Genomic DNA, 110,976 nt, shown 5'->3' on the forward strand with positions numbered 1-110,976 from the left:
GTCCGATCAGGCCGGCGATGTCCTCGGCGTGGCTGTAGTCGACCTTCGAGTTGTCGAAGTCGAACATGGCGTCCAGCTTCTTGACCGTCGCGGCGTCGCCGCCCAGCGTCTTGACGATCCCGCCCAGGTCCTGTGGCGCGAACCAGGAATATTGCCAGGCGTTGCCCTCGGTATAGTCCGAGCCGTAGTTGATGGCGGTCGGATTGAACGGCTCGCGGAAGGTCCCGTCGCTCTTGCGGGCCCGCAGGAAGCCGGTCTTCACATCGAAGCTGTTGCGCCAGTAGGACGCCCGCTTCTCGAAGGTCTTGGCGACCTCGTCCTGGCCCATGTCCTTGGCCATGCGGGCGATGGTCCAGTCGTCATAGGCGTACTCAACGGTCTTGGAGGCGGCTTCCGGCTCCTTGTCGATCGGCGCGTAGCCCAGCGTCATGTAGTCGCCGAGGCCGCCATAGGGCGCGTAGGTCGCGCTCTTGACCATGGCGTCCAGGGCCGCCTTGCCGTCATAGCCGCGAATGCCCTTCATCCAGGCGTCGGCGATGACCGGCACGGCGTGGTAGCCGATCATCGTCCAGGTTTCCTGACCGTGGAACTGCCAGACCGGCAGGATGCCGTAGGGGCTTTGCTTCTGCGAGGCGATCAGCGAGTTGACCACGTCGTTGGTGTAGTCGGCCGGCTGGATCAGGGTCAGCAGCGGGTGCTCGGCCCGGAAGGTGTCCCACAGCGAGAAGGTCGAGTGGAAGGTGAACGGGCGGCCGTCCAGCTTGCCCTCGTGCACCTGATCGTCGGGCCCCCGGTAGCGGCCGTCGGCGTCGGCATAGACGCTGGGGGCCAGCAGGGTGTGGTAGAGCGCCGTGTAGAGGGTCTTCTTCATCGGGGCCGGGGCCTCGATGTCGACCGCGCCCAGGGCCTTTTCCCAGGCGGTCCTGGCGCGGGCGCGCTGGGCGTCGAAGTCGAAACCCGGCTCGTCGCTGGAGAGGTTGGCGATGGCCCCGTCCTCGCTGACCGACGACAGCGCCACCTTCACGGTCAGCGGTCCGTCGATCTGGCCGAAGTCGAACACGCCCACCAGGGCGCGGCCCTGGACCTGGGCGCGGTCGTTCGGCGTCCGCCCCGGCTGGGCGAAGCCGTTATAGGGCACGTCCTTCTCGGTGTTGCGGAACGACTGGCCCACCAGTGGGCGGTCGAACCTGATGGCGAAGAACAGCTTGCGCCCCGGCGCCCAGCCGCGCGTCTCGCGATAGCCGGTCACCACGCCGTCCGGCGACACCCGCAGGCGCGACCACAGCACCTTGCCCGGATAGTTGTAGATCGAGCTGCGCAGGTCGATCAGCACCTGGGCGCGGTCGCCCTTCTGGAAGGTGTAGCGGTGCAGGCCGGTGCGCAGGCCCGCCGTCAGCTCGGCGCGCACGCGGCTGTCGCTGAGAGTGACGGCGTAGTAGCCCGGCTGGGCGACCTCGGTGTCGTAGCTGTAGCGCGAGCGATAGCCCGAGCCCGGCTTGTCGACCTCGCCCGGCTCCAGCTTGGCCTCGCCCGAGATCGGGGTCAGCAGGATGTCGCCGAGGTCGGAGTGGCCCGCGCCCGAGAAGTGAGTGTGCGAGAAGCCCAGGATGGTCGGGTCGCCGAAGCGGTAGCCGGCCGCGCGGGCATAGCTCTGCTTGAACGGCAGGATGTCGGTGTCGGGGCTCAGCTGCACCATGCCGAACGGAACCACCGCCCCGGGAAAGGTGTGGCCATCGCCGCCCGTGCCGATGAACGGATCAACCGATTCGTAGGCTGTTGTGGTCTGAGCCAGGACGGGCGTCGCCGCCAGGATCGAGAGGTTGGCGAGCAGGGCGAGGCCCGACACATAAAGGGGGCGCATCATGTAACTCCGCAACTTGAGCGGGGGCACCCTATCGGCTAGGCGGCGCTGTTCAAGGCCCGGTCTACAGCCGCCATGGCGTGGAGGGTCGTGGTGTCGAACACCGGGACCGGACTATCCGCCTGGCCGATCAGCAGCATGATCTCGGTGCAGCCCAGGATGATCGCCTGAGCGCCCTGCGCCACCAGTCGCGCGATCACCGCCTTGTAGACCTCGCGAGAGGCGTCGATCACCTGGCCGGTCACCAGCTCCTCGTAGATGATCCGATGCACGGCGGCGCGGTCTTTGGCGTCCGGGGTCAGCACGGTCAGACCGTGCTTACTCTCCAGCCGGCCGCGATAGAAGTCGTGCTCCATGGTGAAGGCCGTGCCCAGCAGGCCCACGGTCGAAAGACCCGCCGCCTTGATCGCCTCGCCCGTTGGGTCGGCGATGTGCAGCAGCGGGATCCGCACCGCCGCCTCGATGGCGTCGGCCTCGCGGTGCATGGTGTTGGTGCAGAGGATCAGGAAGTCCGCGCCGCCGGCCTCCAGCGCCCGGGCGGCGTCGGCCAGGCGGCGCGACAGCTCGGGCCAGCGGCCGGCGTGCTGCAGATGCTCGATCTCGGCGAAGTCGAACGACCACATCAAGGTGCGGGCCGAGGCGACGCCGCCCACCCGGTCGCGCACCGCCTCGTTGATCAGCCGGTAGTACTGGGCCGAGCTTTCCCAGCTCATGCCGCCGATCAATCCGATGAGCGCCTGTTCGGCCATGTCATCCCGCCTCTTGCCTGACTCGCGTCCTAGCAGGCTGGGCGCCGGTTACAACACCTCGCGCCGCGCCAGGTGGGCGATGGCTCCGATCAGGGCGAGCAGGCCCAGGCCGCCGCCCAGCGCCAGGGCCGTGTCGACGCGCCAGGCCTCCTTGGCCAGCATGTTGACCGGCATCTGCCAAGGGAAGAACACCCCCTGCTTGGCTGCGGTGGCGACCACCGAGAAGAAGGTCCCGCCGATACCCAGCGCCAGGGCGGGTACGAAGCTGGCGAAGCGCACGGCGGTCCAGAACTGGATGGCGATCAGCAGCAGGGCCGCCGCCACGACCTTGGCGTTCAGCAGGACCAAGCGGGGAAGATCCGGATCACCGATCGGCGCCACCGCCGGCTTGATGGTCCCGGCCAGGGAGATCGCGCCGAAGGTCAGCAGCAGGTTCAGGCCGGTCATGATGACGACAATCCCGATCACGCAGACCGCCTTGGCCGCGTAGAGGCGCCAGCGCGGGACCGGCAAGGCGCGCAGATGATCCCAGCTGCGCGGTCCGTGCTCCATATGGGCGACCAGGGCGGTCAGGGCCGTCACGCTCATCGGCAGCATGAAATAGGCCCAGATGCCGGTCGAGGCCTGAAGGAACATCGCCCATGACGGGGCCTTGTCGGCGCGCAGCAGGTTGAAGAAGGCGAAGATCGCGATCAGCGACGGCGCGGCCACCGCCAGCACGGCGGCCAGCGAGCGGTTCAGCTTGCGCAGTTCGACGGACAGGGCGGCGAGCATCAGGCGGCCTCGGCTTGACGGGGGGTGGGAACGGCGACGCGGCGATAGATGTCCTCCAGCGACTGGGCGCGGGGACCGATGGCGAAAACGGGGACGGCGGCCTCGACCAGGAGGGCGGTGAGCCCGGCTATGGCCGGGTCGACGGCGTCGCCGGGGTCCAGGGCCACGGTCAGGCTGTCGGCGACGCGGACGTCCAGGCCGTGGCCGCGCAGCAGCGCGGCGGCCCGCGCATCGTCGCCGGTGCGCAGGACGATCTCCGGCGCGAGGTCGGCCTTCAGGCGCGAAAGCTCGCCCTCCAGCACCAGCCGGCCGTCATTGACCACGCCGACGTGAGTGGCGGTCTGCTCGATCTCGCCCAGCAGGTGGCTGGACAGCAGCACGGTCGCGCCGGTCCGCTCGGGCAGGGCGCGCAGGAAGCGGCGCATGTCGGCGATGCCGTCGGGGTCCAGGCCGTTGGTCGGCTCGTCCAGCACCAGCACCGGCGGCGCGCCCAGCATGGCCCGGGCCAGGCCCAGGCGCTGGCGCATCCCCAGGGAGTATCCGGCGACCTTGCGGCCGGCGTCGGGGCGCATCTCGACCACCTCCAGCACCCGGTCGATCTCGCTGGCGGGGCAGCCCAGCAGGGTCGTGGTCAAGGCCAGGTTCTCCCGGCCCGTCAGGTTGCCGTAGAAGCCGTGCGCCTCCAGCAAGGCTCCGACCTCGCGCGCCGCGCCGATCCGGTCGCGGGCGACGTCCAGGCCGCGGACCCGCGCGGTTCCAGCGCTCGGACGGATCAGGCCCAGCACCATCTTCAGGGTCGTGGTCTTGCCCGCGCCGTTGCGGCCCAGGAAGCCGTACACGGCCCGCTCTGGCACGGTCATGGAGACGCCGTCGACCGCCAGGCGCGGGCCGAAACGACGGGAGAGGCCTTCGGTCTCTATGGCGGCGGACATGCTCAGGGCACTCATATCGTTTAAGTCAGATATAAAGTTGCGAAGCGGTCGCCTTTAAGTCAAGATTAAAGATGAGACAGGTTGGGAGGCCCCCATGAACGCCAAGGACGTCGAGAAATTCCGCCGCATGTGCCGCCAGTTCCGCTGGCTGGCGGTGTTCATGGTCGTCAGCGTCGGCCTGTTGCTGGCCCTGATGGCCTGGGGCTTTCCGCTGCTCTACGCCCTGGTGAAGCACAGACCGCTGCGGCCGGACATCATGCTGGCGGTGACGATCCAGAACGCCCCGGTCGCCTGCTATCTGTTCGGCGTGTGGTCGATCGGCCGGGCCATGGGCCAGATCGCCCAGGGACGATTGATCCAGGCCGCCCTACCCTCGGCCCTGCGCCGGGTGGGCCTGGCCCTCGGCGTCGGCGGCGTGGCTAGCGTCTTCATCGTCAGCAACCTGATGCGGCTGGTCGGCTTGACCAAGGGCAGCTATCTGAACTTCGACGTGGCCGGCATGACGCTGGGCATGATCGGCGGCGCTCTATTCCTGCTGGGCCGGGTCATGGACCAGGCCCTGGCGGCGCAGGCCGAACTCGATGAGATGATCTGATGCCCGTTCGCGTCACCCTGGACGCCCTGATCGTCGCCAAGGGCCTCAAAGCCCGCGACCTGGCCCAGGAGGTCGGCCTCAGCGAGACCCAGCTGTCCCTGTTCCGCTCGGGCAAGGTCAAGGGCATCCGCTTCCGCACCCTGGCGAGGCTGTGCGCGGCCCTGGGCTGCAAGCCGGGCGACCTGCTGGACTACGCGTTCGACCCGTCCGACCTGACCGCGCCCGACGACGGCGACTGAGTCTCGGACAAATTGCGACAGAAATTTTTCAGACACATTGGCGCGCGAATTCGAGGCACACGCCCTTTCCGGCAAGGCTCACTCAAGGCTCACGTGATGTCGTTCGTGCTCTCCCTGGTCGCCGCGGCGGCCCTGCAAGCGGCCGCGCCCGCTGCTCCCTCGGTCCATGGCTATGGCGGCCTGATGCTGGCCCCGGGCGGCAAGCGCCTGGCGGCCATCGAAAGCGCCGAGACCGTCGGGACGGCGTCCGACAACCGCGCCGCCATCGTCATCCGCTCGGCCAAGGGCGAGATCACCAACCGCTTCGATCCCTGCCAGACCTGCCGCTACAGCGGCCCGGCCTGGTCGGCCGACGGCCAGAAGCTGGCCTTCATCGGCTCGGACATGCGGGCCGGCGCGGCCACCCTGTTCGTGATCGAGGGCGACAAGGTCCGCGCCGCCGCGACGGTGAAGGGCGTGGCCAGCACGCCGCGTTGGGCCCCGAACGGCCAGTCGATCGCCATGCTCGCCACGGTCGGCGCGCGCAAGCAGACCGGCGCCACCCAGGCCGGCGTGCGCCAGGTCGGCGAGATCGGCGTCGCCGGGACCATCGACGAGCAGCGCATCGCCGTGGTCCCCGCCATCGGCGGCGACCTGAAGTTCGCCTCGCCCGACGACACCTTCGTCTACGAGTATGACTGGACGCCGGATTCCAAGGGCTTCGTTGGCACGGCCGCCAAGGGCGACGGCGACAACAACTGGTGGGTCGCCAGCCTGCGGGCCTTCGGGATCGACGGCTCCAGCCGCGTGATCGCCGCGCCCAAGATGCAGTTGAACGCCCCGCGCGTGTCGCCCGACGGCAAGTCGGTGGCCTTCATCGGCGGCCTGATGAGCGACTTCGGCGCGGTCGGCGGCGACGTCTGGACCGTGCCGCTCGCGGGCGGCCAGCCCACCAACCTGACCGAGGGTTACAAGGGCACCTTCACCAGCCTCTCCTGGACCGCCAAGGGCCCGATGGCCTCGGCCATCCTGGGCGGCGACAGCGCCATCGCCCGCATCGACCCGGCCGGCGGGGCCAAGGTCACGCTCATGGCGCGCGGCGAGGTCAGCTATTCAGCCGGCGACGGCCGCGTCTCGTTCGACCCCAGCGGCAAGCTGGCCGCCACGGTCGTCGACTCGTTCGCCAGGGCGCCGCAAATTCTGGTGGGCGCGCCGGAGTCGCTGAAGCCCATCACCCACGACAACGACGACCTGACCGCCAACTACATCGGCAAGAGCGTCACCTGGAAGAACGAAGGCTTCGACGTCCAGGGCTGGCTGCAGGCGCCGGCCAAGGTCGAGCCGGGCAAGACCTATCCGATGGTCGTCATCGTCCACGGCGGCCCGTCGTCGGCCGTGACCTCGCGCTTCGGCTCCAGCGGCACGGTCTATGACCTGCTGAAGGCTGGCTACTACGTGTTCCAGCCCAATCCGCGCGGCAGCTTCGGCCAGGGCGAGGCCTTCAAGACCAGCAACCGCCGCGACTTCGGCGGCGGCGACCTGCGCGACATCTTGGCCGGGATCGACGCGGTGGAGAAGATCGCCCCGGTCGACGACAAGCGCCTGGGGATCTTCGGCCACAGCTACGGCGGCTACATGACCATGTGGACGGTGACCCACAGCCAGCGCTTCAAGGCCGCCGTGGCCGGCGCCGGCATCGCCAACTGGATCAGCTACTACGGTCAGAACGGTATCGACCAGTGGATGGTCCCGTTCTTCGGCGACACCGCCTATAACGACCCGGCGATCTACGACAAGCTGTCGCCGATCCGCACGATCAAGGACGCCAAGACCCCGACCTTCATCTATGTCGGCGAGCGCGACGTCGAGACGCCGGCGGCCCAGTCGATGGAGTTCTGGCACGGCCTGAAGGCCATGAACGTCGAGACCTCGCTGGTCGTCTACCAGGACGAGGGCCACGGCATCCGCCGGCCGGAAAACCGCACCGACCTGACCAACCGCATCGTGGGTTGGTTCAACACGCACCTGGGGTCGTAAGCGGGTCCGCGCGCCCGCATTTCAGCCGTCGCTCCCGCCCTTGCGGCGGGAGCGGCCGGCAAGCCCGCCGCCCCGGCGCTCGCGAACCCGGGTCGCGGCGGGCCGACCGGGTCGTTCGTCGCCGAGCAGGCAGGCCGCGGACTTGACCTAGGGATGTAGCTGCCTGTTTCAGGGGCGCCCGAAGCGCGCTACAGATGAATGACAACCCTTAGCGAAGCCGTCGCGGAAAGAATACGAGCCGATGCGCACACAGCCCGGCACCAGCTTGACCTACTCGCTGGTCGAAGCGCTCGGTCAAGCCATCGTCACGGGCGAGTTCGCGCTCACGGGATTTCCGACGGAAGCCGAAGTCTCCAAGCGCTTCGGCGCCAGCCGAACGGTGACGCGCGAGGCGGTGAAGATGCTGACGGCCAAGGGCCTGCTCAGCGCCCGCCCCCGGCATGGCACCGTGGTCGAGCCGGAAGCCGAGTGGAACATGCTCGATCCCGACGTGCTGCGTTGGTTGCTGGAGCGCAAGTTCTCGCTGCGCCTGCTGACCGAATTCACGGAGATGCGCCTGGGACTGGAGCCCGCCGCCGCGGCGTTGGCCGCTCGCAACGCCGATGAGGCGGGACTCGAGGAAATCCGCCGGGGCCTGCGCCGGATGAAGGCCGCGGCCAGGGGCGAGGATGACGCGCTGGCCGCTGACATCGCCTTCCACATCGCCATCCTCAGCGCGACGCAGAACCCGTTCTACCGCGAGCTCCATGAACTGGTGAACACGGCTCTGCGCATCTCCATCCGCTTCACCAATCGCATCAAGGGCCGGACGGCGTCGATCCCCTCGCACGAGGATGTGGCCGAGGCGATCATCGCCCGCGACGCCGACAAGGCTTCGGCCGCCATGCGCGAGATCATCCTCGACGTTCTCGAACTCGTACGCTCGGCTTCGGACCTAGCCGCTTCGGACCTCGCCGCGTCGCCGGACGCCGTCACGGGGTAGTCCCCGGACGCTCGCCGCGCGCCTTGGTCGATCCCGGAGCGCCTATTCGACGAACGGCTCGACCAGGGTTCGGCGACCGAGCAGAAAGGCGTCAGCGACCAGGGCCAGGGGCCTAACGTCGACATCCGACCGGCCGCTTCGGATCAGCGCGCTGAAGCGACGATACAGGCCGGGATATTCGGTGTCCGCCGCCTCCACGATCCGCTGGCCGCCGATATCGAGCACCGCTCCGCCCAGCGACAGGCACAGTTTTTCCGTGTCCGTCTCGATTTCGATGCTCCAGGTCTGAGGACCGGTTTGCAGGAAGTCGAAATCCGCGGTGATCGTCGTGGCGTCGAGGTCCGTCATCTCGATATGGGCCGCGACCGGGCTTTGGACGTTCGCCGGTATGTCCAGGGCCGCGCTGGTGACGAACACCTCACGAGGCATGATCTCGGTCAGGATCGACAGGGCGTTGATGCCCGGGTCGAAAACGCCGAGTCCGCCGGCTTCCCAGATCCAGGTCTGCCCCGGATGCCAGCGCCGCACGTCTTCCCGCCACTGAATGTCGACCCGGCGAATGCGGCGATCCGCGAGCCAGGCCTTGGCGGCGGGAACGCCCGCGGCGAACCGCGAATGCCAGCTGGTGAAGAGCGTCACCTTGTTGTCGGCGGCGAGCGCGGCGAGGTCGCGCACTTCGCCAACGCTCACGCCGGGCGGCTTCTCCATGAAGACATGCTTGCCGGCGTTCAGGGCCGCCACGGCGGTCCGCCAACGAACCTGCGGCGGCGTACACAGCGCTACGGCCTCAATGGCCGGGCCCTGCTCGAGCATGGCTTCGAGCGACGGAAAGGCTGGTACGCCGACATCGACATGGGCGCGGCTCGCCACGGCCGCCAGCGTCCAGTCGGGGTCCGCCGCCAGGGACGGAATATGCTGGTCGCGCGCGATCTTGCCGACGCCGACAATGCCAATTTTTATCCCGTTCATACCGCCCCCGAATGTTGCGTCGGTATTATACTACAAATGAGCGATGTCCAAGCCTTGGTCCGGCCGGCGCGGGGCCGGCCGATCCGGTCGGACGCTAGGGCTTGGGCTTGGGCTTGGGCTTGGGCCGCACCTCCTCGATCGCGCCATCCGCGCCATAGCGCAGGGGCTCGATGGCGATCGAACGGCGATGGTCGCCGCCGCCGGGCAGCAGATTGTCGTGGTAGAACAGCCACGTCCGCCCCTCGGCCTCGATGATCGCCTGGTGGTTGGTGGAGATGTTCCGATAGTCCAGGATCACACCGCGATAGGCGTAGGGTCCCATCGGGGACTTGGCCGTGGCGTAGACGATCTGGCCCGGCCAGCCGGTCGAGAAGCTGAAATAGTACAGCCCCCCGCGCTTATGGACGAACGGCGCCTCGCCAAATTTCTTCTTGGGGTCGTCGGCGGGAAAGCCCGTCACGACCAGGTCCTCGATCGGTCCGGCCAGGCTGACCATGTCCTTGCCCAGCTTGACGATCTTGGGCTCGCGGCAGCCGAAGACCATGTAGGCCTGGCCGTCGTCGTCGATCAGCGCCTGCGGGTCGATCGGCTCGGCGCCAGTGTTGGCGTCGCGCGCCTTGTCGACCAGGGGCGCGCCGATGGCGTCCTTGAAAGGCCCCTCGGGGCGGTCGGCGACGGCCACCCCGATCTTGTCGCCGCCCACCGGCGCGTAGAAATAGTATTTTCCATCGCGGTAGGCCGCGTCCGGCGCCCAAGCCTTGGCGTCGGGCCTGGCCCACGAAAATACCGAAACGCCCAGGAACGCGCCGCCGTCCTTCCAGGTCTTGAAGTCCTTGGAGGTGTAGAGCCTCCAGGTGGTCGAGTCCCAGTAGGTTCCCGAGTTCGACGCGTCGTCGGTGGCGTAGAGATAGTAGCCGGACTTGAAGACGTGGGGCGACGGGTCGGCGTTGAAACGCGGGCTGATCGGCTGGCCGGCCAGCGCGGGACCGGCCAGCAACGCCGCCAGGGCGAACGGGAGAAGCTTCATTCGAATTCTCTGAGTTTGGCCCCTCCGGCGATCGCCAGAGGGCCATGACGAGATGGAAAACGGCGGCTATTGCGGCGTCGTGGCTTGCGCCGGCGAAGCCTTGTCGGGCGTTGAGCCCTCACCCTCGAACGGCTCCAGCCGGAACGCGACGCGGATCGGCTCCAGCCTGGTGCGGTATTGCATGTGCGGTTGACCGACATGGTTCCAGGCCGTGTCGCCGCCAACGCCCCACTGCGCGCCATCGACGAGCAGCGAGACCTCGTCGTGCGGAACGATGTCGCTGCTTTTCCACGTGCCTTCCGGCCGCCGGTAGAGGTCGGCATAGGGGAAGGCCAGCACGTTCATCATCAGCGGCGTCGCGCCCCGGACCCGCAGTCCCTGGCCCTCGCCGGAAACCTCCATCCAGCGCACGTCGACCTTGTTGCCGGTGTCCTGGGGCCGCATGTAGTCGTGGTTCTGGTCGGCGATCAGGCCGCGCCACAGACCGATCGGCGCGCTGGTCTTGCGGTCGACATAGCTCTCGTGCGGACCCCGTCCATACCATTCGACCGTCTTGACGCTGGTCGGCAGAGTGAACCAAAGCCCCACCCGAACCGGCGGCGGCAGATCGTCCTTCAGCGGGGTCAGTTGGCCAGCCACGTCGACAGCGCCATCGCCATTCATGGTGTAGGTCGTGACGAAGCGCGCCGCGCCGGCGCCGAGCTCGTGATCGACACTGATCCGCCCGGCCTTGGCGTCGACCGTGATCGTCCGCGTCTGGCGCGTCTTGGTCATCGCCTTCCACGGCGTCTGCTGATTGACCGTGCCCGTCAGGGTGTCGTTGTCGGTCTCGGCGCGGAAGAAGTTCGGCTGACCGCCCTTGAGTGTCGCGCCGCCAGGCTTGCCATAGCTCATGACCAAGCCCGTCTTGCGATCCAGCGTCAGGGTGGTTCCGGACGCCGATAGCGAGATCAGGTCGGCGGTCTCTTTCACCGCGACCGAGCCCGAGGCGGCCTGAGCCGGGGCGGAAACCGGCTGAGTCAGCGCGAACTGCTCCCAGCCGACGACATAGCCTTCGGGCGTCAGCGGAACGGAGCCCGCCTTGGCCTTGGCGCGCAGGGTGACGAAATACTCCGCGCCCGGCTTCCGCGCGACGCTGGCGAGCGGCAGCGTGATCGTCTGGGTCGCCCGGGCCTGGGTGGCCAGGGCGGGCAGGTCGCCCGAGGCCACGGTGACGCCATTCTCCTGCAGCGCCCATTCGAAGGCGAAGCCCGACAGGTCGCGGAAGTCGTGGCGATTGCGCACCGTCACCGTACCGCGCGCGGGATCGAAGGCCTCGAACTGGATGGGCGAGAGCACCTTCTGGACTTCATAGAGGTGCGGGTTGGGCGTGCGGTCGGGCTGGTTGAGGCCGTCGCCGAACTCGACGTCGCCGCCGGGATTGGGGCCATATTCGCCGCCGTCGCCCCAGTAGCGGCGACCATCCTTGGCGTAGCGGTACATCGACTGGTCCACCCAGTCCCAGATGAAGCCGCCCTGCAGCTTGTCGTACTTGTAGATGGTGTCCCAATAGTCCTTGAAGTTCCCGCCGGAGTTACCCTGCATGTGGGAATATTCGCACTGGATCATCGGCTGGGTGCGGGTCGGATCCTGGGCCCAGTCCACCATCTTCTCGATGTCGTCGTACATCGGCGCGTAGATGTCGACATAGGGATTGGGCGCATGCTCCCAGTCCAGGGTGCCCCAGCCCAGATACGAGATCAGACGCGAGGGATCGCGCTTGCGAGCCTCGGCGGCGGCCTTCTCGAAATTGGGTCCGATGCCGGCCTCGTTGCCCAGCGACCAGAAGATGACCGAGGGGTGGTTCTTGTCGCGCTCGACCATGTTCAGGACGCGGCTGACGTGCGCGCCTTCCCAGGCCGGGTCGAAGCCGATCTGCAGCTTGGGCCGCAGTTCGGGATACTTGTTGGCGTAGTCCATATAGGCGTGGCTCTCGATATCGGCCTCGTCCATGACATAGAGGCCGTATTCGTCGGCCAGGGCGTACCAGAGCTCGGCGTTGGGATAGTGCGAGGTGCGCACGGCGTTGATATTGTTGCGCTTCATCAGCTCGATGTCGCGCCGCATGCTGGCTTCGGAGATGACGTGGAACGTCTCCGGATCGTGCTCGTGACGATTGACGCCGCGGATGATGATCGGCTTGCCGTTGACGGCCACGCGACCGTTCTTGATCTCGACGGTGCGGAAGCCGATGCGCTGGGGCGTGGCCTGGATCACGCCGCCCTTGGCGTCCAACACCTCGACCAGCAGGGTGTAGAGGTTGGGGGTCTCGGCGGTCCATTGGCGAACGTTGGGCACGCTGGCCGAGAGGGTCTGGGTCTTGGCCACGCCGGCGGCGACCTTGGCCTCCTGGGTCAGGACCGTCTTGTCGCCGTCCAGCAGGGTCATGCGAACGGTCACGGCCTGGTCGCGCTGGGTCAGCGCCACGTCGGTCGACAGCGCGCCGTCGCGATAGGCCTTGTCGAGGCCGGCATGGACGAAGAGGTCGGTCAGCCGGACCTTCGGCGCGGCCTTCAGATAGACCGAACGCTCGATGCCCGAGACCCGCCAGAAGTCCTGGTCCTCCAGATAGCTGCCGTCCGACCAGCGGTGGATCTGGATGGCGACGATGTTCTTCTGGCCAGGCTTCAGGAGCCTGGTCACGTCGAACTCGCTGGGAAGCTTGGAGTCTTCCGAATAGCCGGCCTCGCTTCCGTTGACCCAGACGCGATAGGCCGAACCGGCCGCGCCGATGTGCAGGATCACGTCCTGACCCGACCAGCCCGCGGGGATCTCGAAGGTCCTGCGATAAGAGCCGACGGGATTGGTCGCGTGCGGGATCAGCGGGCGGTTGGCCGGGAACGGGTAGGTGATGTTGTTGTACCGGGGCTGATCATAGCCCTCGGTCTGCCACAGGGCCGGGACCTTGATGGTCTTCCAGCCGGACACGTCATAGTCCGGCTTCTCGAAGCCCTCGGGAACGTTGTCGGACGACGGCGAGAAGCTGAACGACCACGGGCCGTCCAGGGTCTGGTAACGGCTCGACTTGGCCGGGTCGCCGGCCAGCGCCGCCGCGCGGGTCTCGAACGGGAAGTGCGTCGCGCTGGCCGCCAGCTTTCCCCGGGCATAGACCGCCGGGTTCTCCCAGTCCGGTCGCGAGGCGTCCACCTGCGTCGGCTGGACCCGCGGCCCCTCGGCGGCCGCCGCGCTCGCCAGGCTCAGCCACGCGACGCTGGCCAACAGGATCTTCTTCATACGCACCCTCCCATCCGGAGCGAGTCCGGTTGTATTTATCAGACAATTACGATCAGGCCGGCGTCAACACTTCGCCGCGCAATGGGCCCTGATGAAGTCAGCGTGGGTCGGCATGGCGGCCGCCGCTTGGGCCGCCGCCTCCGCGCTCCGCGCCAGTCGCGCGGCGGCCATGTCCGGGGGAACCCCCAGCGCCAGCGGGTCGTCTTCGCCCGCCCCGAGCTCCTGCCCCTCCATCACCGCCAGCCAACTGGTCTTGGTGAAGAGCTCGTCGCTCTCGCGGAAAACGCGCCCGGTGGCGCGATGGATGGCCAGCCGCTCGGCCAGGCTGTCGGGCGGGGTCATGTCCCGCAGCTCGCGCCAGTACGGCGTGTCGTCGCGCTGGGTGACGTGGAAGTGCAAGACCAGGAAATCGCGGACATGGTCGAAGTCCGCCGCCATCAGGCGGTTGTAGCGCCGCGCGTCGGCGGGCTCGAACGCCTTGGTCGGCAGCATCTCCAGCAGACGCGCCACGCCGGACTGGATCAGGTGGATGCTGGTGCTCTCCAGCGGCTCCAGGAAGCCCGACGCCAACCCCAGGGCCACGACATTCTTGACCCAGCACGCTTCGCGACGGCCGGCCTGGAAGGTCAGCAGTCGCGGCTCGGCCAGCGGCTCGCCGTCCAGGCCCGACAACAGGGTCGCCGTCGCCTCATCGACCGAGACGTGCCGGCTGGAGAACACGTAGCCGTTGCCCGTGCGGTGCTGCAGGGGGATGCGCCACTGCCAGCCGGCCTCGCGGGCGGTCGAGCGCGTGAAGGGCGTGGGCGGACCGACATTGGCCGACGGCACGGCCAAGGCCCGGTCGTTGGGCAGCCAGCGCGACCAGTCCTCGAACCCCGTTCCCAGGGCCTGACCCAGCAGCAGCGACCGGAAGCCCGAGCAGTCGATGAAAAGGTCGCCCGCGATGCGCTCGCCGCTGGCCAGGGTCACGGCCTCTACGAAGCCGTCCGCGCCGCGCAGGGAGACATCGACGATCTTGCCTTCGCGGCGGACGACGCCAGCGGCCTCGGCAAGGGTTCGCAGCATGCGGGCATAAAGCGCCGCGTCGAAGTGGAAGGCGTAGCCCATCGGCGGCGGACCGTTGGCGGCCTGCGAGATCGGCGCGAACCGCCCCTGGGCGGCGGCCTGGGCGCAGACCGAATAGCTGTCCAGAGGCCCGGCCTGTCCGGCCCGGTTCAGGCGTCGCCAGACCGCCTCGAACGGCGCGACGCCGAAGTCATGGCCATAGACGCCGAACGGATGGAAGTAGCGGTGTCCCAGCCGGGTCCAATCGACAAATTCGATACCCAGCTTGAATGTGCCTTGCGTCTGGCGAACGAAGTCAGCCTCGTCGAGGCCCAGCAGGCCGTTGAAGGCGCGGATCGGCGGAATGGTCGCCTCCCCCACGCCGACAATGCCGATCTCCTCGGACTCGATCAGCGTGATCGCGGGGCCGCGCGGCCCCAACACCTTTGACAGCGCGGCCGCGGCCATCCAGCCGGCGGCGCCGCCCCCGACGATGACGATACGGCAAAGCGCGCCTTCCCGGGCGGGGGGCGCGGCTGATGTCGAGAAAGCCTCGGTCATGAATAACCTTGCGGGCGGCCAGGAGCCTTCCAGCTTCGTGGGGCGCGGACAAAAGGGCTCGAAATCATAGACTTGGATCGCCGATACGCCAGAGCCGCCAACACGCTCGGCTCTCGCGCTCCCAGCAAAAAGACGCCGGCGTGGCGACAAGCGCCACGCCGGCTAGCAGGGGAGGCCTTAGTAGGTGACGCGCACGGCGAAGCCGAAGCGCCGGTCGTTCAGCTGGTACTGCAACGGCGCGGCGGACGTGCCGATGTAGAGGACGTTCATGCGGTTGTTGATGTTGACGGCGTCGAACGACACGGCGACGTGGTCGTTGACGTCGTAGCTGATCGAGGCGTCCAGCGAGGCGTAGGGCTTGGCGTATTGCGGGATGCCGTTGGCGCCGCTGCCCGTCGTCTGGTCCAGATAGGCCGAACGCCAGTTATAGGCGACGCGGCCGCTGACCGGACCCTTCTGATACAGCCCGACGAGGTTGAAGCTGTTCTTGGACAGCTTCTCGAGCGGCACCTGGGTCGGAATGCTGGAGCCCGCGGTGGCGAACGGGTTGCTCACGCTGGAGTCGACATAGGTGTAGTTGGCCTGCAGGCCCAGGCCGCTGAACACGCCCGGCAGGAAGTCGAAGAACTGCTGGTAGCCCAGCTCGATCCCCTTGACCGTGCCGTTGCCCGAATTGACCACCGTCCCGACGTCGTAGACGACGCCGTTATAGCTGCCCACCACCGTGCCGCCGGCCAGGAAGCCGTCGACCTTCTTGTAGAAGGCGCCCGCGGTCAGCGAGCCGGTGCTGGAGAAGTACCACTCGGCCGTGACGTCATAGTTGTCGGACTCGATCGGACGCAGGGCCGGGTTGCCCGAGCTGGCGCTGGGGTGGCCAGTGACCGGGTTGACCTGGTTGGGATTGTTCAGCGTCAGGTTGGTCGACAACTGGTCGAAGTTCGGACGCGCCAAGCCCTTCGAATAGGCCAGGCGCGCCTGCAGGGTGTCGGTCAGCTTGGCGCGCAGATTGAAGCTGGGCAGAACCCGCGTGTAGCTGTTGTCGACATCGATCGCCTTGGAGGTGCCGTCGGCGTTGAACTGAGTGCCTGTCGAGGTGGCCTCGGTCTTGATCACCCGCACGCCCACGCCGCCGTCGATGGCCACGCCGCCGATCTCGGTCGCGTAGTCGGCGACCGCCCAGCCGGTATAGGTCTTCTCGGTCTGGCTGTTCAGGTCGCCCGGGGTGAAGTTGTCCTTCGTGGTCGCGCCCAGCAGGGCGTACAGCGCCTTGGTCTGGGCCCAGACGCCGTCGCCCGTCGGGAATGCCGGATAGAGCAGCCCGCCCTTGACCGTGTTGCCGTCGAACCAGTCCTTGGACGGTCCCTTCATGGACAGCTGCGGGTGAGCGCTCAGCGGGACCAGCGGCGTGCCGGCCGGGGCCGAACAGTTCGGGTCGGCGCCCAGCGAGGTCACGCAGACGCCATGCCAGGTGCCACGCAGGTCGATGGAGTTATCGGAATAGCGCGCGCCGCCGCGCAGCTTGTCGAAGAAGCCGCCCTCGAAATCGTACTCGAAGTCGCTGGTCAGGGCCAAGGTCTCGGCATCGTTCCGCTGCAGGGAGTCGGCGATGTACGGGGTGGTGTAGTTGGCCGGATTGTTCAGCAGCGACGGGTCGCGGACCTCGAAGCGCGGATACTTGCCGGTCAGGTCGAAGTCGACGACCGTCTTGTGCGGCGTGGTCAGGCCCGTCTGGCCGGCCTGGGTGTACAGCGACAGGACGTGGCCGTTGCGGTCGGCGTTGTAGTACGACTTCAGGTACTGGGCGTCGAAGCTGGTCTTCAGCTTGTCGCTGACCCGCCAGGCGGCGTTCAGGGTGAAGTTCTGGCTCTGGCTCCAGAGTTGCTGGTCATAGCGGCCGGTCTCGAAGGTCTGGTTCTGCAGCGAACCCTTGGTGGCGTAACCCTCGTCGTTGAAGCTGAAGGCCGCGCCCGGCAGCGGGTCGGTGCCGTAGCTGGTCACCACGCCGGCGGCGTTCCGCACGTTCGAGCGGTTGTTGTAGTCGTAGTAGTAGGCGCCGGTCCGATTGAACCAGTACTTGGTGCGCTGGTACTGGGCCGTGATCAGCAGGTCGTCGCTGGGCTTCCACTGGAAGGCCGTGGCGATGCCCAGGCGCTTGCGATCGCCGGTGTCGTCATAGATTTCGAAGCCGTAGGGCACCTGGGCGTTGGCCGGGGCGCCGGCGATCGAGCCCGCCGGAACCGTGTCGAATGGGCCGGCCAGCAGGCCGTCCTGGCGGTAGTGCGACTTGCTGAGCACGGCGTTGACCAGGAAGCCCATCTCGCCGGCCGAGGTGTCCCAGCGGTTGCTGTACAGACCGGAGATCGAGCCGCCATCCTTGCCGACGCGGTCGTAATAGTTGCCGCGAAGCGTGGCGCTGAGCACGCGGCCCGGCGCGTCGAACGGCTTGCGCGTGCGCAGGTTCACCGCGCCGCCGACGCCGCCCTCGATGATATTGGCCGGAGCGTTCTTGTAGACGTCGATGCCCGAGAGCAGTTCCGGCGGCACGCCTTCCAGGTCGAAGGCTCGGCCGCCCGAGGCGGAGTAGACGGCGCGGCCGTCCAGGAAATTCTGCACCTGGGTCAGGCCGCGCACGGTGACGGCGGGCTGAGTACGGTGATCGAAGTCGGTGGCCCCTTCGCCATAGCGGCGCTGGATCTGCACGCCGGTTATGCGCTGCAAGGCCTCGGTGGTGTTGGCGTCAGGCAGCTTGCCGATGTCCTGAGCCTGGACCGAATCGACGATCTGGTCGGCGTTGCGCTTCAGCGCCTGGGCCGAGCGCAGGCTTTCGCGCACCCCGGTGACCACGACCTCTTCCACGGCGGTGCTGTTGTCCTGGGTCGATTGGGCCTGAGCGGCCCATGGGGCCGAGATGGCCATAGCCAGCAGCGATACACCGACGCTAAAGCGGTATTTGCCCGTCTTCATCCTTGTTCCCTCTCCTAACGGCGTCCGATCACGCTCGTTGCGGCGCGATTTCTTGTCGGACATAAACCGCATTCATTTGTACTACAAGTAGTAAGATTGTAGGTGTTTCAGGTAGAGCGCCGCGATGAGGGAGGTTGGGGTGGTCGTTATCCGTTGCTTTCTGGAACTGACACGTCTTGACGGTGGGGGAGGTCCTCCCCACGGCGCGCCGAATTGGCCGCCATTTGTGTCGGAAAAGACGCGATGAGCCGGCCCGTGCGCCCACGCCGCCTTGGCCAAGGCGGGCCTTCGGCCAGCCATGCGGCGCCGAATGAGGCGCGAAGAGCGAGTCCCGGCGATCCGACCCGTCGCGGCGTCCTGGCGGCGGCCGGATGGCTCGTCAGCGCTTCGGCGGCCGTCGCCGCTTCGCTCGACGCCATCACGATACCGTTGCGGGTCGGCCGCCCCGGCGTGGTCTTCGAGGGCTGGGGAACGGCGCTGGCCTGGTTCGCCAACGTCACCGGCGGCTGGCCGGCGGATGACCGTAACCGGCTGGCCGATCTGCTCTACGGACCCGGCGGCCTGGGCTTCACCATCGCCCGCTACAATATCGGCGGCGGGGACGCTCCGGAGACCAAGCCCTACCTGCGGACCGGAGCGGCCGTGCCCGGCTTCTGGCGTCGCCCGCCTGGCGCGGCCGGCAACGACTGGTGGCGACCGGACCGCGAAGAGATGTGGGACTGGTCGGCGGACAGCGCACAGCGGTGGTGGCTGGACGCGATCAAGACGCGGGTGCGAGCGCCTATCTTCGAAGCCTTCTCGAACTCGCCGCCCTGGTTCATGACGGTCAGCGGCAAGGTGTCGGGCGCGGAGAAGGCCACCGACGACAACCTGCGCCCCGGACAGGAAGGGCTCTTCGCCGCCTACATGGCGCGCGTCGTCGACGAGCTGCAGCGCCGCCACGGCATCGCCTTCAGAACGCTGTCGCCGGTCAACGAACCCAATACCGACTACTGGCACGCGGCCAACACCCAGGAGGGGGCCCATTGGAGCCCTCAGCGCCAGGCGGCGATGATCGTGGCGGCCGACGCGGCGCTTCGCGCGCGGGGCCTCAAGACGACGATCAGCGCGCCGGACGAAACCAACTCGCATGTCTTTCTGCGCGACTGGGCCGGCTATCCCGCTGAGGCCAGGGCCGCGATCGGACAGCTCAATGTGCACAGCTACGGGAGCCTCCATCAGACGGGTGTTCGCGACGTCGCGCGCGCCGCCAGGATCCGCCTGTGGATGTCGGAGAACGACACCCCCTTAAACGGGTACCCGGAAGACTTCGACAGCCTCGACTCGGCCCTGGCCTTCGCCGAGCACGTCGTCATGGACCTCAAGCGGCTCGAGCCCAGCGCCTGGGTGTTCTGGCAGGCCGTGGAAGATGTCAGCGCCCGCGACGGCGCGAAGGGCTCCAATTGGGGATTGATCAAGGCCGATCTGCGCGCCGAGCCCAGCGCGGCGCACCCGCTGCATGTGACCCTGAAATACTGGGTCATGGCGGGGTTCAGCCGCCACATCCGGCCAGGCTATCGGCTCGCGCCCGTCGACGATCTGGATACGGTGGCGGCCCTTTCGCCGAATGGCGACGAACTGGTCCTTGTTCACGTCAACGGCGGGCTGTCCCCCCGTCGCCTTGTGACGCCGCCGGGCTGGTCGGGCCGAATGTTCGTCACCGACCGCGTCCATCGCGACGCGCCGATCCAGGGCTTGATCGCGCCGCCCCGATCCGTCGTCACGCTAGTCCTAAGGGCCGATGCAAAGCCCGGAAGTCAGAAGCCGGTCCGAAATGAGAGACCGCGCCGCATGGGAGCACCAGGATGAAACTTCGAAGCCTTGCCTTGGCCGGCGCTGTGCTGAGCCTCGCCGCGCCCGCCGCCGCGCAATCGGTGCGACTGGCGCCGACGGCGTCGGGCAAACCCGCCCTGCAGGTCGACGGGCGACCGTTTCTCGTGCTCGGCGTCCAGCTCAACAACTCGAGCGGCTATGGGCCGATCCTGCGAGACCTGGCGCCGGCCGTCGCCCGAAGCCACGCCAATACCGTCATGGCCCCGGTCGGCTGGGAATCCATCGAACCCGTCGAGGGAAAGTTCGATTTCTCGGTTGTCGACGGGCTGATCGCCGAGGCGCGGGCGCAAAAGGTGCGCCTGGCCCTGCTGTGGTTCGGCACCTGGAAGAACGGCGCGATGGGCTACACGCCCGCCTGGATCAAGCGCGACGCGACCCGTTTCGAAAGGGTGATCAACGCGCAAGGCCGCACGGTCGAAGCCTTGAGCCCCTTGAGCGCATCGGGTCAAGCCGCGGACGCCCGCGCCTTCGCCGCCCTGATGGCCCACCTCAAGCTCGCCGATAGTCAGCAGCGCACGGTGATCCTGGTCCAGGTCGAGAACGAGGCCGGGGTCCTGGGCTCGGATCGGGACTATTCGCCAAGGGCCCAGCGGCTGTTCGACGGCGCCGTACCGGACGACATGCCGGGCGCCAAGCCTGGGTCCTGGACCGCCAACTTCGGCGCCCGCGCGCCCGAGGCGTTCATGGCCTACCACACCGCGCGCTATGTCGGCGCGGTCGCCGCGGCGGGCAAGGCCGCCTACGATCTGCCGCTCTACGTCAATGTCTGGCCGCGCGAGCAGCCGGGGCTTGAGCGGCCGGGCGACAGCTCCCCATCGGGCGGGGCCGTTTCCTGGCTGCTGGAGGCCTGGCGACGTCTCGCGCCGGCCGTGGACGTCGTCGGGGTCGACAACTACGACACCAACGTCGCGCCCTACACCGCCATCGCCCGCGCCTATGACGTCGCCGGCAATCCCCTGTTCGTGCCGGAGACCGGCGGCTCGATGGCGCACGCGCGCCACGCCTTCTGGACGATCGCCCAGCCCTATAGCCTGGGTATCTCCAAGTTCGGCCTGGATGCGGGCTTTGGGCTTGAGGGCGACAAGCCCAAGGCCGAGCCGATCGCCGTCACCTATGGCCTCTTGCAGGAGGCCGCGCCCTTCCTTCTGCCGCTACGGGATGCGGGCAAGGTTGGCGTGGCGGTCGAGGAAGATGGCATGGCCAACATTCCGCTGACCTTCTCGCGATACGATCTGACCGTGCGGTTCGGTCCCGTGCGCGACGGCTACGGCGGACCGCGCGGCCAAGGCAATGCCGACCTGTCAGGCAGGGCCATCGTCGCCGAAGTGGAGCCCGACACGTTCTTCGTGACGGGGGCGTCGGCCAACCTGAAATTCGCGTCAAAGCTCGGCGAGACCGGCGGCGTCGAACTTGTGAGCGTCGAGGAGGGGCGGATGGAGGCCGGCCGTTGGATCCGCGAGCGCTTCCTGAACGGCGACGAGACCGCCTTTGGCCTCATCCTGCCGGCGGAGGGCCGCTCGCTCATGGTCCGCGTCCAGCGGCAGCCCTGAGAGGCGTGATCGAAAGGGGCCGCCGGACCGCGCAAGCCGCGGTCCGGCGGCGCCAGATCTAGTCGACGGCCACGACCACCACCGACTTGGACGGGATATCGAGCGTCAGCTTGTCGCCCGACAGCTTGGCGCCCTTGAAGGGCGCCGGCGCGACGACGGGTTTGGCGCCGAAGGCGTTCACGGCGTCCATCTTTTCGGCGGTCAGCACCTGGCCCGACACGGCCTTGGCCTTCAGCGCGCCCATCGCCACCGACAGCTTGACGCTGTCATCCGGCGACATGTTGGCGACGGCGATATAGGTCTTGCCGTCCTTGCCCTTGGCGGCCGAGGCGTTGAAGGCGGGGATCTTGCTGCCGGCCACGTCGATCTCGGGCGCGGTGACGTCCAGCGGGATCGCCGTCGAGTCCTGGAAGGGCGCGTACATCTTGTAGGCGTAATAGGTTGGCGTCAGGACGATCTGGTCGCCCCGGGTCAGGATCATCGCCTGCAGCACATTGATGGTCTGGGCGATGTTGGTCATCTTCACACGGTCGGTATGCCGGTGGAAAATGTTGAAATTGGCCGCCGCCACCACGCCGTCGCGCAGGGTGTTCATCTGGTAGAGGTGGCCCGGATTGGTGCCCGGCTCGACGTCGTACCAGGCGCCCCATTCGTCGACATAGAGGCCGATCCGCTTGGTCGGATCGTTCTTGTCCATGACCGCGATGTGCTTCTGAAGCAGGTCCTCCATCCGCAAGGTCTGGGCGAAGGTCTTGCCCCAGGCGGCCTTGTCGAAGCCGGTGGCCGCCCCCTTCTTGGACCAGTCGCCGGTCGGGATCGTGTAGTAGTGCAGCGAGATGGCGTCCATGAACCGACCGGCGTTCTTGGTGACGACATCGGTCCAGTTGACGTCGAACGCGTTCGCGCCTGACGCCACCCGCATGGCCTTGTTGTCGTCGTTCTTGTGGAAGAAGGCCGAGAAGCGACGGTATTCGTTGGCGTAGTACTCCGGCGTCATCTCGCCGCCGCAGCCCCAGCTCTCGTTGCCGATGCCGATGAAGGGGACGTTGAACGGCTTGTCGCGGCCGTTGGCGCGGCGCTCCTGAGCCAGGGTGTCGTCGCCCGGCGAGACCATATACTCGATCCACTCGCGCATCTCTGTCGGGTCCGACGAGCCCATGTTGATCGAGACGTAAGGATCGGCGCCGACCTGCTCGGCGAAGTCCATGAATTCATGGGTGCCGAAGGCGTTGGTCTCGGGCGAGCCGCCCCACCAGTTGTTCTTGCGCGAAGGCCGCTTGTCGCGCGGGCCGATGCCGTCGCGCCAGCGGTACTCATCGGCGAAGCAGCCGCCCGGCCAGCGGATCACCGGCGCATGGATGTCCTTCAGGGCCGTGACGACGTCGGTGCGGATCCCGCGCACGTTGGGAATCTTCGAGTTCGTTCCCACCCAGACGCCGTCATAGATGCCGGCGCCGAGGTGCTCGGAGAACTGGCCATAGATGTAGCGCGAGATCGGCGCCCCCGGCTGATCGGCCTTCAGGGTCGCATTGGCCGTCAGTTCGCCGGCGAAGGCCGAGCCCCCGAGGACGACCGTCGCCAGCGCGGCGCGGAAAAGCAACTTGATCTCAGACATGGGCAACTCCTTGAGGTCGCGTGATCCCAACCGGGGCGGCGTCGAACGGATCACCACCACACCGCGTAGAGCGCGATCAGGATCACGATCACGCCCAGGCCGGCGATGTTGAAGCCCCCTGTGGTCTTGTAGGTGACGCCGTCCAGCGACACGACATTGACCGCCTTCTTCTGGGGCGCGACCAGCGAGACCATGACCGCGGCGGCCAGGGTCAGCAGGAACACCAGGCCCACGCGGTTCATGAACGGGATCACGAACACGCCCAGCTTGTCGGCGACGAAGAAGGCGCCCGACAGGGCCGCGCCGCCGATCGCCGCCACCAGGGCCGAGGCCGTGGTGGCGCGCTTCCAGAACAGGCCCAACATGAAGATCACCACGATCCCCGGCGTGAAGAAGCCGGTGAAGTCCTGGATGAACTGGAACGCCTGCTCGGCCTTGCCCAGCAGCGGCTTGGCCATGAGGATGCCGACGATCACCGCCGCGACGGCGGTGATCCGACCGACGGTGACCAGATGGCGCTCGCTCGAGCCGGTCTTGACCTTGGCGTAGATGTCCAAGGTGAAGATGGTGGCGATCGAGTTGATCTTGGCGGCCAGCGACGCGACGATCGCGGCCACCAGGGCGGCGAACACCAGGCCCAGCAGGCCCGGCGGCAACAGCTTCATCATCTCCGGATAGGCCTGATCGGGCTTGGCCAGGCCGGGCACGAGCACCAGGGCGGCGATGCCCGGCAGCACCACGATCACCGGCATCAGCAGCTTGAGGTAAGCGGCCAGGGCGATGCCCTTCTGGGCCTCGGTGATGTCCTTGGCCCCCAGGGCGCGTTGGATGATGTACTGGTTGAAGCCCCAGTAGCTGACGTTCATCACCCACAGGCCGCCGAACAGCACGGAAAGGCCCGGCAGGTCCTTGTAGTGCGGATTGTCGCGCGACAGGATCATGTCGAACTTGTCGGGGAACTGGACGGTCAGCTGGTGGAAGCCGGCCATCAGGTCGCCGCCGCCGATCTTGCTTAGTGACAGGAAGACGATGATCAGGCCTCCGGTGATCAGCAGGGCCACCTGGACGATGTCGGTCAGGGCCACGGCCTTCAGCCCGCCCCACAGCTGATAGGCCAGGGCGAAGACGCCGATGATCACCAGGGCGGTCATCTGGTCGACGCCGGCCACGGTGTGGATGGCGATCGAGCCCAGCCACAGGATCGAGGTCAGGTTCACGAAGACGTAGAGGATCAGCCAGAACACCGCCATCACGTTGCGGACGCTGGGCCCGTACCGCTGCTCCAGGAACTGCGGCATGGTGCTGATGTTGTTCTTCAGGAAGATCGGCAGGAAGAACTTGCCGACGATCAGCAGGGTCAGGGCCGCCATCCACTCATAGGAGGCGATGGCCAGGCCCAGGGCGTAGCCCGAGCCGCTCATGCCGATGATCTGCTCGGCCGAGATGTTGGCGGCGATCAGCGACGCGCCGATCGCCCACCAGGGCAGGGCCTTGCCGGCCAGGAAGTAGTCGTTGGAGTCCTTCTGCTTGCCGCCCTTGTCGCGGGAAACCCACTGGGCCAAGCCGAAGATGGCGACGGCGTAGATCGCCAGGATGACGAAATCGATGGTCTTCACGTGTTCCCCCCCAAGGGACGGTTATTCTTATTGGGCTTGAGCGTTCCAGGCGGCGACCAGGGCGACGGCCCTCTGGCCGACTTCCTCTGGCGTGTAGCCGGGACGATAGAGCTCGCCGCCGACGCCGATGCCGGCCACACCGGCCGTCAGCCAGGGCTCCAGATTGGCCGCCCCCACCCCGCCGACGGCGTAGACCAGGATGTCCTTGGGCAGGACGTCCTTGACGGCCTTGATGTGGCTGGGACCAAAGCTGCTGGCCGGATAGAGCTTCAACGCCTTGGCGCCCGCCTTCACGGCCGCGAAGGCCTCCGACGGCGTGGCGAAGCCCGGCATGGCGGTCAGGCCCAGCGCCACGGCGCGCGCGATGACCTCGGGATCGGTGTTGGGCGTAACGATCAGCTTGCCGCCGACCGCGGCCACGTCATCGACGGCCTGGGCCGTCAGCACGGTGCCCGCGCCGCACAGGGCGACATCCCCATAGGCTTCGCAGAGCCGGCGAATGCTCTCCAGCGGCTCGGGCGAGTTCAGCGGCACCTCGATGGCGCGCACGCCGGCGTCGACCAGGGCCTTGGCGATGGCCACGACCTCGTCGGGCTTCACGCCGCGCAGGATCGCCACGATGGGCGGGGGACGGCTGGCGGCGGCTTCAGGCGAGGACATGGAACTCACTGTTGTTCTGGGGTGAAAGCACCGAAAGGCCGGCCAGCACGGCGCTGTCGCCATCGACAGCCACGGCGCGGCCACCCTGGGCGGCGATGGCCTGGCCATAGAAACCGTTGAGGGCCGGAGCCCCGACCAAGGTCACCTCGCCAAGCGCGCCGAACCATTGCCGCGCGGCGGCCGCGTCGGCGCCGATCAGCAGGCCGGACAGAAATCCCATGGCGTCGGCGGCCGGCAGGGCGTCCAGAAGTTGCCGGGCGCGGGTCTCGAACAGCAGGTGCGGCAGCATGGCTGGCCCCTTCTCCGCGATCCGGGCCAGGCCCATGGCGAAGCCCTTGTCCGAGCCCTGGACATCGGCGCCGACGCCGGCCGCCAGGGTCGAGTGCTGGCGCAGCAGGGCGAAGGTCTCGCCGACCGGCGCGGTGAGGAAGTTGGTGATCGCGCCGTCATCGACCACGGTCCACTTGCTGTGGGTGCCGGGCAGGACCAGCAGATGGCGGCCCTGCTTGAGGGCTGGATCGAGTTCGAGGGCGCCCAGAATCTGGGTCTCCTCGCCGCGCATCACATCGGGACCGCCCAGCGGATTGACGCAGGACAGGCCCGGGATAATCGACACCGGCAGGCCGTCAGCCTCGATCTTCAGCACCCGCGCGCGCAGGTCGCCGGCCGTGGCCGGGCAAGGGGCGTAGGGCGCCTCCGCCCAGCCGATGCGCGAGCCGACCATGCCGCACAGGATCGCGCCCGAAGGCCGCGCCTCGCGCCAGTCGCCGACCAGGTCGAGGAAGGTCTCCCGCGGCGTCTTGGTCAGGGCGCTGACGCCGGGACCGTCGCGACGATCCAGCACGCTCTTGCCCTGGCGCAGGTAAAGCCGCAGCCGCGAGGTGCCCCAGTCGCCGAAGATCGAGACGGACGGATCCATCAGTGGCTTTCACGGGTGACGACCGAGCCGGACGCGCCGACCAGGAAGTCCAGGTCGCAGCCCTTGTCGGCCTGCAGCACGTGGTCGACATAGAGCTTGGCGTAGCCGCGCTTGTAGGTCGGGGCCGGGCGGTCGGCGCGCCAGGCCTCCAGGCGCCGCGCCATCTCCTGATCGGAGATGGCGATGTTCAGGGCGCGCGTGGGCCCGTCCAGGGTGATCACGTCGCCAGTGCGCACCACGGCCAGGGGTCCGCCGGCCTCGGACTCCGGCGAGACGTGCAGGATGACCGTGCCAAAAGCCGTTCCGCTCATCCGCGCGTCGCTGATGCGGACCATGTCCTTGACGCCCTTTTCCAGAAGCTTGGTCGGAAGCGGCATGTTGCCGACTTCGGGCATGCCCGGATAGCCCTTGGGACCGCAGCCCTTGAGCACCAGGATCGACGTCTCGTCGACCTCCAGGTCCGGGTCGTCGATGCGGGCCTTGAAATCCTCGATGGTCTCGAAGACCACCGCCTTGCCCGTGTGCGTCAGCAATGCAGGGGTCGCGGCGCTGGGCTTCACCACCGCCCCGCCCGGCGCCAGATTGCCGCGCAGCACCCAGATGCCGCTGTCGGGCTTCACGGGCGCCTCGAGCGAGCGAATGACCTCGGCGTTGAACACTTCGGCCTTGTCGTATTGATCGCCGATCGCCGCGCCCGAAACGGTCAGAGCCTCCGGGTTCAGGAACGGGGCCATCTGCTTCATCACCGCCGGCAGGCCACCGGCATAGTGCAGATCCTCCATCAGGAAGCGGCCCGACGGCTGCAGGTCGACGAGCAGGGGCACGTCACGCGAGAGGTTGTCGAAGTCCTCGAGGTCCAGCTTCACGCCGAGACGTCCGGCCAGCGCCAGAAGGTGGATGACGGCGTTGGTCGAGCCGCCGATGGCCGCGTGGACGCGCAAGGCGTTTTCGAAGGCGGCGCGGGTGGCCACCCGCGACATGGTCAGGCCATCGTGGACCATCTTGACGATCGTTCGGCCCGTATGGTGCGCCATGGCGGCCCGGCGGGCGTCCACGGCGGGGATCGAGGCGTTGTAGGGCAGGCTCATGCCCATGGCCTCGACAATGGCCGCCATGGTCGAGGCGGTGCCCATGGTCATGCAGGTGCCCGGCGAGCGGCTCATGCCGCTCTCGGCCGACATGAATTCCGGCAGGGTCATTTCACCGGCCCGGACGGCCTCGGAGAACTTCCACACGTCAGTGCCAGAGCCGATGTCCTTGCCGCGGAACTTGCCGTTCAGCATCGGGCCCGACGAGACGACGATGGTGGGCAGGTCGACGCTGGCCGCGCCCATCAGCTGGCCGGGCGTGGTCTTGTCGCAGCCGCCCAGCAGCACGACGCCGTCGATTGGATTGCCGCGGATCGACTCCTCGACGTCCATGGCCAGCAGGTTTCGGAACAGCATCGCCGTGGGCCGCATCTGGGTCTCGCCCAGCGACATGGCCGGGAATTCCAGGGGCAGACCGCCAGCTTCCCAGACGCCGCGCTTCACGTGCTCGGCGATGTCGCGCAGGCCGGCGTTGCAGGGGGTTATTTCCGACCAGGTGTTGCAGATGCCGATGACCGGCCGGCCGTCGAACACGTCATCGGGCAGACCCTGGCTCTTCATCCAGGAGCGGTGAATGAAGCCGTCGCGATCCAGTTTCCCGTAAGTACCGCTACTGCGCAGGCGCTTGCCTGCGTTACCGTCGCCCATTTCCATCCCCAATAAGGCCGAGGCCGACCATTTTGGGGTCTATTTATAATATAATAAGTACAAAGGCAAATCGTTCGTCGGCGCGCGGTGCCGCTCGCCCTCCTCTCAGGGGACGTTCAAGGTCGTTGGAAGCGTCATCGGCGGTCCGCGCCTGTCCGCTAGGTCCGCCGCTTTGCGCCCCTGAGTCTCAAGGCCGGAATGACGAGGAAATAGGAATGGGCGCCGCGGCGCCGACTAGTCCCGCAGCGGCCGCAACCGGTTCACATGGCCCATCTTGCGGCCCGGGCGGGCCTCGCCCTTGCCGTAGAGGTGGACGCGGGTTTCCGGCTCGGCGGCCAGCTTGCGCCAGGCGTCGACGTCGGCGCCGAGGAGGTTGGTCATCTCGACATGATGGTGCGGGTCCGTCGGGCCCAGCGGCCAGCCGGCGACGGCGCGGATGTGCTGCTCGAACTGGTCGACCTCGCAGCCGTCCTGGGTCCAGTGGCCGGTATTGTGGACGCGCGGGGCGAACTCGTTGACCAGCAGCTTGCCGCCGGCCAGCTCGAACAGCTCCACCCCGATCACCCCGACATAGTCCAGCGCCGTCAGGATCTTGATGGCGATGGTCTCGGCCTGGTCGCGCGTGGCGCCGGTGACCTTGGCGGGGGCGGAGGTGCGCTTGAGCACGCCGCCCTCGTGGTGGTTCTCCGACAGCGGATAGCAGGCTATCTCGCCGTCGCGGCCGCGCGCGGCGATGACGGACAGTTCGCGGCCGAAGTCCGCGGGGGCTTCCAGGATGGCGGCGCGCCGGCCGATCTTCTCGAACGAGGCCTCGGCGTCGGAAGCCTTCTGGATCCAGGCCTGGCCCTTGCCGTCATAGCCGTCGCGGCGGGTCTTCAGCAGCGACGGCGCGCCGATCTTGGCCACAGCGGCGGCCAGGCTCTCGCTGTCGTGGACCGGGGCGAAGGCCACGGTGGGCACGCCGATCTCGGCCAGGAAGCTCTTCTCGATCACGCGGTCCTGAGCGGCGGCCAGGGCCTTGGCGCCCGGCGAGACCACCGCGCCGAGCGAAGCGAGTTCAGACACCGTATCGGCCGGGACGTTCTCGAACTCGTAGGTGACGACGTCGCAGGCCTCGGCCAGGCGCTTCAGCGCCCAGCGGTCGTCATAGGCGGCCACGATCTGGCGGGCCGCGACGCGGCCGGCCGGCGCGTTCTCTTCCGGGTCCTGAATGACGACGTCGAAGCCCAGGCGCGCGGCGGCCTGGGCCAGCATCCGGCCCAACTGGCCCCCGCCGAGGATGCCGATGGTCGAACCAGGAACGAGAGGGAACTCAGCCATGTGTTCTTAGTCCTCGACGCTCTCGGCGACGCTGTCGGTCTGGGCCTGGCGGAAGGCCGTCAGGCGCTGGTTCAGGGCCGGATCCGAGAGGGCCAGGATCTGGGCGGCCAGCAGGCCGGCGTTCTTGGCCCCCGCCTCGCCGATCGCCAAGGTCGCGACGGGGACGCCGCCCGGCATCTGGACGATGGAGAGCAAGGAATCGAGGCCGCTCAGCGCCTTGGACCGCACCGGCACGCCCAGCACCGGCAGGTTGGTCATCGAGGCGGCCATGCCCGGCAGGTGGGCCGCGCCGCCGGCCCCGGCGATGATCACCTTGTAGCCGGCCGCTTCCGCGCCCGTGGCGAAGTCGAACAGGCGCTGTGGGGTGCGATGAGCCGAGACGACCTTGGCCTCGTAGGCCACGCCGAGAGCGTCGAGCGCGTCGGCGGCGACCTTCATGGTCGGCCAGTCCGAGCGGCTGCCCATGATGATGGCGACGGGCGGCGGGGTCGAAGTCATCGGCGTCGTCTCTTTTCGGCGAGCGTCGGAAAGCCGCCCCGTATGCGGGTCCGCCCGCTGCGGCAAGCCCAAAACGACACAAAACGTTCCGTGGTCGCCTTTAGGATGGACGCGTCGATCCGCGCCTGCGGCTTATCGGCGCCCCCGATTGCGTCGAACGGCGTTCCCGTTAACCTTAATGCTAGCTGTGCCATAACGATTCCCTGTGAACTCATGAAGATCTCCGGCGCCCGAACCGAACCTTTCGCCGCTATCCGCAAGCGCGCCCTGGCCCGGGCTGGCGCGCAGGTCGCGGCGCGTGAGGTGACGACTCCAGACAGCGCCGCCTTCCTGGGCCTGTCGGAAACCGACATGACCCCGAAGGTCATCGAGGCGCTGCAGACCTTGATGAGCGAGATCGACGACCTGCGGAACGAGGTCGCCATGCTGAAGCTGCGCCTGAACGAGGCGCAGGGCCTGGCCGACATGGACGTGCTGACGCCGGTGCTGAACCGCCGGGCGTTCCTGCGCGAGATGAAGCGGGTCTCGGCCTTCGCCCAACGCTACGGCTCGCCGGCCAGCGTGGTGTTCTTCGATCTCGACAACTTCAAGGCCGTCAACGACCGCTTCGGCCACGCCGCCGGCGACGAGGCCCTCAAGGCCGTGGCCAAGCGCCTGCTGGCCAATGTCCGTGAGAGCGACATCGTGGGCCGCATGGGCGGCGACGAGTTCGCCGTGCTACTGGCCCAGGCCGACAACGAGACCGCCCTGTCCAAGGCCCAGAGCCTGGCCGACGCCGTCCGCTCCGTGCCGGTCGAATTCGGCGAGTGGTCGGCCCCGCTGCACATCTCCTATGGCGTGCGCGAGATCCAGCCGGGCGCCGATCCCGAAGAAGCCCTGGCCGAGGCCGACGCGGCCATGTTCGTGCGCAAGCGCAAACAAGCCTCCGCCTAAAGCATCCTTGGCGCTTTCAGCGGTTGGGCGTGGCGGGGCCGGAACCGCGCGCACTTGCGGCTGCCGCGCTTGACGAAACAACCGACGGTGATGCGACCTTTCGCACCGGGACTCTGGCCGGCCGGCCGCGCTAACTGCTCTTCACGATCTGTTAAGCATGAGTGGGCGCGGCGAATGCAACGTATTTTGATCGCTGAGGACGATCCGGTCCTCTCGATGATCTACCAGATCACCCTCGCCGAGGCCGGCTTCGACGTCCTGCTGTGTCAGGATGGCCAGGAAGCCTTCGAAGCGCTGGACCAGTTCAAGCCCGATCTGGTGATCACCGACCATGCGATGCCGCGCATGAGCGGCGGCGAACTGGTCAGCGCCGTGCGCAAGGCCCGCCCCGGGGCCGCCACCCTGATGGCCTCGGCTATCGACGGCCGCCTACTGAAAGACGATCAGCACGCCGACGCGCGTCTGGAAAAGCCGATCACCCCCGGCCGCCTGCTGCGGGCGGTCCGCGACCTGGAAGCGACCCGGATCGCCGCGTGACGAAACTTTAAGCTGACCATCCCCCAGCGGCGCTCCTAGGGTGCGCGCCGACTTGGGGGAACGTCGCTTGATCACCAGAGCCCTACTGTGCGGCGCCGCCGCATTCGTCGCCGCGCCGGTCCTGGCCGCGACGCCTTCGATCGACACCTACCGCCTCGCGCCGGTCATCGAGAACGGCAAGGTCACGGCCCTGTCGGTGACGATCACCCTGCCCGCCGACGCCGATGGCGAGACAAGGTTGCGCGTGCCGCAGGACTGGGGCGGCGGCGAGAAGCTCTGGCGCTTCATCAAGGACCCCGTCGTCACTGGCGGGACGCTGTCGCGCCCCGACGAGAAGACCTGGACGATCAAGTCCAAGCCTCGCGCGCCCCTGACCGTCCGCTATCGCGTGGTGAGCGCCTATGACGGCCAGCCGCCGGTCGACAGCCCTACCTATGGCCAGCCGATCGTCGGGCCCGACGGCTTCTACGTGATCGGCCACACCGTCTTCGTGACGCCCGAAGGCCGCGATGACGACAAGGCGCGCCTTGCCTGGGATGCGGCGGGCTCGGGCCTGGTCTTCGCCTCCGACCTGGAGGCTCTGGGCCGCGAAACGGGAACGGTCAACGCCATCAGCGAAAGCGTCGCGGTGGCCTACAAGGACCTCACCATCCTGGAACGCGACGCCGCCGGCGCGACGCTGCGGCTGGCCGTGCGCGGCGAGTTCGGCTTCACGGACGCGGCCTTCGCCGACATGGCCGCCCAGACCATCACGACCAGCCGCGCCTTCTGGGGCGACGGCAAGGAGCCCTTCCTGATCACCCTGGTCGATCAGGACGGCCCGCCCGGCTGGACCTCGTATCGCGGCACGGGCCTGGGCGACGCCTTCGCGGTGATCTCGACCCGCAACGTCCCCCTGAATGACTACAAGCTGTTCCTGGCCCACGAATATTTCCACACGTGGAATTCCAACCGCATCGGCGGCCTCAAGGACGGACCCGAGGAGCCGCTGGGTTATTGGGTCAGCGAGGGATTCACCGACTACTACGCCCGCAAGCTGTCGCTGCGCTCGGGCTTCATCGACCTGGAGACCTTCGTCGTCGCCTGGAACGCCGCGCTGGAGGCCTACGGGACCTCGCCCGGCCGCGCCCTGCCGAACGCCGCGATCGCCGAACGCTTCTGGAACGACAAGGCCGTGCACAAACTGCCTTACCAGCGCGGCGCTCTGGTGGCGTTGCTGCTGGACAACCGGCTGAAGCCGAGAGGCGGCCTCGACCCCGTCATGCTGGCCATGCGCGACCATGCCAAGGGCCGAGACCCCGCCGAGTGGGACCACGCGGCCGCCAACCTGCTGCCGCGCATCGTCAAGGCCCGGACCGGCGTCGACCTGACGCCCGAGATCGACCGCTGGATCACCAAGGGCGAGCCGATCGTCCTGTCGCCCGACGCGTTCGGCGGCTGCCTGACGGTGGAAGGGGTGAGCCGCCCGGACTTCGACGTGGGCTTCGACGCCGACGCCAGCGCCAAGACCGGGGTGATCACCGGGGTGAAACCTGACGGTCCCGCCTATGCGGCCGGCCTGCGCGACGGCATGAAGCGGCTAGGGCGCCAGGGCGGCAAGCCCGGGGACAGCTCGGTCGAGATCGCCTACATCGTCGCCGACGGCGAGGGACAGCGCACGATCCGCTTCAAGCCCGAGGGCAAGGGGATGCTGAACTTCCAGCGGGTCCTCCTGCCCAAGGACCTGACGCCCGACGCCCGCGCGGCTTGCGTGAAGGCCGTCGCCGGTTAAGCGATGATGTCCGGGGTCAGCTGGTCTTCCAGCCGGCCAATCTCGTCCTTGAGGGCCAGCTTCTTACGCTTCAGGCGGGCGATCTGCAGCATGTCGGGCTGATAGCGCTCTTGCAGGGCCAGTATGGCGTCGTCGAGGTCCTTATGGTCCTCGCGCAGGAGGCCAAGCCGACGTTCGATCGAAATGTCGGTGTCTTCCGACGGATCATCGTCGTTCATGGACTTAAATCTCAGGTGGGCCCCGGTAGGGATTTAGATAGCAAAGGCTGACGAGCCGTAAAGGCGCTCAGCTTGACGTTATTCAAGCGCCGTCGCCAGCTTTTCCAACGCGGCGCGGCGCGGCGGGTCGCCGGAAGCTTCAGCGGCGGCGACAAGGCCGTCCAGCAGCGGCGCGGGAGGGCCCGCCGGACCGCTCAGGGCCTCCAGACTTTCCATGAGAACCCGCTCGCCCTTCAGTTCGACGGCCTTCACGGCTTCGCGGAAGGCCTCCTTGGCGGCGTCGTCGACCGGAGGGCGCGACGGCTTCAGCGCCCGGCGCACGCCCCGCAGGGGCGCGCCGACCTCGGCGTCCCAGGCGCGCATCACCTTGGCTGCGTCCTTGAGATCGGCCGCACGCCCCTCCCCCGCCATCCAGGCGGCCCACAGCAGGTAGGGAACGTTCTGCCCATGGGCGTCCTGCAAGCTCAGGCACGCCTCCGCGACAGGTTGACGCGCATAGGCCTCGAGGGCCCAGTCCCACAGCCGCATCGCCGTTAACCTTCCTCGCCTTGGACGTCCTTGCCGGAGAGGACCTCCCGGATGGTCTCGAGATCCTCGCCCCAGCGCTTCACGGGCCGCCAGGAGAGGTCGAACAGGTCCAGCACCCGCCCCACCGACTGGTCGACCATCTCGGCGATCGTGGCCGGCTTGGCGTAGAAGGCCGGCAGCGGCGGGGCGATCACCGCGCCCATCTCGGCCAGCTTGGTCATGGTCCGCAGGTGGCCCAGGTGCAGCGGCGTCTCGCGCACCATCAGCACCAGGGTCCGGCGCTCCTTCAGCGTCACGTCGGCGGCCCGCGTCAGCAGCGAGGACGTTACGCCCGTGGCGATTTCGCTCATCGTCCGCACCGAGCAGGGCGCGATGAGCATCCCCAGGGTCCGGAACGAGCCCGATGCGACGGCCGCCCCAATGTCGCTCACGCGATGGACAACATCCGCCCGCTCATTGAGCTCGCCGATCGACTGGCCGGTCTCCTGCCGCAGGGTCAACACCGCCGATTTCGACACCACCAGGTGGCTCTCGACGCCCAGTTCGCGGCACGCATCCAGGGCCCGAACGCCGTAGACCACGCCGGAAGCCCCTGAAATTCCAACCACCAGCCTGGGACGCTCATGGGTCCGATCGGTGGTCTTGGGAGCATCGGTCATGGTGAATTTTCGTCCGCCTTGGGATTGAAATTGGCGACGTCAAGCGCGGCCGCTTGCAATCATATGTGATCTGACAGCGCCGCGCAGCGGGTGTTCACTTTCTTCTCCAACAGCAATGGAGCCGAGAGCCATGGCCATCGAATCCCGTATCCGCGAGCTTGGATCCCGTCACGAGGTCCTTGACCGCAAGATCCAGGAGGAGACCAGTCGACCGGGTAGCGACGGAACGGCGCTTAGAGACCTCAAGCGTCAGAAGCTTCGGCTGAAGGAGGAGATCGAGGGCCTGAGGGCGCGACTTCACTAGCTGCTGAGAGGCAGCCGAAAAACGAGAGGCCCCGCTCCAGCACGGAACGGGGCCTCTGCTTTTTTCAGCTCGGAAGCGAGGCTTAGTCCTCGTCGTCCTCGTCCACATAGGCGCCGGCCTTGCCGAACACGTCCTCGGCCTTGAGGTCGCCGCGCTTGGCGCGGAAGTCTTCTTCCTCTTCCTCGACCTCGGGCTCGAACTGGCCGCCCTCCGAGGCGGGGCGCAGGGTCGGGTCTTCCGGCAGGATGCCCTTCTTCAGGTCGTCCTTGGCCTTCTTCTCGGCGGCCTTCTTGACCAGGGCGTCCAGCTCCAGCTGGCCGATCAGGCCCAGGGTCACCGGATCGATCGGCTTGATGTTGGCCGCGTTCCAGTGCGTGCGCGCCCGGACCTGCTCGATCGTGGCCTTGGTGGTGCCGAGGATCTTCGAGATCTGGGCGTCGGTCACTTCCGGGTGGTGGCGCAGGAACCAGGCGATGGCGTCCGGACGGTCCTGGCGGCGCGACACCGGGGTGTAGCGCGGAGCCTTCTTCTGCGGCTTCAGCAGCTCGGCGTGACGGCTGACCTGAGCCTTCATGCGGTAGTCGTGATTGGCCTGGGCCTTGTCCAGCTCTTCGCGGGTCAGCTGGCCGTTGCCGATCGGGTCGGCGCCGCGGATGTCGCGCGCCACTTCACCATCGGCGATGCCACGCACTTCCAGCGGGTGCAGGCCGCAGAAATCGGCGATCTGCTCGAAGCTCAGCGACGTGTTGTCCACCAACCAGACGGCGGTCGCCTTGGGCATCAGAATGTCGGACATGCGGTCCTCCAGAAATGACGGCGCCCGGCCTTTCGGCCGGGCGGGATGTTGATGAACGCTATAATCCGCTTCTGGAGAAAAGGGAACGGGGGACTAAGCGGTTCCTGGGCTGTTCTATTGAACGATGAGGAGCTTCAGTATGTCCACGGCCGCTACACGCCGTGTTCTTCCCGTAGGTGATTGAAGTTCACCGCGTCCCGCCCCGCGCGGACCGCGTGAAGGTACAGATCCAGGTCTGCCGTCAGGATCACCATGCCTTCGCCCGCTAAGTGCGAGATCGCGGCATCGGTGAGGCCGAGACGGAGGAACGCCGGATGATCGACGGCAAGAGATGAAGGAACGTAGTCCTCCCGCATCTTTTTCAGCATCTGGCCAAAGTGTTCCGACAGCGCGCCGCGCAGCGGATCACTAACGCCCTGTCTCAACAGATTGGAGGTTTCAGCGGCCGTGTTCGGCGTCACGACGATCTCGCTGGCCTGCCCTAAAAGCAGCAGAAGAAGCTCGAAGGCCTCGTCAGAGTAGGCTCTGAGTCTGCCATGCCTACCAATCGCGGCCTTGTTCGCCGTCCCAACGACGAACAATAGAAAAAGATTGGTATCGAGAAGTACGGGCCTCGGCGCCAAGTCAGGCAGCGTCTCGCGCGGTCATGGATAAGACCCGCCCGTCATCATTGCTGATGGTGAGCACCTTGAAAGTCCTTGCGGCTTCCACAGTGCTCAGCAAAGCCGTTAGAGCGGTTTTGGCCGTGGTCCAAGGCCTTGAGAAACCAACTTCCACGCGTCGGCCTTCTCATCGAACACGATTTCCTCGAGACCGATGTTCGTCGGTTGCTCGTCGGAGAAGATGTCGGCGACGTATTCCTTGGCCTTTGACACCGCTTCTTTGACGTTCAATGCGGCCTCCATGCACCCAGATCGGTCAGCAAATCTTAGCCGCGGATCGCCCGAACAGCCATAGCCCTCAAACCACCAGCACCACCTTGCCCACGTGCTCCCCGGCCTCCAGGTGCGCGTGGGCCTTGGCCGCGTCCGCCAGGGGGAAGGTCGCGTCGATCAGCGGCTTGACCTGTCCCGCCTCGATCCAGGGCCAGACCACGCGCTCGACCTCGGCGGCCAGGCGGGCCTTTTCGTCGGCCGAGCGGGGCCGCAGGGTCGAGCCGGTGATCACCGCCCGCTTCTGCATGATCTTCATGACCGGCACTTCCAGGATCGGCCCCGCCAAGCTGGCGATATAGACGATGCGTCCGCCCACGTTCAGGGCATCGAGGTTCTTCTCGAAATAGCTGGCCCCGACCATGTCGAGCACGACGTCGGCGCCGCCGGCGGCCTTGACGATCGCGGCGAAGTCCTCGGTCTTCGCATCGATGGCGACGTCGGCGCCCAGGTCCAGGGCCTTGGCCTTCTTGTCGGCGCCGCGTCCCGTGGCGATGACCTTGGCGCCCGCCGCCTTGGCCATGGCGATGGCGGTTGTTCCGATTCCGGACGTTCCACCGTGAACCAGCAAGGTCTCGCCGGCCTTCAGGGCGCCATGCTCGAACACATTGGCGAAGACGGTGAAGACGGTCTCCGGCAGGGCGGCGGCGTTGACGAGGTCAAGGCCCTTGGGGATAGGCAGGGCGTGGCGGGCGTCGACCACCGCGTATTCGGCATAGCCGCCGCCGCCCAGCAGGGCGCAAACCTTGTCGCCGACCTTCCAGCGGCCGGAACCGATGACGACCTCGCCCGCGACCTCCAGGCCCAGGGTCTCCGGCGAGCCCGGGGGCGGAGGGTAGTACCCCATGCGTTGCAGCAGGTCGGGACGGTTCACGCCCGCGGCGGCGATCTTGATCAGGATCTGCCCAGACCCCGCCTCGGGGCGCTGGACCTCCACGGGTTTCAGCGCCTCCGCCGCGCCCTTGCCGCCTTCGATCGCGATCGCGGTCATCGTTCCGGCCATGCCCGGGGTCCCTCTCATGCTTGCCTTGGACCCTAGGTAGGCGTCAGATGGCTCGCGGAAAAGGGAGAGAAGCCGATGTTCGAAGAGCCCTCGGAGCCTCGCGCCTTCAACGGACACGCCTTGAGCCAGACGACCCATGAGGACCTGGAGGTCTACGGCGTCGCCGAACTGGAGGAGCGCATCGCGGCCCTGCAGGCCGAAATCGAGCGCACCAAGACCCAGCTCGCCAAGAAAAGGGCTGGCCGAGACGCCGCCAATGCGCTGTTTGGTCGCCTGGACTAAGGCTTATTTTAAGGTTTCGGTGAGGTTACTGACGTCTTAAGCGGTCATCCGCCTTCTGACGCCTTTCTGGTTTTCGCGCGCTGGGCGCGCCGGGTGAGTATGGTCGATCGAAGGGGGTGGGTCGCAACGGGACGGCGAGTTCTGGCACGGGGGTTGCACTCCCCTTCGCCAAGCGAGACGTCCTCGCGGCCTTTCGAGGGGCATTGAGTAGCTATGACCGAAGTGAACGCGTTCGCGGACACGCCTTGGCGCGCTGGAGTGATCCAGGACTTCGCGCGATCGGAACTGTTCGACCGCACGTTCGAGGAAGGCATGCAACTGGTCGAGGAGACCGCCGCCTATCTCGACGGCGCGGGCCGGCATGACAGCAAGATCCTCTCCCGCAACGCCGCCCTGGGCTACGCCACCGAGAGCATGCGCCTGACCACCCGCCTGATGCAGGTCGCCTCCTGGCTGCTGGTCCAGCGCGCGGTGCGCGAGGGCGAAATGCCGCCGGAAGCCGCCTGCGCGGAAAGCTATCGCCTGGGCGAGGAGGCCGCGGGCGAACCGCCGGCCATCGAGGAGCTGCCCTTCGGCCTGATGAACCTGCTGCAGCGCTCCGAGCGTCTTTACGAGCGGGTCCGCCATTTGGACCGCCGCATGTACGTGGAATCGCCCAACGAAGAGGCCCCACGTCCCGTACAGGCCCAGTTCGAACGCCTGGCGGCTGCGTTCGGGGGCTGAGGCGCTACTTCCCGTACCGCATCCGGGCCAGGGCCGAGACCATCTCACTGGCCAGGTCCATCGGCTTGAGGCCAGCCTTCCACGTCTCGAAGGCCATGACGTTGTCGATGCGGGCGTCCAGGTGCGAGAGGGCCGAGGCGCGGCCGGAGGCCATGTCGACGGCCAAGGTCGAGATCAGGATGCCCGAGAGAATCGCCCGCTTGGAATAGTGGTTCTCGTCGGTCGCCACATCGCCGGCCCAGCGCCAGATCACGTCGGCCGATTCCCAGGTAAGCCGCAGGGCCAGGGCCAGGTTGGTCGGAAAGGCCAGGAAGGCGGCCAGCGGACGCAGGACGTCGGCGTGCTCCTGGGCCGCGTCGAGGCGCGCGACCACGCCCTCGCGAATCCGCTGGCGAATCTTCAGCGCGCCCAGATCGAACGTCGCCAGCTTGCCCAGCGCCACCGCGTCATGGCGTCGCGACAGCAAGGCTGCCAGGTCGCGCGGGCCTTCAGGCAGCAGGAGCTGGCCCTCGGCGTCGCTGAGCCCCGCCGCCGCCAGGGCGCGGCTAACCAGTCCGGCGTTCCAGCCGGCCTTTGGGGCCAGGCGCAGGGCCTCGTCCAGCACGCGCTGCTCGGCGGCGTCGGCCCACGAAGAAGCCGGTTGATCGGAAGCTTGGCCGGCGGTCTCGCCGGAGGTCTGGCTAAGGGTCTGGGCGATTTGCGTCATGAATCCGAGTCTATACCGGTGTTTAGGCCGCGTCGCGCATGGACAGAGCCCCTAGCCTCTGCTATCAGCGCGCCCTCATCGCCTGGGAGAACCCCTCTCAGGTTACCCGGTTTTGTTCGCCCGCCCGGCCCCTCAAGAGGGACTTGGGAATATTGGTCGGGCTGTCGAATGGAGAGATACCCCTGGTCCAGATTTTCGTCCGCGACAACAACGTCGATCAGGCCCTGAAGGCTCTGAAGAAGAAGATGCAACGCGAAGGCTCGTTCCGCGAAATGAAGCGGCACGTGCACTATGAGAAGCCGTCGGAAAAGCGCGCTCGCCAAAAGGCTGAAGCCGTCCGTCGCGCCCGCAAGCTGGCCCGTAAGCGCGCCCAGCGCGAAGGCCTGCTGCCGATGCCGAAGAAGCCGGCTGGTCGTTAAGACCGGGCCTCTTCAGCTTCGAAGATTTCGAAAGCCGCGCGGTGCTCCGCGCGGCTTTCGTCGTTTTGATGCTCAAGATGCTCCCCCGCGATACGGGGAGCCTCTAAGCCACCCTACCCCGCCTGCCGCCGAACGATCAGGCCCACCAGCGTCTTCAGGTTCACCTTCCCCGTCGCCAGCGCGCCCACATGGAAGGCGCGGGTCGAGAAGGCGATGATCGCCGCCACGGTCATGGCCATCAGCACCGTCGTGCCGAGCACCTGGACCAGCGGCGGATCGCTGGCGATGCGCACCGGCATCAGGAACGGCGTGAAGGGCGGAAACCAGGACAGGGCGCTGAGAATCGGCGCGTCGGGCGAGCGGATGGCCTGGCTCATGAACACCACCGGGATGGTCATCACCATCATGATCGGCCCCAGCAGGGTCTGGGCGTCACGCTGGCTCTCGCAGAACGCCCCGATCCCCGCGAACAGCGCCGCGTACATCAGGTAGCCGCCGACCAGATAGGCGCCGAAGTAGAACACCAGCCCCTTGCCCAGCAGCACGGCCAGCAGGTCGCCGGCCAGGCCGGGGGCGAAGTGGATCAGGGCCAGCCAGCCGCCCATGGCCCAGATGCTCATGACCGTCAGGGTGAGGCCGGCCACGCCCAGGATCTTGCCGCCCATGATTTCGGGCACCGAGGCCGACGACAGCAACACCTCCAGGATCTTGGACGACTTCTCCTCGATCACGCTGTTGAGCAGGATGCTGGCCCCGGTCAGCACCATCGACCAAAGAAGCATCCCGGCCGCGAAGCCGACAATGACCGGGAGGCGGTCGCGCAGACTCACCTTCTCGCCCGAGGCGGCCTTGGGCGACAGGCTGTTGAAGGTCGGCTTGAGGTCGTCAGCGGCGCTCAGGACCTGGGTCGAGACCCCGGCCCGGGCCAGGGCGCGTTCGCGCATCAGGCTCACCACGGCCTCTCGCAGGTCACTCTCCAGCACCGGCGCGCCCAGATTGCGGCTCCACAGGTCCATGACGATGGCGTCGTCGCGGCCGCTGAGGATCAGCACCGAATCGAGACGCTTGTCGGCCACCTCGCGGCGCGCGACCAGGCCCGCTTCGCGCGGCGTCCTGGCGGCCTGAGCCTCGGCGGACGCCGGCAGGATGATCGCCTTGGCCCGAGGCGGCTTGAAACGGGCCGCGGCGGTAGGGTTAACGCGCGCCAGGGCCTCCAGTCCTTCCGCCTGACCGCCCGTGGCCTGGGCCTTGCCGACCGCCTCCTGGGCCTTCGGACCGGCCGCCGACAGGGCCGCCGCGCGCAGGGCGCGGGCCGCGGCGCGGTTCTGGTCCTCGACCACCGCCTTGGCGACGGCGGGACCCAGGTTCTGGCCGGTCAGGTCGACGATCGCCAGCCGCTCGGGCTTGGCGGTCTTCATCATCATCAACGGCGCGGTGGCGCTGATGCCGATGACAAGCGGCAGGGCCACGATCGACAGCCAGAAGCCGACGGTGCGGACATAGGCCAGGTATTCCCGGCGGGCGATCTTCAGCAGGCGGTTCATGCCTGGTCTCCCGTCAGGACGATGAAGGCGTCGTGCAGGCTGGGTTCCTTGAGCTCGAACCGGCGTAGCGCGAGATCCCGCGCGAAAGCGGCTTTCAGGGCGTCCTGACCAGCGCTGGTTTCCGGCAGGACCGCCACGTGCCGCCAGCCGCCGTCCGGCAGCGGCTCGGAGGTCACCGCGCCGAGGCCCGGCAAGACCATGACCTGCTCGGCCAGCAGATCACCCTCCAGCACCAGGGCCCGAGGCGCGGCGCAACGGGCCGTGGCCACGTCGCCGTCGAACACCTTCCGCCCCCGCGCCATCAGCACGACCCTGTCGCACAGGCGCTCGGCGTGCTGCATCACGTGGGTGGAGAACAGCACCGTGGCCCCGCGCGCGGCGATCTCGCGGATCATGGCCTCCAGGGCCTGCTGGTTGACGGGGTCGAGGCCCGAGAACGGCTCGTCCAGCACCACCAGTTCGGGCTCGTGGGCCAGGGCCGAGATCAGTTGGACCTTCTGGGCCATGCCCTTGGACAGGTCCTTGATCGGCCGCTTCATGGCGAAGTCCAGGCCCTGGGCCTCCAGCATCGCCTTGGCGCGCTTGCGGCCTTCCGCCTCCGGCACGCCCTTAAGCCCCGCGAAGAAGGCGATGGCGTCGATCGGGGTCATGCGCTTGTAGAGGCCGCGCTCCTCGGGGAGGAAGCCGATCCGCTCGTGGACCTTGGTGGCGTCGCTGGCGCCCAGCACCGTGATCCTGCCCGCGCTGGGCGGCAGCAGGCCCAGGATCATCCGGATGGTCGAGGTCTTGCCCGCGCCGTTGGGACCCAGGAAGCCGGTGATCCGCCCGGCGGGGACCTCGAAACTGACGTCCCGGACGGCGTGGAAGTCGTCATAGGTCTTGCTGACGCCCTCCAGGCTGACGGCGCTGACCATGATCCCCTCCCGAATCGACCTCCTGGAAGTTGTATCAGCCCTTCTGGCGAGCGTCGGCCACGAAGGCGACGGCCCGGACGATGTGGTCGGCGAAGCGGCGGCCGATCAGCAAGGTGTGGGTAGCGTTCTCGACGTGGTCGACCATGCCATGCTGGGAGGCGCGGGCCGGGGCGGCCTGCAGCTCTTTCCAGCTCTCGCGGCCCTTGACCGGGCCAGCGGTCAGCACGGCCACCGGCCACTTCGGATCATAGGCCGGCTGCTCCCCAGCCTGTCGCGAGGCCTCATGCCACAGAGCGACCTCGGCGGCGGCGGTGCGGTTGTGGCGGCCGTTGGCGAACGCCCAGCCCTTTTCGGCCTTGGCGGCCGGGGGCAGATCGATCTTGTCGCCCAGGCGCGTGTGGATCAGCGGCTTGTAGAGGCCGATCGACGCGCCGCGCGCGGCCCACTTCGAGATGCTGGCGAAGGCGTCGATGAAGCTCTTCATGCGCGGGTTCTGGGCGGCTTCGGGCGTGGCGGCGTCGACGAGAACAAGGCCAGCGATCTTGTCAGGATCGCGCCCGGCATATTCCCGCAGTCGCAGGCCCGCCATCGAGTGGCCCACCAGAATATAGGGACCCGGCTCGCCCGAGGCGGCGACCAGCTTCTCGAAGTCGGTGACGATGGCGACGCCGTCGCGCGGGCTCGGCCCCTTGGGCGAATAGCCCATGCCGGCCCGGTCATAGGCGCAAGAGCGCCAGCCGGCGGCGGTCAGGGCCTCTTGCGCGGCGCCCCAGTCGGCGGCGAAGCCGAAGGCGCCGGCCTCCAGCCAGACCACCGGGCGGTCGCTTTTTGGCCCCTCGCAGACCAGCCGCAGCTTACGCCCCGGCTCGATCTCGACCATCTGGCCGCGCGGCTTGGGCGCGCCCGAGGCGCTCACCAGCCCGCCGACGGCGATATAGGACAAAAGAAGGAGCGCGAAGCCCGCGACGCCACGGCCGAGAAACTGGATCATGGCGTTCAATGTAGTAGCGCTTTGTGACGCGTCGAGAACGCGATGCTCTTCGGGCGGAGTTTTATCCCGCCACGCTGGGAATCGAGCCGCCGACGACGGGGATGGTGGCGCGGACGCGGCCGCCCTTCACGCGGGTGATGGTGACGCCGTCCCTGCCCGCCTTGGTCATGCCCTTCGGCCACTTCGACACGGTCGCCACGCGGACCGTCCTGGAGACACGGCTGGCGGCCTTCAGCGGCAGGTCGTCGGCCTGGGCGAAGCTGCGGCCCAGGAAGAAGCTGGGGTTCAGGGCCTTGTCGCCCTTGCGGATCTCGAAATGCAGGTGCGAGCCTGTCGAGCGACCCGAATTGCCGACAAAGGCCACGGTCTCGCCGCGATGCAGATAGGCGCCGCGCTTGACGCCCCGTGCCGGTCCGGCGAGGTGGGCGTACAGCGTGGTCAGCCCGCCCTTGTGCATGACCTGGACATAGCGGCCATAGGTCGGCGACAGGCCCGTGGCCTTGACCACGCCGTCGGCGGCGACCTTGACCGCGGCGCCGCTGGGGGCGGCGATGTCCACGCCCTGGTGCAGGCGGCCGTTCTCTTCCCAGGGCAGCTGGCGCAGGCCGAACGGCGAATTGACGACCCGGCCGGGCAGCGGCGCGTCGAACCGGTAGGCTGGCGGCGGCGCGACGTCCGCCTCGTCCTCGACGGTCGGCGCGGTCGGAACGGTGGCCGGCGTCGGATTGGAGACGGGGGCCGCATGGGACGCCCACTCGCCCAGCGCCACCGCGCCGTTCAGCGCCCCCGCCATCGCCGCGACGCCCAGCATGGTGAAGAAGGCGACGCGCACGTGCGGCGACTGAACAGCCAGGCTCTTGGGGATCAAACCGCTTTCCTCTCGGACATTCGGTCAAGGAGAGGACCGCGCCGCGCGCGTCTAGCTCTCACGCCTGACCTTTCGGGGTGATGAATGGCCGGGGTGTATGAATGTCGCATGGGGCGAAAACAGGGCGCGGCTTAACCATTCGCCAACCATGCCGCCGAGCTCGCATCGGCATTCGATCAACAAGCTTCATGTAATCGTCAAATATTACGGAAACTTCATTTCATTAAACTCCGGACACTTCTTTAATTACACGTCATGAATGAGACGTAACGGGACTTCGCGAACTCTCGGGAATACACAGTATTCATCGGCGCAGGGAAATGCGCCAAGCCAGAGGGAATACTTCAAATGCGCAAGTTCATCATGAGCCTGACCACCGTCGCCAGCCTGAGCCTCGCCGCCGTGCCGGTTCTGGGCCTGACCCAAGCCGCCAATGCCGCCGAGCGCGAACCGGTCGCCACCGTCTCCTTCGCCGACCTGGACCTGTCGAGCCCGTCGCAAGCCGCGATCTTCAAGGCCCGCATCGACACCGCCGGCGACGCCCTGTGCCGCGCCAAGGCCCGCAGCAGCGAAGGCCTGACCATGTCGCTGGGCGCCTGTGTCGCCGACGTCCATCGCGAAGTGAACGCCCAACTGCCCAAGCAACAACGCAAGGCCCTGGCCTTCGCCGCCCGCAGCAACGCGGTCGAACTGGCCGCCAAGTGAGCTTGAGCACCGCTTACCGAAACACCCACTCCCCCACACCCCGCGACAGAGGCTCCAGGTAACCCTGGGGCCTTTGTTTCGTTTGGAGACGCCCCCGTTAGCCGCGCGCTGGCGACTTTCGGGAAGTGTGGATGTCAGGCGCACCCCGATCTCATGCGCGGGCAGCAGAGTGGGTGGCTACCCACTCCGCGATAAAGTCGATGGCCTCAATACTGTCAGGGGCGGCATTTGGTGCGCCAATGGACATGATGGCCGACACGGTCTCTTGGACTGACGTGGCTTCGACAAAGGTGACCCAGCCCGGAAAGCGTTCTGACAGGGCGTTGAAGAAGGCCATTTGAGGCTGGACCATCCGGGCGTAGCGCGCGACTTTCATTTGCGCCCTTTCCTCGCCCAACCCTCGTGCGCGCTCGCGCTTCAGCATCCGCTCGCGGCGCTCCTCCTCCGCGATGTGCAGGAGCACATATCGATCGGGGACCCCCATCCCTCGTTGGACAAACTTGCTTCGGTAGAAGGCGATAGACTCGGCCGGAAGGGACCACGCCTCATTATCGAATATCCAACCGAACCAGATTGGCTGCAGGGGATCTCCGTCCAGGACTGATAGAGCACCCTGCGACGCTTTCAGCCTCGCCATTTCCCAACGGGCGACCTGTCTGTCGTGATACCAGCCCGGTGGCTCCGGGGCAGGCCTTGCGAAGAGCAGATTCACCTCCGGCACGACGTAGGCGCCGGCGTCCCGAAGAGCGACAGCTGTTGCTGACTTCCCAACACCCGGAGCGCCTTCGATAGCTAGGATCATGCGAACTCCCTAAGCCGATACCCTCTCTTAGCGGACGTCGCGAATTCACGCTAAGGGTCGAAAGCACACGCCAGCGCCCCCGACGCACACCAAAAAAAAAGGCCCCAGCGTCACCGCCGGGGCCTTCGTCGTTTGTAGCGGTGAGAGGCCCTAAAGCCCCTTCACGATACCTTCGACCATCTTCTTGGCGTCGCCGAACAGCATCATGGTGTTGTCGCGGAAGAACAGCTCGTTCTCGACGCCGGCATAGCCCGAGGCCATGCCGCGCTTGATGAAGAGGACGGTGCGGGCCTTTTCGACGTCCAGGATCGGCATGCCGTAGATGGCGCTGGTCGGGTCGGTCTTGGCCGCCGGGTTGGTGACGTCGTTGGCGCCGATCACGAAGGCCACGTCGGCCGTCGAGAACTCGCTGTTGATGTCCTCCAGCTCGAAGACCTCGTCATAGGGGACGTTGGCCTCGGCCAGCAGCACGTTCATGTGGCCGGGCATGCGGCCGGCGACGGGGTGGATGGCGTACTTCACCTCCACGCCCTCTTCCTTCAGCTTGTCGCACATCTCGCGAAGGATGTGCTGGGCCTGGGAAACGGCCATGCCGTAGCCGGGGACGATGATGACCTTGGACGCGTTCTTCATGATGAAGGCCGCGTCGTCGGCCGAGCCTTGCTTGACCGGACGGCTCTCGACCTTGCCGCCGGGGCCAGCGACCGCGTCGGCCGCGCCGAAGCCGCCCAGGATCACCGAGACGAACGAGCGGTTCATCGCCTTGCACATGATGTACGAGAGGATGGCGCCCGACGAACCGACCAGGGCGCCGGTGATGATCAGGGTGGTGTTCTCGAGCGTGAAGCCCAGGGCCGCCGCCGCCCAGCCGGAATAGCTGTTCAGCATCGACACCACGACGGGCATGTCCGCGCCGCCGATCGGGATGATCAGGGTGACGCCGACCAGCAGGCTCAGGGCGAAGATGCCCCAGAAGGCCCAAAGCGCGTGGCCGCCGCTGACCACCAGCACCACGACCAGGGCCACGATGGCCAGCGCGATCAGGATGTTCAGCAGGTGACGGGCCGGCAGCAAGATCGGCGCGCCGCCCATATTGCCGTTCAGCTTGGCGAAGGCGATGACCGAGCCGGTGAAGGTGATGGCGCCGATGGCCAGGCCGAGCGACAGCTCGATAAGGCTCTTCAGCTGCACGCCCGTCCCGTCGGCGGTGGCGATGTGATAGGCGCCGGGGGTGTAGATGGCGGCCACGGCCACCAGGCAGGCGGCCATGCCGACCAGGCTGTGGAAGGCGGCGACCAGTTGCGGCATCGAGGTCATGGCGACCTTGCGGGCGATGACCGCCCCGACCGCGCCGCCGACGGCGACGCCGCCAAGGATCAGGCCCAGGGTCACGACGTCCAGCGCGCCTTGGCTCCACAGGGTGGCCAGGGTGGTGCCGACGGCGATGGCCATGCCGATCATGCCGTTACGGTTGCCCGCCTGGCTGGTCACGGGACTGGAAAGGCCACGCAGCGCGAGGATGAACAACACCCCCGAGACGATGTAGAGAATGGCGGCGAGATTGGCGTTCATTGTTCTATTTCCCCCTGATCCCGTCCGCTCACTTCTTCTCTTTCTTCTTGTACATCGCCAGCATGCGCTGGGTGACCAAGAAGCCGCCGAAGATGTTGACCGCCGCGAAGGCCGCGGCGAGCGTGCCGGCCCCCTTGGAGATCCAGGTCGAGCCGGCGACGGCGCCGCCGGCCAGGTCGCTATTGACGCCGTGCGCCGCGGCGGCCAGCAGGGCGCCGACGATGATCACCGACGAAATGGCGTTGGTGACGGCCATCAGCGGCGTGTGCAGCGCGGGCGTCACGCTCCAGACGACGTAGTAGCCGACGAAAATGGCGAGCACGAAGATCGCCAGACGGAACACGGTGGGGTCGACGGCTTCCATGGGAGCCTCCCTTCTGTTGCTGTGCGCTTAGGCGGTCTTCAGGTTGGGATGGACGATCGCGCCGCCACGGGTGACGACGGCGGCCTGCAGGATCTCGTCCTCGAAATTGGGCTCGAACGCGCCCTCCTTCGTCGTGAACAGGGTCGCCAGGGCCACCAGATTGCGCGAGTAGAGCGCGCTGGCGTCGGTGGCGATGCGCCCGGGCAGGTTGGCGTGGCCGAGGATCTTGGCGCCGTTGGCGGTCAGGACCGTCTCGTTCAGCCTGGCGCCCTCGACATTGCCGCCCTGCTCGATGGCCAGGTCGACCAGGATCGAGCCCGCGCGCATCGAGGCCACCTGGGCGGCGCTGACCAGCTTGGGCGCCGGACGCCCCGGGATCAGGGCCGTGGTGATGACAATGTCCTGCTTGGCGATGTGGGCGGAAACCAGTTCGGCCTGCTTGGCCTGGTATTCCTTGGACATCTCCTTGGCGTAGCCGCCGGCGGTCTGAGCGTTCTTGAACTCTTCGTCCTCGACGGCCAGGAACTTGGCGCCCAGGCTTTCGACCTGCTCCTTGGTGGCCGGACGCACGTCGGTGGCGGTGACCACCGCGCCCAGGCGACGGGCCGTGGCGATGGCCTGCAGACCGGCGACGCCGACGCCCATGATGAACACCTTGGCCGCGGCGACGGTGCCGGCGGCGGTCATCATCATCGGCAGGGCCTTGCCATAGGCCTCGGCGCCTTCGATCACGGCGCGATAGCCGGCGAGGTTGGCTTGCGAGGACAGCATGTCCATCACCTGCGCGCGGGTGATGCGCGGGATGAATTCCATGGCGATCGCCGTCGCGCCGGCCTTGGCCAGGGCGTCTAGCGTTTCCTTGTCCTGGTAGGGATTGAGCGCGGCGGCGACGATGGCGCCGTTCTTCAGCGCCGCGATCTCGGCGGCCTCGGGCGCGCGCACCTTGAACAGCACGTCGGCGTCCTTCAGGGCGTCCTTGGCCGTCTTGGCGATCTTGGCGCCGGCGGCTTCGTACTCGGCGTCCGGATAGGACGCGGCCGTCCCCGCCCCCGCCTGAACCACCACCGAGAAGCCGGCGGCGCCGAGCTTCTTGACGGTTTCAGGCGTGGCCGCGACCCGCGTTTCGTTCGCGCGGGTCTCTTTCGTGACGGCAATGACGGCCATCGGCATACCCCTCCCCAGAGCGCTGTTTGCTCAGCAGCATGGGGCGCTCTGTAGGGGATAGTCTTGCCTCTTGTCGAGGCTCAAGACGCAGCTCAGGGAGAAAATATGCCGATGTCCACCGGTGTCAGTGGGCCGAGGCCGGCTTGTCGCGCAGGAAGAAGATACCCGCGGCCAGCAGCACCGCGGCCGGGATCACCGCGCCGATGAAGCCGGCGGGCGTGCAGAACAGCAGGGTGATGAACAGCAGCAGGGTGGCGATGCTCAGCGAGCCCCACTTGGTCATGTTGTTGAACGCCGCGAAGGTCGCGGCTTGTTCGTGAATGTCCATCTCACCGCGGTGATAGTCGCCGGCCATGTGTCGTCCTTGGAAGCAAAGGGAGAATACCGAGCCCGCCCGATACAACGGGGGGCGCTAAGGCTCAAGCGTGCGAATTGTCCCACGACTCCGTAAGGAACCTCGTGCGCACCGCATCGGCGGCCTGGTCGACGGTGATGTCCGCGATTCGCCCTTCGCCGCCGTCCAGGCGCGAGAGCCAGCGGGAATAGGCCGGCACCGGCGCGGTGCCCATCAGGCCGACGCACGGCGTGCCGACCGACGCCGCCACGTTCAGGGCGCCCGAGTCGTTGCCCAGGAACCCGGCGGACAGCGCGATCAGGGCCGCGGACTTGTCGAGCGTCAGGTCGCAGGCCACGACATTGCCCGGCAGATCGCCGATCGCGACCTTGGCGGCCTCGGCTTCGTGCGGACCGCCAACCCAGAATACCGTGCCGAACAGGTCCGAGAGCCGCGCCGCCGTCTGGGCGAACCGGTCGGCCGGCCAGGTGCGGGCCGGCTCGCTGGCGCCGACGCCCAGGGTCAGCCAGGGCCCCGGCTTGTCGGCGTACTTCGCCTTCACGGCCGCCAGCGCTTCGGGATCAAGCTTCAGGTCCGGCTCGCGGCTTTCGACCACCAGGCCGTGGGCGTCCTCGAACGCCGCCAGCTTGTCGAGACGGTGGGCGGGACGCATCGACTTGGGCAGGTAGGGCCCCGTGGTCAGGAACCGCTCCTGCCCATGGCCCAGGCCAAAACCCCGCCGCTCACGCACGCCGGCCAGGGCGGCGGCGATGGCCGGTCGGTCGATCTTCTCCAGGATCCACACCGCGCGAGGCTTCTCGGCCCGGCAGAGGCGATAGAAGTCGATGACTTCGCGGACGCCTTTCAGCCTGTCCTTGTAGTGCGGCGCATACAGCACCCGCGCGACGCTGGGCTCGACGTTCAGGACCTCGGCGGCGCGACTGGACGGCCGCGCGACCAGCACGACCCGCCCCTCGGGCGTCGTGGCCGCGATCGCCCGGATGGTCGGCAAATGCCACATGAGATCGCCGATCCCGCGATCGGGCGCATAGACGAGAACGGGCCCCGTCGAGTCGCTCAGGACCAGTTCGCCAGCAGTCCACGGAGCCCGGCCACGAAGGCCAGGGGCTGGTCGATCATCACGTGATGATCGGCGTCGGGCAGCGGGAGAAGCAGCACGTCCTTGGGCATTTGCGCCACCATATAGTCCAGCGTCTCGGCATGCATCAGGTTAGAGCGCTCGCCCCACATCAGAGCCGCCGGGCAAGCGATCCGAGGCAGAAGCTGCCCAAGATCGGGCATCCGGAAATTGTACCAGAGGTCCGGATCGAACTTCCACGTCCAGCCGCCTTCGACCTCTTTCAGCGAGCGGCTGGCGATATAGTCGGCGACGTAGAGATTCTCGCATGGCTGCGGTGGGGCCAGGCGGAAGCGGGCAAGGGCCTCCTCTCGCGTCGTGTAGACGCGGTTGCCCTGACCCGAACGCGGCGGCGGACCCTTCCAGCGCTTTTCCGGCGGCTGGATGCTGCTGTCGACCATGACCGCTCCGCGCAGGCGCTCGGGATGCCGAGCGGCGCAGTAGAGAGTCGGAAAGCCGCCGAAAGAATGGCCGACGACGATCGGCTTGACGCCGCCCGCCTCCAGGCCGGCGGCCTCGACCGCGGCGAAGATCTCGTCCGCGAACAGTTCGGCGCTATAGGCCTGCCGCCACTCGCTGCCGCCCATGCCCGACCACGAGATCGCCGCCACCCGCCAATCTTTCGCGAAGAAGGGCGCGATGAAGCTCCACCAGTCGGCGTGGGCGCCGTTGCCGTGCAGGAACAGCAGGCCCGGCTTGCCGATCTCGCCCCAGGTCAGCAGTTCGATGTTCGCGCCCTCGACGGCGAAGGTCGAGCGCTCGGGCGCTTGGGCGATGGCCGCCTCGAACCAGGCAGGGGCGGGCGGCGGCTCGCCATGGAACGGGGCCAGCAGCGAGGCGGGCGCGGTCTGATCGTCGGCCATGCCTTACGCCTCATCCTTGAAGGCCAGCTCGCCGGGACGCGGCTTGCGGGGGCTCAGCGCCTTGAAGACGCCCGTGCCGGTGATCAGGGTGCGGTCACCGGCCCATATGCGGCCGCGCACGGTGAACAGCAGGTCCTCCTCGCCGATCAGCTCGCCCTCGCCCTCCACCCAGTCGCCCAGCTTGGCGCCCGAAAGGAAGTCGCACATCAGCCGCACCGTCACCCAGCTATAGGACTTCTGCAGCGAGATGATCCGGCCCCAGGCCATGTCGGCGAAGCTCATCAACATGCCGCCGTGGCAGTTGCCGAGGCCATTGGTGTGGTGCTCCTCGACCCGGAAAGCCAGGCGCGCCTGGCCCGGGCCCTCGCGGTGCTCGAACAAGGGCCCGATCTGCCGGCCGAATCCGCGCGACCAGTTCAGCTGAGTGAATCCCTCGGGGATCGCGGCGGTCTGGGCGTCGGTCAAATCGTCGGACATGCCGTCAGGCTAACGAGCGTTTGAAAAAAGAAAAGCCTTCCGTAAGGACGAAGCCGCGACCGGCATCTAACCTTTCGAAACGGGGAGACGGATGGCCGAGGGGATGGCGAGCGACCACGACATCGACAGGGACTTCGCCGCCTGGCTGGCGCCGCATCTGCCGATGCTGCACCGGACCGCGCGGGCGTTCGCCGAGCCCTCGGATCAGCATGACCTGCTGCAGGAACTGACGCTGGCGCTGTGGAAGGCGCGGCCGAGCTTTCGGGAACAGAGCACGGCCGGGACCTTCGCGCATCGGGTGGCCCACAACGCCGCCCTCACCTGGCGGCGCGGCGAGACCCGGCGGCGGCTGCGGGGCGTGTCGATCGAGGCCGAGCTGCTGATCCGCGACGCGGGCGATGATCCGCGAGGCCCGCTGCTGGAGCGGCTCTACGCGGCCATCCGCACCCTGGCGCCGGTCGAGCGCTCGCTGGTCCTGCTGTCGCTGGACGGCGTGGCCTATGGCGAGATCGCCCGGCTGCACGGCCTGACGGAGAGCAATGTCGGCGCGCGGCTGACCCGCCTGCGCCAGCGACTCTCAACCCAAGTGAAGGAGGACGCCGATGGACTTTGAGCGCCTCGAACAGGTCTGGCGGTCCGAGGCCAACCGCCCCTCCGAAGAGCAGCAGGCCCGACTGATGGAGGAACTGATGACCACCTTGAAGACCCGCCGCAGGACGGAATTCCTGCTGAGCGCCATCCCGTTCACGGCCATGGCCGCGTTCACCGTCATCGCTGGCGCGGCCGTGCTGCGCGGCGGCGAGGACTTTCACGGCTGGGCCGGCATGGCGATGCTGAGTGTGTGCTGGGTCGTGATGATCGCGGTGTTCTGGAACGGCTTCCGGGCCCGCACCCGCGACACCGGCCAGCCGATGCGCGACACCCTGGCCGGCCTCCTGGCCCGCAACCAGGCGGCGCGGAGGAACTACCATGTGTTCTGGATGATGACCCCGGTGTTCATCCTGCCGATGTGGTTCGCCATCGAGCGCCTGCAACGCGACGGCAAGATGGACAGCGCGGACGGTATGCAGGCGCTGGCCCTGTGCGGCGGCGCGCTGCTGGCCAGCTTCGGCTGGAACACCCTGCGCTTCTACTGGGTAATGAAGCCCGAGCAGCGCCGGCTGGAGGCTTTGCTGGGGGAATACGAATAACAAACCCCGTCTTCCCGCGACGTGTTCGCGGGACCCATGGTTCAGCGTTCACGTGGGAGCGTACTTCCGCTCCGCACCTGCGGCGGAGAGATGGGTCCAACGCATGAAGCGCGGGATGGCGATGAGGGCGCTTAGAGCCCCACCGCGCCCAGCGCCTTCGCCTGCCGCTCGGCGACGCCGCCCTCGGAGAACCCGTCCAGCGAGGCCTCGAACAGCGCCCGCCAGTTGTGGCGGGCGCCCAGATGCAGGAACGCCGCGCCCAGTCCGATCGCCGCGCGGTCCATGAACACGAACTCGCGCGGGATGGTGATGCCGCCGACCGCCTTCAGGGCCTGGCGCACCTTGAAGGCCTCGCGGCGGCCGTACTCGCCGGGCGGGACGTCGTCGGCCACGGTGCGGACCCGGTCGTCCAGCAGCGGGCCATAGATGAAGCGGGCCCAGACGTTCAGCGTATCGATCAGCCCATCGGTCAGCCCCTGGAAGCCCCAGGTCCGATAGGCCTCGACCTGCTCGGCGCGGTCGTCGTTGGAGAGGGCGCGATAGAGCCGCACGACGCCGGCCACGAACTTCGGCGGGAACACGCGGATGCAGCCGAAGTCCAGCAGGTTCAGGTGCGCGGCGCCCTCACCGCCGAAGCTGTAGTTGCCCAGGTGCGGGTCGCCGTGAATGATCCCCAGATGGGTCATCGGGCTCCACCAGGCTTCGAACAGCAGGGCGGCGATGCGGTCGCGGGTCTCCTGCGGGGCGCTCTTGAAGGCCAGCAGGCCCTGGCCGTCCAGCCAGGTCATCGACAATAGCCGGCCCGTGGACAGCTCCGGAACCGGCGTCGGCGTGCGGATGTTATCGCGGCCCGCGAAGAAGTTTCCGTACACGGACATCATCTTGGCTTCGCGCTCGTAGTCGAGCTCCTCGCGCAGGCGGTCGCCGATCTCGACGATCATCTGCGACGGGTCGATCGAGCCGTCCATGCGCTTGAACAGGCCGATCAGGGCGCGCAGCTGGCCAAGGTCGCTTTCGACCGCGCTCTGCATGTCGGGATATTGCAGCTTCACGGCGATGGCCCGGCCGTCATGGGTGGTGGCGCGGTGCACCTGGCCCAGCGAGGCGGCGGCGGCGGCCTCGTGCTCGAAGCTCGCGAACCTGCCCTGCCAGTCCGGCCCCAGTTCGGCCGCCATGCGCCGGCGCACGAACGGCCAGCCCATGGCGGGCGCGTTGGTCTGAAGCTCGGCGAACTCCTTGGCGAACTCCGGCGGCAGCAGGTCCGGCACCGTGGCGAACATCTGGGCCGCCTTCATCAGCGGCCCCTTCAGCCCGCCCAGCGCCGCCTTCAGCGCCTTGGCGTTGCGCGCATCGGCGCTGTCGCCCGCGAAAAGGCTGTTGGCGCCATAGGACACCGCCGCGCCGGACAGCCCCGCGCCCACCTTGGCGAAGCGGGAGAGCCGGCCCGAGAGCCGGTCGCGTTCAGGATCGTTACGATCGTCAGCCAACGAGGGCCTCGAACTCGTCCACCAGCCGCTCCAGCTGCGCGCAGCCGGCGGCCCAGAACGCCTTGTCCCTAGGGTTCAACCCGAAAGGCTTCAGCGCTTCCACGTAGGTCCGCGTACCGCCCGCCGCGAGCAGGTCTTCGTAGAGCGGCGCGAACTTGGCCGGATCCTCGCGGCGCTTTTCCATCAGGCCGCGCACCAGCAAGTCGCCGAACGCATAGGCGTAGACGTAGAACGGCGCGTGGCAGAAGTGGCTGACATAGGCCCAGTAGTGCTCGTAGCCGTCGTTCAGCTTCACGGCCGGGCCCAGGCTCTCGCCCATCACCTCCAGCCACAGGCCGCCGATCTGTTCGGGCGACAGCTCGCCGTCCTGGCGGGCCTCGTGGAAGCGACGCTCGAAGCGGTGGAAGGCGATCTGGCGGACCACGGTGTTGAGGCCGTCCTCGATCTTGCCGGCCAGCAGGCCCTTGCGGTCCTCCGGCGTGGCCTCGGCCAGCAGGCGGTCGAACACCAGGCCCTCGCCGAAGATCGAGGCCGTCTCGGCCAGGGTCAGGGGCGTGTCGGCCAACAGGGTCCCCAGCGGCTGGCACAGGGTCTGGTGGACGGCATGGCCCAGCTCGTGAGCCAGGGTCAGGACGTCGCGCCGCTCGCCCATATAGTTCATGAACACGAATGGGTGGCGGTCGGCGGTGACCGGATGGGCGAAGGCGCCGGACTGCTTGCCCGGACGCGGGCGGGCGTCGATCCACGGCTTGTCGAAAAATACCCGGGCGGCGTCGGCGAACTTCGGGGCCAGGTCCTGGAAGCTCTCCAGCACCATGCCCTTGGCCTCGTCCCAGGCGTAGGCGCGCGGGGTCGCGGCGGTCAGCGGCGCGTTGCGGTCCCAATAGTCCAGGCTGGCGCGGCCCATGACCTTGGCCTTCAAGGCGTAGTAGCGGTGCGACAGGCGCGGATAGGCCTCGACCACCGCCTGCTCCAGGGCGTCGACCGCGTCGCCGTCGACCTCGTTGGCAAGGTGCCGCGACTGGGCGGGGCTGTCATAGCGGCGCCAGCGGTCCTCGACCTGCTTCTCGAAGGCCAGGGTGTTCAGGGCCAGGGCCTGGGTCGAGGCGCGTTCTTCCAGCGCCTGGGCCAGGCCGTCGGCTGCGGCCTTGCGGCGCGCGACGTCGGGATCGGACAGGCGGTTCAGCGCCTCGGGCAGGGTCAGGGTCTCGTCGCCGACCTTGGCCGCCAGCTTGGCCAGGGTCTCGTCATAGAGCCGCACCCAGTTGGCGACGGCTGGGCTCTTGTCGACGATGAAGCGCTCCAGCTCCGGCGACAGCTCGTGCGGCCGCGACAGGCGCACGCGGCGCAGCCACGGCGCCCAGCGGGCCGCGTCGGGATGGGCTTCGAGCGCCTTGGCGATCTCGGTATCTTCCAGCTGGTTCAGCTCCAGCGTGAAGAACAGGCTCTCGGCGGCGATCTGGGATGAGCGAGCCCGCAGGTCGGCCTCGAACTTGGCCCAGGCCGGATCGTCGCGGGCGACGGCGGCTTCCAGGGCAGCATAGGCGCCGACGCTCCACAGGCCGTTGGTCGCCTGCTCATAGAGAGCAATCCCGCGATCCAGCAGCACGCCCAGGCGCGCCGGTTCCTTGCGGGCCTCCAGAAACATCCCCTCCAGCGAGGCCAGTTCGTCATTGGAGGCCTTGGCGGCGGCGAGGTCGGTCTCGATCCGGGGATCGTCGCGGCCGACATAGAGGTCGGCTAGGTTCCATTCGGGCGGGGTGTCGGGCTTGAAGGGGGCGTTCATGGCCTAGCAGATAGGCGCTCCGCCCCCGTCCGCGCAATGCACGAGGGCGTCAGGCTCTAGCGACGCTTGGCTTGACCGCGGTCGGCTCGGCCATCCAGGCCGCGACGCAGGCGACGAGGTAGGCGACCAGGGGCGAACCGCCCAGGGACAGCCGCCCCTCGCCCAGCGGCGACAGCATCGGCACGACTTGCAGGAACAGTAGGAATGTCAGGAAGACCAAGGCCGGCTTCCAGCCCCGTCCCTCCTGGCCGCGCCGCCAGCCCCAGGCCGCGCCGGCCAGGGCCAGCAGGCCCAGCTCCAGCACCTGCTCGGGGAGCGGATAGTTCCAGAGCCCCAGCCCGACCTTCGGCGCGCTCCACAACAGCGGCAGGTCCGGGCGATGGACCAGGAAGTCGAGCACCCAGTGCGAGAACACCGTCAAGCCGATGAACACCCCAGCGCGCCTGGGAAGTTTCAGCAGGGCCATCAGCCCCGCCCCGACCGCGACCGACCACAGCACCGCCGCCGGCAGGCTGTGGGTATAGGGCATGTGGCTCAGCACCAGGGCGCTGCCCGGTAGACTGGGATCGACGCTCGCCCTTTCGACGCCGGCCAGGATCAGCCCGCTCCAGGCGATGTCGATAGCCTGGCAGCCCAGGACATAGGTCCACAGCGGGGCGCGCGGCTCGGCCGCGCGGGCGGCCAGCGCCGCCGCGTAGTGTCCAACGAACATGCCCCTAGACCCCGTAACTAGATTTCGTGCTTTTGGGCGATCGCCCTGGGCGCCACGATCCGCCAAGCCTGTCGCAGGAGTCCAGCCAGTTCTTCGGCCTCGATTTCGGCCAGACGCACCAGCACCGCCGGATAGGTGCGATAGTGGTCGTCGGTGAAGAACCGCTCGGGCGCGGCCTCCAGTAGCAGTTCCTTCGTGTCCATCGTGCATCGGATGGCGACGACGCCAGGGACCAGCTCGCGCCTGGCCTTGGGCGCCGGACGCGCCAGATAGGCCCACGCCAGGCCCTTGCCGCCAACCTCGAAGCCGATCTGGCCGCCGTCGCCGACCCCGCCCGTCACTTCCGGCAAGGCCAGGGCCAGCGCCCGGAGTTCGTCCGTCCCCACCATGGCCGTCTCCGGCAACGTCCTGTTAAGGCTAAACCTTAGGCTTCGCGACACGTCTTCGAAAGCCGCTGTTTACCCACCACCTGTATCACTCTGAACCAACAAGAGCCCTGCTCCATGTGGGCATGGCCGGTTCTGGTGGATGTGCCCTATGACCAAAACGGTCCTAGTCGTCGATGACGACCCGACACAACGTCGGTTGATCCAGGCGGTGCTCGAGCGCGACGGGTTCTCGGTCTCGCACGCCGAAGGCGGCGACGCGGCGATCGCGCACCTGACCTCGGGCGCGCCGGCCGACGTCATCCTGCTCGATCTCGTCATGCCCGGCCTGACCGGCCAGGAGACGCTGAAGGAGATGCGCGCCCGCGGTTTCACCCAGCCCGTGATCGTGCTCACCGCCAGCGGCGGCGTCGACACGGTGGTCAAGGCCATGCAGGCCGGGGCCGCTGACTTCTTCATCAAGCCGGCAAGCCCGGAACGGATCATCGTCTCGATCCGCAACGTCCTGTCGATGGGCGACCTCAAGGGCGAGGTCGAGCGTCTGACCAAGCGGGCCGGCGGCAAGACCAGCTTCGCGGATCTGATCGGCGCCTCGCCGGTCATGACCATGGTCAAGCGCATGGGCGAGCGGGCGGCCAAGAGCGCCATCCCCGTGCTGATCACCGGCGAAAGCGGCGTCGGCAAGGAGCTGATCGCCCGCGCCGTGCATGGCTCCTCGGAACGCGCTGGCAAGCCGTTCGTGGCCGTCAACTGCGGCGCCATCCCCGAGAATCTCGTCGAGTCGATCCTGTTCGGCCACGAGAAGGGCTCGTTCACGGGCGCCTCGGACAAGCACCTGGGCAAGTTCAAGGAAGCCGACGGCGGCACCCTGTTCCTGGACGAGGTCGGCGAGCTGCCGCTCGACGTCCAGGTCAAGCTGCTGCGCGCGCTGCAAGAGGGCGAGATCGATCCGATCGGCTCCAAGCGCTCGCTGAAGGTCGATGTCCGCATCGTCTCGGCGACCAATCGCGACCTGCAGAAGGCCGTCTCGGCCGGACATTTCCGCGAGGATCTCTATTACCGGCTGAACGTCTTCCCCCTGGAGGCGCCGTCGCTGCGCGAGCGCCGCGAGGACATTCCGGCCCTGGTCGAGGCGTTCATCCGCCGCTTCAACGTGGAGGAAGGCAAGCGCGTCATCGGCGCCTCGCCCGAGACCCTGCAGCTGCTGACCGCCTTCGACTGGCCGGGCAATGTCCGCCAGCTGGAGAACACGGTCTATCGCGCCATCGTGCTGGCCGACGCCCCGTACCTGCAGCCCTACGACTTCCCAGCCATCTCGGGCCTGGCCGCGCCGATCGAGGCCGTCTCGACCCCACCGGCGCCGCCGCCGGCCGCCCTGCTACAAGCCGCCCACGCCGCCATGGCCGCCCCCACGGGCGCGGCCGAGGCGCCCGTGCGCATCCTCGACGACCGCGGCCATCTCCGGACGCTGGAGGACATCGAGCGCGACCTTATTCAGCACGCCATCGACGTCTATGCCGGCCACATGAGCGAAGTCGCCAGACGCCTCGGCATCGGCCGCTCGACCCTCTATCGCAAGGTTCGCGAGCAGGGCATCGAGGTCGACATGAAGGAGGCCGGCTGATGGCGACCATGATGATCTTCCGCCCCGTCTCGCGAGAGCAGCGCCTGAAGGCCCTGCTGAAGCCGGCGCGCCCGGGCCTGTCGGCGAAGCCCGCGCGCGCCTGAGGCGTTCAAGACAAAGCTAGTATCCGGGCGCGGCCAAGCTGAAGCTTTGCCGCTCCTGCGCGTTTTCGAAGACGTTCTGGGGCGGCGCCTCGACGCGGATCCAACCCGCCCCGGACCGCCGGGTCAGGCCCTCGATCTCCATCTGCTCCAGTTCGCGTCCGACCTGGGCCGGGGTCACCGGCCGGCTCCAGCGGTGATCCAGCTGTCGCGCGATCTCAGGCTCGTTCAGGCCGGGCGCCTGGGCCAGGGTCATCAGGATCATGTCGCGGGTGGAACGACCTCGTCGGCCGCGCTTGCCCGGCGTCGGCGGCGCGAACGGCGCCGGCTCGCCAGACGACACGCGCTCGGACATCCCGGCGTTCTTGAGGGCGTCCAGCGCCAGGATGATCGCCTTCAGTTCGCTCTCGAAGGGCGCTTGCGCGCGCTTCTGAGCTTCAGCCATGCGGGTTTCCAGCTCCGCCTGACGGCGCAGCAGGTATTGATAGATGGTCGCCATTGTCCTTGATCCGGAAGAGCCATGGGATTCGCTCGACGTCGATCCGAGCTTTCGCCCGCGTACGCCGAGACTGGAGCCGCGACCCGCCCGCGACCCAGAACCCCACAACGATGATTATTTAACTATTTACAATTGTTCACATTTTCCGCCGAGATCCTTACCAGAGCTTTAACGCGGTTCGCCGAACGATAGTTTTTGGTAAGCCTTTTAGACAAATCTCAGGCTGTTCTTGTGATCCGTTCGCGTGACGCCGCGATCAGGGCGATGGGCACGCCGACCATGAACAGGTGCGCGCCCAGATTGTTCACGAAGGTCGACAAGACGAACAACCCGCCGTGCCTGGCCTGCGACAACGGCAGGACGAGGAAGTTCATCACCGCGTAGGTCGCCGCGCCGTAGGCCAGGCCCATGACGATCGGGCGCCGGGTCAGGATTTGCAGCCTCAGGCCGGCCAGCACGTAGCAAGCGACCATCACCGCCATGATGCTGAAATGCGCGGCGAGGCCCAGCACCGCCGCCGCCGCGCCGCCGGTGAAGGCCGCCTTGCCCAGCAGGCCGCTGGCGACGCTTTGGAAGATGCGCTCCGGCGCGACGCCCTTTGTCGCGCCCCAGTAGACGCAGGCCTCGGTCATATCCAGAGTTCCGGCCACGGCCGTTCCCAGCAGGATGGTCAGCGCGACGTGGCGCGGCGACTTGGCGTTTTCCATGGGTTTTCCCTCCCGGTCTCCCGGGAAGGAGGCTACGCCCGCTGGCGCCGTTCCGACGCCCGGCTTGGTCGCGTCGGAATCAGTCTTCGTCGCTTTCCGGCGCCGGCTCCGGTTCGCGACCACGCCGACCGAAGCCCTTGCCGCGCTTCATCGGCTTGGCTTCACCCTTGGCCTTGCGGGCGATTTCCTTGAGCTTGATGGCTTGGTTGCCCGACAGGGCCTGGCCGCGCGCGCCCTTTTCGGGATCGGCGAAGGCCCGGCCATAGGTCTCAACACGCTGGGCGACGCTGGTCAGGAACTCGCCTTCCCATTCGGAAAGCTCGATACCCGACTTCTCGGCGGCCCGACGGGCGCGCTTGAGGGCGTTCAGCGCGGCCTTCTTGGCCTGTTCTTTCGGATCGGGCGGCTTGGCGCGCATGGTGTCGGAACTATCCCCGACCCCGCACGCCAAAGCACCCGCTAAAAACTTAGATCTCGCCGATGGCCGAGAGGTACAGGTCGAGGATCGCGTCCTCTTCCTGGCGCTTGGCGCGGTCCTGCTTGCGCAGGCGAACCACCTTCTTGAGGATCTTCACGTCGAAGCCATTGCCCTTGGCCTCGGCGTAGACCTCCTTCATCTGCTCCATGATCTCGGTCTTTTCGACCTCGAGGCGCTCGACGCGGTCGATGATCGACTTCAGCTGACCCTGAGCGGTCGAGTTCAGAACGTCGGCGTGGGGAGTGGCGTCGTCGGCCATGCGGAAAGTCTCGCGAAAGGCTGGAATTGGGAGGCGCGGAACCTAGTGCGAACGCGCGCCCCTGGGAAGCGCGATTCAGCGACCTTCCACTACCTTCCTTCGACCCTGGCTCGCGCCACTTCGGCGAGGGCGGCCAGATCGAGATCCTTGTCCGGTCCGCCCAGCAGGGATTCGAGACTCGCCTCGGCCAGATCGGCTAGCGGCATCGACAGGCCCTTGGCCTCGGCGGCGTCCAGCACCAGACGCACGTCCTTGAGGCCCAACTCGGCGGCGAAGCCTGGCGGGGTGTAGCGCCGCTCGGCGATCATGCCGCCATAGATCTTGTAGATCGGGGCGTTGAACAGGGTGCTGGTCAGCATGTCCAGCAACTCGGGCGCCTCGACGCCATAGGCCTCGCCCAGCGCCACGGCCTCGCCCATGCTCTCGATGGCCGAGACGATCATGAAGTTGCCGGCCAGCTTCAGGGCGTTGGCGCGGACGGGATCCTCGCCCAGCGGCCAGACCTTGGCGGCCAGCAGCGCCAGCACCGGCATGGCGGCGGCCACGGCGTCAGGCGCGCCGGCGGCCAGCACGTTCAGCCCCCCGGTTAGGGCCACGGGCGGTCGGCCGAACACCGGCGAGGCGACATAGCCCAGCCCCAGCTCGGCATGCAGGGCCGACAGCTCGGCGGCCAGTTCGGTCGAGATGGTGGCGAGGTTGACGTGGACGACGCCCTTGCGGGCCTTGGCCAGGACGCCGCTGTCCAGCAGCACCGCGCGCATGGCCTGGTCGTGGGCCAGCATGGTCAGGACGATGTCGGCGGCGAAGGCCTCATCGACACTGGCGGCGGGCGTCGCGCCCTCGGCGGCCAGTTCGTCGACGATGGCCCGCGAGCGGTTCCACACCGTCACCGACACGCCCTTGCCCAGCAGATTGCGGACCATGGCCGCGCCCATGGCGCCCAGGCCGATAAAACCGACGTTCATGCGAGATCTCCCCTGCTGGGACCTAGAGCAGACCGTGCCGCTCCACAGCGGCGCGCAGGTGCGCCGGATCGGTGAAGTGGTGGGTGTGGAAGCCGATGTCCATGGCCGCCGCGATATTGGCGGCGCTGTCGTCGATGAACAGCAGGTCGGCGGCTTGCAGGCCCGTCCGCTCCAGCACGATCTCGTAGATGCGGCGGTCCGGTTTGATCACCCGCTCGTCGCCCGAGACGATCGCGTCGCGGAAATGGCCGAAGTGGACCGGCGACATCGCCTGGACCGCGGGCCACTTGCTCTGGGGCATGTTCGTCAGGGCGAACTGCGGGACGTCACGGGCGGCCAGGGCCTCGATGACGGCGACGGTCTCGGGAATCGGTCCCGACAGCATTTCGGGGAAGCGCTCATCCCAGGCGCGAATCCGCGCTTCATGCTCGGGAAAGCGCGCGATCAGCGGCGCGGCGTTATCCGGGAACGCGACGCCCTTGTCGTGCTCGACGTGCCAATCCAGCGTGCAGACATGCGAAAGGAACCGGTCGAGATCGGCCGGTTCCTCGAACATTTTCGCGTACAGCGCGCGGGGATCCCAGCGCACGATGACATTGCCGACGTCCCAGAGAACGGCTCTGGGAGACGACAAGGTCATTAGCCTTGCTTGGCTTTGAAGCGCGGGTCGGTCTTGTTGATGATGTAGATGACGCCCTTGCGACGCACCATCTTGCAGTCGCGGTGGCGACCCTTCAGCGACTTCAGCGAGCTGCGAACCTTCATGACCGGTCTCTGTACTGCGGCGGAGAGGTTCGGGCGCGCAGAATACGGCCAGAACTTCCGGGTGTTTCGGAGGCGGTGCGTATAAGCAGGACGCGAGCCGGAGTCAATGCGCTCGACGCCCTTTCGGCCGAAAGCGTCATGGGGCTCTCGTGGGAACTTCACCCGTCTGGCGCGCTTGTGATTGAAGACTTTACTCGAACCCCGGTAGCTTCCCAGGCATGGCCATCGATCGTCGCGTCTTTTTCGTCCTCCTCCTCGCCGGCTGCGCGGACACCTCGCCGCAGGGCCCGCTGACGGCGATCACGCCGCCGCAACCCGCGCCCAAGCCCCAGACTCCGGTCGCTCCGCAGCCTCTTCCGGCGACGCCGGTGCCCGCTGGCGAGCTGGCGTTCGACACCTGGCTACGGGACTTCCGGGGCCGCGCTATCGCCCAGGGCCTGTCACCCGCCCTGCTGGATCGCGAGCTGGCCGGCGTCACGCCCGATCCCAAGGTCATCAGCCTCGACAGCCGCCAGCCGGAATTCTCCAAGCCGGTCGGCGACTACATCAAGGGCGTGATCAGCGACGACCGCGTGGCCGTGGGCCGCCGCAAGCGGGAAGAGCTGACCTACCTGCCGACCATCGAGGCCCGCTACGGCGTGCCGCGCGACATCCTGCTGGCCGTCTGGGCCATGGAATCGGCGTTCGGCCAGCTGCAGGGCAATTTCGACGTGGTCCGCTCGATGGTCAGCCTGGCCGCCGACGGCCGTCGGCGCGCCTGGGCCGAGGGCGAGCTGATCGCCGCGCTGAAGATCATCGATTCGGGCGAGGTCTCCCGCGCCCAACTGCGCGGCTCCTGGGCCGGGGCGATGGGCCAGACCCAGTTCATCCCGTCCAGCTACCGCTCGACCGCCGTCGACTTCGACGGCGACGGCCGCCGCGACATCTGGGGCTCGGACGCCGATTCCCTCGCCTCGGCCGCCAACCTGCTGGCCAAGGGCGGCTGGAAGCCCGGCGTGGGCTGGGCCAAGGAAGTGATCCTGCCGGCCGGTTTCGACTATTCGGTGACCGAGGTCGAGAAGCAGCTTCCATCGTGGTGGGAAGCCCGCGGGGTGCGCCGCGCCGACGGCCTGCCCTGGACGGCGGCCGACGCGGCCTCGCCGGCCATGCTGCTGCTGCCCGCGGGCGCGGCGGGTCCGGCCTTCCTGGCCCTGCCGAACCACTTCGCGATCCGCACCTACAACAACTCGACGTCCTACGCCCTGGGCATTGGCCTGCTGGCCGACCGCTTCGGAGGCGGCGAGGCCCCGATCACGCCCTGGCCGGTCGAGACCCCCTTGTCGATGTCCGACCGGATGGCCGCCCAGATCGCCCTGGCCCGCGTCGGCTTCAATCCCGGCCCGGCCGACGGCGTCATCGGCGCCGGCACCCGCAAGGCCCTGCGCGCCTGGCAGCAGAGCCAGCAACTGCCGGCCGACGGCTACCTGTCGAACGACATGGTCGCCCGGCTGAAGGCCCAGGCGGGGATCAACCCGTAGTCACCTGCATCCAGATGCTCCGGCTCTCACCGGGCTGGAGCGTCACCGTGCCGGTCTCGCCCTGCCCGAACGGGTCGGGGCGGCTGGCGCACGGCTCGACGCACAGATAGCCCAGGCCCGGCGGAATATAGATGTGCAGCCAGCGGCACTCGGCCGAGGCGGTGATCGTGGTGTCCGGCTGGCCGGGCGCCCGCAGCACCGCGTGCTGGTTCCAGCCGGTGTAGCAGTGGTCGATCAGGTCGTGGCCCGCCACGCCCGCGCCCGTCGCCCAATCCGGCCCCCAGGCGTCCCCCTCGACATTGGCGTGATGCACAGTCGGCAGCACGTCCTCGTCGATCATCCAGACGCCATCGTTGGTCGCCGTCAGGACCTCGCCCTCGCGCGCCGGGAAATAGGGATGGAAGCCCAGCCCCGCGGGCATGGCGCGCTCGCCGGTATTGGTCACCGACAACTCCAAGCGCAGGCCGGTCTCGCCCAGCGTGAACCGCTGCTCGGCGCGATAGGCCCACAGCCAGGCGTCCGCCGCGTGCTCATAGGAAAGGACCGCCTCGCCGCCCTCCGCCTTCTCCACGGTCCACGCATGGCGCCAGCCCTGGCCGTGCAGGGCGTGCGGGTGGTCGCCGAGATTCGGCGGCAGCGCCACCTCGCGACCTTCGAACGCGAAGCGGCCGTTCGGGATACGGTTGCAGAACGGGACCAGCGGGAAGCACGCCGAAGCCAGGGCGTCGCTCGCGCCGGATGCCATGGGCCGCAGCATGTCGCGGCCGCCGACCGAGAACGCGGCGATCGCGCCGCCGACCTCGGGCGCGAGCACCAGGCGGGCCAGGCCCTTTTCGATCACGGTCATGGACGCGTTCCCTTTCTGCTGGCGGTCTCCCTGCCTTGCGCCCGGTCCCGACGCAAGTTCAACTAGGGCCATGGTCGAGACCCTCTCCGCGAAGGACGCGCGGCGTATCGCGCTGGCGGCCCAGGGTTTCGGACGCCCTCGCCCGGCCGCGCCCGGCAAGCGTCATCTACTCTCGACGATCGAGTCGCTGGGCGTCGTGCAGATCGACTCGGTCAATGTCGTCTCGCGCTCGCACTACCTGCCGCTGTTCTCGCGGCTTGGGCCCTACGACCGGTCGCTGCTGGAGGCGATGGCCTGGGGCAAGAAGCCCGACCTCGCCGAATACTGGGCGCACGAGGCCTCGCTGACGCCGCTCTCCACCCACCCGCTGCTGCGCTGGCGGATGCAGGACGCCCTCGACGGCGTCGGGGTCTGGAGGAACGTCTCGGGATTCCTGCGCAGCCACGCCGACTTCATCGACAAGGCCCTGGCCGCCGTCGCCGAACGCGGCCCGTTGGCGGCCTCCGAACTGGACCTCGGCGCCAAGGGCGAAGGCGGCTGGTGGGGCTGGAGCGAGGGCAAGCGGGCCATGGAGTGCCTGTTCTGGACCGGTCGCCTGACCACCGCCACGCGCCGGGGCGGCTTCGAGCGGGTCTACGGCCTGCCTGAAAAGGTGCTGCCCCAGGCGATCGTCCAGACTCCGACGCCCAGCCGCGCCGAGGCGTGCCGCGCGCTGTTGAGGATCTCGGCCCGCGCCATGGGCGTGGCCACCGAGCGGGACCTGCGCGACTACTTCCGGCTGAGCGTGGCCGATGCGCGCGACGGCGTGGCCGCCCTGGTCGCCGACGGGGTTCTGACGCCAGTCGCGGTGAAGGGATGGAGCCAGCCGGCCTATCTGTGGCCTGAGGCCCGCCGGCCGCGCGCGGTGAAGACCTCCGCCCTGCTCTCGCCGTTCGACAACCTGATCTGGTTTCGCGAGCGCACCGAGCGGATGTTCGGCGTCCGCGTGCGGCTGGAGATCTACACCCCGGCCCACAAGCGCACCCACGGCTACTATGTACTGCCCTTCCTGCAGGACGAGGCGATCACCGCCCGCGTCGATCTCAAGGCCGATCGCAAGGCCGGCAAGCTGCTGGTCCTGGCCGCCCACGCCGAGCCGGACGCCGATGAGGCCACCGCCGATCGTCTCGCGGAGGAGCTGGGGCTGATGGCGTCCTGGTTGGGGCTTTCCGGCGTCGAGGTTCGCCCCACGGGCGATCTCGCCCCCAAGTTGGGTTCGATCATCCGGGTCGCCGGATGAATACGTGCTCGACCGGAGTGTAAAGCATTGTAAAAATTCCGCTCAAAGTCGAGCAAGCGGGGGCTGAGCGCGGTAACAATGAATGGCTGGCCGTCCGTCCGTCACCCCACAGACAACGGGCTTCCCGCGGCGCGTTCCGCTCCCCCGCGGAACGCGCCACTTCCCAGTATAAGTGAGCGCATGAAAGTCGCCCTGCTCGACGACGACCAAAGCCATAATGCGCTTGTCGCTTCGGTTCTGGATCCTGCAGGCTTTGTCTGCACCAGCTTCACGACGCCCTCGCGGCTGTTGGCCGAGCTGCGCAAGCAGACGTTCGACCTGATCATTCTCGACTGGAACATGCCCGAGCTGTCGGGGGTCGAGACCCTGCGCCTGCTGCGTGAGGACCCGATCACCGCGCCGCCGGTCCTGCTGCTGACCAGCCGCTCGGTCGAGTCCGATCTCGTGGAAGGCCTGAACGCCGGCGCGGACGACTACATCGTCAAGCCGCTGCAACCGCAGGTGCTGCTGGCCCGCGTGAACGCCGTGGCCCGCCGCATCCAGCGGCCGCCCGCCTCGCCCCAGGTCGAGCAGCACGGCCCTTATCGCCTCGATCCCGGCGCCCAGACCGCCAGTTGGGCCGGCCAGGTCGAGGCCCTGACGCCCAAGGAATTCCAGCTGGCCTCGTTGCTGTTCAACAACCTGTCCCGCCCCCTGTCGCGCGAGTATCTGCTGCGGCGCATCTGGGGCCAGCGGCCGGATCTGGAGACCCGCACCCTGGACGCCCACGTCTCGCGCCTCCGCGCCAAGCTGCATCTGCGCCCCGCCAACGGTTTCCGACTCAGCACGGTCTACGGTTTCGGCTATCGTCTGGAAGCTTGCGATCCCGAAACGACGGGCGGCGGAGAGTAGACATGACCAGGGCTTCGGGGGCGGGCCTTCTTGTTCTGGCGGGGCTGATGCTGGCGAGCGGGGCCAATGCCCAGACCGCCGCGTCGGTCGAGCCGCCAGTGGCCTATGTGGTCAAGCCGGGCGACACGCTGATCGGGCTGGCCAGCCGCTACATGAACCGGACGGGCGACTACCGGGCCGTGCAGAAGGCCAATCGCGTGGCCCAGCCCACGCGCCTGCGGCCGGGCTCGCAGCTGAACATCGACCCCAACCTTTTGAAATCGACGCCGATCGCCGCCAGCCTGTCGGCCTTCACCGGCCCGGTGACCATCGAGACCAACGGCCAGCGTACGCCGGCCCGGATCGGCATGCCGCTGTCGGAGGGCCAGGTGGTCAGCACCGGGCCCGGCGCCTTCGCCACCTTCGAGCTGGAGGACGCCTCGCGCGTCACCCTGCCGTCGAACACCCGCGTGCGGATTTCCAAGCTGCGCCAGGTGCTGATCAACAACGCGCCCCAGCGAGTGTTCCAACTGGATCAGGGCAAGAGCACCATCTCGGCCACGCCGACCCAGACACCGGGCGCCCGGTTCGAGGTGCGCACCCCGGTCTCGGTCTCGGCCGTGCGCGGCACAGAGTTCCGGGTCGGCGCCAGCGGCGACGGCGCGCAGACCGAGGTGCTGAGGGGCGCGGTCGGGGTCGACGCCGGCCAGGTGGCGAGCGGCGCCCCGCCGGTTGCGGCGGGTTTCGGCGTCAGCGCCTCGGCCAGCGGCGTCAGCGCGCCCGTCGTGCTGCTGCCCGGTCCGAAAATGGGTCCCGGCGGCCAGACCCAGAGCGACACGATCGTCCGTTTCACGGTCGAGCCCGTGCAGGGCGCGGCCGCCTATCGCCTGCTGCTGGCCCGCGACGCCGGCTTCGTGGACATCTTCGCCGAGGCCAGGACCCAGACCACGACCCGTGAACGGCCGACCGCCGACTTCAGCCAGCTGGAGAACGGCACCTATTTCGTCCGCCTGACCGCGATCGATCCGGGCGGACTGGAAGGCTTCCCGTCCGACTACAGCTTCGATCGCGACCTCAACACGCTGGACGCCGGCGCGCCGGCCGACAGCCGCGAGGGCAAGCATCGCAAGTTCCTGTTCCGCTGGAGCGCGGCGGGCGACGGCGTGCGCAACTATCGCTTCCAGCTGTTCTCCGACGCCGAGGCCAAGGTCGCGGTCGTCGACCAGCCCGGCCTGACGGAACCCCAGCTGACCCTGACCGACCTGCCCCCCGGGAGCTATTCCTGGCGCGTGGCCGCCGTGCGCTTCAAGGACGGCGCGGTGACCGAGAAGGTCGGGACGCTGCAACAGCTGCAGATCGGGAAGTGACCAGCCTGACGTCCCGCGCGCCGCGTCCGGCCGGGCGACTGCTGTCCTGGCTGCTGCTGACGATCGTCTCCAGCCTGGTCATGGTGGTCTTCGCCGTCCTGCCGCCCCAGCGCCTGGACAACGTGCTCTATGACATCCTGGCCCGCGCCAACGGCCGACCGGCCGACGCCTCGATCCTGATCGTCGACATCGACGATCGCAGCCTGGCCCAGCTGGGCGCCTGGCCCTGGTCGCGCGAAACCCACGCCAGAATGGTCGACCGGCTGACCGAGGCCGGCGCCCGGACCATCGTCTACGACGTACTGTTCAGCGAGGCTGGCGATCCGGCCCGGGACCAGGCGCTGGGCGAGGCCATCAAGCGTTCGGGACGGGTCTATCTGCCACAGTTCCTGGCCGACGCCGGCGCGGACGCTCCGCCGCGCGTGGTGGGCCCGATCCCGGTTATCACCCAGGGCGCGGCGGGGGTTGGCCTGGCCCATGTCCGCTTCGACGACGACGGCGTCGTGCGCCGCATGGCCCCGTTCGAGATCAACGGCGCCAGCCTGACCCCGGACCTGGTCACCGTCGTCCATCGCGCCACCCGCCCGGTGGGGACGCATGACGTCACCCGCGGCTTCGAGCAGACCCTGCTGATCCCGTTCGCCGGCCCGCCGTCGATCTACCGCCATGTCAGCTTCGCCAGCGTGCTGGACGGCGAGACCCCGCCCGCCCTGATCGCCGGCCGCACCGTGTTCGTGGGCCTGACCGCCCCGGGCCTGGGTCCCGCCTTCCCGACGCCGGTCACGCCCGACGCCGCCAGCATGACCGGCGTGCAGCTGCAGGCCAGCATCCTGGACGGCCTCCGGAACGGCCTGATGGTCAAGCCCGCCGGCCCGTGGAGCCGCGCGGCCTTCACCCTGACCCTGCTATGGCTGCTGATGGTCGGATTCCTGGTCCTGCCGCCGCGCGCCAACCTGATGCTGACCATCGGCCTCTGTCTGGTCGGCCTGGCCTATTCGGCGGCCATGTTCTGGCTGGGCCAGATCTGGCTGTCCCCGATCGCCACCGTGCTCGGCCTGCAGATCATCGCCCTCGTCTGGAGTTGGGGCCAGCTAGGCCGGGTCAACGACCTGTTGAGCGGCGAACTGGCGCGAGTGCGCGGCATCGTGCGCGGACGCAGAGGCGCCAGGGTCGAGTTCGAGAGCGACGTCGTCGCCCGCCAGGCCTCGAACCTGGGCGAGGCGATCACCCAGATGGAAGACCTGCGCCGCTTCTCGGCCGACGCCCTGTTCGGCCTGCCCGACGCGACCCTGGTCGCCGACGCGCGTGGCCGGGTAATCGCCGCCAACGCCGCCGCCCAGGCTCTGTTCAAGCCCAGCCAGATCCAGCTGACCGGCTCGTCGCTGGCCGACCTGATCAACGCCCTGGAACCGCTGGGCCATCGATTCGAACTGGACTGGCCGCCCAACCCCCATCCTTCGGCCCCGGAGCGGCTCGAGCCGATTGACCTGCACCTGCCCGACGGCCGCGCCTTTCAGCTGCAGACCGCGTTCCGCCGGGACGCGGCCAGCGCGCCCGCCGGCTGGATCGTCCGTCTGGCCGACATCTCGATCCTGACCGCCGCCATGCGCCAGCGCGAGCAAGCGCTGCAGCTGCTGACCCACGACATGCGCTCGCCGCAGACCTCGATCCTGGCCCTACTGGCCACGACGCCGAACGTGCCGCCCGAACTGTCCGAGCGCATCGCCGCCTACGCCAAGCGGACCCTGGCCCTGGCCGACGGCTTCGTGCAGCTGGCGCGGGCCGAGGTGACGCCTGTCCAACTGGAGCCGGTCGACCTGGCCGACATCGCCGTCGAGGCCATCGACGAGGTCTGGCCGCAATCGCTGCAGCGCAAGATCCGCATCGAGCAGGTCGGCGACGACGCGCCGCTGACCGTTCTGGGTGATCGTGGCGTCCTGGCCCGCACCCTGGTCAACCTCTTGGGCAACGCGGTTAAGTACAGCCCCGAAGGCTCCACCATTACCGTCAGCCTGTCGGAACAGCCCTCGTCCAGCGGCCCGACCGCCAATGTCGCCATCGCCGACCAGGGTCCGGGCTTCTCGCGCGAGGAGGCGGCCACCGCTTTCAGGCCCTTCCAGCGGTTCGAGCGACCGGGACAGGACTTCGCGGTCAACGGCGTGGGCCTGGGGCTGGCCTTCGTGCAGGCCGCCGTCGCGCGTCACGGCGGCGAGGTCTCGTGCCGCAGCGCGCCGGGCGTCGGGGCGGAGTTCACCGTCCGCCTGCCGCGTCACAGCGCGGGATTGGCGAGCTAGAGCATTTTTCGATCCAATTGGATCGATGAAATGCTCTAGCCTATTGTTTTGACGCATTTTCTGACGACGAACCGGTACCCACTTCGTCGGAAAATGCTCTAGCCCTTCGTCGAAGGCCGGAGGGCCGCGACGAGCCTGTCGGCCACGGCGACGGGCTCCTCCTTGCGCACGCGGATGGACGACCAGGCGACGGTCTTGCCGCTGGCGGCATCGACCACCGCCAGGGTGATGGTGCGGGCCGGCCCCTTGCCCTGCCACGGTCGCCACCAGGGCCGGCGCTCCGCCGCGCTGCGCCAGGCCTTGTCGTCAAGGGTCCCGACGGCGCTGGAGACACCGACGCTCAACGGCGCCACCGCCACGCCGACTTGCACGAGATAGGCGGGTTTGCCGCCGCCGTTCCCGCCAAGGGCGTCGATCGCCCGAGCCTGGACGGCCTTGGCGAAGACCGAGTCGGCGCCGTCGGCCGAACTCGCATAGGGCGCCAGGCCCTTCAGCCCGGTGACATCGCCCTGCCCCACGGCGCGTGGGGAGGCGCAGGCGGCAAGCAGAGTCAGGCAAGCTCCGGCCAGCAGAAAGCCGCGTGCGCGCATGGTCGTTCGCCCCAAATGGTCCAACTAACGGATGATAGCGTCGCGCGCACCGAAGGTCACGCGAGCCAGGCCCTCGGGACGAACGCGGCCAGGATGATCATCGCCCAGCACAGGGCCGCCAAGCCCACGGCCACGACGAACCGGCCGAGGCGAAGGCGCAAGGCGCAAGGCGCCGAGGTCTCGCGAGGACGAGGCCCGCCCCTCCCTCAAGGCAGGGCCTGACAACGCCGCCCTCCTCCCCTCCCCCAGCCGAGGCGGGTGGTCCCCACTTCACGCCAAGATTTCCGTGCGCGCGGAAGACGGCGCCGCTTTGGCGCGCCCGCGCCGCGACATTTCGCCACACGAATCCCGACGACGCCGCCGTTCACCGAGGACGGCGTTCCTCACGCGGCCAAGCTTAACCATGAAGAGCGCTGATATTCGCGCTTTTGCTGGCCATTTTCGGCCTTCGAACCCTCTCGTCCCAACCGCGGCTCCGGCTTGAGGATCGGTGGCAACAAACGATCGTCTTTCCGCCAAAAAGATGGATAGTGCTGCGCCGCGACGGGGCGGTTTCTGTTGAACGCGGGTGACCTTTTGGGCGTGACGGACTCGGACAAGGCCGTACTGCTGGGCCTGTACGAGAAAAAACGCGCCAATCTGGTGCGTTTCTTCGCCGCGCGCCTGGGCTCACGCGCCGAGGCCGAAGACCTGGTCCAGGACCTCTACATCCGTCTCAGCGGCATGGACTCTGTAGGTCCGGTCGACAATCCGTCGGCGCTGCTGCACCGGATCGGCTCGAACCTGATGCTGGACCGCCTGCGCAGCCAGAAACGATCGGGGACGCGCGACAGCGACTGGCGCAACGTCAACACCACCGTGGTGGCCGGCCACGAGATCGCCGACGAGCCCACCGCCGACGAGGTGGTCGCCGGCCGGCAGCGGCTGAAGGCCCTGGTCGAGGCCGTCGAGGATCTTCCGGAAAAGACCCGCCAAGCTTTCCAGTTGCACAAGCTGGAGGGGCACAGCCACATGGAAACCGCACGACGCATGGGCATCAGCGTCAGTACGGTGGAAAAGCACATAAGCGCCGCCCTAAAGACCCTGACGAGGCGGCTACGTTGATTTATGCAAGTTCGCATGGGGGACGGCGCTCGCCGGCGCCGTCTGTTTTCAGGGGGATGATGGATCCTCGTCGGAGCAATACCGGATGAGCCGGTCAGCGCAACATCTGCAAGAGGCGGCCGATTGGCTGACCCGACTGCAGCGGCCGGAGGTCGAAGAGACCGACTGGCTGGCGTTTGACGCCTGGCTCGACGAGCCCGGTGCGCAGGAGGCGTACGACGCCATCCAGGCCGTCGACGAGGAGATCTTCCAGCGAGGTGCGGCCGTCCGGGGGGAATTGGCCGAACCGAAGCGCGCCGCGGCGAAGCGTGCGTTCCGGATCGACTGGCGTTGGCTGGGCGGTCTGGGCGCGGCGGGCGCCGCGGCCGCCGTCGCTCTGGTCGTCGCCCCGTGGGGCGAGCTGATGCCCGCCGCCGACACGCTCTACACCACGGCCAAGGGCGAGAATCGCGCCATCCAGCTGGCCGACGGCAGCCATGTCGACCTGAACACCGACTCGCATCTTTCCGTGCGCCTCGAGAAGGACGCCCGTCGCGTCACGGTGCATGACGGCCAGGCCCTGTTCGACGTGGCCCACGACACCGCTCGTCCCTTCCTGATCACGGCCGGCGACGAAACCGTGCGGGTGGTGGGCACCAAGTTCGACGTCCGCCGCCGCGACGGCCTGCTAACGGTCACGGTGCTGCGGGGCCTGGTCGAGGTCTCGACCGACGGTGACGACACGCCCGTGCGCGTGCGCCCAGGCCAGATGCTGGAACATGTCGAGGGCGCTTCCGGCGTCACCGTGCGCAGCGTCGCGGCCGAGGATCAGGTCGGCTGGCGCTCGGGCCGGTTGATCTATCGCAACGAGCCGCTGACGCGCATCGTCGGCGACATGAACCACTATTTCGACCGACCGCTTCGCGTCGAGGGTGAAAACGCCGCCAATCTTCGGTTCTCCGGCGTATTGATCGTGGATGGTCAGGATGCGATGGTCCGCCGCCTGACCAGCCTCATGCCGATTTCCGCGACGCCGAGCGATGATTCAATTGTCCTGCGCGGAAGGCCGTCCGCTCCCAACTGACGTCCTTGACCGGGTCCGACCCTGAATCGGGCTTCGATCCTGCTCGCCGCCAGTCTTCTGGGTCTGGGCGCCAGCGCGCATCAAGCCGCCGCCGCTGAAGCGCGCGTTCGCCTCGACATCCGCAAGGCCACCACCGCCGAGACCCTGATCGAGCTGGGCGTCCGCATGGGCGCGTCCATCGGCGGGGTCGAAGCCTGCAAGGGTCAGGGCGTTCCGCTGGTCGGCGTCTTCAGCCTGCGCGAGGCCCTGGACCGCGTCAGCCAGGGCAAGGGCTGCGCCTACAGCTTCGTCGACGCCCGCACGGTTCGCTTCTCGGTCGCCCGCCCGGCCCCGCCGCCGGCCCCACGTCCCATGGTCGCCGCCCGGCCGACTGGCGTGGCGCCCGAACCCATGGCGCCCCTGGCCCCTCTGGTCGTCAACGCCGGCAAGCGATCGCCGCGCCTGGGCGCCCTGGCCGGCGGCGTCAGCGTCATCGGCTCACGGCAGTTGCAGGACACGGGGGTGGGCGAGACCGGATCCGTGGCGCACCAGACGGCGGGCTTCATGACCACCAACCTGGGCGCGGCGCGCAACAAGATCCTGCTGCGCGGCCTGTCGGACGGCACCTTCACCGGCCGCACCCAGTCGACGGTCGGCACCTATCTCGACGACATCCCCGTCAACTACAACGCCCCCGATCCGGACCTGCGGCTGATCGATGTCGACAGGGTCGAGGTGATGCGCGGCCCGCAGGGCGCGCTCTACGGCGGCGGATCGCTGTCGGGGATTTATCGCATCGTCACCCGCCAGCCGGAGCTGGGGCGCTATTCGGCTTCGGTCGGCGCGACCATCGCCAACACCGAATCCGGCTCGAACAGCTATCGCGCCGAGGGCGTGATCAACGCGCCGCTGGGCCAGATCTCCGCCGTGCGCGTGGCGGCCTACTACGACGTCGACGGCGGCTATCTCGATGACGTCAATCTGCGCCTGTCCAATGTCGACAAGACCACGCGCCGCGGCGGCCGCGTGGCCTGGCGCGCGGACCTCGGCGACTGGCGGATCAAGCTGGGCACGGCCCTGCAGAGCGTTTCTTCCAAGGACACCCAGTACGTCACCCTGACCCCTGGCGGCCCGCGCCGCGCCAACCAGGTGCGCGAGATCCACCGGAACCGCCTGGCCCAGACCTCGGTCAAGATCAGCGGCTCGGGCGACTGGGGCCAGTTCGAGTCGGTGACCGGCTTCGTCACCCACCGCTACGTCAGCCGCTACGACGCCACACTCTCGCTCAGCAAATTCTCGAACATGGCGCTCGAACTGGGCGTCTATGACGAAGCCGCCCGCGTGCGCATGGCGGTGGAGGATATGATCTATACCGCGCCAGCCCTAGGCCGGCTGCGTTGGATGGTCGGTGGCTTCCTGGCCACCAGTATCGAGGACGGCTACGCCGACCTGCGCGCCCGCGCGGCGACCATCACCCGCAGCTACTACGACGAGAAGCGCAAGGACCGGCTGAACGAGTACGCCCTCTATGGCGAGGCGACCTATGACCTAGGTGGCGACTGGAAGGTCGCGCTGGGCGGACGGGCGTTCAAGACCACGGTCCACACGCGCTCGTACGTCCTGGCGCCCTCGCCGGGCCAGTCGCGGGACCTCGACCGCGAGGCCTCGTTCAGCGGCTTCTCGCCCAAGATTTCGATCCAGCGCGACCTAGCGCGCGGCGGCATGATCTACGCCCTGAGTTCCGAGGGCTATCGCGCCGGCGGCTTCAATTCGGGCGGTCTGACCACGCCGTCCGAAACGCGGCGCGTGTTCCAGCCCGACCACCTGCGCAACTATGAGGTCGGTGCGACGCTCAATCCGTTCCACGACCGGGTGAGCCTGCGCACGGCGCTGTTCTATGACGACTGGCGCGACATCCAGACAGACCAGTACTTCGCCTCGGGCCTGTCCTACACCGCCAATATCGGCGACGGGCGCAACCTCGGCCTGGAGATCGAAGCCGGCTGGAAGGCGACGCCGCACCTGACCCTGAAGGCCAACGCCCTCTTCAACGAGCCGAAACTGACCCGTATCGCGCCCGGGTACGGCATCACCGCGAGCGCCAGCCTGCCGGGCGTGCCGGACGTCTCGTTCGGCAGCCTGGTGACCTATCAGCGCCCCGTCGCGGCGGCCGCCATGCTCCTGCTCACGGCCGAGATCGGCTATATGGGCGAGTCTCGCCTGACCTTCGACCCGCGCTTTTCGCCGACCATGGGCGGCTACTACACCGGCAAGCTGTCGGCCCAGGTGCTGACCGACCGCTGGCGCGCGGCCGTGTTCGTCAGCAATCCCTGGAACAGCTCCAGCGACACCTTCGCCTATGGCAACCCCTTCAGCTTCGGCCAGGTCCGGCAGGTGACGCCGCAGCGCCCGCGCACATGGAGCCTGGCCCTGTCGGCCAACTTCTAACGCCGGCCAGCAGCGGCAATTTATTGCAAAGCTTACATATTTGTCATCGTCGGATGCGGGGGGCGACCCTGGGCGGCGACGTCTCTCCTATCGAAGCGACCGCGGGGGCGCGGTCGTTCGATCGAGGACATGTAATGGCCAAGCTTTCGGCCCTGCTTTGCGTGCACAACGAAGAACAACGTCTGCCGGCCTGCCTGGCGGCCCTGTCCTTCTGCGACGAGATCGTCGTGGTCGCCGACCGCTGCAGCGACGGCACCGAGGCCCTCGCCCGCCACTACGGCGCCAAGGTCGTCTCCGGCATCTTCCCGATCGAAGGCCCGCGCAAACATGCCGGCATCGCCCGCTGCACCGGTGAATGGATCCTGGAGCTGGACGCCGACGAGGGCGTCACCCCGGCCTTCGCCAAGGAGGTCCGCGAAACCGTCGACCGCGCCGACGCCGCGGACTGGTACCAGATCCCGATCGACAACTATGTCGGCGACCAGCTGGTCCGTCATGGTTGGGGCGGCTCCTTCGGCACCGCCTCGGCGGCCCGTCTGTTCCGTCGCGGCGTCAAGTCGTGGAAGGCCGAGCGCGTCCATCCCGGCGCCAAGCTGGACGGCGCCTATGGCGGCCGCCTGAAGACGGCCCTGAACCACATGGTCGACGAGGACATCGCCGACATGTTCGCGCGCCTGGGGCGCTACACCGACCTGAAGGCCCAGGACCTGGCCGACAGCGGCAAGATCAAGGGCCTCGGCGACGACGCCTTTCGCGGCGTGCGCCGGTTCTTCAAGTGCTACGTCTCGCGCAAGGGTTACAAGGAAGGCGACCTGGGCTTCCTGATCTCGCTGATGGCCGGCCTGTATCCGATCCTGTCGAACCTGCGGGCGCGCGAGATCCTGCGCACCCGCGTCCAGGAGGCCAAGGCCGAGCGTCCGGTCATCACGCCCGCGCCACTGGCATTGTCTCTGCGCCGCGTCGAGGCCGCTGGCCAGTAGCCGCCTGGTCGTCACCCTCATGTCCCGGCTGCCGATCGCCTTTCGCCTGGTCCTGGGGCCGGAGCTTGCGCTCTGGGCCAAGGCCGGCCGCGCGCCGGTGTTGTGGTGGCGCGACGACGACGCCCGGGCCGCGACGGGCGCGCTGGACCAGTTGCTGGCCCTGTCCCGCCGGCACGGAGCCCCGCTGACCCTGGCGGCCATCGCCGGCCCCAGCCTGCCGCTGCTGGCGGGCCGCATCGAGACCGAGCCCCAGGTCGAGCTGGCCGTCCATGGCTTCAAGCACATCAACCGCCAGCCGCAAGGCCTGGGTTTCGGCGAGATCATCGACACCGACGACACCGAGTGGGTCCGCGCCCAGCTCCGCGCCACCGTCATGCTGTTCCACCGCGTCGGCGTGGCGCCGACCCTGTTCGTGCCGCCGTGGAACAACCTCAAGCCTCAGCTTCTGGAGGTCCTGCCCGACTCGGCGATCACCGCGGTCTCGGGCTTCGACCGGGCCAGCGGCCAGCGAGACGGCGTGACGCGTCTCGACGCGCACCTGGACGTGCTGCGCTGGAAGGGCGGCGGCCGGTTCCGCGGAACCTGGCGCTTCCTGTCACGTATGCGGCGGCTGATGATCCAGCGGCGCAAGGCCGGCCAATGGGACGAGCCGATCGGCCTGCTGACCCACCACCTGGATCACGACAAGCCGACGTGGCTGTTTCTGGAGCGCTTCCTGGCGACGTTCCGCGTCACCGCGCGCCGTCAGCTGACGGGCGATACGGCGGTCTCGTCCGAAGCGCTAAGCGCTTAGACGCGACTAGGCCAGCTCGGGGCGGTCGCGCAGGCACTCGCCGATGGCGCGGGCGCAGCCTGGGATGCCGAGGGCGCCCACGAAGGACATGGCCACGGCGCAGACCAGCATGATCGGTTGGAAGATGCGCATCGGGAATCTCCACGCGGGCGTTCGTCGGAAGCACTGTGCCGGAACTGTAAGACGGAAACTTGACGGTTGTTCCGCGCCCGAATGAAAAAAATCAGGGTGCGGTGTTTTTGTCGCCGCTCAATCCCAGGGCGTAGGCCACGCGAACGGCCTCGATCCGGCCAAGCTTTTCGGTCAGCGGCCCCCAATCGTCGCCTTCGGCGATCGGCGCCCACAGGGCCTCGACCTCCTCGATGATCAGTTCCTCCGGCTCCGGACGCTGGAACACCGGATCGGCCAGACGCTCGGGCCGGTCGGGTTCGAAGTCGGCCAGCCGTCTACGAAACGCCTCGAACGTCTCGGTGCGGTAGAGATCGGCGCGGGGACCACCCATGGCGCGCGCCGTCGAGGCGTCGCCGCCGAACCAGTCGAAGAAGAACGGCTCCCAGCGCAGGGCTTCGCCCCCTTCCGCCAAGGCGCGGAACGCGCTGTTGACCAGTTCGACATCCTCGTCCGGATTACGGCTCTTGACGGCCAGGCGATCCAGCATCGCGCCACGCAGGGCCAGGCGATAGGCGTCGGAGAAGCTGTTCAGCGCCGCCAGCAACCCTGACTGGTCGGCGATCAGCGTCAGGCAGGCGGCCAGCTGCTGCAGGTTCCAGAACACCGCCTCGGGCTGGCGGCCGAAGCTGTAGAGCCCCTGGTGGTCGAAATAGGCGGCCGTGAAGTTCGGGTCATTTCGCGGCAGGAACCGCCAGGGGCCGTAGTCGAAGCTCTCACCCGTCACGACCATGTTGTCGGTGTTCAGCACCCCATGCACGAAGCCCGCCGTCATCCAGCGCGACAGCAGCCTGGCGCTGGCTTCCACGGTCGCCTGCATCAACGCCGAAGGCCGGTCGGGCGCGTCGGCGAGGTGCGGGAAATAGGTCTCGACCACGTGATCGACCAGTTGAACGATCAGGTCGCGCTGGTCGAAATAGGCCAGGCGCTGGAACGTGCCGAAGCGGATGTGGCTGTGCGACAACCGGGTCAGCACCGCCGATCGGGTCGGGCTGGGCTCGTCGCCGCGAGTGAGGGCCTCGCCGGTCTCGACCAGCGAGAAGGCGCGCGACGTCGGAACGCCCAGGGCCTCCAGCATCGACGCCGCCAGGATCTCGCGCACACCGCCCTTCAGGGTCAGGCGACCGTCCCCGGCCCGCGACCACGGCGTCCGCCCCGAGCCCTTGGTGGCGAGATCCAGCAGGCGATCCGTTCCCTGTTCGCGAAGCTGGGCGAACAGGAAACCCCGGCCGTCGCCGAGGTCGGGATTGTAAACGCGGAACTGGTGGCCGTGATAGCGCATGGCCAGCGGGACGGGCTGGTTGTCCGGCAGCGGCGCGAAGCGACCGAAATGGCGGACCCAGTCAGCGTCGGTCAGGCCGTCCAGCCCGACGGTGGCCGCCGCCCTCTGGTTGCGGAATCGCAGGATCGTTTCCGGAAAGTCGGCCGCCTCGACGGGATCGGCGAAGTCGCCCCCCAAGGCCTGGAGTCGCGGATCGGGGCGGTAGGCGGTCGAGAGGCTCATGGGTGGGCAAATGAGACCCGCCCGCCCCGCGCGCAAGCCACTTTCGAATTTCTATGACGGCTGCCGACTGCTGTCGCTTCCCGGCAACAGAAAGCGCTCGAACCTAGTCACGACAAGGGATTTTGCTTGCCGAGCCCGCCTCTGGCGCCTAACCCTTGGCTATCCATTCGAACAATCGTTCGACGGAACAACGAAAAAAACGAGCCGGGGCGGGCAAGCGCTTTCGGCCGACAACCGAGAGGTAGGAAATGCGCTTTACCCAGGTGCTTTGCGGCACTGCGTCCGCTGTTGTTCTCGCCGGTATGGGCGCCGGCGCCGTTCAGGCCAAGCAGGCCGCCCAAACCGAAATCCCTACGGTCGACAGCATCGTCGTCACCGCCCAGAAGCGCGAGCAGAACCTGCAGGACGTGCCGATCGTAGTGACCGCGGTCGGCGCCAAGCAGCTGGAAGGCGCGGGCGTCAGGGACATCAAGGATCTGCAAATCCTGACGCCAGGCCTGAACGTGGCGTCGACGTCGAACGAAACCAACACCACCGTCCGCATCCGCGGTGTGGGCACGGTCGGCGACAACCCCGGCCTGGAATCCTCGGTCAGCGTCGTCATCGACGGCGTCTATCGCCCGCGTAACGGCGTGGCCTTCAACGACCTGGGCGAAATGGAACGGGTCGAAGTGCTGAAGGGTCCGCAAGGCACCCTGTTCGGCAAGAACACCTCGGCCGGCGTCATCAACGTCCTGACCAAGGGCCCCGAGTTCGAATTCGGCGCCGAGGCCGAGGCGACCTTCGGCAACTACGGCGCCAAGGGCGGTTCGGTCGCCGTGACCGGTCCGATCATCGCCGATAAGCTGGCCGGCCGCCTGTTCGCCGCCAAGCGCGAGCGCGACGGCTTCTACACCATCAAGACCGGCGCGGGTCCGCGCACGGCCACCGACGACGCGAACCAGGACTTCTACACCATCCGCGGCCAGCTGCTGGCGACGCCGACCGACGAGCTGAAGTTCCGCTTCATCGGCGACTACACCAAGCGTGACGAACGCTGCTGCGTGGGCGTGCAGATCGTGACCGGCCCGACCGGCGCCATCCTCGACGCCCTGTCGGCTGACTCGGGCGTGTCCATTCCGGCCAAGCCGTTCGACCGCATTTCCTACGCCAACCGCCCGACCGATCAGCAGATCGAGGACAAGGGCGTTTCGCTGGAAGGCGAATGGACCACCCCGTGGCTGGGCGGCGCGACCCTGACCTCGATCACCGCGGCGCGTGAGTGGACGACCAACAACGGCCAGGACATCGACTTTTCGACCGCCGACGTCGCCTATCGCAACAGCGACCAGTGGCGCACGCGCTTCAAGCAGTTCAGCCAGGAACTGCGCTACGCCGGCCGCACCGAAAAGGGTGAATGGCTGATCGGCGCGTTCTACGCCAACGAGGACCTCGATCAGCTGACGCCGTTCCGCTACGGCGCGTCCTACGAGACCTATCTGGGCCTGCTGCTTTCGGGCGGCGCCAGCCCCACCTTCGTGTCGGCGCTGACCGGCCGCGCGCCCGGCACGTCCTATACGCTGGACTCCGGCTCGCTGGACACCTACGCGCAGAACTCCAAGAGCCTGTCGTTCTTCACCAACGACACCTACCACCTGACCGATCGGATCGACCTGACGATCGGCCTGCGCCACACCCACGAACTGAAGACCCTGGCGACCCAGTACACCAACCTGCCGGGCAACAACGGCTGCGCCGCCGCCCTCGGCCGCACCGGGACGATCGTCGGCATCGTCGGCGCCGCCAACGCCGCGACCGTGATCGGCAACCTCTGCCTGCCGTGGACCGACCCGGGCTTCAACAACTACAGCTCCAAGCAGAAGCGTAACGAGAAGGAATGGACCGGCACCTTCAAGGTCTCGGCCAAGGTCACCGACGACATCATGTCGTATGTGTCCTGGGCCAAGGGCTACAAGGCCGGCGGCTTCAACCTCGACCGCTCGCGCATCGGCCTGGGCGCGCCGAACCCGGACACCAGCTTCGCGCCGGAAACGGTGGAGTCGATCGAGGTCGGCTTCAAGACCAGCTGGCTGAACCGTCGCCTGTCGTTGAACTCGGCCTTCTTCCACCAGTCGTACAAGGGCTTCCAGCTGAACACCTTCACGGGCGTCAGCTACATTGTCACCTCGATCCCGGCCGTGAAGTCGTTCGGCGTCGACACCGACCTGCTGTGGTTCACCCCGATCCGGGGCCTCAGCCTGCAGGGTGGCGTCACCTATGCCGAGACCGAGTACGGTCCGTTCATCGCGCCGACCGGCGTTTCCCCGCGCCTGTCCGACGCTCGCCTGTCGTTCGCCCCGCTGTGGTCGGCCTCCCTGGCGGCCAGCTATGAGCATGACATCGGCTCGTCGCTGCTGTTCCACGCCAACCTGAGCGGCAAGTTCAGCTCCAGCTACAACACCGGTTCGGACCTGGCCCCGCAGAAGGTCCAGCCGAAGATGACGGTCCTGAACGGCCGCATCGGCATCGGCAGCCAGACCGGTCTCTGGACGGTCGACGCCTGGGCCCAGAACCTGACCAACAAGAAGTACTATCAGGTCGGCTACGACGGCCCGCTGCAATCGGGCACCTACGACGCCTTCCTCGGCGCGCCGCGCACCTACGGCGTGACCCTGAAGGCCAAGTTCTAGTCGGCCAAAAGTTCTAGCCGGCCAAATCTCTAGCCGGGAGGGGGAACCGGCGGCGGCTTCGAGCCGCCGCCGGCTTTCGGAAGAGGGGAAGGGCGATCCGGGCGACTGGGTCGCCCTTTTCTTTTTCCGTAGGCGAAGGGGTTTGCGATCTCGGCGCATCACCCCAGCATGGCCTTTGGGGGATTCGTTCAACTCCGGAGCCGCGCCCATGAAGACGATCCGCTTCCTCGGGTTCTGGATCTGCCTCGCCGCCGGCCTGGCGCTGGGCACGTGGAGCCAGAGAACCCCCGCGCCCGTTCCCGCCAACGCGCCGGCCACGGCCTTCTCGGCCGACCGCGCCATGGCCGACGTCACGACCATCGCCCAGAAGCCGCACCCCACAGGCTCGGCCGAGATCGCCAAGGTCCGCGACCATCTGCGGGAACGGATCTCGGAGCTGGGGCTGCGGGTCTCGATCCGCTCCGGCGAGGGCTTCTGGACCAAGTCCGACACCGGCCGCACCCTGATCGTCGCCGCCGTGCAAAACGTCATCGGCGTCCTGCCGGGCAAGGATCCCAGCCTGCCGGCCATCCTGGTGATGAGCCACTATGACTCGGTGCACAATTCGCCCGGCGCCGCCGACGACTCAACGGGTGTGGCCGCCGCGCTGGAGATCGCCCGCGCCCTGAAGGCGGACGGCCCCCACGCCCGCGACGTCATCTTCCTGTTCACCGACGCCGAGGAGGCGGGCCTGCTGGGCGCCGACGCCTTCTTCAACCGCGATCCGACCCTGGAACGCGTCGGCCTGGTGGTGAACCTGGAAGCGCGTGGCGACGCCGGCCGCGCGGCCATGTTCCAGACCGGTCCCGGCAACGGCGCGCTGATGAGCGTCTTCGCCCGTCAGGCCAAGGGTCCATCGGCCAATTCGCTGGCCTCGGCGGTCTACGAGAAGATGCCCAACGACACCGATTTCACCCACGCGGTGAAGCGTGGCCTGCCGGGGTTGAACCTGGCCTTCATCGACGACCAGCTGGCCTATCACACGCCGCTGGCCCGCCCCGACCACCTGGAGCGCGGCAGCCTGCAGCACATGGGCGACCAAGCCCTGCCGACCATTCGCGCCCTGGCCGACGCCCCGGCCCTGCCGGCCAAGACTCCCAACGCGATCTATTCCGACGTGCTGGGGCTGTTCATGATCAGCTATCCGCCGACCGTGGGCTGGGGGCTGCTCGCCCTCGCCGCCGGCCTGATCGTCTTCACCGCCTGGCGCACGCTCAGCCTGGGCGCCGCGAGCGGCTGGGAGATCGCTCGGGGCGTCGCCGGCCTGCTGCTGACCGCCACCAGCATCGCCACGGTGCTGCATCTCGCCGGCCGGCTGCTGATGATCACGGACGTGCAGCGCTACTACAGCGTCCTGACCCGCTTCGACCTGCTGCTGTGGGGCTGCGGCCTGCTGGCGGTCGCGGTCGGGCTGGGCGTCGCCACGGCCCAGGCGCGGGGCGCCCGCCGGATCATACCCTGCGTCGCCGCTTTGGCCCTGGGCGGAGCCTGCGGCCTGGTCGGCGGTTTCGATCCCATCGGTCTTGGCCTGGGCGTCGCCGCCTGCGTGCTGGCCGCCTTGTCCCTGGGCTTCAAGACCGACGTCCTGGGCGCCTGGATCGGCGGGATGATCGTGCTGCTGCTCCTGGCCACGGTCGCCCAGGTCCTGGCCCCCGGCGCGACGGTGATGCTGACCTGGCCGCTGCTGATCGCCGCGCTGGGCGCGGCCCTGATCATCGGCGTCGGCGGGACGCGCGACCGGCGGGTGGCGCTCGCGCTGACCTGCGCGGTCGGCCTCTTGGCCGTGCTGTCGACCGCCCAGCTGACCGCCTGGGGATCCTGGACCTTCGCCGGCGTCGGCATGATGGAACCGGCGATCCTGGCCCTGTTCGCCATGCTGGCCGCGCCGGCCCTATCGCCCCTGGCCCACGACTTCGCCGCCACCCGCTGGGCCTGGCGGGCCGCCGGCGTGCTGGCCCTGGCCGGAATCGCCCTGATCGCCAACGTCGCCCGCCTGGGCGGCGAGCCCGGTCGCCCGGCCGTGACCCAGGCCCAGCACGTGGCCGACCTGTCGACCGGCAAGGCCTGGCGCCTGACCGAGGCCCCGCGCCTCGACACCTGGACCAAGGCCGTCCTGCCCGACGACGGCGGCTCGGATCCAAAGCAAGCGTCCCTGGCCCCGTTCTGGCGCAAGCCGGTCTGGATGTCCGAGACCCGGGCCGTGCCGGTCGAGGCCCCTCGGCTGAGCGTCGATCGCGCCGACGACCGCCTGCTGGTCCGGCTGATCCCCGCGCCGGGCGCCGAGATGGTCAGCCTTCGCCTGCGCCCCAGCGGCGCCCTGGCCGCACCGCGCCTCAACGGTCGGCCGATCACGCTGAAGACCGAGGCTGGCCAGTGGTCGGTGGTGAACTATCACGCGCCCGATCCGAACGGCGTCACCCTGAGCTTCACGACCCAGGGCCCTGGCAAGGTCGACGTCGCGGCGCTGGAGTATCACGACGGCTGGCCCGTGCTGGCCAAGGCCCCGCCCGCCAAGCCGGCCGATCTGATGGCCATCGGCATGTCGGACAAGACCGCCGTGCTGGTGCGCGGCGGAATGAGTTGGTGAGGCGCTAGACCGCGAAGACCCCGTCACCCGGCGCCTTGGCGTACAGCGCCTCGACCCGCTCGGCCCGACGGTCCAGCGCGCAGCGCTGGTTGACGTAGCCTTTGTCGGTGATCTCGCCGGCGTCGATCGAGGGCGCCTCGGTCAGGATGGTGAAGCGGCCGATCCGCCGCGACGAGCCGCCGGCCGCCGCGTTGAACGCCGCCAACCGCTCGCGCAGGATCGCCACCAGCTTCTCCAGCGGCGTCCCTGGCCCGGGATCGGCGACCAGCGCCTGAAGCCCTGCCGGCGAGGGCCACAGCATCGCGCCGATGAACGGCTTGTCCTGGCCGGTGATCACCGCGTCGTGGATGTAGGGACTGCAGGCGGCCACGAGATCCGGACGCAACACGCCGACGCTGACCCAGGTGCCGCTGTCCAGCTTGAAGTCCTCGGTCACCCGGCCGTCGAACACCAGGCCCTTTGCAGGGTCTTCCGGATCGACGAAGCGCGCCGCGTCGCCCAGCTTGTAGAAGCCCTCCTCGTCGAAGGCGGCCGCCGTGCGTTCAGGATCCTTGTGGTAGCCCGCCGCCACGGTCGGCCCCTTCACCCGGACCTCGAACTTGCCGCCGCTGGGGGCCAGCTTCAGGGCGATGCCTGGCAGCGGCAGTCCGACCAGGCCGACCCGCTCGGTGATCCAGTGGGTGACGGTGATGCCCTGGGTCTCGGTCGCGCCGTACATCGTTGTCAGCGGGATCCGTTGCCCAGTCTCGGCCACGGCCAGGGCCTGGATGCGGTCATAGACGTCGTTGGACAGGGTCGCGCCGCCATAGCCCATGTAACGCAGGTTCTTGAAGAACGATCGGCGCAGGGCTGGATCGCTTTCCATCGCCTCGGCCAGCATAGAAAAGGCGATCGGGGCCGAGCCGAACACGATCGGCGAAACCTCATAGAGGTTCTTGATCGTTGTCTCGAACATACCTGGCAGCGGCTTGCCCTCGTCGATGTGCAGCGTGCCGCCGGCCCAGATCACGGCGTTGAAGCCGATATTGCCGGCCGATATGTGGCTCCAGGGCATCCACTCCAGGCTCTGGGGGATCTCGTCGGTCGCGACGTCGGTGCGCAGGCCCTCCTGGCCGGCGATCACGCCCGCCATCATGCCGTGGGTCTGGGGCACGGCCTTGGGCAGGCCGGTGGAGCCCGAGGTGAACAGGTACTTGGCCACGGTCGCCGGGCCCAGGGTCTCGCGGGTCGCCTCGACCGCCGGTGTCGGCGTCGTCCCGGCCACGTCGGCGAAGGCGACCGTCCCCTCGCTCCCGTCGGCCGTGATCACCATGAGGGTCGGGTCGATGGCCTTCAGGGTCTCCAGCGCCTTGACGAACAGCGCGCCGCTCTGGGCGAAGACGACGCGCGGGGCGACCTTCTCGAAGCAGTGCCTGAGCTTGGCGTGGTCGGTCGAGATCAGGCTGTAGGCCGGGCTGATCGGCGCGGCCGGAACCCCGGCGGCATAGGCGCCCAGGGTCATCAGGGCGTGCTCGATCGAATTGCCCGACAGGATCATGACGCTGTCGGCGGGAGTCAGGCCGAGGTCGATCAGAAACTGGGCGACGCCCTCGACCGCCCGTTGGGCCTGGCCGTAGGTGACCGCGCGCCAAGGTCCATGACCCGGCTCGCGCTGCTTGATGTAGGGCCGGTCCGGATGCTCGGCGGCCTTTCGCGCGATCAGGTGGGCGATCGAGCGCGGACCCTCGCCCGGCGCGTGGTTCGAGGTGATGACGATCGAACCGTCCGGACGCCGCTCGACGCTGACGTCCGGGCCCTTCATGGCCAGGGGCTTGAACGGAACCTTGGTGACGTCGCGCGAGGGCGACGCGCCATCTGGCGGCGTCATGGTCTCACTCCCTCAAGTTATCGTTGTTCTGTTGGAACTGACGGTAACGGAAAGCGCGAGACCGGCAAGGCTGCCGTGCGGGGAAGGACTTCGGGGAAGCCTACTTCGAGGGGGACTGATCCAGGACGCTGACGGTCACGCCGCCCTCGACGACCCGAACGCCCAGATAGTGCATCGCTCCGCCCAGATAGCTGATCTGCTCCAGCGGCACGCTGTCGTCGCGGCGCAGGCGGCGGCCGTCATTCAGCGTCAGCCGCAGGGTCATCTTCTTGGCCGAGGCGCCACCGGCGATGGCGTCCTCGATCTCGCGGCGGAACAAGACGGCCGGAGGCTGCGGCGGCTTCAAGTTCGCGGTCTTGCTCATGAGCGCCCTCCGAAGCCGTGTTCGCCGGTGATGCGGATCTGGCAGGCCTGGCCAGAGTCCTGCAGGGTCCTCGCGCGGCGATGGGCGGCCGCCTTGGCGACCTCCTTGTCGGCCGACTGGCCGAAATGCTCGCCTGCCAACTCAACGCTCCACGCGCCCTCATGCCGGGCGACAGTGAGAACGGTTCGATTGCTAATTTCACGCATTTCGAAGGATTAACACAAAAAGGAGCCGACCGGGGGATTAATCGTTTCCGTTCCAGGCCGGGCGATTTTCTTGGCGGCCCAAAATAATTCAGCCTTCGAAATCGTCGCGAAAACAGACGCAAATCTTGGGAAATTACTCGGGCAGGCCTCTCGTTTTCCTTCGGGAGCCAGAACAACCGTCCATCGTCCGCCGAAACGTGATAGGCTGGCAAGGTTCATGTCGACCTGGCGGCTCCCCCAGGCGCCCGGGTCCTCCCGGCCGATCGGCGGCTACGATCACCCGGCGCACCGGAGCGACATGACCCAGGATCCCCCCGCCAGCGACACGCTGTCCGAAAGCCAGTTCAACGCCCTGCAGAGCCTGGCCGAACGCCAGCCGGGCCAGGACTCCAACTTCGTCAACATCAGCGCCGCCCAGGCCCTGACCTATCTGGGCCTGGCCCGGCGCGGCGGCGGCGGCTGGGAGATCACCCCACGGGGCCGCAATCATCTGCTGCGAGCCGTCTCGCGCGACGACGCCAACGGCGCGGCCAACGCGCGCTAAAGCTCAGCGCCGCCCGCGTCGCGGAGGCTTGGCCGCCGCCTCCGCCCGCGTGACCTGGGCGCTGAACGCCTCCAGGTCGACGCCGAAGCGCGCGCCGCAATCTGGGCAATCCAGAACCGGCAGCATGCGCACGGTCTCGATGGTCGCGTGGGCGCGACCATCGCAATGTGGACAGGGAAATTCGAGTTCTACGCCACCAACGTCCACGCCCGCCATGCCGGTCGCTCCGCTCGTTTCGACTCACACAAGAGGTGCAAACGATGACAGTGGCGACCACGGCCGGGCATGTGACGTAACGCCTCCCTGCTCAGCGCTTCTTGCCAAGCTCGGCGGCGATGTCCTTGGTCATCCGGCCGACCTTGCGGTGGGCCGCGGTGATCTGGTCGCGGGTGACGCCCCAGCGCTTCATCCAGTACTCGACGGCCTGGCGCTCGGAGAGATCCAGGCGATCCTTGTCGATGAAACCGCGCTTGTCCTTGAGTCCGGCCATTATTTCTTCATCCAGGGTTTGGAATCGCCCGCCGCGATGCCGGCCGCCCGCTGCCGTTGAAACTTCCCACCGCGCGGGGGCTTCGGACGGGCGTCGAGCACGGCCTGCTTGAGGCGCAGTGCGCGCTGCATGGGGGTCTCGTCGGGCGGCGCTTCGGGGGGCGGTGCATCAGTGGTCATGGGAAAAGTCTAGCACAGCCTCCCCCCAAAACCCGAAACCCGAACTCCGTTCTCTGGACGCAACGCAAGCTTGGCCCTAGCGTCGCGCCTCAACCTTTGGGGGTTACGTCGTTGAAGAAGAAGTTTGCAATCGCCTTGGGCCTGGTCACGGTCCTGGCGGCTGGCGCCGCTTGGGCCGGTCCGGTCGTTTCGGAAGGCACCGAGTTCCAGATCCGAGTGGAGGACGCCCTGTCCAGCTCCACCGCCCACGAGGGCGACCGGTTCACCATCAGCCTGGATGACGACGTCAAGCTGACCGACGGCACAGTGCTGCGTGCCGGCTATCGCGGCGTCGGCGAGGTCGTCGAGGCCCGCGACAACGGCATGCTGGGCAAGAACGGCAAGCTGAACATCCGGCTGCTGTATCTTAAGGTCGGCGACGACCGCGTGAAGCTGCGCGCCAACAAGGGCGCCAAGGGCGAGACCCGCGTCGGGGCCACCGTGGCGACGGTGATCCTGTTCTGGCCGGCCGCGCCCTTCATCAAGGGCAAGGATGTCTCGATCAAGAAGGGCACGGTCATGACCGCCTATGCGGACCAGGACGTGACCCTGCCGACGCCCGTGCCGCCGGCGCCGGAAGCGCCCTGATCGAGGGAACCGCGCCTTATCCTTGTCATCCCGGAAAGCGCGCAGCGCTTGTCCGGGACCCAGGGGGTGCGTGAACGCAGTGCGCGCCGCCCCTGGGTCCCGGCTCTCCGCTTCGCTGCGGCCGGGATGACAAGCTTGGGGTGGTAGAGGAGACCCTCCCCCCAGGAAGGGCGCCAGCCTTACACCTCACGGCGAGACGATCCCGGGCTGTCCAGGTCACTTTCACTTGCGGTGGGCTAAATGAAAACGAGTGAATTTCGAGAGCGACTTCTTGTTGCACTGTTTCTGGCGGCAAGATCAGGAGGCCTGGGCTCATATTATTCGCCAGCAACAGTGGCCGATAGTGCGGGGCTTGAAAGAATTCCCGGCCAGCTAAGACTGGTAGTCCGCGATCTTGATGATAGGGGATATGTAAGCGCGTCCTACACCATGGGCGGCGGAGATGAAGGCGGCCTTGATTTAAGGCTTACGAACTCCGGTGTCGAAGAAGCGGAAGGTATATTGGAGCTCCATCCGGAGTACGCAATCGTTGCGCAACAGAGCCTCGATCAGGCTCCCGCATCAGATCGCTACGTTAGCTTCTCTGATAACTTACGCATTGGCCTAACTGTCGATGCTAGCGGCCTTCGGCACGCGTTAATGGGAGTAAACTCTGCCAGTCAAGAAGATAGAGATATAGCTCTGAGCGAAATCGCGATCTTCGAGAGCACAATAATTCAAAACAGAGTCCCGGAAGCCATCATTGATCGCTTCGTGAAAAAGATAATTTCATGGATCGTGGATAAGTTTGGAGAGGCAGTCGTCGGAGCGATTGCGGCCGGCATCGTCGCAAAGCTACTGCCTTTTCTTCCATCCTGAGCCCCTCTGAACCAAAGAAAAAGGCGGAGCCTCACAGCCCCGCCCCTCATCCAACTCAGCAGATGCAAGCCTACTCCGCCGCCACCTTCGGCGCGTAGCCCAGGATCGCCTTCGTCTCGAGGAACTCCCCGAACGCGTGGTCGCCCCATTCGCGGCCGTTGCCGCTCATCTTGTAGCCGCCGAACGGGGCCATCAGGTCGGGGCTGGCGCCGTTCAGGTTCACTTGGCCGGCGCGGAGTTTAGCCGCGACAGCCCGCACCGCCTCCGGGTCGCCGCCCGAGACATAGGCCGCCAGGCCGTACTCGGTGTCGTTGCCGACGGTGACGGCTTCCTCGACCGTGTCGTAGCCCAGGATCGAGATCACCGGGCCGAAGATCTCTTCCTTCGAGATCGTCATGTCGGGCTTCACATTGGCGAAGACGGTCGGCTTCACATAGTAGCCCTTGTCCAGCCCTTCCGGACGCCCCGTACCGCCGGTGACCAGGGTGGCGCCCTCGTCGATGCCCTTCTGGATCAGGCCCTGGATCTTGTTCCACTGGGTCTCGCTGACCACCGGGCCCATCTTGTGGTTGCCGTTCGGGTCGCCGACCGTGTGGCTCTCGGCGGCGGCCTTGGCGATGGCGATCACCTCGTCCATGCGCTGGCCCGGGACCAGCATCCGGGTCGGGGCGTTGCACGACTGGCCCGAGTTCATCATCACCGAGGCCACGCCGCCGCCCACCGCGCGGGCGAAGTCGGCGTCGTCGAGGATGATGTTGGGGCTCTTGCCGCCCAGCTCCTGGTGGACGCGCTTGACGGTCGGGGCGGCGTTCTTGGCCACCTCGATGCCGGCCCGGGTCGAGCCGGTGAACGAGACCATGTCGACTTCAGGATGGCTACTGAGCGCCGCGCCGACCGTGGGGCCGTCGCCATTGACCAGGTTGAAGACGCCGTGCGGCACGCCGGCGGCGTGCAGGATCTCGGTCCAGATATAGGCGCTGAACGGCGCGATCTCGGAGGGCTTCAGCACCATGGTGCAGCCGGTGGCCAGGGCGGGCGCGACCTTGCAGGCGATCTGGTTCACCGGCCAGTTCCACGGCGTGATGAAGGCGCAGACGCCGATCGGCTCCTTGACGATCCGGGTCGTGCCCCGGTCTTCCTCGAACCTGTAGTCCTTGAGCACGGCGACGGCGGTCTGGACGTGGCCGATGCCCATGGCGGCCTGGGCGCGCTGGGCCAACCAGGCCGGGGCGCCCATTTCCTCGGTGATGGCCTTGGCCATGTCCTCGAAGCGCTTCTGATATTCGGCGATGATGCGCTCGAGCACGTCGATGCGCTCCTCGCGGCTGGTCCGCGACCAGCTGTCGAACGCCTTGCGGGCGGCGCGGACGGCGCGGTCGACATCGACCTCCGAGCCCATCGAGATCACGCCGGCGACCTCTTCGTTGGCCGGGTTGATGACGTCCAGGGTCTTGGGCTGGGCCGGATCGACCCAGGCGCCGTCGATATAGAACTTGGTGTACTCGCGCATGCCGTTCTCCTGCCCTTGGATGTGGGATCCGCTCTGCGGGGCGGTTTCAAACAGGCATTTAATGTGATCGGCGTTCAGGTGGCTAGCCCTCACCACATCACATCTGGCTCCGCGTCGCCCAGAGCCTCGGCAATCCGCCGTCGGGTGGCCTTGGTCGTCTCTTCCGGCAGGTCGTGCGGATCGAACCAGCCGACCGCATGGATCTCGCCCTCGGCGTCGGAGGGACAGGGCTCCCAGGCCTCGATCCGGTAGACCAGCACGTGGTCGCCGGGGTGCAGCACCTCGTTGCTGTGAGCCGAGACCAGGCGCGGGCGCGACAGGGCGCGCACGCCGGCCTCCTCCTGCAGCTCGCGCGCCACGGCGGTCTCGGCCGTCTCGCCGCGCTCGACCCCGCCGCCGGGCAGGTACCAGCCCTTGATGTAGGTGTGCTGGATCAGCAGGACCTTGCCGGCCTGATCGGTGACCACCGCCCGCACGCCCAGCGTCAGGCCGCGCGCCATGCGGAAGAAGGCGTAGACCAGGGGGCGGGTGAAGGGTTCGATGCGACGGCGCCAGAGCATCAAGCTTTGTAGCCCTATCGCCGCCGCCGAGGGACCGAAAACCTCGTCCTTCGACAAGCTCAGGATGAGGTTTCCTACTGAGCTGGCTCAAAACTAGCCCTCATCCTGAGCCTGTCGAAGGACGAGGGCGGCCCCGCCCTTGCGGTCAGCGGCGCCGGAGGCTAAAGCCGGCTCGATCTTTGTTTTCTCTTTCCGGAGCCGCGCCATGATCGCCATCGGTGTCATCGCCATTTTCCTGGCTGTCATCCTGGGCCTGAACTTCTTCGAGTTCGGCCGCGTCGACTAGGCGATGACGGGCCCCTTCGACTGGCAGACCGCCGCGCCGCATCAGGTCGCGGTGCTGGAGGACGTCGAGGTTCTGGTCCGTTGCGGGCTGCACCCGTGGGAGCGCCATCCCGAGCGCCCCAATCGGCTGCGCTTCAGCGTGCGGCTGTATTCCCGGACCGAGTTCACCGGTCCGGGGACCTATATCGACTATGATCCGCTGCGCGCCCTGATCGTGGGCTGGCAGGGCCGCGACCATGTCGACCTGCTGGAAACCCTGCTGCAGGAGGCCGTCGACGCGGCCTTCCTCGACCCGCTGGTGGACGCCTGCTGGGTGCGCGTCGTCAAGCCGGAGATCTTCCCGGAGACCCGCGCGGCCGGCGTCGAGTGGTTCAAGGTCCGGCCTTCGTGACAAGCGCCCCTCTGAAAGTCGCGCTCGTCACCGGCGCCGCGCGGCGCATCGGCGCCGTCCTGGCGCGGACGCTGGCGCAAGCCGGCTACGCCGTCGCCCTGCACTATCGGAACTCGGTCGAGGACGCCCAGGCGCTGGCCGCCGCCCTGACCGCCGACGACCATGCCGTGGCGCTGTTCCAGGCCGACCTCTCGACCCCCGCCGCCGGCCAGGGCCTGGTCGCCGCCGTCCGCGCGCGGTTCGGCCGGCTGGACCTCTTGGTTAACAACGCCTCGCTGTTCGAGTACGACACGTTCGAGACCCTGACGGCCGAGCGCTGGGACCGGCACATCGCCACCAACCTGACCGCGCCCGTCTTCCTGATCCACGCCTTCGCCACGGCCCTGGGCGAGGACGAGACCGGCCTGGTGGTGAACCTGCTGGACCAGAAGGTGCTGCGGCCCAATCCCGACTACTTCGCCTACACCGCCGGCAAGCTGGGCCTGGCCGCCCTGACGCCGGTGCTGGCACAGGCCCTGGCCCCGAAGGTCCGTGTCTGCGGCCTGTCGCCGGGCGTCACCCTGCCCTCGGGCAAGCAGACGCAGGACGACTATGTTCGCGCCGCCCGCGCCACGCCGTCGGGCGTCAGCAGCACCCCGGCCGACCTGGCCCGCGCCCTGCTGTTCATCGTCGACACCCCGGCCTTCTCGGGCCAGACCCTGACCATCGACGGCGGCGAGAGCCTGCTGGGCCGCACGCGGGACGTGGCCTACGATCCAGACGTCTAACAGACCGACGTCTGGCGAACGGGCGCGGCGCAACTATATTTTGCGCTGCACCTGCTGTTCATGATAAGGGCGCGGCCTCTTTGAAGCGCTCGACTATTCGTCACCGTCGTTTCGCCGAACCGCCCTTCCACATTTGACGCGCTCCGCGCCGCGCTCGGCCGACCCCAAGGCGACTGGGAAAAACGGCCGGTCCAGGTATTCCAGATGCTTAGCCTCGAATTCAATCGCCGGTACTCCATGGCCCACCGGCTGTTGAGCGACCCGTCGTCCAAGTGCAAGACGCCGCACGGCCATGACGAGTACGTGTTCATCCGGCTGCGCCCGGCCACGCCGCTGAACCTGGGCGGCTCGAACATGACGGCCTCGTTCGAGCGGGCCAAGCGCGCCTGGCACGGCTGGATCGACAGCGCGGTGGACCACGCGTTCCAGGCCAATCTGGCCGACCCGCTGATCGGCTTCTTCCGCGAGCATGAGCCCGAGACCCTGGGGCGGATCATGACCTTCGACGGCGACCCGACCACCGAGGCCCTGGCCATCGCCATGGCGCTGAAGGCCAAGGCTTTCCTCGCCATCGACGGCCTGTTCACGCTAGAGTCCCTGAAGATCCAGGAAACCCCGACCAACACGGTCGGCCTGGACGCCACGGACATGGCCGGCCTCGCCGGTTGGGCGCCCGGTCAGTGGTGCCTGCGCGCGGACAACAGCATCAACGACTTCTAGCGAAACCGGATCGAATGGCCGCTCCCGCTTCCCTCGCCGACACCGCGCCCGCCGATGCTCCCTTGGCGCGGATCATCGTCACCAAGGTCTTCGTCCGTGGCCTGAAGGTCGACGCCGAGATCGGCGTCTACGACCACGAGCACGGCCGCCTGCAGCCGCTGGTGGTCGATGTCGAGCTCGACGTGGCCGCCAGCCACTGCGAACGCCTGGGCGACACGGTGAACTACGAGACCATCGGCGAAGCGGCGCGCGCCATCGCCGCCGAGGGCCATATCGACCTGGTCGAGACCTTCGCCGAGCGCCTGGCCCAGGCCTGTTTCGCCGATCCGCGCGTCACTCGCGCCCGGGTGCGGGTCGAAAAGCCCCTGGCCCTGGCCCCGCACGCGGCCGCCGCCGGCGTCGAGATCACCGCCGTCCGGTCCTAGTCCATGGCGGTCACCCACAGCGCCCGGCTCGCCCCCTTCCAGCCCGAGACGGTCTGGACCCTGGAGGACGGCGCGCTGGTGGAGACCCGCGGCAAGGTCGAGCGGCGCTTCCCGCTGTCCCGCCTGACCCGCTACAGCTTGGCCGTCGACAAGACCGGTGGCCGACGGCGCGGCCTGCTGCTGACCTTCGGCCGCCGCCGCATCAGCATCGCCTCGCAGAGCTATCTCGGCCCCGGCCAGTTCGAGGACCGGCTGGCCAGTTTCTCGACCCTGGCCCGCGCCATCGCCGCCGTCGGCGCGGATCTCGCCCCCCGCGCCCGCTTCGGCCTGGCGCGGTTCGAGGCGCGCGCCGCCCTGACCTGGGTGATTGGCCTGACCGCGTTCGGCGCGGCGGCGATGCTGCTGTTCTCGCTCTCGGCCGGCATGGCGTCGGTCGGCGTCGACATGGCCGCGCGAATGAGCTTCGTGCTGATCCTGATGCTGGCGGCGCTGCCCTGGCTGAACCGGGGCAAGCCATTCGACCCGCACGACCCGCCGAGCGATCTTCTGCCGTGATCCTCCCCCAGAAAGGGAGCATCCGGGTTACTTCGCCTTCATGACGCCACCTTCATTTGCATCAGGCGGCGTTCGGCGCGACGATTGATCCAACGACGTTCTCTTAGGCTCAAGCTCGTGACCGACCCCGCTACCCTGGACTCCGCTTCGGACCCCGCCGTCCCGCCCCGCTTGCAGGACGACAAGACCCTGCCCGGCGTCATCTACGCCCTGCACATCGCGGGCGGCGTGACCGGCGGCCTGACCAGCCTGATCGGCGCGGTCATCGCCTATATCAGCCGCAAGGACGCGCCCGATTGGCTGGTCAGCCACTACGAATTCCAGATCCGGACGTTCTGGTTGGCGCTGGGCTTCAGCATTGTCGCCTTGCTGCTGACCCCGGTCGGGATCGGCATCGTCCTGCTGCCCGCCGTCGGCGTCTGGCTGGTCGTGCGCGGCGTCGTCGGCCTGTCGAACCTGCTGAAGGGCCAACCCTATCCCACGCCCAAGAACTGGATGCTGTAAGACCATGACCGACACTACCGCCGTCACCACGCCCGTGGCCGAAGAGGACAAGGTCCTGCCGGCCGTCGTCTACGGCCTGTATCTGCTGGGCTTCACCAACGGCCTGACCTGGATCGTCGGCCTGATCGTCGCCTATGTGAACCGCGACGCCGCCGGGCCGATCAACGAGAGCCACTACACCTTCGCTATCCGGACCTTCTGGCTGTCGATCGCCTGGTTCCTGATCGGCGGCCTGCTGATCTTCTTCGGCATCCCGATGCTGATCGTGCTGGTCGGCCTGCCGATGATCATCGCCGGCGGCCTCATTCTGGGCGCGGTCGGCCTTTGGTTCGTGGCCCGCTGCGTGCTGGGCATCTACTATCTCTCGCGCGGCGAGGCGTATCCGCGCCCGCGCGCGTGGCTGATTTAAAGGCGCCCTTCCCGCCAGGCGCCCGCTGAAGAGTCATCCGCCCGCCCCCCTTCCCCTGCCGGTTGAGACGGCTCGACGGAAGCGGGGCCATCGGATGACTTGTGCGGCCTGGCGGTTGGGACGCCCCGTTTTTCGGGGCCTTGGACCCGTCTGGGGTGAACGTCTGGGGGGACGTGATGCTGGCGCGACTGGTTGGGATCATCTTGGGGCTGATCCTGGCGACGTCGGGATACGTGGTGGCGGGTTGGGGCTCGCTGGGGAACTGGGCCACGAATCTCGACCTCGGACCGTTCGAGCCGCATCGCCCCGCCGCCGGTGTGGCGGCGGCGATGGTGGGCGGCGTGCTCATCGTCGCCGCCCTGCTTCCCCGCCGCAAGCCCAGGAGGCGCCCCGCGCCGATGGCCTTCGGCCTGGAGCTGCAGGAGCCTGAAGCGCAAACGTTGGTCGCGACACCGGCGCCCGAACCGGTCGCGGCGCCGCTGCAAGCCCACCCCGAGCCTGTCGCATCGCCGATCCTGTCGATGGCCGCGCCGGTCCCCGCCCCGCGACCCGCGCCGCCGCCTCGCCCGCCAAGCTTCGCCGAATTGCGCGCGCGCCTGGTCTCGCTCAGCCGGCAAGAATCCTGGCACGAGGCCGCCCGCGCCCTGTCGGCGATGAAGACCACCGCCCGCACCGACGAGGAGATGGCGATCGTCTATCGCGATCTCGGCGACTTCGCCCGCGCCCAGGGCCAGATGGACGACGCGGCCGAGGCATATGACACCTCGGTTTCCTACGCCCGCCAGGTGCGCCAGACGCGCGGCGGCGACGAGAGCGCCGAACTGCTGGCGGGCTCGCTGTCGGGCGTCGGCGACGTGGCCGAGGCCGAAGGCCGCCTGGAGGCCGCCCTCGCCGCCTTCGAGGAAGCCCTGGCGCTGCGCCGTTCGCGCGGTGGCCGCGAGGCCGGTGACACGGGCGCCCAGCGGGCCTTGTCGGTGAACCTGGAACGGCTGGCCGACCTGCGCGAGGACCGCGGCCACCGCATGCGGGCGCTGGATCTCTACCGCGAAAGCTACGACATCGCCGGCCGCCTCGCCGCCGCCGACCCGACGCGGTTCGGGCCGGACCTCGCGGCGACGCGGGCCCGGCTGAACGAACTGGAAGCCAAGATCTCGACCTGAGATCTCACCAGGTAAAGGTCGTCGCCGCGCGAGCCGGAATGCTGGCCTTGAAGCGCCGCCCGCCTTCGACGATCGCGAAGTCCGCCGATGTTTTGCCGGTGTTGAGCACCAGCAGCACGCGGCCGCCGTCGCGGTTCTGGAAGGCGACCGTGCGCAGGTCGCCGACCTTTTCAGGCGAGCCGATCCGCACCGCCCCGGGCTTCACGAAGCGGCTGGCCTGGCCGAAGGCGTAGTATTCCTGAGTGCGGGTGATCGCGCCGCTCGTGCTGTCGATCGTCACCAACGGACGGCAGTCGCCGCAGCCGCCGGCGTGGGGGCCGAACTTTTCGTCCAGGGCCAGGTTCCACATCAAGACGCCGCGCGCGCCGCGACGGGTGGAGCCGATGATCAGCTGTTCGACCATCCACGAGAAGCTGTCGTCGAACTTGGGGGCCCACTCGCCGCCCGAGCACTCGGTGAAGAACACGTCCTTGTCCGGATGAGCGGCGCGGACGGTCTCCATCGCGTCGACCTGGCCGGCATAGCAGTGCCAGGCGACGCCTGAGACGAAGGCCCTGGCCTTGGCGTCGGCCAGCACGGTCATCGGCTGTTGCGGCTGGTCCCAGTTGTGATCCCAGTCCAGCACCTTGGTCGTGATCTTCTGGCGCGCGAACACCGGGGCCAGATTGTCGCCGAAGAACCTGGCGCGGTCGGCGGGGAGCCAGCGCATGCCCGGATAGTTCTCCGGCTCGAAGTCCGGCTCGTTCTGGATGCTGAGATAGTCGGTGGGCACGCCCACCTTCCTGGCGTCCCGGATGTAGCGGGCGAAGAAGTCGGCATAGACCGGATAGGCCTCGGGCTTCAGCTGCCCCTTCACCAGCGAACCAGAGGTCTTCATCCAGGCCGGGGCGCTCCACGGCGAGGCCATGACCTTGAGCTCCGGATTGATCTTCAGGGCCGCGCGGACGGTCGGGAACACGAACTCCCGAGGCCGCTTCAGCGAGAAGTGCTCCAGCGTCGGATCGGCCGCGCCATTCGGCGTTTCGTCCAGGCTGTAGTGGTCCAGCGAGAAGTCCGACGCGCCTATGGTCACGCGGGTGAAGCTGAAGCCGAGGCCATCCTTGCCGCGTCCATAGAGTTCGCGCAGCAGGCTATCGCGCTGGGCGGGCGTCAGCTTGTTCTGGATCAGCCAGGCCGAGGCGTCGGTGATCGACGCCCCGAAGCCGACCATGGTCTGGTGGCGCTCCTTGGCGTCGACGGCGATGACCGCCAGGCCGGCGACAGCCTCGGCGGTCGCCATGCCCGACGGGGCCTGGGCGGCCAATAGCTGACTCTTGTCGCCGGTCGTCACCCAGCTTCGCAGCTTGGGCGCGGCGTGGGCGGGGGCCGCCGCGACGAGCGCGGCGGTGAGGGTGAGAGACAGAACGCGCATCACGGCTTCCGCGACCAGGCCTTGAGGTTGGCCTTGCCGGTCAGGGCCATGTCCCCGGCGTGGCTGCCGACATAGAGCGGATAGCTCCCGGCCGGGATCGTCCAGCCGGGCTTGGCGACGTCATAGTCGGCCAGCAGGCGCGGCTCGACGGTCAGGGTCACGCGCTGGGTCTGGCCTGGCGCCAGGTCGACCTTCTCGAAGCCCACCAGGCGGACCATCGGCTTGCGCTGGCCCGCCGTGACGTAGAGCTGCGGCGTGTCCGCGCCGGCCACCTTGCCGGTATTGGTGACGTCGAAGCTGACCTTCAGGCCCGCCGCGTCCTCGACCTTGAGGTTCTTGTAGGCGAAGGCCGTATAGGAAAGGCCATAGCCGAACGGATAGAGCGGCTGGCGCTTTTCCTGGGCGTACCAACGGTAACCGACGGCGGCCCCTTCCGGATACTGGACGGCGAACCCCTTGATGCCGTCGACCTTCTGGCCGGCGCGGCGGGCATCGTCGATGGCGGCCTGTTCGGCGAAGCCCGGCGCGCTGGCGCGGGGAGCCTGATCGGCGCTTTTCGGGAAGGTCATGGCCAGACGGCCCGACGGATTGACCTCGCCGAACAGCAGTCGGGCGATGGCCTGGCCGCCGCGCTGGCCGGGATACCAGGCCTGCAGCACCGCGCCGACGCGATCCAGCCACGGCATGGTCACCGGGCCGCCGGTCTCCAGCACCACGATCGAATGCTTGTTGGCGGCGGCGACGGCGTCGACCAGGGCGTCCTGGTTGTCCGGCAGGGCGATCGACGGCGCGTCCTGGGCCTCGGTCTGCCAATGCCAGGCGAAGACGATGGCGACGTCGGCGTCCTTGGCCGCGGCGGCTGCGGCGGCGGGATCCTTGCCGTCGACATAGATCACCTGGGCGCCCGGCGCGGCGGCCTTGATCGCTTCCAGCGGCGAGGAGGCGTGCCAGGTGACGCGGACGAACGAAGCGGCCTCGCCGCCGTTCAGGGGGATCTCGACGGGCGCGCCGCCCACGGAGCGCACCTGAGACGAGCCGCCGCCCGAGATCACGCCGACATCGGCATGGGCGCCGATCAGCACGATCTTCCTGGCCGTCTTGGCCAGGGGCAGCAGGTTCCCCTCGTTCTTCAGCAGCACCGAGCCGCGCTCGGCCACGGTCTGGGCGACCTTGGCGTGGGCTTCGTAGTCGATCGGCTGGGCGGTCGTCGGGGTCGGGTTGTCCATCAGGCCCGAGGTGATCACCCCGTGCAGGATGCGGCGGACCATGTCGTCGACGCGGGCCTGGCTGACCTCGCCCTTGGCCACGGCGGCCTTCAGGTCGTCGCCGAAGAAGATCTGGCTGTCCAGTTCCTGGCCCGACTGCTGGTCGAGGCCCGCGAGCGCGGCCTTGGTGGTGCTATGCACCGCGCCCCAGTCGGACATCACGAAGCCTGGATAGTTCCAGTCGCGCTTGAGCACCTTGTTGAGCAGGAAGTCGTTCTGGCACGCCCAGTCGCCATTGACCTTGTTGTAGGCGCACATGACCGAGGCGGGATTGCTCTTCTCGATCGCGATCTGGAAGGCCAGCAGATCGCTTTCGCGCAGGTCCGCCTCGCCGATCTGGGCGTCCATGACGTGGCGGCCCGTCTCCTGGGCGTTGAGGGCGAAGTGCTTGATCGTCGAGACGATGTGGTTGGACTGCACGCCCTTGATCTGCTCGCCGACCATCTCGCCGGCCAGCAGCGGATCCTCGCCGAGATATTCGAAGTTGCGGCCCGCCCACGGGTCGCGGGTCAGGTTGACGCCGCCAGCCAGCAGGACGTTGAAGGTCTTGGCGCGGGCCTCGGCGCCGATCATCGCGCCCCCGGCATAGGCCAGCTTGGGCTCGAAGGTCGAGGCCAGGGCCAGGCCCGACGGCAGGGCGGTGGCGACGTCGCCCTTGCGCTGCTCGACCTGGTTGGCCACGCCCAGGCTGGCGTCGCTCTCACGCAGTGTCGGGATCTTCAGGCGCGGCACGCCCGGCACATAGCCGGCCGAGGGGATCATGTCGGCCGGGGCCGGCTTGGTGTTGGGCGGGAACAGCCCGTGCAGATACGTGATCTTCTCGTCCATCGTCATCTGCTTGACGAGGGCGTCGGCGCGGACCCAGGCCGGGTCGTTGGCGCGCGGGGCCAGAGGGGCGCTGTCCTTCGTCGGCATGACCTGGGCGACGGCTCTCGACATCGGAGACAGAGCGAGCAACGCCACGGCGGCGGTGGTCCGGCACAGGATCCGCAAGGCGGATGAAGGCTGGGCGGCGGTCGTCATGGCGTTACTCCGTCGAAAACGTCTAGGGGACTGGAACAGGGGTCGCCGGCAGCAGCGGGGCCTGGCACGCGCGGGCCACGAACTCGGCGTGGCTGGGCATCACGTTCAGGCACTTGCCGATGACGGTCTGGATATTGCCGAGGTGGGTGGCGATGGCCTCGTCCGAGTGAACGCGAACCAGCGGGTCGTAGCCGCGCGGGATCACGCCCTGGCCCAGGAACACCTGGATCCAGCTCTCCTCGGTGAACAGCTCGTCGTCCTCGCGGAACACCCGGCCGTTGGCGCGGAACAGGTCGATCTTCCGCTGCAGGGTGGCGGGGACCTCCATGTCGCGGCAGTGGCGCCAGAACGGCGTGTCGTCGCGCGCGGTGGCCTTGTAGTGCAGGATGATGAAGTCGCGGATGCGCTCGTATTCGAAGTCGCTCTGGCGATTGAACTCGTCGACATTGGCCTGGTCGAAACCGCCGTCGGGCAGCAGGCGGACCATGCGGATCACCGCCGACTGGATCAGGTGCAGACTGGTCGACTCCAGAGGCTCCATGAAGCCGCTGGCCAGGCCGATCGAGACGCAGTTCTTGTTCCAGATCTTCTTGCGCTTGCCGGTGGTGAAGCGGATGCGCAGCGGGTCGGCGCGCTGGGCGCCGTCCAGGTTCGACAGCAGGACGCGCTCGGCCTCGTCGTCGTCGATGTACTGGCTGGAATAGACGTGGCCATTGCCCGTGCGGTGCTGCAGCGGGATCCGCCACTGCCAGCCGGCGTCGTGGGCCGTCGAGCGGGTATAGGGCGTGAAGTGCGCCGAGCGCTCGGTCGGCACGGCGATGGCCCGGTCGGCCGGCAGCCAGCGAGTCCAGTCCTCGTAGCCGGTCTTCAGGGCCTGCTCGATGATCAGGCCCCGGAAACCCGAGCAGTCGACGAAGAAGTCGGCGGCGATCACCGCGCCGTCGTCCATGGTCACCGACCGCACGAAGCCGTCCTCGGGGCGCAGCGTCACGTCGACGATCTTGCCCTCGCGCCGCTGGACGCCGCGCGCCTGGGCATAGGTCGACAGATGCTTGGCGTAGAGACCGGCGTCGAAGTGGAAGGCGTGGGCGATGTGGCCGATCGGCGATTCGCTCATGTCGGCCCGGGCGCGCATGAACCTGTCCTGCCGCGCCATGGCGTTGTTGATCGACAGGGCGTCGAAGTCCGGGGCCTGGCCCAGTTCGCGCATACGCAGCCAGTACTGGTGGACGCGCAGCCAGCCCAGGTCCTGGCCCAGCACGCCGAAGCCGTGCAGATAGCCCTCGCCCTTGCGGAACCAGTCGCGGAACTCGATGCCCAGCTTGAAGGACCCTTGCGTCTTGCGCAGGAAGTCGTCCTCGTCGAGGCCGAGCAGCTCGTTGAACTTCTTGATGGCGGGGATGGTGGCTTCCCCGACCCCGACCGTGCCGATCTGCTCGGACTCGATCAGGACGATCTCATAGAGACCCTGGAATAGCCGCGCGCACAGCGCCGCCGTCATCCAGCCCGCGGACCCGCCGCCGGCGATCAGTATCTTCTTGAGCGGTTGCAACCACCCGCCTCCCATTGAGCTCAGAAGTCGGGGCCGCCATCAGGCGACCCCGCCTCCGATTGGTTCTTGCCTGGCGAGCCAGCCGCAGGGGGAGCGCGCCCAGCTCAGCCCTCTGCTTAGAACCGATAGTTCACGCCGAACAGGATCTGACGGCCGTACTTCTCATAGGTCTCGGGCAGCGAACCCCCGCCCTGGGTCTTGGTGCCGCCGCCATCGAGGCCGAGGCGCGTGCGGTAGGGCGAGTCCGTCAGGTTGTTGACCTGCAGCAGAAGCCCGAGGTTCTCCAGCGGACCGTCGTTGAAGGTGTAGCCGATCTGGGCGTCCACCTGCTTGTCGGCCAGGATCTCGGTGAAGCCCCGGGTGGCGAACAGCTGCACCACTTCGCCCTTGAAGGCCGAGCGGTAGCGCTGGCTGATGCGCGCCTGGAAGCCGCCGCGCTCGTAGTAGCCGGTGACGTTGTAGACCGTGCCCGACAGGCCCGGGATGCGGACCGCCTGCTTGGCGTCGGTGCTGGTGGTCGGGTTGAGGTTCGACTTGGTCAGCGACAGGCTGCCCTGGACGCCGAAGCCCTTCAGCAGCTCAGCGAACTGACCGAAGTCGACCGCGCCGCTGAACTCCAGGCCCTTGACCGTACCGCCGTTGCCGTTGGCCGGCAGGGTGATCTGGCCGATGTTGTTGATCGTCGTCCCGGCCGGGATGTTGGCCCCCGGCGGCAGCGGGATGCCCGTGAAGTCGAACGTGCCCGACTGCTGGTAGATGTAGGTGTCGAGCTTCTTGTAGAAGCCGGCCACCGACACATAGGTCGCGGGGCTGACGTACCACTCGTAGGCCAGGTCGGCGGCCTTCGCCATCCAGGGCTTCAGGTGCGGGTTGCCGCCCGAGGCCGACCACGGATTGACCGTGGTGCCCGGACCGCAGGGCTGGCTGGAGCAGACCAGGCCGTTGAAGCCCGGCGTCACGTTGGCGCGCATGTCGTCCATGCGCGGACGGGCCATGGTCTTCGACAGGGCGAAGCGCAGGCGGTGACCGCCGCCCAGGTCATAGATCAGGTTCATGCTGGGCAGGACGTCGGTGTAGTCGTCCTTGGCGTTGATCTTGGTCGGGACGATCGGCTGGCCCGAGGCCAGGCCGTTGATCACGACGCCGGTCGATTCCTGCTTCTGCTTGACCACCTGGACGCCGACATTGCCGCGCAGGTCGCCGCTCTGGAAGTTGGCCTTGGCGAAGAAGGTCGTGACCTCCTCGGTGATGTCCCAGTTCTTGTCGTAGTAGTTGGCGTCCAGGATCGGGGCCGAGTTGTAGTACTTCTTCCAGACGTCGCCGATCTTGACGGACAGGACATCGCCGAAGCCGGCGAAGCCCAGGTTGGTCGGCGAGACCAGGTCGGCCTGGTCGACATAGACCTGCTGGCGACCATTCTTCAGGAACAGGTCGTTGTCCGAGACGGTCTTGCCCTTGTCGCGCTTGGTGTAGTTCACGCCGCCCGACAGCTGGGTGATGAAACCGTCCATCTCGTGCTCGAGACGGACATCGACGGCCGTGACGTCTTCCTTGACGTGCGGGAAGCGGATGGCGCCATCGTGGCCCCAGCCGCCCCAGGGCGCGCGGTCGCCCAGCGTGACCTTGCTGGCGTCGGCGTAGTTCAGGCCCTCGTCATATTGCGAGAAGCCGTCGTCGGCGACCTTGAAGCCGATGGTGTCGTAGGTGCGGCCCACGTCCGCCGTCGAGCCGGTGACCCCGCCCACGCCACGGCCGTAGCCGGCGTAGGTTTCCATGATCTGTTCCTTCCGCTTGTTCGACGAATAGGACAGGTCGGCGACCAGCTTGGTCTTTTCGGTCAGCTGGAATTCGTTGTTGAAGCCGGCCGAGAACAGCTGGTCCCGGCGGGTGTTGTAGTCGTTGCGCACGATCGGCACGCCGTGGTTCAGCGTGCCGCCGGTGGCGAACTTCGAGCCGCCCATGTCGGCGGTCGTGACGTTCGCATAGGTCACCCCGTCGGCATAGGGGTTCGAGAACCACTGGGCGCCGCGCGTCGTCTCCTTCTGATTGAAGGTCGAGTAGTACAGGTCCAGCGTCGAGTGGATCCGGTCGTTCGGCTGGTACTCGAAGATGCCGATGACCGCGTCGCGCTTGTTGTTGCGCGAGACGGCCATGATCTCTTGGCCGTTCAGCATCAACGCGCCGTCGGCGCTGTCCGGCGAGGTCGACTCGTTCGGGAAGGCCTCATAGCCGTAGGCCTTGTAGCGCTTCACCTGCGACGGCGAATCCAGGTGGGCGTAGCCCAGGGCCACGCCGATCGTGCCGTCGGCGAACTGGTTGATGTAGCTGGCGCTGAAGCGGCCGCCCACGTTGTGGGAGTCTTCGTTCAGCTTCTTGCCCGAGGTCTTCTCGCCGCGCAGGTTCAGGGCCAGGACGCGCTTGCCGTATTCCAGCGGGCGCACGGTGCGCAGGTCGGCGGTGCCCGACAGGCCCATGCCCGAGACCTGGGCGTCCGGGGTCTTGTAGATCACGACGCTGGACAGCAGTTCCGACGGATACTGGTCGAACTCGACGGCGCGGTTGTCGCCGGAACTGGCCTGCTGCCGGCCGTTCAGCAGGGTGGTGGTGAAGTCGGGGGCGAGACCCCGGATCGAGATCACCTGGGCGCGGCCGTTGACGCGCTGCGCCGCCAGACCCGGCAGGCGGGCGATCGATTCCGCGATCGAAACGTCCGGCAGCTTGCCGATGTCCTCGGCCGAGACGGCCTCGACGATCGAGGTCTCGTTCTTCTTGATGTTGATCGAGTTCTGGATGCCGGCCTTGATGCCGGTCACCACGATGGCGTCGACCGTGTCGTCGGCCCGCGGCTCCGGAGCGGCGGCCTGAGCCCACGCCGAGCCGGCCAGGGCCAAGCTGATGGCGGCCGTGGAGGCGGTGACGTAAAATTTCTGGACGGACGGACGCGTCCCGCTTTTGCGGTTTCGCATTGTAGTTCTCCCCTCTGAAGCCGCCCCTGCGCGGGCGACCGACTTTTCTCGTGAGGCCAAACTCGGCCGTGGAAGCGCTTCCATGGAAGCGCTTCCACTAGCACGGCGAGCGACAACGTTGTCAAGATCGAAACCGGAAAGCGGGTATGGCCCTTACCGCGCCGCCGTGGTCTGGCGGCGAACGACAGCGTGGTCGAGCTGCTGGAATACCGGCTCGGACGCGGTGTTGGTTCCCGTCAGCCTGGCCACCAACATCTCGACGGCGCGCTGGCCCAGCACCTTGACCGGCTGATGCACCGTGGTCAAAGGCGGCCAGACGATGGCGGCGACGGGGGCGTCGTCAAAGCCGGTGATCGACAGGTCGCGGGGGATGCTGAGGCCCCGCGCGTGGGCGGCCGACAGGGCGCCCGCAGCCATGTCGTCATTGGCGCAGACCAGGGCGCTAGGGCTCAGCGGATGGTCCAGCAGCCCCGGCGCCAGGTGCGTGCCCGAGCGGAAGGTGAAGTCGCCGCGCGCCATGATCCAGGCGTCGTCGCCCAGGCCTTGTTCGGCCAGGGCGCGCTCGAAGCCCTTCATGCGGCGGTCGGCCGAGAGGTGACCCTCCAGCCCGGCGATGAAGCCGAACCGCCGATGGCCCAGGCTCAGCAGCTCACGCGCCATGTCGTAGCCGCCGGCCTCGTCGTCGACCCCGACGCCGTCGACGATCCCGCGCCCCGGTCCGCCCGGCGACACGGTCACCACCTTGCAGCCCTGGGCCAGCGCCGCCTGGATCAGCGAGACATCGTCGCTGTAGGGCGGCGACAGGATCAGGCCCTCGCAGCGCTGGCTGGTGATCAGGTCCAGCACCCGCTTCTCGCGGTCGGGTGTTTGCTGCGGGACGTTCTGGACCAGCACCTGATAGCCCAGGGTCAGGCAGGCGCGCAGGGCGCCCAGCTCCAGCGCCGACTCGTAATAGGAGTTCGGGTCGTTCTCGAGGTCCGATGCGAAGACGAAGGCCAGCAGCCGACTGGCCCCGCCGGCCAGGCTGCGGGCCTGCGGATTGACCTTGTAGTCCAGCTGCTCGATGGCCCGCATGACGCGGGTCCGGACCTCGTCACGGACGTTGGGGCCGCCGTTCAGCACTCGAGACACCGTCACGCGCGCCACGCCCGAAACGCGGGCGACGTCGTCGATGGTCGGTCTCTTGCCGGTCAACTCAAACTCCACTGGATGCGGGACCATGGTCGTGAAGCCCCGGTCGCACAAGCGATACGCGTTCCACGGGCGAAGGTTCGCACGCAAGGGTTGGCACGAGATGGCTTAGCCGATCAACAAAGACTGGCCTGACCAATATGGGTCGCGACATGCCCGTCGCGGCGAAACGCCAGCGCGGCGCGCCCCCACTCCGTAAGTTTTTGCGACAAAGCAAGGACGACGCCGCGCCGGCGGTGCATACTCGATATTCGATAACTCATCATTCGATCAGCAAATACGGACGACACGTCCCAAACCCATTTCGCTTTTGCGAAATTGATAGATTCAATCTATCCCACGGAGAAGTTTTATCAATTTGATCAATCGCGAGTCGTCGCTGTAACAGGGCCCATCTTCTTCCAACCGGAGCGCCTCATGTCGCTGATCAACACCGAGATCAAACCCTTCACCGCCCAGGCCTACAAGGACGGCAAGTTCGTCACGGTCAGCGAAGCCGACACCAAGGGCAAGTGGTCGGTCTTCTTCTTCTACCCGGCCGACTTCACCTTCGTCTGCCCGACCGAGCTGGAAGACCTGGCCGACAACTACGACGTCTTCACCCGCCTGGGCGTCGAGATCTACTCGGTGTCGACCGACACGCACTTCTCGCACAAGGCCTGGCACGACAGCTCGCCGGCCATCGGCAAGATCAAGTACACCATGATCGGCGACCCGTCGGGCGTGGTGACCAACAACTTCGAGATCATGCGTCCGGGCGTCGGCCTGGCCGACCGCGGCACCTTCCTGGTCGACCCGCAAGGCGTGATCCAGTTCATGGAAGTCACCGCCGAAGGCATCGGCCGCAACGCCATCGAGCTGCTGCGCAAGATCAAGGCCGCCCAGTACGTGGCCAGCCACCCGGGCGAAGTCTGCCCGGCGAAGTGGGAAGAGGGTGAAAAGACCCTGGCCCCGTCGCTCGACCTGGTCGGCAAGATCTAAAGCCTAAGCACTACCCGGACCGCCGGCCGTTCATTCGGACCGGTCGGCGGCCCGGCCCTCGATCGTACGCCGCGTTCGATCCTCCTCCCCCCCGAAAATCGAACGCTACCTTTCTCTCCCCCTAGCCTTTTTGGGAGCGCGCCATGCTGGACGCCGGTCTGAAGACCCAGTTGACCACCTATCTGCAGAACCTGCGCCAGCCGATCGAACTGGTCGCCTCCCTAGACGAGAGCGCGGGCGCCAAGGAAATGCTGGCCCTGCTGGAAGACGTCGCCGCGACGTCGGACAAGGTCAGCCTGAACCTGTCGGGCGACAACGCCCGCAAGCCTTCCTTCGCCATCACGCGCGCCTCGGGCGATGCCGACGTGCGCTTCGCCGGCCTGCCCCTGGGCCACGAATTCACCTCGCTGGTGCTGGCCCTGCTGCACGTGGGCGGCCACCCGCCGCGCATCGACGCCGAGGTCATCGAACGGATCAAGGCGCTGGACGGCGACTACCGCTTCGAGACCTATTTCTCGCAATCCTGCCAGAACTGCCCCGACGTGGTGCAGGCGCTGAACACCATGAGCGCCCTGAACCCGCGCATCAGCCACGTCGCCATCGATGGCGCCCTGTTCAAGGACGAGGTCGAGGCCCGCCAGGTCATGGCCGTGCCGACCATCCTGCTGAACGGCGAGGCCTTCGGCCAGGGCCGCATGGACGTCGAGCAGATCCTGGCCAAGCTGGACACCGGCGCGGGCGACCGCATGGCCGAGAAGATCAAGACCAAGGACGCCTTCGAGATGCTGGTCATCGGCGGCGGTCCGGCCGGCGCGGCCGCGGCGGTCTACGCCGCCCGCAAGGGCATCCGGACGGGCGTCGCGGCCGAGCGCTTCGGCGGCCAGGTGCTGGACACCATGGCCATCGAGAACTTCATCTCGGTCCCCCACACCGAGGGCCCGAAGATGGCCGCGGCGCTGGAGCAGCACGTCAAGGAATACGACGTCGACATCATGAACCTGCAGAAGGCCGTCGGTCTGGTTCCGGCCAAGACCCCGGGCGGCCTGATCGAGGTCAAGCTGGAGAACGGCGCCAGCCTGAAGTCGCGCACCGTCATCCTGTCGACCGGCGCCCGCTGGCGCAACGTCAACGTCCCCGGTGAAGCCGAGTACCGCAACAAGGGCGTGGCCTATTGCCCGCACTGCGACGGCCCGCTGTTCAAGGGCAAGCGCGTGGCGGTGATCGGCGGCGGCAACAGCGGCGTCGAGGCGGCCATCGACCTGGCCGGCATCGTCGCCCATGTGACCCTGATCGAGTTCGACAGCCAGCTGCGCGCCGACGCCGTCCTGCAACGCAAGCTGGCCAGCCTGCCGAACGTCAAGATCGTCACCTCGGCCATGACCACCGAGATCCACGGCGAGAACGGCAAGGTCTCGGCCCTGTCGTACAAGGACCGCAACCACGACAGCGTCCACCGCGTCGACCTGGAAGGCGTCTTCGTCCAGATCGGCCTGGTGCCCAACACCGAGTGGCTGAAGGACAGCGGCGTCGCCCTGACCAACCGCGGCGAGATCGAGGTCGACTATCGCGGCGAAACCTCGCTGCCCGGCGTCTTCGCCGCCGGCGACGCGACGGTCACGCCCTACAAGCAGATCATCATCGCCATGGGCGAAGGCGCCAAGGCCTCGCTCTCGGCCTTCGACTACCTGATCCGCCAGGTCCCGGCGAACGAGGAGGCGGAGGCGGCCTAAGCCTCTTCCCACTCCAACCGAAATCTTGTCATCCCGGCCGCGGCGAAGCGGAGAGCCGGGAGGACAAGCGTGGGTATCAACGAAAAGCGCCGCCCGGATCGCTCCGGGCGGCGGCGTCGTGTCTGGCGGCGGGCGTCAGTCTCACGCCGGCGTCAGCGCCTCGTTGCGCACCAGCGCCGCGTAGGTGTCCATCAGGTCCAGCGACAGCTTGCCGGGCGTGAACTTGAACGCGCCGATCTCGGACACCGGGGTCACCTCGGCGGCGGTGCCGACGATGAAGCACTCCGTGAAGGTCGACAGCTCTTCTTTCTGGATGTGGCGCTCGACGATCTCGATGCCCTTGCCGCGCGCGATGTCGATCACCGTGCGGCGGGTGATGCCGTCCAGGAAGCAGTCGGGCTTAGGCGTGTGCAGGGCGCCGTCCTTGACGAAGAACACGTTCGCGCCCGTGGCTTCGGCCACATAGCCGCGATAGTCGAGCATCATCGCGTCGGCGTAGCCATCCTTCTCGGCGGCGTGCTTGGAGATGGTGCAGATCATGTAGAGGCCGGCGGCCTTGGCCGCGACCGGGGCGGTCTTGGGGTCCGGACGCTGGTACTTGGCCCAGGTCAGGCGGATGCCCTTGGCCTTGGTCGCCGGGTCGAAATAGCTGGGCCACTCCCACACGGCGATGGCCACGTGGATCTTGGTCGCTTGAGCCGAAACACCGATCATTTCCGACCCGCGCCAGGCGATCGGACGGACATAACAATCCTTGAGGCCGTTCTTGGCCGCCGTCGCCTTGCAGGCCTCGTCGATCTCGGCCACCGTGTAGGGGATCTTGAAGTCGAGGATCTCCGCCGACTTGAACAGGCGCTCGGTATGCTCGGTCAGCTTGAAAATCTCGCCGCCGTACATCCGCTCGCCCTCGAACACGGACGAGGCGTAGTGAAGGCCGTGGGTCAATACGTGCACCTTCGCCTCGCGCCAGGGAACGAACTGGCCGTCCAGCCAGATCCAACCGTCACGATCGTCGAAGGGAACCAGAGACATCGGTCCAAGACCTCCTTATTGGGAAACCCGGCTCTTAGACGCCCCGAGGCCGGGTGCGTCAAATAAAATGGACTCCTCGCGATGATAGCCCCGCTGCAGCCCGGTGCGGACGATCCCCGCCTGATCCTCCGCGAGGAGGAGCTGGACGGTGGGCTGGAGCTGATCCTGCTGGCCGAGGCCTCGCTGTGGGCCGCGGTCGACACGGCGCTGGAGGCCGAGACCCTGGGCCTGGGCCGCTCGCACTGGCGCGCGACGTTCCTGCTGCGCCGCCGGCCGGGCATCGGCGTGCAGGACCTGTCCAAGCTGACCAGCCTCTCGAAACAGGCGGCCAGCCGCACCCTGGCCGACCTGCAGAAGGCCGGCCTGATCACGCGCGGCGCGGGCGATCTGGACGGCCGCCGCCGCCCGGCGACCCTGACCCCTGAGGGCGTGGCGTTCGAGCAGCGCACCGCCGAGCGCCTGCGGGCGCTGCTGGCCCGCGCCTACCGCACCGGCGGGCTTGACGGCGTGGCCGGCGCCCGACGGATCCTGGCCGCCCTGGCCGGCCCGCGCCAGGGCGTCGGCGCCCCCCGCCGTCAAACCTGATAGTGTTTCGCCATGAGTCCTGAAGAGCGCCGCGAGCGTCACATCCTGGTCGTCGACGACGACGACCGCCTGCGCAAGCTGATCAAGGAATTCCTCAGCCGCGCCGGCTTCCGGGTCACGGCCGCCGCGGACGCGGCCGGGGCCGACCGCCTGTTCGGCGCGCTGGACTTCGACCTGATGGTGCTGGACGTGATGATGCCCGGCGAGGACGGCATGGCCTTCACCAAGCGCCTCCGGTCCAAGGGCGGCGCGAGCGGCCGCACGCCGATCCTCATGCTCACCGCCCGCGACCAGACCGCCGACCGCATCGAGGGCCTGTCCAGCGGGGTCGACGACTATCTGGGCAAGCCGTTCGAGCCTCAGGAACTGCTGCTGCGCATCGAGGCCATCCTGCGTCGGTCGTCGGCGCGGCCGGTGGGCCCCAAGGCGCTGCTGCTGGGCCG

General features: G+C 67.8%; 111 protein-coding genes and 1 pseudogene (2 of these 112 cut by a window edge). 46 read left to right on the forward strand and 66 right to left on the reverse strand.

Features of this window, described 5'->3' with window-relative positions:
- The 4 genes in view from ACW175_RS20815 to ACW175_RS20830 are tightly spaced (at most 48 nt apart) and all read right to left on the reverse strand, a layout consistent with a single transcriptional unit that may run on beyond the window.
- On the reverse strand, positions 1–1,891 hold the 5' portion of the coding sequence (locus ACW175_RS20815) for a GH92 family glycosyl hydrolase (RefSeq protein WP_492101845.1). It extends 485 nt beyond the left edge of the window; 1,891 of the gene's 2,376 nt are visible here — the first part of the coding sequence; it begins with the start codon at positions 1,889–1,891; its stop codon lies off the left edge, out of view.
- 8 nt (positions 1,892–1,899) lie between these two features.
- Positions 1,900–2,610: an aspartate/glutamate racemase family protein gene (locus ACW175_RS20820; protein WP_492101846.1), complete on the reverse strand. Its 711-nt coding sequence runs from the start codon at positions 2,608–2,610 to the stop codon at positions 1,900–1,902.
- 48 nt (positions 2,611–2,658) lie between these two features.
- Positions 2,659–3,384: an ABC transporter permease gene (locus ACW175_RS20825; RefSeq protein WP_492101847.1), complete on the reverse strand. Its 726-nt coding sequence runs from the start codon at positions 3,382–3,384 to the stop codon at positions 2,659–2,661.
- Positions 3,384–4,316 carry an ABC transporter ATP-binding protein gene (locus tag ACW175_RS20830; protein WP_492101848.1) on the reverse strand — a complete coding sequence of 311 codons (933 nt, stop codon included), beginning with the start codon at positions 4,314–4,316 and terminating at the stop codon, positions 3,384–3,386. The genes ACW175_RS20825 and ACW175_RS20830 overlap by 1 nt, the downstream gene beginning before the upstream one ends.
- Before the next feature lie 94 nt (positions 4,317–4,410).
- Between ACW175_RS20830 and ACW175_RS20835 the strand changes: the two genes are divergently transcribed.
- The 4 genes from ACW175_RS20835 to ACW175_RS20850 all read left to right on the forward strand — a co-directional run bounded on the left by ACW175_RS20835 (position 4,411) and on the right by ACW175_RS20850 (position 8,148).
- Positions 4,411–4,911, forward strand: coding sequence for a DUF2975 domain-containing protein (locus tag ACW175_RS20835; RefSeq protein ID WP_492101849.1), 501 nt, complete (start codon positions 4,411–4,413; stop codon positions 4,909–4,911).
- Positions 4,911–5,150, forward strand: a complete 240-nt coding sequence (locus tag ACW175_RS20840; RefSeq protein ID WP_099581283.1) for a helix-turn-helix domain-containing protein — start codon at positions 4,911–4,913, stop codon at positions 5,148–5,150. Before ACW175_RS20835 ends, ACW175_RS20840 begins: the two co-directional genes overlap by 1 nt.
- Positions 5,151–5,246: 96 nt before the next feature.
- Complete coding sequence (locus ACW175_RS20845) at positions 5,247–7,166, forward strand: S9 family peptidase (protein WP_492101850.1); 1,920 nt, start codon at positions 5,247–5,249, stop codon at positions 7,164–7,166.
- 241 nt (positions 7,167–7,407) lie between these two features.
- Positions 7,408–8,148 (forward strand): FadR/GntR family transcriptional regulator, encoded by a 741-nt coding sequence (locus ACW175_RS20850; RefSeq protein WP_492101851.1) that lies wholly within the window; start codon positions 7,408–7,410, stop codon positions 8,146–8,148.
- Between the two features lie 42 nt (positions 8,149–8,190).
- Here ACW175_RS20850 and ACW175_RS20855 read toward each other — a convergent pair whose 3' ends face one another.
- The 5 genes from ACW175_RS20855 to ACW175_RS20875 all read right to left on the reverse strand — a co-directional run bounded on the left by ACW175_RS20855 (position 8,191) and on the right by ACW175_RS20875 (position 17,986).
- Positions 8,191–9,117, reverse strand: a complete 927-nt coding sequence (locus ACW175_RS20855) for a Gfo/Idh/MocA family protein (protein WP_492101852.1) — start codon at positions 9,115–9,117, stop codon at positions 8,191–8,193.
- Positions 9,118–9,211: 94 nt separating this feature from the next.
- Positions 9,212–10,144 (reverse strand): family 43 glycosylhydrolase, encoded by a 933-nt coding sequence (locus tag ACW175_RS20860; protein WP_492101853.1) that lies wholly within the window; start codon positions 10,142–10,144, stop codon positions 9,212–9,214.
- Between the two features lie 66 nt (positions 10,145–10,210).
- On the reverse strand, positions 10,211–13,417 hold the full coding sequence (locus ACW175_RS20865) for a glycoside hydrolase family 2 TIM barrel-domain containing protein (protein WP_492101854.1): 3,207 nt from the start codon (positions 13,415–13,417) through the stop codon (positions 10,211–10,213).
- Positions 13,418–13,480: 63 nt separating this feature from the next.
- Complete coding sequence (locus tag ACW175_RS20870; RefSeq protein WP_492101855.1) at positions 13,481–15,022, reverse strand: tryptophan halogenase family protein; 1,542 nt, start codon at positions 15,020–15,022, stop codon at positions 13,481–13,483.
- Positions 15,023–15,199: 177 nt separating this feature from the next.
- Positions 15,200–17,986, reverse strand: coding sequence for a TonB-dependent receptor (locus ACW175_RS20875; RefSeq protein WP_492101856.1), 2,787 nt, complete (start codon positions 17,984–17,986; stop codon positions 15,200–15,202).
- Between the two features lie 243 nt (positions 17,987–18,229).
- Between ACW175_RS20875 and ACW175_RS20880 the strand changes: the two genes are divergently transcribed.
- Both ACW175_RS20880 and ACW175_RS20885 read left to right on the forward strand, forming a co-directional pair.
- Positions 18,230–19,834 carry a glycoside hydrolase gene (locus ACW175_RS20880; RefSeq protein WP_492101857.1) on the forward strand — a complete coding sequence of 535 codons (1,605 nt, stop codon included), beginning with the start codon at positions 18,230–18,232 and terminating at the stop codon, positions 19,832–19,834.
- Positions 19,831–21,408 carry a DUF5597 domain-containing protein gene (locus tag ACW175_RS20885; RefSeq protein WP_492101858.1) on the forward strand — a complete coding sequence of 526 codons (1,578 nt, stop codon included), beginning with the start codon at positions 19,831–19,833 and terminating at the stop codon, positions 21,406–21,408. The genes ACW175_RS20880 and ACW175_RS20885 overlap by 4 nt, the downstream gene beginning before the upstream one ends.
- Positions 21,409–21,466: 58 nt before the next feature.
- Here ACW175_RS20885 and ACW175_RS20890 read toward each other — a convergent pair whose 3' ends face one another.
- The 7 genes from ACW175_RS20890 to purE form a co-directional block, all read right to left on the reverse strand.
- The gene (locus ACW175_RS20890; protein WP_492101859.1) at positions 21,467–23,023 is read right to left on the reverse strand and encodes an alpha-N-arabinofuranosidase; all 1,557 of its coding nucleotides are present in this window, start codon (positions 23,021–23,023) and stop codon (positions 21,467–21,469) included.
- A 50-nt stretch (positions 23,024–23,073) separates the two neighbouring features.
- On the reverse strand, positions 23,074–24,639 hold the full coding sequence (locus ACW175_RS20895) for a sodium/sugar symporter (RefSeq protein WP_492101860.1): 1,566 nt from the start codon (positions 24,637–24,639) through the stop codon (positions 23,074–23,076).
- A gap of 27 nt (positions 24,640–24,666) precedes the next feature.
- Positions 24,667–25,299, reverse strand: coding sequence for a 2-dehydro-3-deoxy-6-phosphogalactonate aldolase (locus ACW175_RS20900; RefSeq protein WP_492101861.1), 633 nt, complete (start codon positions 25,297–25,299; stop codon positions 24,667–24,669).
- Positions 25,286–26,218: a 2-dehydro-3-deoxygalactonokinase gene (locus tag ACW175_RS20905; RefSeq protein ID WP_492101862.1), complete on the reverse strand. Its 933-nt coding sequence runs from the start codon at positions 26,216–26,218 to the stop codon at positions 25,286–25,288. The genes ACW175_RS20900 and ACW175_RS20905 overlap by 14 nt, the downstream gene beginning before the upstream one ends.
- Positions 26,218–27,954: an IlvD/Edd family dehydratase gene (locus ACW175_RS20910; protein WP_492101863.1), complete on the reverse strand. Its 1,737-nt coding sequence runs from the start codon at positions 27,952–27,954 to the stop codon at positions 26,218–26,220. The genes ACW175_RS20905 and ACW175_RS20910 overlap by 1 nt, the downstream gene beginning before the upstream one ends.
- A gap of 234 nt (positions 27,955–28,188) precedes the next feature.
- Positions 28,189–29,274 carry a 5-(carboxyamino)imidazole ribonucleotide synthase gene (locus ACW175_RS20915; RefSeq protein WP_492101864.1) on the reverse strand — a complete coding sequence of 362 codons (1,086 nt, stop codon included), beginning with the start codon at positions 29,272–29,274 and terminating at the stop codon, positions 28,189–28,191.
- A gap of 6 nt (positions 29,275–29,280) precedes the next feature.
- Positions 29,281–29,772 (reverse strand): 5-(carboxyamino)imidazole ribonucleotide mutase, encoded by a 492-nt coding sequence (gene purE, locus ACW175_RS20920; protein ID WP_492101865.1) that lies wholly within the window; start codon positions 29,770–29,772, stop codon positions 29,281–29,283.
- Between the two features lie 213 nt (positions 29,773–29,985).
- Between purE and ACW175_RS20925 the strand changes: the two genes are divergently transcribed.
- The 3 genes from ACW175_RS20925 (at position 29,986) to ACW175_RS20935 (ending at position 33,013) form a co-directional block, all read left to right on the forward strand.
- Positions 29,986–30,705 (forward strand): GGDEF domain-containing protein, encoded by a 720-nt coding sequence (locus tag ACW175_RS20925; RefSeq protein WP_492101866.1) that lies wholly within the window; start codon positions 29,986–29,988, stop codon positions 30,703–30,705.
- Positions 30,706–30,879: 174 nt separating this feature from the next.
- A complete protein-coding gene (locus tag ACW175_RS20930) occupies positions 30,880–31,242 on the forward strand; it encodes a response regulator (RefSeq protein WP_492101867.1) in 363 nt (120 codons plus the stop codon).
- Positions 31,243–31,309: 67 nt separating this feature from the next.
- Positions 31,310–33,013 (forward strand): M61 family metallopeptidase, encoded by a 1,704-nt coding sequence (locus ACW175_RS20935; protein ID WP_492101868.1) that lies wholly within the window; start codon positions 31,310–31,312, stop codon positions 33,011–33,013.
- On the opposite strand, the gene ACW175_RS20940 is transcribed toward ACW175_RS20935, so the two are convergent.
- The 3 genes from ACW175_RS20940 to ACW175_RS20950 form a co-directional block, all read right to left on the reverse strand.
- Positions 33,010–33,231 (reverse strand): YdcH family protein, encoded by a 222-nt coding sequence (locus ACW175_RS20940; protein ID WP_099581314.1) that lies wholly within the window; start codon positions 33,229–33,231, stop codon positions 33,010–33,012. The genes ACW175_RS20935 and ACW175_RS20940 overlap by 4 nt on opposite strands.
- 78 nt (positions 33,232–33,309) lie before the next feature.
- Positions 33,310–33,759, reverse strand: a complete 450-nt coding sequence (locus ACW175_RS20945) for a TIGR02444 family protein (RefSeq protein WP_492101869.1) — start codon at positions 33,757–33,759, stop codon at positions 33,310–33,312.
- 5 nt (positions 33,760–33,764) lie between these two features.
- Positions 33,765–34,418 (reverse strand): UbiX family flavin prenyltransferase, encoded by a 654-nt coding sequence (locus tag ACW175_RS20950; protein WP_492101870.1) that lies wholly within the window; start codon positions 34,416–34,418, stop codon positions 33,765–33,767.
- Between the two features lie 130 nt (positions 34,419–34,548).
- Between ACW175_RS20950 and ACW175_RS20955 the strand changes: the two genes are divergently transcribed.
- On the forward strand, positions 34,549–34,722 hold the full coding sequence (locus ACW175_RS20955; RefSeq protein WP_099581320.1) for a YdcH family protein: 174 nt from the start codon (positions 34,549–34,551) through the stop codon (positions 34,720–34,722).
- 82 nt (positions 34,723–34,804) lie between these two features.
- Here the strand turns inward: ACW175_RS20955 and ACW175_RS20960 are convergent, their stop codons facing one another.
- The 4 genes from ACW175_RS20960 to ACW175_RS20975 form a co-directional block, all read right to left on the reverse strand.
- Complete coding sequence (locus tag ACW175_RS20960; RefSeq protein WP_492101871.1) at positions 34,805–35,518, reverse strand: DUF1013 domain-containing protein; 714 nt, start codon at positions 35,516–35,518, stop codon at positions 34,805–34,807.
- Positions 35,519–35,670: 152 nt separating this feature from the next.
- Entirely contained in the window at positions 35,671–36,141 is a 471-nt protein-coding gene (locus ACW175_RS20965) for a PIN domain-containing protein (protein WP_492101872.1), read from the reverse strand.
- A 105-nt stretch (positions 36,142–36,246) separates the two neighbouring features.
- Positions 36,247–36,411, reverse strand: coding sequence for a hypothetical protein (locus tag ACW175_RS20970; RefSeq protein WP_492101873.1), 165 nt, complete (start codon positions 36,409–36,411; stop codon positions 36,247–36,249).
- A 67-nt stretch (positions 36,412–36,478) separates the two neighbouring features.
- On the reverse strand, positions 36,479–37,453 hold the full coding sequence (locus ACW175_RS20975; protein ID WP_492101874.1) for an NAD(P)H-quinone oxidoreductase: 975 nt from the start codon (positions 37,451–37,453) through the stop codon (positions 36,479–36,481).
- Between the two features lie 75 nt (positions 37,454–37,528).
- Here ACW175_RS20975 and ACW175_RS20980 point away from each other — a divergent pair, with 75 nt between their 5' ends.
- On the forward strand, positions 37,529–37,735 hold the full coding sequence (locus ACW175_RS20980; RefSeq protein ID WP_492101875.1) for a DUF1192 domain-containing protein: 207 nt from the start codon (positions 37,529–37,531) through the stop codon (positions 37,733–37,735).
- Between the two features lie 213 nt (positions 37,736–37,948).
- Positions 37,949–38,458 carry a protease adaptor protein RcdA gene (gene rcdA / locus ACW175_RS20985; RefSeq protein WP_099581329.1) on the forward strand — a complete coding sequence of 170 codons (510 nt, stop codon included), beginning with the start codon at positions 37,949–37,951 and terminating at the stop codon, positions 38,456–38,458.
- A gap of 4 nt (positions 38,459–38,462) precedes the next feature.
- On the opposite strand, the gene ACW175_RS20990 is transcribed toward rcdA, so the two are convergent.
- Positions 38,463–39,164 carry a COQ9 family protein gene (locus ACW175_RS20990; protein WP_492101876.1) on the reverse strand — a complete coding sequence of 234 codons (702 nt, stop codon included), beginning with the start codon at positions 39,162–39,164 and terminating at the stop codon, positions 38,463–38,465.
- A 182-nt stretch (positions 39,165–39,346) separates the two neighbouring features.
- Between ACW175_RS20990 and rpsU the strand changes: the two genes are divergently transcribed.
- The gene (gene rpsU / locus ACW175_RS20995) at positions 39,347–39,583 is read left to right on the forward strand and encodes a 30S ribosomal protein S21 (RefSeq protein WP_125159223.1); all 237 of its coding nucleotides are present in this window, start codon (positions 39,347–39,349) and stop codon (positions 39,581–39,583) included.
- 113 nt (positions 39,584–39,696) lie between these two features.
- Here rpsU and ACW175_RS21000 read toward each other — a convergent pair whose 3' ends face one another.
- The 4 genes from ACW175_RS21000 to ACW175_RS21015 all read right to left on the reverse strand — a co-directional run bounded on the left by ACW175_RS21000 (position 39,697) and on the right by ACW175_RS21015 (position 43,900).
- Positions 39,697–41,127, reverse strand: coding sequence for an ABC transporter permease (locus ACW175_RS21000; RefSeq protein ID WP_492101877.1), 1,431 nt, complete (start codon positions 41,125–41,127; stop codon positions 39,697–39,699).
- Positions 41,124–42,041, reverse strand: a complete 918-nt coding sequence (locus ACW175_RS21005; RefSeq protein ID WP_492101878.1) for an ABC transporter ATP-binding protein — start codon at positions 42,039–42,041, stop codon at positions 41,124–41,126. The genes ACW175_RS21000 and ACW175_RS21005 overlap by 4 nt, the downstream gene beginning before the upstream one ends.
- Positions 42,042–42,075: 34 nt before the next feature.
- Positions 42,076–43,032 (reverse strand): alpha/beta fold hydrolase, encoded by a 957-nt coding sequence (locus ACW175_RS21010; RefSeq protein ID WP_492101879.1) that lies wholly within the window; start codon positions 43,030–43,032, stop codon positions 42,076–42,078.
- Between the two features lie 61 nt (positions 43,033–43,093).
- Entirely contained in the window at positions 43,094–43,900 is an 807-nt protein-coding gene (locus tag ACW175_RS21015; protein WP_492101880.1) for a M23 family metallopeptidase, read from the reverse strand.
- Positions 43,901–44,248: 348 nt separating this feature from the next.
- Here ACW175_RS21015 and ACW175_RS21020 point away from each other — a divergent pair, with 348 nt between their 5' ends.
- Positions 44,249–44,605, forward strand: a complete 357-nt coding sequence (locus ACW175_RS21020; RefSeq protein WP_492101881.1) for a UrcA family protein — start codon at positions 44,249–44,251, stop codon at positions 44,603–44,605.
- Positions 44,606–44,756: 151 nt separating this feature from the next.
- On the opposite strand, the gene ACW175_RS21025 is transcribed toward ACW175_RS21020, so the two are convergent.
- The 8 genes from ACW175_RS21025 to ACW175_RS21060 all read right to left on the reverse strand — a co-directional run bounded on the left by ACW175_RS21025 (position 44,757) and on the right by ACW175_RS21060 (position 51,319).
- Positions 44,757–45,407, reverse strand: coding sequence for an ATP-binding protein (locus tag ACW175_RS21025; protein WP_492101882.1), 651 nt, complete (start codon positions 45,405–45,407; stop codon positions 44,757–44,759).
- Between the two features lie 150 nt (positions 45,408–45,557).
- A complete protein-coding gene (locus tag ACW175_RS21030; RefSeq protein ID WP_492101883.1) occupies positions 45,558–46,979 on the reverse strand; it encodes an NAD(P)(+) transhydrogenase (Re/Si-specific) subunit beta in 1,422 nt (473 codons plus the stop codon).
- A 28-nt stretch (positions 46,980–47,007) separates the two neighbouring features.
- Positions 47,008–47,343: an NAD(P) transhydrogenase subunit alpha part 2 gene (locus ACW175_RS21035; RefSeq protein ID WP_492101884.1), complete on the reverse strand. Its 336-nt coding sequence runs from the start codon at positions 47,341–47,343 to the stop codon at positions 47,008–47,010.
- Positions 47,344–47,370: 27 nt separating this feature from the next.
- Positions 47,371–48,513: a Re/Si-specific NAD(P)(+) transhydrogenase subunit alpha gene (locus ACW175_RS21040; protein ID WP_492101885.1), complete on the reverse strand. Its 1,143-nt coding sequence runs from the start codon at positions 48,511–48,513 to the stop codon at positions 47,371–47,373.
- A gap of 118 nt (positions 48,514–48,631) precedes the next feature.
- Positions 48,632–48,862 (reverse strand): aa3-type cytochrome c oxidase subunit IV, encoded by a 231-nt coding sequence (locus ACW175_RS21045; protein WP_492101886.1) that lies wholly within the window; start codon positions 48,860–48,862, stop codon positions 48,632–48,634.
- Positions 48,863–48,926: 64 nt separating this feature from the next.
- On the reverse strand, positions 48,927–49,862 hold the full coding sequence (locus ACW175_RS21050) for a glycosyltransferase family 9 protein (RefSeq protein ID WP_492101887.1): 936 nt from the start codon (positions 49,860–49,862) through the stop codon (positions 48,927–48,929).
- Between the two features lie 56 nt (positions 49,863–49,918).
- Positions 49,919–50,842, reverse strand: a complete 924-nt coding sequence (locus ACW175_RS21055; protein ID WP_492101888.1) for an alpha/beta fold hydrolase — start codon at positions 50,840–50,842, stop codon at positions 49,919–49,921.
- A gap of 3 nt (positions 50,843–50,845) precedes the next feature.
- Complete coding sequence (locus ACW175_RS21060) at positions 50,846–51,319, reverse strand: PaaI family thioesterase (protein WP_492101889.1); 474 nt, start codon at positions 51,317–51,319, stop codon at positions 50,846–50,848.
- A gap of 103 nt (positions 51,320–51,422) precedes the next feature.
- Between ACW175_RS21060 and ACW175_RS21065 the strand changes: the two genes are divergently transcribed.
- The gene (locus tag ACW175_RS21065) at positions 51,423–51,932 is read left to right on the forward strand and encodes an RNA polymerase sigma factor (protein ID WP_492105023.1); all 510 of its coding nucleotides are present in this window, start codon (positions 51,423–51,425) and stop codon (positions 51,930–51,932) included.
- Positions 51,922–52,509 carry a hypothetical protein gene (locus ACW175_RS21070; protein ID WP_492101890.1) on the forward strand — a complete coding sequence of 196 codons (588 nt, stop codon included), beginning with the start codon at positions 51,922–51,924 and terminating at the stop codon, positions 52,507–52,509. Before ACW175_RS21065 ends, ACW175_RS21070 begins: the two co-directional genes overlap by 11 nt.
- Before the next feature lie 131 nt (positions 52,510–52,640).
- Here the strand turns inward: ACW175_RS21070 and ACW175_RS21075 are convergent, their stop codons facing one another.
- Genes ACW175_RS21075 through ACW175_RS21090 form a run of 4 tightly spaced genes read right to left on the reverse strand, consistent with a single transcriptional unit; the run spans position 52,641 to position 56,883 of the window.
- On the reverse strand, positions 52,641–53,996 hold the full coding sequence (locus tag ACW175_RS21075; RefSeq protein ID WP_492101891.1) for an ABC1 kinase family protein: 1,356 nt from the start codon (positions 53,994–53,996) through the stop codon (positions 52,641–52,643).
- Positions 53,989–55,782, reverse strand: coding sequence for a M3 family oligoendopeptidase (locus tag ACW175_RS21080; RefSeq protein WP_492101892.1), 1,794 nt, complete (start codon positions 55,780–55,782; stop codon positions 53,989–53,991). Before ACW175_RS21080 ends, ACW175_RS21075 begins: the two co-directional genes overlap by 8 nt.
- Before the next feature lie 49 nt (positions 55,783–55,831).
- A complete protein-coding gene (locus ACW175_RS21085; protein ID WP_492101893.1) occupies positions 55,832–56,494 on the reverse strand; it encodes a metal-dependent hydrolase in 663 nt (220 codons plus the stop codon).
- 17 nt (positions 56,495–56,511) lie between these two features.
- Positions 56,512–56,883 carry an MmcQ/YjbR family DNA-binding protein gene (locus tag ACW175_RS21090; protein WP_492101894.1) on the reverse strand — a complete coding sequence of 124 codons (372 nt, stop codon included), beginning with the start codon at positions 56,881–56,883 and terminating at the stop codon, positions 56,512–56,514.
- Between the two features lie 148 nt (positions 56,884–57,031).
- Between ACW175_RS21090 and ACW175_RS21095 the strand changes: the two genes are divergently transcribed.
- Together ACW175_RS21095 and ACW175_RS21100 are read left to right on the forward strand one after the other, a co-directional pair.
- On the forward strand, positions 57,032–58,504 hold the full coding sequence (locus ACW175_RS21095) for a sigma-54-dependent transcriptional regulator (RefSeq protein ID WP_492101895.1): 1,473 nt from the start codon (positions 57,032–57,034) through the stop codon (positions 58,502–58,504).
- Positions 58,505–58,512: 8 nt separating this feature from the next.
- Positions 58,513–58,608: a hypothetical protein gene (locus ACW175_RS21100; RefSeq protein ID WP_492105024.1), complete on the forward strand. Its 96-nt coding sequence runs from the start codon at positions 58,513–58,515 to the stop codon at positions 58,606–58,608.
- 16 nt (positions 58,609–58,624) lie between these two features.
- Here the strand turns inward: ACW175_RS21100 and ACW175_RS21105 are convergent, their stop codons facing one another.
- From ACW175_RS21105 to ykgO, 7 genes are all read right to left on the reverse strand, one after another.
- Entirely contained in the window at positions 58,625–59,104 is a 480-nt protein-coding gene (locus ACW175_RS21105) for a hypothetical protein (RefSeq protein WP_492101896.1), read from the reverse strand.
- 218 nt (positions 59,105–59,322) lie between these two features.
- Positions 59,323–59,811 carry a hypothetical protein gene (locus ACW175_RS21110; RefSeq protein ID WP_492101897.1) on the reverse strand — a complete coding sequence of 163 codons (489 nt, stop codon included), beginning with the start codon at positions 59,809–59,811 and terminating at the stop codon, positions 59,323–59,325.
- Between the two features lie 79 nt (positions 59,812–59,890).
- Positions 59,891–60,229 carry a hypothetical protein gene (locus tag ACW175_RS21115; protein ID WP_492101898.1) on the reverse strand — a complete coding sequence of 113 codons (339 nt, stop codon included), beginning with the start codon at positions 60,227–60,229 and terminating at the stop codon, positions 59,891–59,893.
- 49 nt (positions 60,230–60,278) lie between these two features.
- Complete coding sequence (gapR, locus tag ACW175_RS21120) at positions 60,279–60,548, reverse strand: nucleoid-associated protein GapR (RefSeq protein ID WP_099581374.1); 270 nt, start codon at positions 60,546–60,548, stop codon at positions 60,279–60,281.
- Positions 60,549–60,637: 89 nt separating this feature from the next.
- Positions 60,638–61,513 carry an NAD(P)-dependent oxidoreductase gene (locus ACW175_RS21125; protein ID WP_492101899.1) on the reverse strand — a complete coding sequence of 292 codons (876 nt, stop codon included), beginning with the start codon at positions 61,511–61,513 and terminating at the stop codon, positions 60,638–60,640.
- Between the two features lie 22 nt (positions 61,514–61,535).
- On the reverse strand, positions 61,536–62,153 hold the full coding sequence (locus tag ACW175_RS21130) for an HAD family hydrolase (RefSeq protein ID WP_492101900.1): 618 nt from the start codon (positions 62,151–62,153) through the stop codon (positions 61,536–61,538).
- Entirely contained in the window at positions 62,153–62,278 is a 126-nt protein-coding gene (gene ykgO, locus ACW175_RS21135) for a type B 50S ribosomal protein L36 (RefSeq protein WP_004616427.1), read from the reverse strand. Before ykgO ends, ACW175_RS21130 begins: the two co-directional genes overlap by 1 nt.
- 218 nt (positions 62,279–62,496) lie before the next feature.
- On the opposite strand from ykgO, the gene ACW175_RS21140 reads away from it, so the two are divergent.
- Positions 62,497–63,795: a lytic murein transglycosylase gene (locus tag ACW175_RS21140; RefSeq protein WP_492101901.1), complete on the forward strand. Its 1,299-nt coding sequence runs from the start codon at positions 62,497–62,499 to the stop codon at positions 63,793–63,795.
- Here the strand turns inward: ACW175_RS21140 and ACW175_RS21145 are convergent.
- Positions 63,785–64,642: an aldose 1-epimerase gene (locus ACW175_RS21145; RefSeq protein ID WP_492101902.1), complete on the reverse strand. Its 858-nt coding sequence runs from the start codon at positions 64,640–64,642 to the stop codon at positions 63,785–63,787. The two genes, ACW175_RS21140 and ACW175_RS21145, sit on opposite strands and share 11 nt — an antisense overlap.
- Before the next feature lie 70 nt (positions 64,643–64,712).
- Between ACW175_RS21145 and ACW175_RS21150 the strand changes: the two genes are divergently transcribed.
- The 4 genes from ACW175_RS21150 to ACW175_RS21165 all read left to right on the forward strand — a co-directional run bounded on the left by ACW175_RS21150 (position 64,713) and on the right by ACW175_RS21165 (position 70,452).
- Positions 64,713–65,921 carry a winged helix-turn-helix domain-containing protein gene (locus ACW175_RS21150; protein WP_492101903.1) on the forward strand — a complete coding sequence of 403 codons (1,209 nt, stop codon included), beginning with the start codon at positions 64,713–64,715 and terminating at the stop codon, positions 65,919–65,921.
- Positions 65,922–65,999: 78 nt separating this feature from the next.
- Entirely contained in the window at positions 66,000–66,812 is an 813-nt protein-coding gene (locus tag ACW175_RS21155) for a response regulator transcription factor (RefSeq protein ID WP_492101904.1), read from the forward strand.
- Positions 66,779–68,158, forward strand: a complete 1,380-nt coding sequence (locus tag ACW175_RS21160; RefSeq protein ID WP_492101905.1) for a FecR domain-containing protein — start codon at positions 66,779–66,781, stop codon at positions 68,156–68,158. The genes ACW175_RS21155 and ACW175_RS21160 overlap by 34 nt, the downstream gene beginning before the upstream one ends.
- Positions 68,155–70,452: a CHASE2 domain-containing protein gene (locus ACW175_RS21165; RefSeq protein ID WP_492101906.1), complete on the forward strand. Its 2,298-nt coding sequence runs from the start codon at positions 68,155–68,157 to the stop codon at positions 70,450–70,452. Before ACW175_RS21160 ends, ACW175_RS21165 begins: the two co-directional genes overlap by 4 nt.
- 98 nt (positions 70,453–70,550) lie before the next feature.
- On the opposite strand, the gene ACW175_RS21170 is transcribed toward ACW175_RS21165, so the two are convergent.
- Complete coding sequence (locus ACW175_RS21170; RefSeq protein ID WP_492101907.1) at positions 70,551–71,042, reverse strand: hypothetical protein; 492 nt, start codon at positions 71,040–71,042, stop codon at positions 70,551–70,553.
- A 558-nt stretch (positions 71,043–71,600) separates the two neighbouring features.
- On the opposite strand from ACW175_RS21170, the gene ACW175_RS21175 reads away from it, so the two are divergent.
- The 5 genes from ACW175_RS21175 to ACW175_RS21195 all read left to right on the forward strand — a co-directional run bounded on the left by ACW175_RS21175 (position 71,601) and on the right by ACW175_RS21195 (position 77,409).
- Complete coding sequence (locus ACW175_RS21175; protein WP_492101908.1) at positions 71,601–72,146, forward strand: RNA polymerase sigma factor; 546 nt, start codon at positions 71,601–71,603, stop codon at positions 72,144–72,146.
- An 85-nt stretch (positions 72,147–72,231) separates the two neighbouring features.
- On the forward strand, positions 72,232–73,209 hold the full coding sequence (locus ACW175_RS21180) for a FecR family protein (protein ID WP_492101909.1): 978 nt from the start codon (positions 72,232–72,234) through the stop codon (positions 73,207–73,209).
- A gap of 165 nt (positions 73,210–73,374) precedes the next feature.
- Complete coding sequence (locus ACW175_RS21185) at positions 73,375–75,636, forward strand: TonB-dependent receptor (protein ID WP_492101910.1); 2,262 nt, start codon at positions 73,375–73,377, stop codon at positions 75,634–75,636.
- A gap of 134 nt (positions 75,637–75,770) precedes the next feature.
- Positions 75,771–76,616, forward strand: a complete 846-nt coding sequence (locus tag ACW175_RS21190) for a glycosyltransferase family 2 protein (RefSeq protein WP_492101911.1) — start codon at positions 75,771–75,773, stop codon at positions 76,614–76,616.
- Between the two features lie 19 nt (positions 76,617–76,635).
- Entirely contained in the window at positions 76,636–77,409 is a 774-nt protein-coding gene (locus tag ACW175_RS21195; protein ID WP_492101912.1) for a polysaccharide deacetylase family protein, read from the forward strand.
- 6 nt (positions 77,410–77,415) lie between these two features.
- On the opposite strand, the gene ACW175_RS21200 is transcribed toward ACW175_RS21195, so the two are convergent.
- Positions 77,416–77,541 (reverse strand): hypothetical protein, encoded by a 126-nt coding sequence (locus tag ACW175_RS21200; RefSeq protein ID WP_099581400.1) that lies wholly within the window; start codon positions 77,539–77,541, stop codon positions 77,416–77,418.
- 91 nt (positions 77,542–77,632) lie between these two features.
- Positions 77,633–79,081 carry a protein adenylyltransferase SelO gene (locus ACW175_RS21205; protein ID WP_492101913.1) on the reverse strand — a complete coding sequence of 483 codons (1,449 nt, stop codon included), beginning with the start codon at positions 79,079–79,081 and terminating at the stop codon, positions 77,633–77,635.
- Between the two features lie 248 nt (positions 79,082–79,329).
- On the opposite strand from ACW175_RS21205, the gene ACW175_RS21210 reads away from it, so the two are divergent.
- Both ACW175_RS21210 and ACW175_RS21215 read left to right on the forward strand, forming a co-directional pair.
- Entirely contained in the window at positions 79,330–81,750 is a 2,421-nt protein-coding gene (locus ACW175_RS21210) for a TonB-dependent receptor (RefSeq protein ID WP_492101914.1), read from the forward strand.
- 208 nt (positions 81,751–81,958) lie between these two features.
- Positions 81,959–84,376: a M28 family metallopeptidase gene (locus ACW175_RS21215; RefSeq protein ID WP_492101915.1), complete on the forward strand. Its 2,418-nt coding sequence runs from the start codon at positions 81,959–81,961 to the stop codon at positions 84,374–84,376.
- Positions 84,377–84,380: 4 nt separating this feature from the next.
- Here the strand turns inward: ACW175_RS21215 and ACW175_RS21220 are convergent, their stop codons facing one another.
- The 3 genes from ACW175_RS21220 to ACW175_RS21230 form a co-directional block, all read right to left on the reverse strand.
- Positions 84,381–86,243, reverse strand: coding sequence for an AMP-binding protein (locus ACW175_RS21220; protein ID WP_492101916.1), 1,863 nt, complete (start codon positions 86,241–86,243; stop codon positions 84,381–84,383).
- Positions 86,244–86,343: 100 nt separating this feature from the next.
- Positions 86,344–86,607 carry a hypothetical protein gene (locus ACW175_RS21225; RefSeq protein WP_492101917.1) on the reverse strand — a complete coding sequence of 88 codons (264 nt, stop codon included), beginning with the start codon at positions 86,605–86,607 and terminating at the stop codon, positions 86,344–86,346.
- Positions 86,604–86,747: a hypothetical protein gene (locus ACW175_RS21230; protein ID WP_492101918.1), complete on the reverse strand. Its 144-nt coding sequence runs from the start codon at positions 86,745–86,747 to the stop codon at positions 86,604–86,606. The genes ACW175_RS21225 and ACW175_RS21230 overlap by 4 nt, the downstream gene beginning before the upstream one ends.
- A 364-nt stretch (positions 86,748–87,111) precedes the next feature.
- On the opposite strand from ACW175_RS21230, the gene ACW175_RS21235 reads away from it, so the two are divergent.
- A complete protein-coding gene (locus tag ACW175_RS21235) occupies positions 87,112–87,357 on the forward strand; it encodes a hypothetical protein (RefSeq protein ID WP_492101919.1) in 246 nt (81 codons plus the stop codon).
- 3 nt (positions 87,358–87,360) lie between these two features.
- Here the strand turns inward: ACW175_RS21235 and ACW175_RS21240 are convergent, their stop codons facing one another.
- The 3 genes from ACW175_RS21240 to ACW175_RS21250 all read right to left on the reverse strand — a co-directional run bounded on the left by ACW175_RS21240 (position 87,361) and on the right by ACW175_RS21250 (position 88,026).
- Positions 87,361–87,573: a hypothetical protein gene (locus tag ACW175_RS21240; protein ID WP_492101920.1), complete on the reverse strand. Its 213-nt coding sequence runs from the start codon at positions 87,571–87,573 to the stop codon at positions 87,361–87,363.
- Between the two features lie 91 nt (positions 87,574–87,664).
- Complete coding sequence (locus tag ACW175_RS21245) at positions 87,665–87,847, reverse strand: DUF3606 domain-containing protein (protein WP_047413801.1); 183 nt, start codon at positions 87,845–87,847, stop codon at positions 87,665–87,667.
- Complete coding sequence (locus tag ACW175_RS21250) at positions 87,847–88,026, reverse strand: hypothetical protein (RefSeq protein ID WP_492101921.1); 180 nt, start codon at positions 88,024–88,026, stop codon at positions 87,847–87,849. Before ACW175_RS21250 ends, ACW175_RS21245 begins: the two co-directional genes overlap by 1 nt.
- 111 nt (positions 88,027–88,137) lie before the next feature.
- On the opposite strand from ACW175_RS21250, the gene ACW175_RS21255 reads away from it, so the two are divergent.
- Positions 88,138–88,653, forward strand: coding sequence for a hypothetical protein (locus ACW175_RS21255; RefSeq protein ID WP_492101922.1), 516 nt, complete (start codon positions 88,138–88,140; stop codon positions 88,651–88,653).
- Positions 88,654–88,677: 24 nt separating this feature from the next.
- Here the strand turns inward: ACW175_RS21255 and ACW175_RS21260 are convergent.
- Positions 88,678–88,818 (reverse strand): annotated as a pseudogene (locus tag ACW175_RS21260) (hypothetical protein); the annotation flags it as partial.
- 75 nt (positions 88,819–88,893) lie between these two features.
- On the opposite strand from ACW175_RS21260, the gene ACW175_RS21265 reads away from it, so the two are divergent.
- The gene (locus ACW175_RS21265; protein ID WP_492101923.1) at positions 88,894–89,511 is read left to right on the forward strand and encodes a hypothetical protein; all 618 of its coding nucleotides are present in this window, start codon (positions 88,894–88,896) and stop codon (positions 89,509–89,511) included.
- Positions 89,512–89,581: 70 nt separating this feature from the next.
- On the opposite strand, the gene ACW175_RS21270 is transcribed toward ACW175_RS21265, so the two are convergent.
- Positions 89,582–91,021, reverse strand: coding sequence for an aldehyde dehydrogenase family protein (locus ACW175_RS21270; protein ID WP_492101924.1), 1,440 nt, complete (start codon positions 91,019–91,021; stop codon positions 89,582–89,584).
- 89 nt (positions 91,022–91,110) lie between these two features.
- Complete coding sequence (locus tag ACW175_RS21275; RefSeq protein ID WP_492101925.1) at positions 91,111–91,581, reverse strand: NUDIX domain-containing protein; 471 nt, start codon at positions 91,579–91,581, stop codon at positions 91,111–91,113.
- A 139-nt stretch (positions 91,582–91,720) separates the two neighbouring features.
- Here ACW175_RS21275 and ACW175_RS21280 point away from each other — a divergent pair, with 139 nt between their 5' ends.
- The 9 genes from ACW175_RS21280 to ACW175_RS21320 all read left to right on the forward strand — a co-directional run bounded on the left by ACW175_RS21280 (position 91,721) and on the right by ACW175_RS21320 (position 96,797).
- Positions 91,721–91,867 carry a hypothetical protein gene (locus ACW175_RS21280; RefSeq protein WP_492101926.1) on the forward strand — a complete coding sequence of 49 codons (147 nt, stop codon included), beginning with the start codon at positions 91,721–91,723 and terminating at the stop codon, positions 91,865–91,867.
- Between the two features lie 3 nt (positions 91,868–91,870).
- Positions 91,871–92,257: a dihydroneopterin aldolase gene (locus ACW175_RS21285; protein WP_492101927.1), complete on the forward strand. Its 387-nt coding sequence runs from the start codon at positions 91,871–91,873 to the stop codon at positions 92,255–92,257.
- Positions 92,254–93,024 carry an SDR family oxidoreductase gene (locus tag ACW175_RS21290; RefSeq protein WP_492101928.1) on the forward strand — a complete coding sequence of 257 codons (771 nt, stop codon included), beginning with the start codon at positions 92,254–92,256 and terminating at the stop codon, positions 93,022–93,024. Before ACW175_RS21285 ends, ACW175_RS21290 begins: the two co-directional genes overlap by 4 nt.
- A 204-nt stretch (positions 93,025–93,228) precedes the next feature.
- On the forward strand, positions 93,229–93,744 hold the full coding sequence (locus tag ACW175_RS21295; protein ID WP_492101929.1) for a 6-pyruvoyl trahydropterin synthase family protein: 516 nt from the start codon (positions 93,229–93,231) through the stop codon (positions 93,742–93,744).
- Between the two features lie 14 nt (positions 93,745–93,758).
- Positions 93,759–94,169, forward strand: coding sequence for a dihydroneopterin aldolase (folB, locus tag ACW175_RS21300; RefSeq protein WP_492101930.1), 411 nt, complete (start codon positions 93,759–93,761; stop codon positions 94,167–94,169).
- Between the two features lie 3 nt (positions 94,170–94,172).
- Complete coding sequence (locus ACW175_RS21305) at positions 94,173–94,724, forward strand: hypothetical protein (RefSeq protein ID WP_492101931.1); 552 nt, start codon at positions 94,173–94,175, stop codon at positions 94,722–94,724.
- Between the two features lie 135 nt (positions 94,725–94,859).
- Positions 94,860–95,228 carry a DUF4870 family protein gene (locus ACW175_RS21310; protein ID WP_492105025.1) on the forward strand — a complete coding sequence of 123 codons (369 nt, stop codon included), beginning with the start codon at positions 94,860–94,862 and terminating at the stop codon, positions 95,226–95,228.
- A 4-nt stretch (positions 95,229–95,232) separates the two neighbouring features.
- A complete protein-coding gene (locus ACW175_RS21315; RefSeq protein WP_492101932.1) occupies positions 95,233–95,637 on the forward strand; it encodes a DUF4870 family protein in 405 nt (134 codons plus the stop codon).
- 176 nt (positions 95,638–95,813) lie between these two features.
- Positions 95,814–96,797 (forward strand): tetratricopeptide repeat protein, encoded by a 984-nt coding sequence (locus ACW175_RS21320; protein WP_492105026.1) that lies wholly within the window; start codon positions 95,814–95,816, stop codon positions 96,795–96,797.
- A gap of 4 nt (positions 96,798–96,801) precedes the next feature.
- Here ACW175_RS21320 and ACW175_RS21325 read toward each other — a convergent pair whose 3' ends face one another.
- The 5 genes from ACW175_RS21325 to ACW175_RS21345 all read right to left on the reverse strand — a co-directional run bounded on the left by ACW175_RS21325 (position 96,802) and on the right by ACW175_RS21345 (position 106,208).
- On the reverse strand, positions 96,802–98,208 hold the full coding sequence (locus ACW175_RS21325; RefSeq protein WP_492101933.1) for a glycoside hydrolase family 30 protein: 1,407 nt from the start codon (positions 98,206–98,208) through the stop codon (positions 96,802–96,804).
- A complete protein-coding gene (locus ACW175_RS21330; RefSeq protein ID WP_492101934.1) occupies positions 98,208–100,496 on the reverse strand; it encodes a beta-glucosidase family protein in 2,289 nt (762 codons plus the stop codon). Before ACW175_RS21330 ends, ACW175_RS21325 begins: the two co-directional genes overlap by 1 nt.
- Positions 100,497–100,518: 22 nt before the next feature.
- Entirely contained in the window at positions 100,519–102,048 is a 1,530-nt protein-coding gene (locus tag ACW175_RS21335; protein ID WP_492101935.1) for a tryptophan halogenase family protein, read from the reverse strand.
- Positions 102,049–102,164: 116 nt separating this feature from the next.
- Entirely contained in the window at positions 102,165–105,014 is a 2,850-nt protein-coding gene (locus tag ACW175_RS21340) for a TonB-dependent receptor (protein WP_492101936.1), read from the reverse strand.
- A gap of 153 nt (positions 105,015–105,167) precedes the next feature.
- Positions 105,168–106,208 (reverse strand): LacI family DNA-binding transcriptional regulator, encoded by a 1,041-nt coding sequence (locus tag ACW175_RS21345; RefSeq protein ID WP_492101937.1) that lies wholly within the window; start codon positions 106,206–106,208, stop codon positions 105,168–105,170.
- A 414-nt stretch (positions 106,209–106,622) separates the two neighbouring features.
- On the opposite strand from ACW175_RS21345, the gene ahpC reads away from it, so the two are divergent.
- On the forward strand, positions 106,623–107,186 hold the full coding sequence (ahpC, locus tag ACW175_RS21350; protein WP_099581443.1) for an alkyl hydroperoxide reductase subunit C: 564 nt from the start codon (positions 106,623–106,625) through the stop codon (positions 107,184–107,186).
- Between the two features lie 143 nt (positions 107,187–107,329).
- Positions 107,330–108,916: an alkyl hydroperoxide reductase subunit F gene (ahpF, locus tag ACW175_RS21355; protein WP_492101938.1), complete on the forward strand. Its 1,587-nt coding sequence runs from the start codon at positions 107,330–107,332 to the stop codon at positions 108,914–108,916.
- 141 nt (positions 108,917–109,057) lie between these two features.
- Here ahpF and ACW175_RS21360 read toward each other — a convergent pair whose 3' ends face one another.
- Entirely contained in the window at positions 109,058–109,948 is an 891-nt protein-coding gene (locus tag ACW175_RS21360; RefSeq protein WP_492101939.1) for a branched-chain amino acid aminotransferase, read from the reverse strand.
- Positions 109,949–110,029: 81 nt separating this feature from the next.
- On the opposite strand from ACW175_RS21360, the gene ACW175_RS21365 reads away from it, so the two are divergent.
- Both ACW175_RS21365 and ACW175_RS21370 read left to right on the forward strand, forming a co-directional pair.
- Complete coding sequence (locus tag ACW175_RS21365; protein WP_492101940.1) at positions 110,030–110,533, forward strand: MarR family winged helix-turn-helix transcriptional regulator; 504 nt, start codon at positions 110,030–110,032, stop codon at positions 110,531–110,533.
- Positions 110,534–110,545: 12 nt separating this feature from the next.
- On the forward strand, positions 110,546–110,976 hold the 5' portion of the coding sequence (locus ACW175_RS21370) for a response regulator (protein WP_492101941.1). It continues 271 nt past the right edge of the window; the window shows 431 of its 702 coding nt (coding positions 1–431); its start codon is at positions 110,546–110,548; its stop codon lies off the right edge, out of view.

It is taken from the genome of Caulobacter sp. FV1ye6ST, from assembly GCF_058681225.1.

Coding starts and splice junctions, on each gene's coding strand:
- ACW175_RS21185 (WP_492101910.1), top strand. CDS start 73,375: ATGGGCGCGTCCATCGGCGGGGTCGAAGCCTGCAAGGGTCAGGGCGTT.
- ACW175_RS21205 (WP_492101913.1), bottom strand. CDS start 79,081: ATGAGCCTCTCGACCGCCTACCGCCCCGATCCGCGACTCCAGGCCTTG.
- ACW175_RS20885 (WP_492101858.1), top strand. CDS start 19,831: ATGAAACTTCGAAGCCTTGCCTTGGCCGGCGCTGTGCTGAGCCTCGCC.
- folB (WP_492101930.1), top strand. CDS start 93,759: ATGGCCGCTCCCGCTTCCCTCGCCGACACCGCGCCCGCCGATGCTCCC.
- ACW175_RS20870 (WP_492101855.1), bottom strand. CDS start 15,022: ATGACCGAGGCTTTCTCGACATCAGCCGCGCCCCCCGCCCGGGAAGGC.
- ACW175_RS21050 (WP_492101887.1), bottom strand. CDS start 49,862: ATGTGGCATTTGCCGACCATCCGGGCGATCGCGGCCACGACGCCCGAG.
- ACW175_RS21045 (WP_492101886.1), bottom strand. CDS start 48,862: ATGGCCGGCGACTATCACCGCGGTGAGATGGACATTCACGAACAAGCC.
- ACW175_RS20825 (WP_492101847.1), bottom strand. CDS start 3,384: ATGCTCGCCGCCCTGTCCGTCGAACTGCGCAAGCTGAACCGCTCGCTG.
- ACW175_RS21020 (WP_492101881.1), top strand. CDS start 44,249: ATGCGCAAGTTCATCATGAGCCTGACCACCGTCGCCAGCCTGAGCCTC.
- rcdA (WP_099581329.1), top strand. CDS start 37,949: ATGACCGAAGTGAACGCGTTCGCGGACACGCCTTGGCGCGCTGGAGTG.
- purE (WP_492101865.1), bottom strand. CDS start 29,772: ATGACTTCGACCCCGCCGCCCGTCGCCATCATCATGGGCAGCCGCTCG.
- ACW175_RS21130 (WP_492101900.1), bottom strand. CDS start 62,153: ATGACCTTGTCGTCTCCCAGAGCCGTTCTCTGGGACGTCGGCAATGTC.
- ACW175_RS21080 (WP_492101892.1), bottom strand. CDS start 55,782: ATGAACGCCCCCTTCAAGCCCGACACCCCGCCCGAATGGAACCTAGCC.
- ACW175_RS21010 (WP_492101879.1), bottom strand. CDS start 43,032: ATGATCCAGTTTCTCGGCCGTGGCGTCGCGGGCTTCGCGCTCCTTCTT.
- ACW175_RS21040 (WP_492101885.1), bottom strand. CDS start 48,513: ATGCCGATGGCCGTCATTGCCGTCACGAAAGAGACCCGCGCGAACGAA.
- ACW175_RS21240 (WP_492101920.1), bottom strand. CDS start 87,573: ATGGCGGGCGTGGACGTTGGTGGCGTAGAACTCGAATTTCCCTGTCCA.
- ACW175_RS20840 (WP_099581283.1), top strand. CDS start 4,911: ATGCCCGTTCGCGTCACCCTGGACGCCCTGATCGTCGCCAAGGGCCTC.
- ACW175_RS21275 (WP_492101925.1), bottom strand. CDS start 91,581: ATGCTCTGGCGCCGTCGCATCGAACCCTTCACCCGCCCCCTGGTCTAC.
- ACW175_RS20905 (WP_492101862.1), bottom strand. CDS start 26,218: ATGGATCCGTCCGTCTCGATCTTCGGCGACTGGGGCACCTCGCGGCTG.
- gapR (WP_099581374.1), bottom strand. CDS start 60,548: ATGGCCGACGACGCCACTCCCCACGCCGACGTTCTGAACTCGACCGCT.
- ACW175_RS21025 (WP_492101882.1), bottom strand. CDS start 45,407: ATGATCCTAGCTATCGAAGGCGCTCCGGGTGTTGGGAAGTCAGCAACA.
- ACW175_RS21155 (WP_492101904.1), top strand. CDS start 66,000: ATGAATGGCTGGCCGTCCGTCCGTCACCCCACAGACAACGGGCTTCCC.
- ACW175_RS20945 (WP_492101869.1), bottom strand. CDS start 33,759: ATGCGGCTGTGGGACTGGGCCCTCGAGGCCTATGCGCGTCAACCTGTC.
- ACW175_RS21270 (WP_492101924.1), bottom strand. CDS start 91,021: ATGCGCGAGTACACCAAGTTCTATATCGACGGCGCCTGGGTCGATCCG.
- ACW175_RS21095 (WP_492101895.1), top strand. CDS start 57,032: ATGACCAAAACGGTCCTAGTCGTCGATGACGACCCGACACAACGTCGG.
- ahpC (WP_099581443.1), top strand. CDS start 106,623: ATGTCGCTGATCAACACCGAGATCAAACCCTTCACCGCCCAGGCCTAC.
- ACW175_RS20975 (WP_492101874.1), bottom strand. CDS start 37,453: ATGGCCGGAACGATGACCGCGATCGCGATCGAAGGCGGCAAGGGCGCG.
- ACW175_RS21190 (WP_492101911.1), top strand. CDS start 75,771: ATGGCCAAGCTTTCGGCCCTGCTTTGCGTGCACAACGAAGAACAACGT.
- ACW175_RS21265 (WP_492101923.1), top strand. CDS start 88,894: ATGAAAACGAGTGAATTTCGAGAGCGACTTCTTGTTGCACTGTTTCTG.
- ACW175_RS20925 (WP_492101866.1), top strand. CDS start 29,986: ATGAAGATCTCCGGCGCCCGAACCGAACCTTTCGCCGCTATCCGCAAG.
- ACW175_RS20940 (WP_099581314.1), bottom strand. CDS start 33,231: ATGAACGACGATGATCCGTCGGAAGACACCGACATTTCGATCGAACGT.
- ACW175_RS21245 (WP_047413801.1), bottom strand. CDS start 87,847: ATGGCCGGACTCAAGGACAAGCGCGGTTTCATCGACAAGGATCGCCTG.
- ACW175_RS21125 (WP_492101899.1), bottom strand. CDS start 61,513: ATGAACGTCGGTTTTATCGGCCTGGGCGCCATGGGCGCGGCCATGGTC.
- ACW175_RS20860 (WP_492101853.1), bottom strand. CDS start 10,144: ATGAAGCTTCTCCCGTTCGCCCTGGCGGCGTTGCTGGCCGGTCCCGCG.
- ACW175_RS21055 (WP_492101888.1), bottom strand. CDS start 50,842: ATGGCCGACGATCAGACCGCGCCCGCCTCGCTGCTGGCCCCGTTCCAT.
- ACW175_RS21325 (WP_492101933.1), bottom strand. CDS start 98,208: ATGCGCGTTCTGTCTCTCACCCTCACCGCCGCGCTCGTCGCGGCGGCC.
- ACW175_RS20855 (WP_492101852.1), bottom strand. CDS start 9,117: ATGAACGGGATAAAAATTGGCATTGTCGGCGTCGGCAAGATCGCGCGC.
- ACW175_RS20950 (WP_492101870.1), bottom strand. CDS start 34,418: ATGACCGATGCTCCCAAGACCACCGATCGGACCCATGAGCGTCCCAGG.
- ACW175_RS21305 (WP_492101931.1), top strand. CDS start 94,173: ATGGCGGTCACCCACAGCGCCCGGCTCGCCCCCTTCCAGCCCGAGACG.
- ACW175_RS21070 (WP_492101890.1), top strand. CDS start 51,922: ATGGACTTTGAGCGCCTCGAACAGGTCTGGCGGTCCGAGGCCAACCGC.
- ACW175_RS21225 (WP_492101917.1), bottom strand. CDS start 86,607: ATGAGCAAGACCGCGAACTTGAAGCCGCCGCAGCCTCCGGCCGTCTTG.
- ACW175_RS20865 (WP_492101854.1), bottom strand. CDS start 13,417: ATGAAGAAGATCCTGTTGGCCAGCGTCGCGTGGCTGAGCCTGGCGAGC.
- ACW175_RS21035 (WP_492101884.1), bottom strand. CDS start 47,343: ATGGAAGCCGTCGACCCCACCGTGTTCCGTCTGGCGATCTTCGTGCTC.
- ACW175_RS21330 (WP_492101934.1), bottom strand. CDS start 100,496: ATGACGACCGCCGCCCAGCCTTCATCCGCCTTGCGGATCCTGTGCCGG.
- ACW175_RS20910 (WP_492101863.1), bottom strand. CDS start 27,954: ATGGGCGACGGTAACGCAGGCAAGCGCCTGCGCAGTAGCGGTACTTAC.
- ACW175_RS21320 (WP_492105026.1), top strand. CDS start 95,814: ATGCTGGCGCGACTGGTTGGGATCATCTTGGGGCTGATCCTGGCGACG.
- ACW175_RS21195 (WP_492101912.1), top strand. CDS start 76,636: ATGTCCCGGCTGCCGATCGCCTTTCGCCTGGTCCTGGGGCCGGAGCTT.
- ACW175_RS20960 (WP_492101871.1), bottom strand. CDS start 35,518: ATGTCCGACATTCTGATGCCCAAGGCGACCGCCGTCTGGTTGGTGGAC.
- ACW175_RS21235 (WP_492101919.1), top strand. CDS start 87,112: ATGACCCAGGATCCCCCCGCCAGCGACACGCTGTCCGAAAGCCAGTTC.
- ACW175_RS20980 (WP_492101875.1), top strand. CDS start 37,529: ATGTTCGAAGAGCCCTCGGAGCCTCGCGCCTTCAACGGACACGCCTTG.
- ahpF (WP_492101938.1), top strand. CDS start 107,330: ATGCTGGACGCCGGTCTGAAGACCCAGTTGACCACCTATCTGCAGAAC.
- ACW175_RS21340 (WP_492101936.1), bottom strand. CDS start 105,014: ATGCGAAACCGCAAAAGCGGGACGCGTCCGTCCGTCCAGAAATTTTAC.
- ACW175_RS21285 (WP_492101927.1), top strand. CDS start 91,871: ATGACGGGCCCCTTCGACTGGCAGACCGCCGCGCCGCATCAGGTCGCG.
- ACW175_RS21090 (WP_492101894.1), bottom strand. CDS start 56,883: ATGGTGGGGACGGACGAACTCCGGGCGCTGGCCCTGGCCTTGCCGGAA.
- ACW175_RS20890 (WP_492101859.1), bottom strand. CDS start 23,023: ATGTCTGAGATCAAGTTGCTTTTCCGCGCCGCGCTGGCGACGGTCGTC.
- ACW175_RS21360 (WP_492101939.1), bottom strand. CDS start 109,948: ATGTCTCTGGTTCCCTTCGACGATCGTGACGGTTGGATCTGGCTGGAC.
- ACW175_RS21115 (WP_492101898.1), bottom strand. CDS start 60,229: ATGCGCGCCAAGCCGCCCGATCCGAAAGAACAGGCCAAGAAGGCCGCG.
- ACW175_RS21210 (WP_492101914.1), top strand. CDS start 79,330: ATGCGCTTTACCCAGGTGCTTTGCGGCACTGCGTCCGCTGTTGTTCTC.
- ACW175_RS21170 (WP_492101907.1), bottom strand. CDS start 71,042: ATGCGCGCACGCGGCTTTCTGCTGGCCGGAGCTTGCCTGACTCTGCTT.
- ACW175_RS20850 (WP_492101851.1), top strand. CDS start 7,408: ATGCGCACACAGCCCGGCACCAGCTTGACCTACTCGCTGGTCGAAGCG.
- ACW175_RS20915 (WP_492101864.1), bottom strand. CDS start 29,274: ATGGCTGAGTTCCCTCTCGTTCCTGGTTCGACCATCGGCATCCTCGGC.
- ACW175_RS20820 (WP_492101846.1), bottom strand. CDS start 2,610: ATGGCCGAACAGGCGCTCATCGGATTGATCGGCGGCATGAGCTGGGAA.
- ACW175_RS20930 (WP_492101867.1), top strand. CDS start 30,880: ATGCAACGTATTTTGATCGCTGAGGACGATCCGGTCCTCTCGATGATC.
- ACW175_RS21065 (WP_492105023.1), top strand. CDS start 51,423: ATGGCGAGCGACCACGACATCGACAGGGACTTCGCCGCCTGGCTGGCG.
- ACW175_RS21250 (WP_492101921.1), bottom strand. CDS start 88,026: ATGACCACTGATGCACCGCCCCCCGAAGCGCCGCCCGACGAGACCCCC.
- ACW175_RS21315 (WP_492101932.1), top strand. CDS start 95,233: ATGACCGACACTACCGCCGTCACCACGCCCGTGGCCGAAGAGGACAAG.
- ACW175_RS21140 (WP_492101901.1), top strand. CDS start 62,497: ATGGCCATCGATCGTCGCGTCTTTTTCGTCCTCCTCCTCGCCGGCTGC.
- ACW175_RS21200 (WP_099581400.1), bottom strand. CDS start 77,541: ATGCGCATCTTCCAACCGATCATGCTGGTCTGCGCCGTGGCCATGTCC.
- ACW175_RS20955 (WP_099581320.1), top strand. CDS start 34,549: ATGGCCATCGAATCCCGTATCCGCGAGCTTGGATCCCGTCACGAGGTC.
- ACW175_RS21220 (WP_492101916.1), bottom strand. CDS start 86,243: ATGACGCCGCCAGATGGCGCGTCGCCCTCGCGCGACGTCACCAAGGTT.
- ACW175_RS20990 (WP_492101876.1), bottom strand. CDS start 39,164: ATGACGCAAATCGCCCAGACCCTTAGCCAGACCTCCGGCGAGACCGCC.
- ACW175_RS20845 (WP_492101850.1), top strand. CDS start 5,247: ATGTCGTTCGTGCTCTCCCTGGTCGCCGCGGCGGCCCTGCAAGCGGCC.
- ACW175_RS21365 (WP_492101940.1), top strand. CDS start 110,030: ATGATAGCCCCGCTGCAGCCCGGTGCGGACGATCCCCGCCTGATCCTC.
- ACW175_RS21145 (WP_492101902.1), bottom strand. CDS start 64,642: ATGACCGTGATCGAAAAGGGCCTGGCCCGCCTGGTGCTCGCGCCCGAG.
- ACW175_RS20830 (WP_492101848.1), bottom strand. CDS start 4,316: ATGTCCGCCGCCATAGAGACCGAAGGCCTCTCCCGTCGTTTCGGCCCG.
- ACW175_RS21215 (WP_492101915.1), top strand. CDS start 81,959: ATGAAGACGATCCGCTTCCTCGGGTTCTGGATCTGCCTCGCCGCCGGC.
- ACW175_RS21030 (WP_492101883.1), bottom strand. CDS start 46,979: ATGAACGCCAATCTCGCCGCCATTCTCTACATCGTCTCGGGGGTGTTG.
- ACW175_RS20835 (WP_492101849.1), top strand. CDS start 4,411: ATGAACGCCAAGGACGTCGAGAAATTCCGCCGCATGTGCCGCCAGTTC.
- ykgO (WP_004616427.1), bottom strand. CDS start 62,278: ATGAAGGTTCGCAGCTCGCTGAAGTCGCTGAAGGGTCGCCACCGCGAC.
- ACW175_RS21105 (WP_492101896.1), bottom strand. CDS start 59,104: ATGGCGACCATCTATCAATACCTGCTGCGCCGTCAGGCGGAGCTGGAA.
- ACW175_RS21085 (WP_492101893.1), bottom strand. CDS start 56,494: ATGTTCGTTGGACACTACGCGGCGGCGCTGGCCGCCCGCGCGGCCGAG.
- ACW175_RS21295 (WP_492101929.1), top strand. CDS start 93,229: ATGCTTAGCCTCGAATTCAATCGCCGGTACTCCATGGCCCACCGGCTG.
- ACW175_RS21150 (WP_492101903.1), top strand. CDS start 64,713: ATGGTCGAGACCCTCTCCGCGAAGGACGCGCGGCGTATCGCGCTGGCG.
- ACW175_RS21100 (WP_492105024.1), top strand. CDS start 58,513: ATGATGATCTTCCGCCCCGTCTCGCGAGAGCAGCGCCTGAAGGCCCTG.
- ACW175_RS21110 (WP_492101897.1), bottom strand. CDS start 59,811: ATGGAAAACGCCAAGTCGCCGCGCCACGTCGCGCTGACCATCCTGCTG.
- ACW175_RS21180 (WP_492101909.1), top strand. CDS start 72,232: ATGAGCCGGTCAGCGCAACATCTGCAAGAGGCGGCCGATTGGCTGACC.
- ACW175_RS20875 (WP_492101856.1), bottom strand. CDS start 17,986: ATGAAGACGGGCAAATACCGCTTTAGCGTCGGTGTATCGCTGCTGGCT.
- ACW175_RS21000 (WP_492101877.1), bottom strand. CDS start 41,127: ATGAACCGCCTGCTGAAGATCGCCCGCCGGGAATACCTGGCCTATGTC.
- ACW175_RS21060 (WP_492101889.1), bottom strand. CDS start 51,319: ATGTCCGACGATTTGACCGACGCCCAGACCGCCGCGATCCCCGAGGGA.
- ACW175_RS20900 (WP_492101861.1), bottom strand. CDS start 25,299: ATGTCCTCGCCTGAAGCCGCCGCCAGCCGTCCCCCGCCCATCGTGGCG.
- ACW175_RS21005 (WP_492101878.1), bottom strand. CDS start 42,041: ATGGTCAGCGCCGTCAGCCTGGAGGGCGTCAGCAAGACCTATGACGAC.
- ACW175_RS20880 (WP_492101857.1), top strand. CDS start 18,230: ATGAGCCGGCCCGTGCGCCCACGCCGCCTTGGCCAAGGCGGGCCTTCG.